General features: G+C 46.7%; 101 protein-coding genes (2 of these 101 cut by a window edge). 40 read left to right on the forward strand and 61 right to left on the reverse strand.

Annotation, left to right across the window (positions count from 1 at the left end):
• Positions 1 to 1,765: the 5' portion of a choice-of-anchor L domain-containing protein gene (locus P2W83_RS01975; RefSeq protein WP_276132002.1), read on the reverse strand. 1,115 nt of this gene lie to the left of the window's left edge; only the first 1,765 of its 2,880 coding nucleotides appear in the window; the start codon lies at positions 1,763 to 1,765; its stop codon lies beyond the left edge, outside the window.
• A 546-nt stretch (positions 1,766 to 2,311) separates the two neighbouring features.
• A complete protein-coding gene (locus P2W83_RS01980; RefSeq protein ID WP_276132003.1) occupies positions 2,312 to 2,752 on the reverse strand; it encodes a hypothetical protein in 441 nt (146 codons plus the stop codon).
• 272 nt (positions 2,753 to 3,024) lie between these two features.
• On the opposite strand from P2W83_RS01980, the gene P2W83_RS01985 reads away from it, so the two are divergent.
• Positions 3,025 to 3,450, forward strand: coding sequence for a response regulator (locus P2W83_RS01985; RefSeq protein WP_276132004.1), 426 nt, complete (start codon positions 3,025 to 3,027; stop codon positions 3,448 to 3,450).
• Positions 3,451 to 3,604: 154 nt separating this feature from the next.
• Positions 3,605 to 3,967, forward strand: coding sequence for a response regulator (locus P2W83_RS01990; protein WP_276132005.1), 363 nt, complete (start codon positions 3,605 to 3,607; stop codon positions 3,965 to 3,967).
• Between the two features lie 97 nt (positions 3,968 to 4,064).
• Here P2W83_RS01990 and P2W83_RS01995 read toward each other — a convergent pair whose 3' ends face one another.
• The 5 genes from P2W83_RS01995 to rpoN form a co-directional block, all read right to left on the reverse strand.
• Positions 4,065 to 4,220: a lmo0937 family membrane protein gene (locus tag P2W83_RS01995; protein WP_276132006.1), complete on the reverse strand. Its 156-nt coding sequence runs from the start codon at positions 4,218 to 4,220 to the stop codon at positions 4,065 to 4,067.
• A gap of 144 nt (positions 4,221 to 4,364) precedes the next feature.
• Positions 4,365 to 5,882, reverse strand: coding sequence for a hybrid sensor histidine kinase/response regulator (locus P2W83_RS02000; protein ID WP_276132007.1), 1,518 nt, complete (start codon positions 5,880 to 5,882; stop codon positions 4,365 to 4,367).
• 8 nt (positions 5,883 to 5,890) lie between these two features.
• Entirely contained in the window at positions 5,891 to 7,432 is a 1,542-nt protein-coding gene (locus P2W83_RS02005) for a PAS domain-containing sensor histidine kinase (protein WP_276132008.1), read from the reverse strand.
• 86 nt (positions 7,433 to 7,518) lie between these two features.
• Positions 7,519 to 8,988, reverse strand: coding sequence for a sigma-54-dependent transcriptional regulator (locus tag P2W83_RS02010; protein WP_276132009.1), 1,470 nt, complete (start codon positions 8,986 to 8,988; stop codon positions 7,519 to 7,521).
• 58 nt (positions 8,989 to 9,046) lie between these two features.
• Complete coding sequence (gene rpoN, locus P2W83_RS02015; protein WP_276132010.1) at positions 9,047 to 10,465, reverse strand: RNA polymerase factor sigma-54; 1,419 nt, start codon at positions 10,463 to 10,465, stop codon at positions 9,047 to 9,049.
• 211 nt (positions 10,466 to 10,676) lie between these two features.
• Here rpoN and P2W83_RS02020 point away from each other — a divergent pair, with 211 nt between their 5' ends.
• Positions 10,677 to 12,065 carry a sensor histidine kinase gene (locus P2W83_RS02020; protein ID WP_276132012.1) on the forward strand — a complete coding sequence of 463 codons (1,389 nt, stop codon included), beginning with the start codon at positions 10,677 to 10,679 and terminating at the stop codon, positions 12,063 to 12,065.
• A gap of 2 nt (positions 12,066 to 12,067) precedes the next feature.
• Here the strand turns inward: P2W83_RS02020 and P2W83_RS02025 are convergent, their stop codons facing one another.
• From P2W83_RS02025 to P2W83_RS02040, 4 genes are all read right to left on the reverse strand, one after another.
• Positions 12,068 to 12,916: a glucose 1-dehydrogenase gene (locus tag P2W83_RS02025; RefSeq protein WP_276132013.1), complete on the reverse strand. Its 849-nt coding sequence runs from the start codon at positions 12,914 to 12,916 to the stop codon at positions 12,068 to 12,070.
• Between the two features lie 87 nt (positions 12,917 to 13,003).
• Entirely contained in the window at positions 13,004 to 13,399 is a 396-nt protein-coding gene (locus P2W83_RS02030; protein WP_276132014.1) for a hypothetical protein, read from the reverse strand.
• A gap of 308 nt (positions 13,400 to 13,707) precedes the next feature.
• The gene (locus P2W83_RS02035; RefSeq protein WP_276132015.1) at positions 13,708 to 14,301 is read right to left on the reverse strand and encodes a DUF4142 domain-containing protein; all 594 of its coding nucleotides are present in this window, start codon (positions 14,299 to 14,301) and stop codon (positions 13,708 to 13,710) included.
• A 43-nt stretch (positions 14,302 to 14,344) separates the two neighbouring features.
• A complete protein-coding gene (locus P2W83_RS02040; RefSeq protein ID WP_276132016.1) occupies positions 14,345 to 14,815 on the reverse strand; it encodes a ferritin-like domain-containing protein in 471 nt (156 codons plus the stop codon).
• A 202-nt stretch (positions 14,816 to 15,017) separates the two neighbouring features.
• On the opposite strand from P2W83_RS02040, the gene P2W83_RS02045 reads away from it, so the two are divergent.
• The gene (locus P2W83_RS02045; protein ID WP_276132017.1) at positions 15,018 to 15,554 is read left to right on the forward strand and encodes a DUF7935 family protein; all 537 of its coding nucleotides are present in this window, start codon (positions 15,018 to 15,020) and stop codon (positions 15,552 to 15,554) included.
• Between the two features lie 23 nt (positions 15,555 to 15,577).
• Positions 15,578 to 17,131 (forward strand): acyl-CoA mutase large subunit family protein, encoded by a 1,554-nt coding sequence (locus tag P2W83_RS02050; RefSeq protein WP_276132018.1) that lies wholly within the window; start codon positions 15,578 to 15,580, stop codon positions 17,129 to 17,131.
• Here the strand turns inward: P2W83_RS02050 and P2W83_RS02055 are convergent.
• Positions 17,128 to 18,213, reverse strand: a complete 1,086-nt coding sequence (locus P2W83_RS02055) for a DUF3810 domain-containing protein (protein WP_276132019.1) — start codon at positions 18,211 to 18,213, stop codon at positions 17,128 to 17,130. The genes P2W83_RS02050 and P2W83_RS02055 overlap by 4 nt on opposite strands.
• 87 nt (positions 18,214 to 18,300) lie before the next feature.
• Between P2W83_RS02055 and P2W83_RS02060 the strand changes: the two genes are divergently transcribed.
• The 3 genes from P2W83_RS02060 (at position 18,301) to P2W83_RS02070 (ending at position 21,685) form a co-directional block, all read left to right on the forward strand.
• On the forward strand, positions 18,301 to 19,377 hold the full coding sequence (locus tag P2W83_RS02060) for an efflux RND transporter periplasmic adaptor subunit (RefSeq protein WP_276132020.1): 1,077 nt from the start codon (positions 18,301 to 18,303) through the stop codon (positions 19,375 to 19,377).
• Between the two features lie 10 nt (positions 19,378 to 19,387).
• Positions 19,388 to 20,377 (forward strand): ligase-associated DNA damage response exonuclease, encoded by a 990-nt coding sequence (locus tag P2W83_RS02065; protein WP_276132021.1) that lies wholly within the window; start codon positions 19,388 to 19,390, stop codon positions 20,375 to 20,377.
• A gap of 72 nt (positions 20,378 to 20,449) precedes the next feature.
• On the forward strand, positions 20,450 to 21,685 hold the full coding sequence (locus tag P2W83_RS02070; protein WP_276132022.1) for a 4-hydroxy-3-methylbut-2-enyl diphosphate reductase: 1,236 nt from the start codon (positions 20,450 to 20,452) through the stop codon (positions 21,683 to 21,685).
• Here the strand turns inward: P2W83_RS02070 and P2W83_RS02075 are convergent.
• Together P2W83_RS02075 and P2W83_RS02080 are read right to left on the reverse strand one after the other, a co-directional pair.
• On the reverse strand, positions 21,678 to 25,112 hold the full coding sequence (locus P2W83_RS02075; RefSeq protein WP_276132024.1) for a pyruvate carboxylase: 3,435 nt from the start codon (positions 25,110 to 25,112) through the stop codon (positions 21,678 to 21,680). The two genes, P2W83_RS02070 and P2W83_RS02075, sit on opposite strands and share 8 nt — an antisense overlap.
• Before the next feature lie 93 nt (positions 25,113 to 25,205).
• Complete coding sequence (locus tag P2W83_RS02080) at positions 25,206 to 27,245, reverse strand: M13 family metallopeptidase (RefSeq protein ID WP_276132025.1); 2,040 nt, start codon at positions 27,243 to 27,245, stop codon at positions 25,206 to 25,208.
• 138 nt (positions 27,246 to 27,383) lie between these two features.
• Between P2W83_RS02080 and P2W83_RS02085 the strand changes: the two genes are divergently transcribed.
• Positions 27,384 to 28,055 carry an O-methyltransferase gene (locus tag P2W83_RS02085; protein WP_276132026.1) on the forward strand — a complete coding sequence of 224 codons (672 nt, stop codon included), beginning with the start codon at positions 27,384 to 27,386 and terminating at the stop codon, positions 28,053 to 28,055.
• 2 nt (positions 28,056 to 28,057) lie between these two features.
• Here P2W83_RS02085 and P2W83_RS02090 read toward each other — a convergent pair whose 3' ends face one another.
• The 4 genes from P2W83_RS02090 to P2W83_RS02105 all read right to left on the reverse strand — a co-directional run bounded on the left by P2W83_RS02090 (position 28,058) and on the right by P2W83_RS02105 (position 31,630).
• On the reverse strand, positions 28,058 to 28,885 hold the full coding sequence (locus P2W83_RS02090; RefSeq protein WP_276132027.1) for a class I SAM-dependent methyltransferase: 828 nt from the start codon (positions 28,883 to 28,885) through the stop codon (positions 28,058 to 28,060).
• A gap of 28 nt (positions 28,886 to 28,913) precedes the next feature.
• A complete protein-coding gene (locus tag P2W83_RS02095) occupies positions 28,914 to 29,417 on the reverse strand; it encodes a hypothetical protein (RefSeq protein ID WP_276132028.1) in 504 nt (167 codons plus the stop codon).
• A 60-nt stretch (positions 29,418 to 29,477) separates the two neighbouring features.
• Positions 29,478 to 29,954: a hypothetical protein gene (locus P2W83_RS02100; RefSeq protein ID WP_276132029.1), complete on the reverse strand. Its 477-nt coding sequence runs from the start codon at positions 29,952 to 29,954 to the stop codon at positions 29,478 to 29,480.
• 80 nt (positions 29,955 to 30,034) lie between these two features.
• Entirely contained in the window at positions 30,035 to 31,630 is a 1,596-nt protein-coding gene (locus tag P2W83_RS02105; protein ID WP_276132030.1) for a peptide chain release factor 3, read from the reverse strand.
• Positions 31,631 to 31,945: 315 nt separating this feature from the next.
• Here P2W83_RS02105 and P2W83_RS02110 point away from each other — a divergent pair, with 315 nt between their 5' ends.
• From P2W83_RS02110 to P2W83_RS02130, 5 genes are all read left to right on the forward strand, one after another.
• On the forward strand, positions 31,946 to 32,485 hold the full coding sequence (locus tag P2W83_RS02110) for a hypothetical protein (RefSeq protein WP_276132031.1): 540 nt from the start codon (positions 31,946 to 31,948) through the stop codon (positions 32,483 to 32,485).
• A gap of 318 nt (positions 32,486 to 32,803) precedes the next feature.
• Positions 32,804 to 33,625 (forward strand): purine-nucleoside phosphorylase, encoded by an 822-nt coding sequence (locus tag P2W83_RS02115; protein ID WP_276132032.1) that lies wholly within the window; start codon positions 32,804 to 32,806, stop codon positions 33,623 to 33,625.
• Positions 33,626 to 33,681: 56 nt separating this feature from the next.
• Positions 33,682 to 35,703: a putative porin gene (locus P2W83_RS02120; RefSeq protein WP_276132033.1), complete on the forward strand. Its 2,022-nt coding sequence runs from the start codon at positions 33,682 to 33,684 to the stop codon at positions 35,701 to 35,703.
• Positions 35,704 to 35,849: 146 nt separating this feature from the next.
• Positions 35,850 to 38,603: a 2-oxoglutarate dehydrogenase E1 component gene (locus tag P2W83_RS02125; protein ID WP_276132034.1), complete on the forward strand. Its 2,754-nt coding sequence runs from the start codon at positions 35,850 to 35,852 to the stop codon at positions 38,601 to 38,603.
• 78 nt (positions 38,604 to 38,681) lie between these two features.
• The gene (locus P2W83_RS02130) at positions 38,682 to 38,939 is read left to right on the forward strand and encodes a phosphopantetheine-binding protein (protein WP_276132035.1); all 258 of its coding nucleotides are present in this window, start codon (positions 38,682 to 38,684) and stop codon (positions 38,937 to 38,939) included.
• A gap of 71 nt (positions 38,940 to 39,010) precedes the next feature.
• On the opposite strand, the gene def is transcribed toward P2W83_RS02130, so the two are convergent.
• The 8 genes from def to P2W83_RS02170 all read right to left on the reverse strand — a co-directional run bounded on the left by def (position 39,011) and on the right by P2W83_RS02170 (position 48,841).
• Positions 39,011 to 39,589, reverse strand: a complete 579-nt coding sequence (gene def, locus P2W83_RS02135; RefSeq protein ID WP_276132036.1) for a peptide deformylase — start codon at positions 39,587 to 39,589, stop codon at positions 39,011 to 39,013.
• Between the two features lie 35 nt (positions 39,590 to 39,624).
• The gene (gene ruvX, locus P2W83_RS02140) at positions 39,625 to 40,038 is read right to left on the reverse strand and encodes a Holliday junction resolvase RuvX (protein ID WP_276132037.1); all 414 of its coding nucleotides are present in this window, start codon (positions 40,036 to 40,038) and stop codon (positions 39,625 to 39,627) included.
• A gap of 1 nt (position 40,039) precedes the next feature.
• Positions 40,040 to 41,992, reverse strand: a complete 1,953-nt coding sequence (gene dnaG / locus P2W83_RS02145; RefSeq protein WP_276132038.1) for a DNA primase — start codon at positions 41,990 to 41,992, stop codon at positions 40,040 to 40,042.
• Positions 41,993 to 42,012: 20 nt separating this feature from the next.
• Positions 42,013 to 42,930 (reverse strand): LolA-like protein, encoded by a 918-nt coding sequence (locus P2W83_RS02150; RefSeq protein WP_276132039.1) that lies wholly within the window; start codon positions 42,928 to 42,930, stop codon positions 42,013 to 42,015.
• Positions 42,923 to 43,603 carry a 2-C-methyl-D-erythritol 4-phosphate cytidylyltransferase gene (locus P2W83_RS02155; RefSeq protein ID WP_276132040.1) on the reverse strand — a complete coding sequence of 227 codons (681 nt, stop codon included), beginning with the start codon at positions 43,601 to 43,603 and terminating at the stop codon, positions 42,923 to 42,925. The genes P2W83_RS02150 and P2W83_RS02155 overlap by 8 nt, the downstream gene beginning before the upstream one ends.
• A gap of 69 nt (positions 43,604 to 43,672) precedes the next feature.
• A complete protein-coding gene (locus tag P2W83_RS02160; protein ID WP_276132041.1) occupies positions 43,673 to 45,265 on the reverse strand; it encodes a peptide MFS transporter in 1,593 nt (530 codons plus the stop codon).
• Between the two features lie 115 nt (positions 45,266 to 45,380).
• Positions 45,381 to 46,970 (reverse strand): peptide MFS transporter, encoded by a 1,590-nt coding sequence (locus P2W83_RS02165; protein ID WP_276132042.1) that lies wholly within the window; start codon positions 46,968 to 46,970, stop codon positions 45,381 to 45,383.
• A 200-nt stretch (positions 46,971 to 47,170) separates the two neighbouring features.
• Complete coding sequence (locus P2W83_RS02170; protein ID WP_276132043.1) at positions 47,171 to 48,841, reverse strand: peptide MFS transporter; 1,671 nt, start codon at positions 48,839 to 48,841, stop codon at positions 47,171 to 47,173.
• Between the two features lie 84 nt (positions 48,842 to 48,925).
• Here P2W83_RS02170 and purD point away from each other — a divergent pair, with 84 nt between their 5' ends.
• A complete protein-coding gene (gene purD, locus P2W83_RS02175) occupies positions 48,926 to 50,206 on the forward strand; it encodes a phosphoribosylamine--glycine ligase (protein WP_276132044.1) in 1,281 nt (426 codons plus the stop codon).
• A gap of 66 nt (positions 50,207 to 50,272) precedes the next feature.
• Here purD and P2W83_RS02180 read toward each other — a convergent pair whose 3' ends face one another.
• Entirely contained in the window at positions 50,273 to 51,775 is a 1,503-nt protein-coding gene (locus P2W83_RS02180) for an NAD(P)H-hydrate dehydratase (protein ID WP_276132045.1), read from the reverse strand.
• A 189-nt stretch (positions 51,776 to 51,964) separates the two neighbouring features.
• Between P2W83_RS02180 and P2W83_RS02185 the strand changes: the two genes are divergently transcribed.
• The 4 genes from P2W83_RS02185 to P2W83_RS02200 all read left to right on the forward strand — a co-directional run bounded on the left by P2W83_RS02185 (position 51,965) and on the right by P2W83_RS02200 (position 60,188).
• Positions 51,965 to 54,370, forward strand: a complete 2,406-nt coding sequence (locus P2W83_RS02185; protein WP_276132046.1) for a TonB-dependent receptor — start codon at positions 51,965 to 51,967, stop codon at positions 54,368 to 54,370.
• Between the two features lie 4 nt (positions 54,371 to 54,374).
• Positions 54,375 to 57,443 carry a tetratricopeptide repeat protein gene (locus P2W83_RS02190; protein ID WP_276132047.1) on the forward strand — a complete coding sequence of 1,023 codons (3,069 nt, stop codon included), beginning with the start codon at positions 54,375 to 54,377 and terminating at the stop codon, positions 57,441 to 57,443.
• A gap of 4 nt (positions 57,444 to 57,447) precedes the next feature.
• Positions 57,448 to 59,181, forward strand: a complete 1,734-nt coding sequence (locus P2W83_RS02195; protein WP_276132048.1) for a porin family protein — start codon at positions 57,448 to 57,450, stop codon at positions 59,179 to 59,181.
• A gap of 77 nt (positions 59,182 to 59,258) precedes the next feature.
• A complete protein-coding gene (locus tag P2W83_RS02200; protein ID WP_276132049.1) occupies positions 59,259 to 60,188 on the forward strand; it encodes a hypothetical protein in 930 nt (309 codons plus the stop codon).
• A 29-nt stretch (positions 60,189 to 60,217) separates the two neighbouring features.
• Here the strand turns inward: P2W83_RS02200 and P2W83_RS02205 are convergent, their stop codons facing one another.
• From P2W83_RS02205 to P2W83_RS02230, 6 genes are all read right to left on the reverse strand, one after another.
• Entirely contained in the window at positions 60,218 to 60,697 is a 480-nt protein-coding gene (locus P2W83_RS02205) for a YkgJ family cysteine cluster protein (RefSeq protein ID WP_276132050.1), read from the reverse strand.
• Between the two features lie 45 nt (positions 60,698 to 60,742).
• Positions 60,743 to 61,666, reverse strand: a complete 924-nt coding sequence (locus tag P2W83_RS02210; RefSeq protein ID WP_276132051.1) for a ParB/RepB/Spo0J family partition protein — start codon at positions 61,664 to 61,666, stop codon at positions 60,743 to 60,745.
• Positions 61,650 to 62,471 carry a ParA family protein gene (locus tag P2W83_RS02215; protein WP_276132052.1) on the reverse strand — a complete coding sequence of 274 codons (822 nt, stop codon included), beginning with the start codon at positions 62,469 to 62,471 and terminating at the stop codon, positions 61,650 to 61,652. The genes P2W83_RS02210 and P2W83_RS02215 overlap by 17 nt, the downstream gene beginning before the upstream one ends.
• Before the next feature lie 44 nt (positions 62,472 to 62,515).
• Positions 62,516 to 63,193 carry a metal-dependent hydrolase gene (locus tag P2W83_RS02220; RefSeq protein WP_276132053.1) on the reverse strand — a complete coding sequence of 226 codons (678 nt, stop codon included), beginning with the start codon at positions 63,191 to 63,193 and terminating at the stop codon, positions 62,516 to 62,518.
• A gap of 178 nt (positions 63,194 to 63,371) precedes the next feature.
• Positions 63,372 to 63,563 carry a cold-shock protein gene (locus tag P2W83_RS02225; RefSeq protein ID WP_276132054.1) on the reverse strand — a complete coding sequence of 64 codons (192 nt, stop codon included), beginning with the start codon at positions 63,561 to 63,563 and terminating at the stop codon, positions 63,372 to 63,374.
• A gap of 119 nt (positions 63,564 to 63,682) precedes the next feature.
• Positions 63,683 to 65,308, reverse strand: coding sequence for a T9SS type A sorting domain-containing protein (locus tag P2W83_RS02230; RefSeq protein WP_276132055.1), 1,626 nt, complete (start codon positions 65,306 to 65,308; stop codon positions 63,683 to 63,685).
• Positions 65,309 to 65,541: 233 nt separating this feature from the next.
• On the opposite strand from P2W83_RS02230, the gene P2W83_RS02235 reads away from it, so the two are divergent.
• Both P2W83_RS02235 and P2W83_RS02240 read left to right on the forward strand, forming a co-directional pair.
• On the forward strand, positions 65,542 to 66,018 hold the full coding sequence (locus P2W83_RS02235) for a hypothetical protein (RefSeq protein WP_276132056.1): 477 nt from the start codon (positions 65,542 to 65,544) through the stop codon (positions 66,016 to 66,018).
• A 268-nt stretch (positions 66,019 to 66,286) separates the two neighbouring features.
• Positions 66,287 to 67,072, forward strand: coding sequence for a hypothetical protein (locus P2W83_RS02240; protein WP_276132057.1), 786 nt, complete (start codon positions 66,287 to 66,289; stop codon positions 67,070 to 67,072).
• Between the two features lie 19 nt (positions 67,073 to 67,091).
• On the opposite strand, the gene P2W83_RS02245 is transcribed toward P2W83_RS02240, so the two are convergent.
• The 5 genes from P2W83_RS02245 to P2W83_RS02265 form a co-directional block, all read right to left on the reverse strand.
• The gene (locus tag P2W83_RS02245) at positions 67,092 to 67,550 is read right to left on the reverse strand and encodes a hypothetical protein (protein ID WP_276132058.1); all 459 of its coding nucleotides are present in this window, start codon (positions 67,548 to 67,550) and stop codon (positions 67,092 to 67,094) included.
• A gap of 233 nt (positions 67,551 to 67,783) precedes the next feature.
• Positions 67,784 to 68,032, reverse strand: coding sequence for a hypothetical protein (locus P2W83_RS02250; protein WP_276132059.1), 249 nt, complete (start codon positions 68,030 to 68,032; stop codon positions 67,784 to 67,786).
• Between the two features lie 51 nt (positions 68,033 to 68,083).
• Positions 68,084 to 68,311, reverse strand: a complete 228-nt coding sequence (locus P2W83_RS02255; RefSeq protein ID WP_276132060.1) for a hypothetical protein — start codon at positions 68,309 to 68,311, stop codon at positions 68,084 to 68,086.
• 10 nt (positions 68,312 to 68,321) lie between these two features.
• A complete protein-coding gene (locus P2W83_RS02260) occupies positions 68,322 to 68,651 on the reverse strand; it encodes a hypothetical protein (protein ID WP_276132061.1) in 330 nt (109 codons plus the stop codon).
• 163 nt (positions 68,652 to 68,814) lie between these two features.
• Positions 68,815 to 69,354 carry a hypothetical protein gene (locus tag P2W83_RS02265; RefSeq protein WP_276132062.1) on the reverse strand — a complete coding sequence of 180 codons (540 nt, stop codon included), beginning with the start codon at positions 69,352 to 69,354 and terminating at the stop codon, positions 68,815 to 68,817.
• A 548-nt stretch (positions 69,355 to 69,902) separates the two neighbouring features.
• Between P2W83_RS02265 and P2W83_RS02270 the strand changes: the two genes are divergently transcribed.
• The gene (locus tag P2W83_RS02270) at positions 69,903 to 70,400 is read left to right on the forward strand and encodes a SecDF P1 head subdomain-containing protein (protein WP_276132063.1); all 498 of its coding nucleotides are present in this window, start codon (positions 69,903 to 69,905) and stop codon (positions 70,398 to 70,400) included.
• Positions 70,401 to 70,472: 72 nt separating this feature from the next.
• On the opposite strand, the gene P2W83_RS02275 is transcribed toward P2W83_RS02270, so the two are convergent.
• Positions 70,473 to 70,724: a CsbD family protein gene (locus P2W83_RS02275; protein WP_276132064.1), complete on the reverse strand. Its 252-nt coding sequence runs from the start codon at positions 70,722 to 70,724 to the stop codon at positions 70,473 to 70,475.
• A 280-nt stretch (positions 70,725 to 71,004) separates the two neighbouring features.
• Here P2W83_RS02275 and P2W83_RS02280 point away from each other — a divergent pair, with 280 nt between their 5' ends.
• Together P2W83_RS02280 and P2W83_RS02285 are read left to right on the forward strand one after the other, a co-directional pair.
• Positions 71,005 to 71,835: an alpha/beta fold hydrolase gene (locus tag P2W83_RS02280; RefSeq protein WP_276132065.1), complete on the forward strand. Its 831-nt coding sequence runs from the start codon at positions 71,005 to 71,007 to the stop codon at positions 71,833 to 71,835.
• 320 nt (positions 71,836 to 72,155) lie between these two features.
• A complete protein-coding gene (locus P2W83_RS02285) occupies positions 72,156 to 72,509 on the forward strand; it encodes a hypothetical protein (protein WP_276132066.1) in 354 nt (117 codons plus the stop codon).
• Between the two features lie 116 nt (positions 72,510 to 72,625).
• On the opposite strand, the gene P2W83_RS02290 is transcribed toward P2W83_RS02285, so the two are convergent.
• Positions 72,626 to 73,105 carry a hypothetical protein gene (locus P2W83_RS02290; RefSeq protein WP_276132067.1) on the reverse strand — a complete coding sequence of 160 codons (480 nt, stop codon included), beginning with the start codon at positions 73,103 to 73,105 and terminating at the stop codon, positions 72,626 to 72,628.
• Between the two features lie 477 nt (positions 73,106 to 73,582).
• Here P2W83_RS02290 and map point away from each other — a divergent pair, with 477 nt between their 5' ends.
• The gene (gene map / locus P2W83_RS02295; RefSeq protein WP_276132068.1) at positions 73,583 to 74,350 is read left to right on the forward strand and encodes a type I methionyl aminopeptidase; all 768 of its coding nucleotides are present in this window, start codon (positions 73,583 to 73,585) and stop codon (positions 74,348 to 74,350) included.
• A gap of 67 nt (positions 74,351 to 74,417) precedes the next feature.
• On the opposite strand, the gene P2W83_RS02300 is transcribed toward map, so the two are convergent.
• From P2W83_RS02300 to P2W83_RS02330, 7 genes are all read right to left on the reverse strand, one after another.
• Positions 74,418 to 76,670, reverse strand: coding sequence for a LamG-like jellyroll fold domain-containing protein (locus P2W83_RS02300; protein ID WP_276132069.1), 2,253 nt, complete (start codon positions 76,668 to 76,670; stop codon positions 74,418 to 74,420).
• Between the two features lie 101 nt (positions 76,671 to 76,771).
• The gene (locus tag P2W83_RS02305; protein ID WP_276132070.1) at positions 76,772 to 77,050 is read right to left on the reverse strand and encodes a hypothetical protein; all 279 of its coding nucleotides are present in this window, start codon (positions 77,048 to 77,050) and stop codon (positions 76,772 to 76,774) included.
• A 67-nt stretch (positions 77,051 to 77,117) separates the two neighbouring features.
• Positions 77,118 to 77,630, reverse strand: coding sequence for a hypothetical protein (locus P2W83_RS02310; RefSeq protein ID WP_276132071.1), 513 nt, complete (start codon positions 77,628 to 77,630; stop codon positions 77,118 to 77,120).
• 41 nt (positions 77,631 to 77,671) lie between these two features.
• Complete coding sequence (locus tag P2W83_RS02315; protein ID WP_276132072.1) at positions 77,672 to 78,748, reverse strand: serine hydrolase domain-containing protein; 1,077 nt, start codon at positions 78,746 to 78,748, stop codon at positions 77,672 to 77,674.
• 100 nt (positions 78,749 to 78,848) lie between these two features.
• A complete protein-coding gene (locus P2W83_RS02320) occupies positions 78,849 to 79,514 on the reverse strand; it encodes a ferredoxin reductase domain-containing protein (protein ID WP_276132073.1) in 666 nt (221 codons plus the stop codon).
• Positions 79,515 to 79,524: 10 nt separating this feature from the next.
• Complete coding sequence (folE, locus tag P2W83_RS02325; RefSeq protein ID WP_276132074.1) at positions 79,525 to 80,169, reverse strand: GTP cyclohydrolase I FolE; 645 nt, start codon at positions 80,167 to 80,169, stop codon at positions 79,525 to 79,527.
• 77 nt (positions 80,170 to 80,246) lie between these two features.
• The gene (locus P2W83_RS02330) at positions 80,247 to 80,498 is read right to left on the reverse strand and encodes a hypothetical protein (protein WP_276132075.1); all 252 of its coding nucleotides are present in this window, start codon (positions 80,496 to 80,498) and stop codon (positions 80,247 to 80,249) included.
• Between the two features lie 172 nt (positions 80,499 to 80,670).
• Between P2W83_RS02330 and P2W83_RS02335 the strand changes: the two genes are divergently transcribed.
• The 3 genes from P2W83_RS02335 (at position 80,671) to P2W83_RS02345 (ending at position 83,469) form a co-directional block, all read left to right on the forward strand.
• Positions 80,671 to 80,961, forward strand: a complete 291-nt coding sequence (locus tag P2W83_RS02335; protein WP_276132076.1) for a hypothetical protein — start codon at positions 80,671 to 80,673, stop codon at positions 80,959 to 80,961.
• Positions 80,962 to 81,075: 114 nt separating this feature from the next.
• Positions 81,076 to 81,264, forward strand: coding sequence for a hypothetical protein (locus P2W83_RS02340; RefSeq protein ID WP_276132077.1), 189 nt, complete (start codon positions 81,076 to 81,078; stop codon positions 81,262 to 81,264).
• Between the two features lie 120 nt (positions 81,265 to 81,384).
• Positions 81,385 to 83,469 (forward strand): PAS domain S-box protein, encoded by a 2,085-nt coding sequence (locus tag P2W83_RS02345; protein ID WP_276132078.1) that lies wholly within the window; start codon positions 81,385 to 81,387, stop codon positions 83,467 to 83,469.
• Positions 83,470 to 83,509: 40 nt separating this feature from the next.
• Here P2W83_RS02345 and P2W83_RS02350 read toward each other — a convergent pair whose 3' ends face one another.
• The 5 genes from P2W83_RS02350 to P2W83_RS02370 all read right to left on the reverse strand — a co-directional run bounded on the left by P2W83_RS02350 (position 83,510) and on the right by P2W83_RS02370 (position 88,913).
• The gene (locus P2W83_RS02350; protein ID WP_276132079.1) at positions 83,510 to 83,920 is read right to left on the reverse strand and encodes a hypothetical protein; all 411 of its coding nucleotides are present in this window, start codon (positions 83,918 to 83,920) and stop codon (positions 83,510 to 83,512) included.
• Between the two features lie 60 nt (positions 83,921 to 83,980).
• Positions 83,981 to 86,386 carry a carboxypeptidase-like regulatory domain-containing protein gene (locus P2W83_RS02355; protein ID WP_276132080.1) on the reverse strand — a complete coding sequence of 802 codons (2,406 nt, stop codon included), beginning with the start codon at positions 86,384 to 86,386 and terminating at the stop codon, positions 83,981 to 83,983.
• A 111-nt stretch (positions 86,387 to 86,497) separates the two neighbouring features.
• Positions 86,498 to 87,331 carry a dienelactone hydrolase family protein gene (locus tag P2W83_RS02360; protein ID WP_276132081.1) on the reverse strand — a complete coding sequence of 278 codons (834 nt, stop codon included), beginning with the start codon at positions 87,329 to 87,331 and terminating at the stop codon, positions 86,498 to 86,500.
• A gap of 26 nt (positions 87,332 to 87,357) precedes the next feature.
• On the reverse strand, positions 87,358 to 87,966 hold the full coding sequence (locus tag P2W83_RS02365; RefSeq protein WP_276132082.1) for an SET domain-containing protein: 609 nt from the start codon (positions 87,964 to 87,966) through the stop codon (positions 87,358 to 87,360).
• 53 nt (positions 87,967 to 88,019) lie between these two features.
• A complete protein-coding gene (locus P2W83_RS02370) occupies positions 88,020 to 88,913 on the reverse strand; it encodes a diacylglycerol/lipid kinase family protein (protein ID WP_276132083.1) in 894 nt (297 codons plus the stop codon).
• A 58-nt stretch (positions 88,914 to 88,971) separates the two neighbouring features.
• Between P2W83_RS02370 and P2W83_RS02375 the strand changes: the two genes are divergently transcribed.
• On the forward strand, positions 88,972 to 90,027 hold the full coding sequence (locus tag P2W83_RS02375) for an App1 family protein (RefSeq protein ID WP_276132084.1): 1,056 nt from the start codon (positions 88,972 to 88,974) through the stop codon (positions 90,025 to 90,027).
• A 1-nt stretch (position 90,028) separates the two neighbouring features.
• On the opposite strand, the gene P2W83_RS02380 is transcribed toward P2W83_RS02375, so the two are convergent.
• From P2W83_RS02380 to porW, 8 genes are all read right to left on the reverse strand, one after another.
• Entirely contained in the window at positions 90,029 to 91,138 is a 1,110-nt protein-coding gene (locus P2W83_RS02380; protein ID WP_276132085.1) for a fatty acid desaturase family protein, read from the reverse strand.
• Positions 91,139 to 91,453: 315 nt separating this feature from the next.
• A complete protein-coding gene (gene rplS / locus P2W83_RS02385) occupies positions 91,454 to 91,834 on the reverse strand; it encodes a 50S ribosomal protein L19 (protein WP_276132086.1) in 381 nt (126 codons plus the stop codon).
• A gap of 110 nt (positions 91,835 to 91,944) precedes the next feature.
• Positions 91,945 to 92,646 carry a tRNA (guanosine(37)-N1)-methyltransferase TrmD gene (trmD, locus tag P2W83_RS02390; RefSeq protein ID WP_276132087.1) on the reverse strand — a complete coding sequence of 234 codons (702 nt, stop codon included), beginning with the start codon at positions 92,644 to 92,646 and terminating at the stop codon, positions 91,945 to 91,947.
• A gap of 5 nt (positions 92,647 to 92,651) precedes the next feature.
• A complete protein-coding gene (gene rimM, locus P2W83_RS02395; RefSeq protein ID WP_276132088.1) occupies positions 92,652 to 93,161 on the reverse strand; it encodes a ribosome maturation factor RimM in 510 nt (169 codons plus the stop codon).
• A 51-nt stretch (positions 93,162 to 93,212) separates the two neighbouring features.
• Entirely contained in the window at positions 93,213 to 93,701 is a 489-nt protein-coding gene (locus P2W83_RS02400; RefSeq protein WP_276132089.1) for a hypothetical protein, read from the reverse strand.
• Positions 93,702 to 93,704: 3 nt separating this feature from the next.
• Positions 93,705 to 95,255: a carboxypeptidase M32 gene (locus P2W83_RS02405; protein WP_276132090.1), complete on the reverse strand. Its 1,551-nt coding sequence runs from the start codon at positions 95,253 to 95,255 to the stop codon at positions 93,705 to 93,707.
• Positions 95,256 to 95,287: 32 nt separating this feature from the next.
• Entirely contained in the window at positions 95,288 to 97,543 is a 2,256-nt protein-coding gene (locus tag P2W83_RS02410; RefSeq protein WP_276132091.1) for a RelA/SpoT family protein, read from the reverse strand.
• Positions 97,544 to 97,658: 115 nt separating this feature from the next.
• Positions 97,659 to 101,171, reverse strand: coding sequence for a type IX secretion system periplasmic lipoprotein PorW/SprE (gene porW, locus P2W83_RS02415; protein WP_276132092.1), 3,513 nt, complete (start codon positions 101,169 to 101,171; stop codon positions 97,659 to 97,661).
• 435 nt (positions 101,172 to 101,606) lie between these two features.
• On the opposite strand from porW, the gene P2W83_RS02420 reads away from it, so the two are divergent.
• The 5 genes from P2W83_RS02420 to P2W83_RS02440 all read left to right on the forward strand — a co-directional run bounded on the left by P2W83_RS02420 (position 101,607) and on the right by P2W83_RS02440 (position 107,115).
• Positions 101,607 to 101,819, forward strand: coding sequence for a hypothetical protein (locus P2W83_RS02420; RefSeq protein ID WP_276132093.1), 213 nt, complete (start codon positions 101,607 to 101,609; stop codon positions 101,817 to 101,819).
• Positions 101,816 to 102,190 carry a hypothetical protein gene (locus tag P2W83_RS02425; protein ID WP_276132094.1) on the forward strand — a complete coding sequence of 125 codons (375 nt, stop codon included), beginning with the start codon at positions 101,816 to 101,818 and terminating at the stop codon, positions 102,188 to 102,190. Before P2W83_RS02420 ends, P2W83_RS02425 begins: the two co-directional genes overlap by 4 nt.
• Before the next feature lies 1 nt (position 102,191).
• Positions 102,192 to 102,833 (forward strand): SprT-like domain-containing protein, encoded by a 642-nt coding sequence (locus P2W83_RS02430; protein ID WP_276132095.1) that lies wholly within the window; start codon positions 102,192 to 102,194, stop codon positions 102,831 to 102,833.
• 86 nt (positions 102,834 to 102,919) lie between these two features.
• Positions 102,920 to 104,962: a M13 family metallopeptidase gene (locus tag P2W83_RS02435; protein ID WP_276132096.1), complete on the forward strand. Its 2,043-nt coding sequence runs from the start codon at positions 102,920 to 102,922 to the stop codon at positions 104,960 to 104,962.
• Between the two features lie 179 nt (positions 104,963 to 105,141).
• On the forward strand, positions 105,142 to 107,115 hold the full coding sequence (locus P2W83_RS02440) for a YfbK domain-containing protein (protein ID WP_276132097.1): 1,974 nt from the start codon (positions 105,142 to 105,144) through the stop codon (positions 107,113 to 107,115).
• Between the two features lie 69 nt (positions 107,116 to 107,184).
• Here the strand turns inward: P2W83_RS02440 and P2W83_RS02445 are convergent, their stop codons facing one another.
• The gene (locus P2W83_RS02445; protein ID WP_276132098.1) at positions 107,185 to 108,273 is read right to left on the reverse strand and encodes a porin; all 1,089 of its coding nucleotides are present in this window, start codon (positions 108,271 to 108,273) and stop codon (positions 107,185 to 107,187) included.
• A gap of 342 nt (positions 108,274 to 108,615) precedes the next feature.
• On the opposite strand from P2W83_RS02445, the gene pepT reads away from it, so the two are divergent.
• The 6 genes from pepT to P2W83_RS02475 form a co-directional block, all read left to right on the forward strand.
• Positions 108,616 to 109,896, forward strand: coding sequence for a peptidase T (gene pepT / locus P2W83_RS02450; protein ID WP_276132099.1), 1,281 nt, complete (start codon positions 108,616 to 108,618; stop codon positions 109,894 to 109,896).
• An 85-nt stretch (positions 109,897 to 109,981) separates the two neighbouring features.
• Entirely contained in the window at positions 109,982 to 110,494 is a 513-nt protein-coding gene (locus P2W83_RS02455) for a DUF1573 domain-containing protein (protein WP_276132100.1), read from the forward strand.
• A complete protein-coding gene (locus P2W83_RS02460) occupies positions 110,491 to 111,375 on the forward strand; it encodes a UbiA-like polyprenyltransferase (RefSeq protein WP_276132101.1) in 885 nt (294 codons plus the stop codon). The genes P2W83_RS02455 and P2W83_RS02460 overlap by 4 nt, the downstream gene beginning before the upstream one ends.
• A 1-nt stretch (position 111,376) precedes the next feature.
• Entirely contained in the window at positions 111,377 to 112,105 is a 729-nt protein-coding gene (gene dapB, locus P2W83_RS02465) for a 4-hydroxy-tetrahydrodipicolinate reductase (RefSeq protein WP_276132102.1), read from the forward strand.
• A 69-nt stretch (positions 112,106 to 112,174) separates the two neighbouring features.
• Positions 112,175 to 114,334: a S9 family peptidase gene (locus tag P2W83_RS02470; protein ID WP_276132103.1), complete on the forward strand. Its 2,160-nt coding sequence runs from the start codon at positions 112,175 to 112,177 to the stop codon at positions 114,332 to 114,334.
• Positions 114,335 to 114,343: 9 nt separating this feature from the next.
• Positions 114,344 to 115,343: the 5' portion of an alpha/beta hydrolase gene (locus P2W83_RS02475; RefSeq protein WP_276132104.1), read on the forward strand. It continues 44 nt past the right edge of the window; only the first 1,000 of its 1,044 coding nucleotides appear in the window; the start codon lies at positions 114,344 to 114,346; its stop codon lies beyond the right edge, outside the window.

Consider the following 115,343-nt stretch of genomic DNA (forward strand, 5'->3'; position numbering starts at 1 on the left):
GATTCCATGCGTAACTGAATTCGGGCGCGCCCATGGCACGCACCAGCACCTTCTCTCCCCTGCATATGGCGGTGTCTTTGTTCTCAAGCACAAAATCATTAGGCAACACAGTTACTATAATATCGTCAGTATTCTCACAACCCACGGCGCCTGAATTTACTTTGACGGTATAAGTTGTGGTAACCGTAGGATTAGCTTGAGGATCTTTGATTGTGGCACTGCTAAGACCGGTGATAGGTGTCCACGAATAACTATAAGGCTGTCCAGCCGGCGTTGCCATTACATTTAATGGCACAGCCGTACCGAGGCAGGTGGTTCTGTCGACGCCTGCATCAACAATTGGCGGGATCCTAACGTCTATCTGCACATGATCATGCGCCGGAGGGCAGCCCGATCCTGTCAGCGTAGCTTCGATCATATAAAAAGTGCTTACGCCGGGACTTGCCGTAGTGTGAAGCGAGGTTGGATTAGCTACATTGGCCGGTATCCATTTGAAAGAAAGAATATTGTCGCCAGTAGCATCAAGATTCACAGTTTCACCCACGCAGATCGCGGTATCATTAGTCAGCACTTTTACATAAAGAGAATCGTATATATCCAGTTCCGCGCTATCAATAAACTGTGGAGTGAGACCGCAAGAATACGGGTTGTACACACGGAGTTTTACAGTCTTCAAACCAGTAGCAGGAGTAATGGGCACTGCGTTTATCGTTCGATTGGCCGTTTTTGCCCCACCTAATATGACCACACTATCGGGTATTAGCAAATAGTCGGCACCGTTTACGGCGGTACCTGTTATCTGGTATTTTATTGTAAGTGGTTGTGATGTTGCTGCAGGTCTGTTGAAAACAAAGGTACCAGGCAGGCATCCCCTCACCGCATAAGGGCGTGGGTTAGACAAGCCACTACCACCTATGCCTTTAATAGAAATGGAGTTTGAAGTAAGACTTCCTGCTTTGATCCAGGTACCAGAATCCAGCGTTCCATCAGCACCGTCAGCTATTGCTAGCTTGAGGTGATAGGTAGAACACGGAATTACCGGCGACATAGCCGTAAATACAGTTGTAAAGCCATTGTGCGTAACGTATGAACCACTGTTATTGTTGACAAAATACTGCGTAAATGGCGATCCTGTGCCCATAGCATTACACAACGTAGTGCTACCGGCATTAGTCGTAACAGGGTTAGTCGTACTATTTACGGTAATTGGAATATTGGTGTTTGGAATAACCGCAAGATTTTTAGAACCTGTAATACCGGGTCCTGAAAGGAAAAATCCGAATACATCGTTGAACACAGTGCACGAGAAGCCAAAATATTCTTCAGAAGAAAAAACGTAGTCAAACTTGATCGTATCGCCCGATGGCTGAAAGTCAAATTCTAAGATACAAGCGTCAAAAGTAGACTGGCCTGCCAGGGCTGTTAACTGTGCATCGCCCGCAGCGCTATTGCCTGTTGCTGCAAACAAGCTGGCAGCGCCATTACCGCCCGTACCACTGGTGTTTGTCTCAGCCCGCCCCGAGGTGAGGATAATACCGCTGTCAATACCAAGATTGCTTACACCGGTGGTGGTAAAAATACCGTTAGCCTGGCCGGGGCAAGTTAACGTGGCGCCGGTCACTATTATCCCGTTACCCACAAGTTTTTGAACAAGAGCAAGAGCGGTTTGGTTTCCGGTGATAGCGATCTGGGCCTGAGTGGATAAGGTTAGGAGCAGCGAAAACAGCAACATGTTTACTGCCCTTGGTGTAAAAATCTTGAACATAAGATAGATTTATAACTTATAGACGGAATATTTAAAAAAATCGTTTGCGCCAAAAGACCTTCTATGGCACATCGGACATATAAAAATATTACTTCCATTAAAAAACTGCAAATTTTCTTTAATATGTTAAATATTTACATTTGAAAGTATTAGCAATAAAAAAGAGGCGATGAGCCTCGCCTCTAATCCTTCAATCGATTATTTTTTTTATTCTTCCTGCATTATGTGGTCTTCAGCAGCTGCAAGATGGTTGATCTCTGCAGCACCATATCCAATATCTCATCCCCGTTCGACTTTTTGATTGGCTATATCCTGCAGTACTGAATAGCAGCAGTTTCTGGGGTTGATGCGGCATTTCTTACCAAGTCGCCTGGAAGGCAATTCCGACCGAGTACAGAATATATTTCCCCTGACGATTGGTCGATATAGCGGCAACATGGATCTTCTGGTGGTGATACCGTGTCCGCAATAATTAGAGTTATTGTCTCTACACCAAACAGTTTTTCAATTAGTTGACCAAGCATCGTAAAAGATTTAGTTGATGTTTTAATGATTATCTGTTTCCGGCTTACCAGTTTGCTTGCCGGGCACCTTTTGCTCATCCGGTTCCAGAGGAGTGCGTTCAACGTCCAGCTGGTCCTGATCGCGCTCGTTATTCATGTCTTCGCGTTCCTGGTTTACCTGTTCTTGTTCGCGGTCTACATCGTAGCCACTGGCGCCCCCGCCTTGTTTATTGCCACCCAGCGGCTGCTCGGTATTTTGTCTCGCGGGTTCATTGGGATCGTTGGAAACCTTATCGTTCTGACTCCCTTGCTTGTGTGCTTCGCCGCCCAACTGCGAAGACTCGTGACCGGGGTTCTGACTGTCGCTTCGCGTAGTGCTGGCGCTAAAAGCCGAACGTCCCTGGTCGGGTGTGGCAGATGCGGAGTTGTTGGTATTCTGCAAACTGTTTTGATCGGTATTTCGACCGTTATTGGGGGTACTCATAGCGTGTAAGTTGTTTTGAAAACCAGGCACCAGAAAGACAAAAAGATTATGCCTTTCATAAAAATACCCTTACACGTTGCTGGCACCGTATTTTAATTCTCTTCTGTTGACAATATTCCTCAGGTATTCACTAACCCGTGCTTTGTAATTTTCAGTCAAAAACATTAAATTACATTCCTGATTTTTTACAGCCACAATAAATAAACGTCGCTTTTAGATTGAGGCCCAATGCAATTGGCTTATTTAATAACTTTGCTAACAACTGACCGGGAATGGAGGAGATTTTTATTTTGATAGCCGAAGATGACGCAGACGACCGTTTTCTGTTGCAAGCCGCCTTTGAGGAAAACGGCTTTACAGACAAATTGCATTTTGTTGAAAATGGGGTCGAAGTACTGGAATATCTGCAAGGCCTAGCACAGGAGGAAAGCTCACAATTTCCCCGCTTCATCTTACTGGATCTCAATATGCCTAAGAAAGATGGCCGTGAGGTATTAAAAGAACTAAAGCAGCATCCGCAGCTAAAAAACATACCTGTTGTAATTTTCAGCACCACAAACAACGAGCAGGAAATGCGTCGCTGTTATGAACTTGGTGCGAATTCGTACATAACCAAGCCTAATAGCTTCGAAAGTTTATTAAAAACTGTAGCTGCGTTAAGAAGCTATTGGTTGTATTCCAGCAGCATACCTGCATAATTTTTGTTTGCCCAAATTCTTCAGGCACTTTTTTTGTTTACTTCTAGCAGCAATTGTTTACGTTACAGGACAAATAGTCTTTGTTAATACAAGAATCATATATTTTTGCACCAATTGCTTCAAGTACAATTGCGATAACTTATTAAATCTAATTATGCCTGGCCAGGGAAAAGTTCTAATAATAGATGACGAGATCGATCTGTGCCTGTTGTTAAAGAGCTATTTTCTTCGTAAAAACTACGAAGTGTATTTATCTCACACCCTGGAAGAAGGTGTATCCTTTCTTAAAAATCTTCAGCCTAATATAGTTTTCCTCGACAATAACCTGCCTGATGGTATTGGATGGAGTGTTGCGCCTAAACTTGCCAAAGAGTATCCCGACATGTATATCAACATGATCAGTGCGTTCCACCCGCAACAGCCAGAAATGCCTGCCAAAGCCAAATACAGCGTTATCGAAAAACCTATCAGCTTTTCTGACCTGGATAGACAACTTGCGCAAGTACAATCCGCTTAATAGATTTTTTTCAGCATTTTCCGGAATAAAAAATTAGCTACAGTGAGGCTGTAGCTAATTAGAAAAACAACAGAGGATATATGGAGAGAGAAAGAGGCTAGTCAACCGTGCCGCGGCGTATAAAGCCTAACAGCAGCGAGATAATTGCGATGATCAACAGTACATGTATCAAACCTTTAGCGCTGTAAACAAACACACCAACTATCCATCCAATTATCAATATCACAGCGATCAGGTACAGCAACGATCTCATAGTACGGTGTTTGATTTATGGATAGATAAAAAAGACTATGCCAGCTGTGTATTTAACAGATATTAGCCTGGGGAACATAAAAATGCGGGACACAGCGGACGAAATGTCCATTTTATTCTACACAGTTATACGTAAGTAATTTGCCTATTGCGTAGCGCCATTGCCTTTGCTATCTGTGCGTTCTACCATCCCCGGCTTAGTCATCACCTCACTATCAACACTTTCGGCCATCGGGAACGTGATTGTGAACGTAGTGCCCTGCCCTACCTTGGATGCCACATCCACAGTCGCCTTGTGCGCCTGCAGAATATTGAGTGTAAATGCAAGACCCAGGCCCATACCGTTACGCTTCTGCGTAAAATAAGGTTCGAACAATCGTGTGATATTCTCTTCGCTGATACCGACGCCATCATCAGCGATTTTCAACACCGCCTGCTGTTGCACCTGCGCCAATGTAATGGTCAGTGTGCCTTTCTGTTCTTCCATCGCCTCAATAGCATTAATAACAATATTGAGCAAAGCAAGTTTCAGTTTCTCTTTGTCGGCAAATATCTGGAGACCATTGTCAGGATACGTCACTTTAAGCTTGATTCGCTTGAGCGTCAGCCTGTCTATTGCCGACGATATGACATCATCGAGGACCGTTTGTATAGTAGATACTCCCAGTTTGATCTCGGTAGGCCTTGAGGTATTGAGCAATTCTCCTATCAGGTCGCTTATGCGACGGCTGTTACGGTGAATGATATCGAGATACACCAGCATGGTGTCATTTTTCTCCTCCTGCTGCATCTGCTCCACCGACAGCGTAATGTTATTCAACGGATTGCGCACCTCGTGAGCCAGCGTGCGCACAAGCCTGCCAGTTGCCGCCAGTTTTTCTGCCTGCAACGTAGCTTTTTCTATTTTTTTGAGGTTGGTGATATCGTGTATGATACCTTGTATGTAGACAGGCGAAGTTTCTTCTTCCCTCGTCGCGGTCAGGATACACGATTTACGCTCTCCTTTTTTTGTTTTGAATACAACCTCCCAATCGTCTATTTCTCTACGTCCTTGCAATGTTTGCAGCAAGAATTTCCTGTGTTGCGCCTGGTCTATCAGGTTGCCCAGGTTCATCTGCAATACCTCCTCTTTTGTATAGCCTAACAACGGAAGTATTGCTGCATTTACATCTTTAAAATTCAATTTCTCATCAATCAAAAACACAACGTCTTTCGACTTTTCAAAGATGCCTCGATATTTGCGCTCGTTTGCCTTCAGTGCTTTCAGTGTGGCTGCACGGCCCAGGGCGTAGCGAATGCTACGCTCCATTTTCTCGATGCTAAGTTCAGTTTTTATAAGGTAGTCAACAGCACCTAGCTGCATCGCCTTGATATCAACTTCGTAGTTGCCCTTACCGGTGAGCAGAATGATCGGTTCTTCACAATTATTGTCTAAAGCTTCCTGCAAAAGTTCAACACCCGACTTTGCACCCAACCTATAGTCAACAAAGTAAAGATCATAGTCGCGTTTGATCATATGCTGAAGTGCATCAGCATACTTCGGACACCAATCGGTAACATACTCCGTAGCAGGTATATGCTTTATATACTCGCTGGTGATGATAAAATCATCTTCATCGTCATCTACGATCAGTATTTTTACCTTATGGTTTTCAGCACTCATGCGTTGTATTATTTCTGAGGAACGACAGGCAATATAATAATAAACTTAGCCCCTTTGCCTTCCTCGCTCTCTGCGTATATAATCCCGTGGTGGTGTTCCACTATTTTTTTACAAATGGCCAGGCCAATGCCCGAACCCGGATATTCTGCCTTACCATTCAATCGTTGAAAGATCTGGAATATCCGCTCCGCATATTCATTACTGAAGCCTATTCCATTATCCTGGATGGTGATCTTGCTGTAGTTATTAGCAAGCGGTAATGAATAACTCAGCTTTTGTGTGCCATCCAGCGGCTCGGCAGAAACAGTGATCCTGGATTTCTCATCAGCCTTGCGGAATTTTATTGCATTGCCGATGATATTAGTGAACAGCTGCTTTAACTGGCTTAAAGAGCCAGATACCGCAGGCAGATCTCCATTTACATCGATAGTCGTTCCAGTTTCTTCTATCAACAGTTCAAGATCAGACTTGACTTGCCGTACGACAAAACTGAGGTTAATAGGCTCAAAAGGCTGTGTATCTCTTGTAACCCGTGAAAACTCAAGAAGGTTGTTTATGAGATTGCGCATATTATCGGCCGAAGCCAGAATACGCGACATATACATTTCGCCATCTCCGGTAAGTACACTGCTGTATTTTTCTGCAAGTCTGCCGCAGAAAGTGCTGATCTTGCGCAAAGGCTCCTGCAGATCGTGACTGGCGACATAAGCAAACTCTTCCAACTCCTTATTAGATCGGTTTAATTCTGCAATGTTTTTCTCCAGTTCGTGCTCAATATTCGTTTGCTCGGTCACGTCCCTGATACTTCCTATCAGCTTAACAGGCTTGCCTGATTCGTCTGCTATAACCCTGCCCAAAGAGTGAATAGTCTTCACCTTTTGTGTGGGAGTTAGGATGCGCGTCTGGATGCTGAACTCTCCACCCTCTTCGAGCGCACGTTGCACCGCGGCGTGTGCCCGCCTGGTATCTTCAGGGTGCGTAAAGCCTTTTACGTATTCATAATTAATCCCACCAGGTTTCTGCTCCATCTCGTAGATATCGTATACCCCATCCGACCAGAATACAACTTCTGACCCGATAGGCCATTCGAAAGTGCCGAAACCAAGGACGCTAAATTGCTCCAGGTATAACTCACGCGAATCAAAAGATAGAAATGGCACTTTTTGCTTCGACGATTCGGGCAACATAAATAGTCGGTAGTACTTAACGCCGCATATTTCGACACCCGAAGCATAAATGTACCATGCCGCCATGTCGGCACTAAACCTGTAAATACCATACTGCGCCTGCAGTGCAACATTCTTTTCGACCTTCTGCAACTGTAGTCTCAGTCGGTCAGCTTCTCCGGATTGCAGAAAATCAAAAAAATTGTGGTGAGTATTTACATCAGCGCTTTTGCCGGAAATAACTTCGAACTGTCGACTACTGTAAACAATATTTCCTTCGTGATCAACAACCACCGTTATCCCAGGCCCGGCCGATATCACCTCCTCTAAAAAATTGACGGGATGATCTATTGCCATATCTGCGGTGTCGGGGTGCCTTTGCATAAATTCGAATTAGGTAAAACCATTGCTAAAAAGATAAATCAATTTCCGGCGTTCAACCAGGGGATCAACACTATGAAATCACAGTGTTAATCCATTTTAAATGCCTTGAACTGCTTCATCTTATTGTACAACGTCTTCCTGTCTATGTTTAGCAGCTTGGCAGCCTTGCTTTTATTAAAATTCGATTGCTTCAATGCATCGAGTATCACTTCGTATTCTGCATCCAGGTTAGCACTTTTCAGCTTATTCTCAAAAGGCACACTGGCACCAGCTGACATCCCTCCCATTGGCGACTCTGGCTGCGCAACCGATGGTGCTTCAAACTGCAGCTTTTGGTAATTGCTGATCTCGAAGGGAAGTGATTTTACTTCTACGTATTCGCCGTCAGTTAGCAGCGTAGCACGTTTCACAACATTTTTCAGCTCACGCAGATTGCCGTACCAGACATAGTTGTTCAGTATATCCTGCACGTCTTTCGCAAAACCTTTCACGTTCTTACCCAGCTCCGCATTGGTTATTTGGAGGAAATGGTTGGCAAAGAGCATAATATCATCTTTGCGCTCGCGCAGTGGCGGTACTTCAATGCTAAACTCATTGAACCTGTGATACAAGTCTTCCCTGAACTTGCCGTTACGGGCTGCATCCCACAGCCTTTCGTTACTGGCTATGATGATACGAAGATCAAGTTCAATATCTTTATTGCCACCTACACGCCTGATCTTACGCTCTTGAACAACACGCAACAGAGATACCTGGATATCATACGAAAGGTTGGCGATCTCGTCGAGGAATATGGTGCCTTCATTAGCTATTTCCATGCTTCCTATCTTCTGGTTCAACGCGCCAGTAAACGCACCTTTTTCGTGACCAAACAATTCGCTACCAGCCAGTTCTTTAGACAAGGCACCGCAATCGATTGCCACAAACGGCTTGTTAGCGCGTTTGCTTTTACGGTGAATTTGTTGGGCAATCGCTTCTTTACCACTACCGCTTTCGCCGTAGATGATCACACTGTAGTTAGTAGGCGCCACCAGGTCTATCTGTTTCATGATCTGCGCAAACTGCGGGCTATTACCCATTATGTACTGACCGTCGCCATTCGATATTTGCTTTGCCTTAGGCGAACCAGCGGAAGAAGTTGTAGCCGCACCGCCGGAAGCAGGAGTATATGCTTTCGCAGGGGATTGTTCCTCAGGGCTTTCAGAAAGAGCTTTTTTGATCGTAAGCAGTATTTCGTCGGGAAACAGCGGTTTTGTTACATAATCATATGCTCCAAGCTTCATCACCTCTACGGCATCTTTTACATCGCTATAACCCGTAATAATGATCACTGGCGCACCTGGGTGCATCTCTTTTATTTTTCCCAACAAGTCCACACCGGTCATATCTTCCAGTCTGAAATCGCATAATACCAGCCCAGGCTGATGTTTTTTCATCCATTCTATAGCGCCATTGCCGCTGTTAACACCCGTTACTTCATAACCATTCCTGGTTAAGAAACGGTTAAGGAGCATGCACATGTCGTTGTCGTCATCAATTACAAGGATCTTAGTCATAACTAGGTCTTACGTGTGTGTTTCGGAAATATATTGAATTAAAGTCTTCTTTAAAAATCTATGCCCACACTGCACGGATCTGTGCGATGGGTATACGCAACTGCTCACGATATTTAGCAACCGTACGTCGGGCAATATTATAACCTTTAGCAGACAGGATGTTAACCAGTTGCTGATCGGTGTACGGGTGGCGCTTGTCCTCGCCTGAAATTGCTTCTTCGATCACAGACTGGATCACTTTATTACTGATAACTTCGCCTTTCTTATCAGCAATACCCTCGCTAAACAGATCCTTCAGGTAAAGCAACCCGAAATGTGTTTCAGCGTATTTGTTGCTGGTGATCCTTGAAACAGTAGAAATATCCAGGCCTGACATATCAGCCACGTTACGCAGCACCATTGGTTTCAGCAAGCGGATGTCGCCTTCTTCAAAATAATCGCGTTGGATATTTACGATGCACTGCATGATGCGCAGCATGGTATCCTCGCGTTGTTTTACTGCATTCACAAACCATTGGGCGGACTGCAATTTGCTTTTTACGTATTGAGTAGAAGATCGGTCTTTTGCAGCGCTGCACTGTTGCGCAAGCTGGTCGTACAACGACTGGTTTACAAACACAGCACCCGAGCGTGAAGAATATAAATGTACCTGGATCGTATCGCCATAACGGGTGATGATAAAATCCGGGATGATCGTATTCTTAGGCTCACAGCTTGATGCTGTTTCTGAAACCGGATAAAACTTCAGCGAACCGATAAAATTCAGGATCACTCTCAGTTCTTCTTCGTCGATATTGAGCGCGTGGTGTATTTTCTCAAACTGGCGGTGCATCAGGTCGTTGTAATGATCCTGTACCAGTTTCGCTGCATATTTAACGTCAGGACGACGTGAGTCCATAGCTTTCAGCTGTATCAGCAGGCACTCCTGGATATTGCAGGCGCCTATCCCGATCGGATCGAGCGTTTGCACTATCGACAAACCTTTCCTGATGATCTCAACATCTACCAGGCTTTGTTTATGGAAAGAATAATCATCGGCAACTTCATCCAGCTGCTTGTCCATTAATCCCTGGTTGTTCAATACATCGATGATGTATTCTGCCACTTCGCGTTCTTCTTCGGTTATATCCAGCAGCCGCAATTGTTGTTTTGCATCATCTTTAAAATGATCCACATTGCTGAGCGCCATATTTGGCGTTTGCTCGGTGCTGAAATAGTTCTGATATTCGTGCTTATAATCCGGTACGTCATCGTATCCGTATTCGTCCCAATCCTGGTAGTCTTGCACATCTGTAGCTGTCTTGCCAGCCTCATCTGTAGCTTCTTCAGTGGTGGCATCCAAAAACGGGTTTTCTTCCAGTTCGTTTTTTATTCGCTGCTCCAGCTCCAGGGTGTTAAGGAAATATAGATTGAGGAGTTGTATTTGCTGCGGTAAAATTTTGAGCTGTTGTTTCTGTGTTTGTTGCTGCGAGATCATAGATTTTGGCTTTCGATTACTATCTATGTAAGGCAACCTTAAAGCCAAATTTCAGCGAGAGATTATTTTTTTAGTTTGCATAAATTTCATATTGACAATCAACTAAAAACAAATTATACATTTTCACAACTGTTAACAGCTTGTTTTAATCACTGTTTCTGAAGCAGTTAGATGAGGAATAAGTTCTACAAAATGTAGAGATTTAATCGACATGAAAAAGAAGTTCAGGGTAATCATCAGTGCATTTGCTATATCATTCGTCATAATGGCCGGACTGTCAATCTATTCTTTAAAACAGTTTGGCGCACTTAGGGACTATTCCAACCAGGTAGATCATACAAACAGGGTTATCACGCAATTATACAGGCTGGAAAGCCTGCTTAAAGAGCTGGATATTAAGGAGCGGGGGTATATGCTTACGCACGACAGTACTTATATACTAGAGATGCTGGCGGCTTCGCGTCATATCCAACCCATCCTTGATAACGTCAAAGTGCTAACGCGCGATAATGAAGTGCAGAAAAAAACATTTGTACTCCTGAAGAGCACTATAGCATTGCGTTTGTCTGATATCAAGGACAACCTGAAATATGTCGATACGACCAAAAACCCGGGTGTATCGCCGTATTATTTCCAGGGAAGAGAGCGAAAACTGGAAAGTATCAATTTCATTGCGGAGATGCTGAAGCGTGAGGATAAGATGCTTCGGGAGAAATTTCAGGGCAAACGATATTACCAGCAAATTGCCAGCAATACACTCATCTATTTGTTGATAGTATTTGGTCTGGTAACACAAGCGCTGTTCCTGTTGATGGTGAAGGAACTAAAAATACGCTTGAGCGCACAGGATGAACTACAAACTAAACTAGCCGATCTGAGTCGTTCTCACGCCGAACTGGAACAGATCGCTTTTGCGGCATCGCACGATCTGCAGGAGCCGCTACGCAAGATCAGGATATTCAGTAACCGCTTGCTGCTACTTAAGGATAGTAATAACCCGGAGATGAAAGACACAGTGGACAGGATAAGCGCCTCAGCCGAGCGAATGCAGGAACTGATAGACGACATGGTGAACCTGACCAGCCTGATAAAGGAGGAAGGCGAAAAAGAAGAAGTGGACCTGAATGGGACGGTCAAAAACGTACTATTGGAGCTGGACGAGCGAATTAAAAACCAGAAAGCCGTGATACACCGGGAGGTATTACCTGAACTCTACGGTTATCCAAGACAGTTCCATATCCTGTTCAAATCGTTGCTCGATAATTCGCTGAAGTTTACACGTGACGAGGTAATACCGGTTATCGCCATCAGGGCCGATAAAACAACCGGTGAGGAGTTGACACATATTCATAAAGACCTCGCGCAGAAAAGCTTTTACCGCATTACTATATCCGACAATGGTATTGGGTTTGACAATAAGTTTATCTCCAAAATGTTCAAGATATTCCAGCGTCTGCACACACAGCAATCAGAATTTGAGGGCAAAGGTATAGGCCTGGCAATATGCCAGCGCATAATGGTAAACCACGAAGGGTATATCATAGCGAATGGACATCCCGATGTAGGCGCTACGTTTAAACTGTTTTTCCCCGCATCTTGATATTAGCCACCTACCACGTCGCCACCGTTGATGTGGAGGATTTGACCTGTCATGTAAGAGCTGTCTTCTGAAGCAAGGTAGACATAGGCCGGCGCGATCTCGCAAGGATAGCCTGCCCTACCCATAGGTGTGTCCTCTCCAAACTTCTCGAGATGCTCTTTGTCGAAACTGTATACAACAAGCGGCGTCCATACAGGACCGGGGGCTACACCATTAACGCGGATCTTTTTCGGCGCAAGATTTTTTGCCAGTGAGCGGGTAAATGAAACTATAGCGCCTTTTGTAGATGCATAGTCGATAAGATGCTCGCTGCCGCGGTACGCCGTGACAGATGTGGTGTTGATGATAATACTATCGGCTTTCATCACTTCAAGAGCCGCCTGGGTAAAGTAGAAGAAAGAAAAAATATTCACTTCAAATGTGCGCACCAACTGCGATGTCTCTATGTTTCTCAGATCCTCATCGTCTTCATGCGTACCGGCATTGTTTACGAGAATATCCAATCGACTCAGTTCTTTATGGGTCATCGCTACTACCTCTTTGCAAAACCCTTCATCACTTATATCCCCTTTGAAAAGAAGGCATTGCTGACCCTCCTTTTCTACCATTTGCTGGGTTTCCCTTGCGTCATCGTCGCTTTTCAAATACACTATCGCAACATCCGCACCTTCCCGGGCATAGTGCACTGCAACCGATCGTCCTATACCGCTGTCGCCGCCGGTAATGATGGCTACTTTACCTTTCAGCTTGCCGGTTCCCTTGTAATAGCTCCTTATAGCCGGTTGATCCAGGTGGTGTTGGAATTCTTTTTTGCGGGCTATTTTGATATCGGTTTGCTTTTTGTCGGACATCGGTGAAACATTTCTATTCTCACCGTAAAATTTGTTCCATACAAAAAAGGCAGCCGTTTGGCTGCCTTAGTTCAATTCGTCTTATAGCTATTTGATATCTGGCTTTTGTTCTTCTTTTTGAGCGCTATCACTATGCACTTCTTTCTTGTTTACTTCTTCAATCTCACGCATAAACTTGCTGACATTCTCGTCAGCATAAGGTCCGTATGCATCGACCAACGTGCCCTTTTCGCCTGATGCAGATTCTATAACGTACAGGATCGACATATCCGCAGGATCAGATTCGCCCTCAAAACGGTAGAAGTTGACGATCTTCACCTGTCCCGGTGCGAAATATTTATCAGTAGAACAAGAGTACAATCCACGGCTGGTCACTTTGAAGCTGTCGATGTAACCATCCTTTACCACTTTGTTTACACAAGCGGTAAGCGTGTTCATTTCCGTAGCCTTATCGTTAGCTTCATTATATTGTTGAGAACGCATAACTCTCAGTTTTAATTACCCTTACTATAGAAAAATCTCTGCCAATCCCGGCATTTACATCATAATTATTTACACCCTCTTTTCCATACTGAAGACTAATGGAATATATATGGTAGAGTTTGCACCTTGATCTTTACTTAACACTTTTCAAACACAGCTATAACGCGAAATGTAGAAAAGCATCCACAGCCGCATCGCACAATGAACTAATTATCAATGCAATAAAAATAATAGCATTAGCTATAATAGCGAAGGGCCGGTACTAGCGTATCCGACCCTTGCTCTATTACCAGACCCCCGATCTTAAGTTATTTGTTGAATTTTTGTTGCAATTTTTTAGAAGTTTCCAGGTGTTCGCGAAGAACAGGAAGAGCTTTGCTGACCATAGCCTTAAGCTCAGCATCCTGCGTTTCTTTTTCTACGTCCTCAAACTTTTTGATATCGTGCTCATGATCATCGACCATATCGTTTGCCCATTTTTTATCCCAGTCGGCACCCTTGGCGTCATCGTGACTGGCATGATCCATATCCGCAGTGTCCGCCGCAATGTTCTTTTTTGCAGCATAAGCTTTTAGATCTGCTCCGAGCTTTTTATGGTCTGCTTCCATCTTTTTGGCAGCACTTTTCAGCTCTGCATCAGTGCCTTTGGATTTACCGTCGGCAAGCATATGCAGTTCCATCGTGTTCGATTTCATTGCATCCTTAACAAAGTCTGCATCGTCTTCTGCATCATGTTTATTCATGCTGTCTAAGCGGTTGCCCATATTGTCAACAGCAGCGTCAATCTTGCTTCCGATGGTATCGGCTTTCTCTTCTATTTTTTCAGAGGTTGAACTGTCGCAGGAAGCAAGGAATAATGCACCGGCCATAGCCAGGCTGCTCGCCAGGAGGATTTTTTTCATGTGGTATTTTGGCAATTTTGGTTAAAGATTGATTGTAACGATTTTATCGGTCCATTGCGCTTTGCGCATCCCTGTATTTTTTTATCAGGTCATGAGATGTTCTGAGCGAACTGTGCTGGTCAGAGATCAGACTCCTGACATCGGGGCTCAATTCATTTTCTGCATGCATGGCCGATTCGTAAGCACGAAGTGCCGCATCTTCACCAAATTCACATGAGGACAGGATGGCTTTCCTGTCACTGCCGGTAAACGTAGCCTTCACATCCATCCAGGCGCGGTAAATTTTACCCGAAGTGGTGGTGCCGCGTTCTACTTCGCCGCCACACTCGTGCACCTTGCCCTCCAACTCCTGCCTGTATTCTTCGCTTTCGCGTACCATTCCTTCAAATGTTGCTTTCAGGTCTACATCAAGGTCTTTGGCCTCTCTTATCGCGCGTTCGTAACCGGCTATCCTGTCATTGTTAACTTTCACCAGATCATTCAGTATTTCTACAGTGTTTTCCTGATTTTGCATAAAAAAGTATTTAGATGGTTTACTGCTGGCGTTAAAAAACTATGCCATATGAACCTTGATATTTCACGCTGTCTGGCTCTTAAAACGACAGCTACAAGCGACCATATAGAATAGACCCCAGAAGCTATCTAAAGCATTTCCAGATATAACTGGCGTAACAATCAGGCTGAAAATCGCTTATTTTGCGGACCAATTGACTAATATGGTTACCGCATTAGAGATTCTTAAATACACCATTCCTGCGCTTATCGTTTTGATCAGCAGCTATTTGATCGTTAAACGATTCCTGGTTTCGGAGATCACGCGCAAACAGATCGCACTTTTCCATGAGGGCCAGGAAACCACCATGCGTTTGAGACTGCAGGCTTATGAAAGGCTGGTTCTCTTTATTGAGCGTATTCATCCGCGCCAGATCATCCCACGCATTTACCAATCTGGGATGACGGTAAATGATCTGCAGCAAACCTTGATATTCAATATAAAAACGGAATTTGAACACAACCTGTCGCAGCAAATATATGTTTCCAAACAAGTGTGGGACACGGTAAAAGGTGTTAAAGAACAGGAGATAAATATGATCAACCAGATCGCCAAGGCATTGCCACCCGATGCACCCGCCAAAGAGCTGCACCAGCGTATTGTTGATTTTGTGCTGACCACAGAAACATTGCCAACAGAAATGGCGATCGATGTCATCAACGATGAGGCAAAGCGCATGCTGTCTTACAACGGCAAGTAATCTCCCAATTAAAAATATTAGCAGTGAGCGATAAAAAGTTTATTACCGACGCAGGTATCGAAATAAAACAACTGTACGACCAGCCCGTAACCATGAACGAAAAACCGGGTGAATTTCCCTTTACCCGTGGCGTGCATGCCGCTATGTATCGCGACAGGCTTTGGACCATGCGTCAATACGCCGGTTTCAGCACCGCTGAGGAATCTAATAAAAGGTATCACTACCTGCTGAGCCAGGGTGTAATGGGTTTATCAGTTGCTTTCGACCTGCCTACGCAGATCGGGTACGATTCAGACCACGAAATGTCTGAAGGCGAAGTGGGTAAAGTAGGCGTCGCTATCGACTCGCTCGAGGACATGGAGATACTGTTCAAAGACATCAAGCTGCAGGACATTTCCACCTCCATGACCATCAACGCCACGGCGTTCATCCTGCTTTCTTTCTATATCGCACTCGCTAAAAAACAAGGCGCAGATATCCGCAAGATATCAGGCACCATCCAGAACGATATCCTTAAAGAATATGCTGCAAGGGGCACGTATATCTATCCTCCGGGGCCATCAATGCGCCTGATCACCGATATATTTGAATATTGCAGCAAAGAGGTACCGAAGTGGAATACCATTTCTATTTCCGGTTACCATATACGCGAAGCGGGTTCTGATGCCGTTCAGGAGCTGGCATTTACACTTGCAAATGGTAAAGCATATCTGCAGGCAGCTATAGAAAAAGGCCTTGATATCAATGTATTTGCACAGCGCCTTTCTTTCTTCTTCAATGCGCATAACAACATTTTCGAAGAAGCCGCGAAGTTCCGCGCAGCCCGCCGCATGTGGGCGCACATTACCCGCTCATTAGGTGCTACTGACACAAAAGCGCAAATGCTTCGCTTCCATACACAAACCGGCGGAAGCACATTAACAGCGCAGCAGCCTAAAAACAACATCGTTCGTGTTACCCTGCAAGCGCTGAGTGCGGTACTTGGCGGTACACAGTCACTACATACCAACGGCTACGACGAGGCATTGTCATTGCCTACTGAAGAAGCTGCAACTATTGCATTACGTACACAGCAGATCGTGGCTTTTGAAAGTGGCGCTACACACACGGTAGATCCCCTGGCTGGTTCTTATTATGTAGAGAACCTGACCAACGAAATAGAAGCGGCAGCATGGAAGCTGATCGACAAGATCGATGTAATGGGTGGTGCTGTTAAGGCTATAGAGCAAGGTTTCATCCAGGACGAGATCGCCCGCGCTGCTTACCAATACAACCGTGAGATCGAGACCGGTGAAAAGATCATTGTTGGCGTAAACAAATTCATCGCCAAAGAAGAAGGCCAGACCCCTGTGCTGAAGATCGATGATTCTATCCGCCACGTACAAATGGAAAAATTGCGTTCGCTGCGTGAACGTAGAGATAATGCAAAAGCCGCTGCTTCCCTCGACGCAATCCGTCAAAGGGCCAAAACAACAGCCAACCTGATGCCTGTGGTAATAGAAGCAGTGGAAAATCTTTGTACGCTCGGAGAGATATCTAACACGCTGCGTGAAGTGTGGGGAGAATACCGCGGCTAGGGCAGCCTGATGAGCTTTGTCGACATTGAATCGCGCTGGCGTTCCCAAGCCCATGCGCTTATCGATACTTTGTCGTAGGTCTCTATTCCTTCTTTCTGGTTGTGAAGTTTTAGGTATTCATCATACAGGAAACTGCTGTAATCATTTACGCCGCTATCAAACTTGCGCCTGATGGCACGCAGGGTATCGAGGTGCGATTTTGTAATGGGATTAAGCTGCTTTTTAAAAGTGTTGGCCATGTGTGTGTCCACTGCTCTTACACGCGCATGAGTATACAGCCACACATTCAGGTAAGCAGAATAGTTGAATGAACTGTCTTTGGTAGTAGTACTCAATACATACGCCAGCAGGTTTGCATCGTCTTCAGCTGCTATTCCCGATTGATGTGCCATTTCGTGCGTTATGACAAAAGGCAACATGAAAGATGGCAGAAAACTGTTCACCTGTGCCTCACCGGTAAACGGATTGTAGTAACCCTGTATGCCGAGGTGCTGCATAAAAAAGCCAAATATCGATGGCTTCACATTTAGTCCATACATTTTCGTCCTGCTGTCCGTGTACTGCCTATAGTATTCTCGCGCCCTCTTTTCAGTTTGTCGAAACGTAAGTGATCTATAAGCGGGCGCGTAAGTATTCAACTTTTGAATCAAAAACGCATCGTAGCTGATAAGACTAGAGTTGTAGGCCCCGTTACGTTTATCAAGATCCCAGTATGTTGTAAGCGAGGGCTTATAATAATTGCCTCCCCACCCCAATACGAAGATCACATATAAAATAGCCAGCGAAATGATGCTGTGAAGTATAGATGTAAGAAAGTCGTGTGTGTGCGTCCGTATCTTGATAAGGAAAAATAGCCAGCGTGCTATTGCCACCAGTACCAATACGCCGCCAATGATATACAGGATATCACCAATACTGAGCGGTATAAGACCGATCGTAACATTCCTCAACGTCTGGAAAGGCCGGAAAACGTACTTATCATAAAAGGTCACTATCTCCGGGTAATAGGGCAGCGTATACTGAATTGCCGTGAGCAACAGGATAAGGAGAAAGAGAATAATTAACTTTTTCTTATACCGCATGAAACTATTTCAATGACTAAAGCGCCTAAGCGAAAGCATAGATATCAATATCTTTGCTCACTCTGTAATTTAACTTAAACATACTTAATGCCTGTATACCAAAGTAAAATTTTCATACCAGTTCTATCCCTGCTGCTGGTGTCCGGGGTCACCGCCTGTAAATCCAAAAAGACAGAAACCACCACCACAACGGCCCGCGGACAAGCTGGCCGGCCCAACAACCTGCGAGCAGAAGTTTATGTAGTGAAAGCTGAGGTATTTCAAAATGACTATAAAGCAAGCGGTACACTTTTACCCAACGAGGAAATTGAGATACATCCCGAAATATCCGGCCGGGTAACCAGTATTTCTTTCAAAGAAGGTGCGCACGTACGCAAAGGACAAACGCTGGTGCAATTGTACGATGCAGATACGCGTGCACAGATACAGAAACTGAGAGCACAACGACAGTTGCAAGTCAAGCTGCTGGAGAGGCAGCAAGAATTGCTGAGCATTGGTGGCATCAGCAGGCAGGAATATGAAACTACACAGACACAGATCAGGTCGATAGATGCTGATATAGCTTTTGCAGAGGCGCAGCTGAGGACAACCAGGATCGTGGCGCCGTTTAATGGAACCATTGGGTTGCGAAACATAAGCGTTGGCGCTGTAATAACTCCTACAACAGTGATCGCTACTCTGCAGCAAACCAATCCTTTAAAAATGGATTTCGCTGTTCCTGATAAATACCGCGGCCTGTTATTTACTGGTAAGGGTGTATTCTTTTCGGTGAATAACAACCAGTTGGGTAACCTGTCTGGGAAGATCAGCGCCATAGAGCCAGGTGCTGATGTAACCACGCGTACCGTGAAGGTTCGGGCCCTGGTACCCAACAGCAGCGGCAAATTGGTGCCTGGTTCGTTTGCCGAGGTTGTGATACCTTTTGAGAGCAACTACAGTGCGATACTAATTCCATCTAACGCTGTAATACCCACAACGCGTGACAAGAAAGTAGCAGTGGTTGAACAGGGCCGAGCACAGTTGTTAACAGTGGAACTTGGAGAGCGAACAAGCGATAAAGTAGAAGTGACCAAAGGTCTTGAAGCGGGCGATACGGTAATAGTTACCGGCCTGATGCAGGTGAAGGCTGGCATGGAAGTTAAGGTCACCAAGGTGAGAAACTAAAGACATTATTATGGGTTTGATCACCTTCACGGACAAAGGACTGTACTGCCGTGAAGGTGATTTTTTTATTGATCCATGGAAACCGGTGCAACGCGCGGTTACTACCCACGCACATTCCGACCATGCCCGCTGGGGGAGCCGCCTATACCTGGCACACACCGATAGCTATTATCTCCTAAAGGCACGTCTTGGTGAAGACACCCAGATACAAACCCTTGATTACAACCAATCCATCAGTATCAATAATGTGAAGATCAGCTTTCATCCCGCGGGGCATATTATTGGGTCTGCACAGGTGCGTGTAGAATATAAGGGAGAAGTCTGGGTAGTGTCCGGTGACTATAAACTGGAAGACGACGGCGTTACCGTACCTTTTGAGCCGGTGAAATGCAACACCTTTATTACTGAAAGCACTTTTGGACTTCCTATCTACCAATGGCGTCCGCAGCCGGAGATCATGGAAAACATACATCAATGGGTGCTCCGCAACCAGGAAATGGGTCGATACAGTGTTCTTTCAGCCTATAGCCTTGGCAAGGCGCAAAGGCTGATTCATGCCCTGTCAGCATACGGACACAAGTTTTATGGTCATGGTGCCATTTATTATATGAACCTGGCTATCCAACAGTCCAGGCCATTTCCTGACGTGACCTACCTGCGCCCCGAAACACCTAAAGAAGAGGTAAAAAGGGGCATCATCATTATGCCCTCTTCTGACACCAATAATCCATGGTTGCGCAAATGGCAGCCTTCGGCCACAGGTATTTGCAGCGGCTGGATGCAGGTACGAGGCGCACAGCGCAGAAGGAATGCAGACGCTGGCTTTGCCCTAAGCGACCACGCTGACTGGCCTGGCCTGCTCGAAGCTATAAAGGCAACAGGTGCAGAAACTGTATATGTGACGCACGGGTTCAGCGCTCCCCTCGCCCGCTACCTAAAGGAGGAAGTCGGTCTGAAAACAGGCGTAGTACAGACCGCATTTGGCGAGGATGAAGAATAACACATTAAGCAAATTCTAATTACAACATAGCTTTTACATATAGCTGCTGCAGTTTCAGTAAATTTGCAGCGCATGAAATCATTCGAGGTTCCTGTTCATTACCGCAGCACGCTGGTTACAGCCATCAAGCAAAAACGCAAAGCGGCCGACAAGATGAAGAAAGACTTTTCTCCAACCGTATTGGAGATTGGTTCTCTACAGATCATTCTTGCGCGTCACTTCGGCTTTTGTTATGGTGTGGAAAACGCCATTGAGATAGCTTTTCGCGCGGTAGCCGAGAACCCGGGCAAACGCATTTTCCTGCTGAGCGAAATGATACACAACCCCGGTGTAAACGCAGACCTGCAGGCGCTTGGAGTGACGTTCATTATGGACACCGGTGGCAAAATGCTGATGGACTGGGATGACCTGACATCCGATGATATCGTGATCATTCCTGCTTTCGGTACTACGCTGGAGATGGAAAAGAGGCTGCGCGACAAAGGCATAGAACCTTCGAAATACGAAACCACCTGCCCGTTTGTAGAAAAAGTATGGAACAGGGCGGAGAAAATAGGTACCGAGGGGTATTCTATCATCGTGCATGGCAAACCCAAACACGAAGAAACCCGTGCGACTTTTTCTCATAGCAAGGCGAACACGCCGACCGTGGTAGTAAAAGACATGGCGGAGACCGAACACCTGGCCAAATTCATCACTGGTGAATTGCCTGCTGAGCAGTTTTACACTGACTTTGCCGGACAATACTCTGAAGGCTTCGATGTGACCAAAGATTTTCAACGTATTGGCGTGGTAAACCAAACGACCATGCTAGCCAGCGAAACTCAGGGCATCGCCGATTACCTGAAACAGGTTATGATACAGCACTATCAACTATCTGCCGATAAAATATCAGAGCGTTTTGCAGACACACGCGATACGCTGTGCTATGCAACCAACGATAACCAGAGCGCAGTACAAGGCCTGCTTCAAACAGAAGCTGACCTCGCTATTGTGATCGGTGGTTACAACAGCTCTAATACATCGCACCTTGTTGAGCTGTGTGAAGAAAAGCTGCCTACCTATTTCATTAAGGATGAGCATTGCCTCGAATCATTGACAAGCATACGTCACTTCGACCTACACACGCACACCGAAAAGCAAACAGAAAATTACCTGCCGTCAAACAGGCCATTGAAGATCATGATAACTTCAGGTGCGTCTTGTCCTGATGCTTTGGTGGAACGAGTGATTGAAAGATTGGCAGAAATTACCGGTAATGAACCTGCTTTAGAGGCCATTACCGGCAACTGGACCGCTATCAGTTAAGTTCCAAAACCAAATCGTTAGTATTTACAAGGGTGCCTTCGCCTAACGCGATGTCACGGATGTTGCAATCGTAAGGCGCAGCTATCACCGTTTCCATTTTCATGGCTTCTATCACAAACAGTGGTTGGTTCTTCTTCACAGGTTCGTCTTTCTTCACCAATAGCTTAGACAGCATTCCCTGCAATGGCGCACCGATATGCTTGCCATTGCTTTGATCTACTTTCCGGTTCTCCGCTTTCACTACTTTCACTGACCTATCTGATATCTCCACATTGCGTGTCTGGCCATTAAGCTTGAAGAACACTGTGCGTTTCCCTTTATCATCAACAGGCCCAATGCTCAGTAAGCGTATCAGCAGCGTCTTTCCTTTGCTGATCTCGATGGTTGTTTCCTGTCCAGCTTTCATTCCATAGAGGAAGAGAGGAGTTGGCACTACAGACACATCACCATATTCCCTCCAGAAGTTCAATCCTTCTTCAAATACTTTCGGGTAGAACTTGTACGAAAGGAAATCGCAGATTCCAAGGTCTTCACCAAACTTCTGTTTGAACGCTTTCAACTCCTGTTCAAAATCTACAGGCGGCAAGTGCGTGCCGGGCCTGTCAGTAAACGGCGTTTTATCTTTCAGGATGATCTGCTGCAGGTCTTTAGGCAGGCCACCTTCGGGTTGACCGATAGAACCCATAAAGAACTCCTGCACCGATTCAGGGAACGAGATATTTTCGCCTTTTGCATAAACGTCCTCACGCGTCAGGTTATTGGCCACCATGAACTGCGCCATGTCGCCTACCACCTTCGAGCTCGGTGTTACTTTTACTATGTCGCCGAACATATCGTTCACCGTAGCGTACATGTCTTTGATCGCTTCAAACTTATCACCCAGACCAAGCGCTACAGCCTGTGGTTTGAGGTTAGAATACTGTCCGCCAGGTATCTCATGCCGGAACACCTCAGCAGCACTGGCTTTCAGGCCTGACTCAAACGGATAATAATATTCGCGAACAGCCTCCCAATAATTAGAGAACTGGTTGAGCGATTTGATATCGTATTGATTCTCGCGCTGATGAAACTTCATCATCTCTACGATGGCATTGAAGTTTGGCTGAGACGTAAGCCCACTTAGTGAACCCATCGCGCAGTCTACCACGTCAACACCAGCTTCGATTGCCATCAAGTAAGTAGCTGGTTGCAGCGACGATGTATCATGTGTATGCAGGTGCACGGGTATTTTCACAGTTTCCTTCAATGCAGTCACCAGTTCTTTTGCTGCATAGGGCTTCAACAAGCCCGACATGTCTTTGATAGCTAGTATATGCGAGCCTGCATTTTCCAGGTCTTTTGCCAGGCGCAGGTAATAATCGAGCGTGTACTTAGTTCGCTTAGGATCGAGTATGTCACCCGTATAACACAGCGCTCCTTCAGCAATACCTTTAGTACGCTTGCGCACCATGTCGATGCACGGTGCAATATTCTCCATCCAGTTCAGTGAGTCGAAAATCCGGAAAATGTCTACGCCTTTCTCCCAAGATTGCTCTACAAATTTTTCGATCAGGTTGTCAGGATAGGCCGCATAACCAACACCGTTGCAACCGCGTATCAGCATTTGCAACAGGATATTGGGTATCGCTGCACGCAGCATTTCCAGGCGCTTCCAGGGATCCTCTCTCAGGAAGCGGATACATACATCAAACGTAGCACCACCCCACACTTCCATGCTGAATGTCTGCGGGTGCAGTTTGGCGAAGTGTTTAGCTACCTTCAGCATGTCGTAACTGCGCATACGCGTAGCCAGCAGCGACTGGTGTGCATCGCGGAAAGTTGTATCTGTATAATGTACCTTCTTTTCGTTGCGCAGCCATTCACTAAATTTCTCAGGACCAAGTTCTGTCAACAGGTCTTTGGTGCCTTTGGTATATTCTACACCAATGGCTTCAGGCACTACAGGTTTTTCAAATGTCCTTTCTTCTTTGACCTTTACATCGGGGTTGCCGTTGATAGTAACATCGGCCAGGAAGTTCAGCATCTTAGTACCCCTGTCCTGGCGCACCACAAAATTGAACAGCTCAGGATGCTCCTGGATAAAACCAACTGTTGCTTTACCTGCATAAAACTCTTCGTGCGTGATCAGGTTCTCGAGGAACTGGATATTGCTTTTCACGCCGCGTATCCTGAACTCGCGCAACGCACGGTGCATCTTCTGTGATGCATCGAAAAGGTTATTACCCCAGGTACTCACCTTCACCAGCATCGAATCAAAGAACGGGCTGATCTTCATACCGGGGTAAGTGCTGCCTTCATCAAGGCGCACACCAAAACCTGTGGCATTACGATACGTTACGAGCGTACCATAGTCCGGCTTGAAGTTGTTGATCGGATCCTCGGTTGTAATGCGACACTGTATCGCAAAGCCATCCTTCCTGATAGCATTCTGATCTCCCAAACCGATCTTAGGGTCCGACAGTTTATAGTCAGAAGCGACATACAGTTGGGTCTTTATCAGGTCCACACCAGTTATCATTTCTGTCACTGTGTGTTCAACCTGTATACGTGGATTTACTTCTATGAAGTAGATATTGCCGGCAGCATCTACCAGGAACTCTACTGTACCAAGGTTATTGTAATCAACCGCACTGGCGATCTTCACCGCATATTCATACAGCTTTTCGCGTGTTTCGTTGCGCAGGTTTACCGATGGCGCTACTTCCACCACTTTCTGAAAACGGCGTTGTACCGAGCAATCGCGCTCGTACAAGTGAACAATGTTGCCGTGATTATCGGCAGCTATCTGCACTTCTATATGCTTCGGGTTCTCTACAAACTTCTCAAGGAATACTGTATCGTCGCCAAATGCATTTTTTGCTTCACTCCTTGCCTCACGGAATGACTTCTTCAGTTCTTCTTCGTTTCGCACTACGCGCATACCGCGGCCACCACCACCTGCAGCAGCTTTCAACATCAGCGGGTAACCGATGCGGGCAGCTTCGCTCAATGCAGCTTCCTCTGTATCGAGTGGTAGTTCATTACTCTCAATGATCGGGATACCGGCTTTCTTAGCCACTTCCTTCGCCGTTACCTTATCACCAAGTGCCGACATTACATCCGGCCTCGGCCCAACGAAGATGATACCGTTGTCCGCACACCTTTTTGCAAACGTTGCATTCTCTGACAAGAAGCCATAACCGGGGTGAATGGCATTGGCGCCAGACTCCTTCGCGATGGTTATCAGGGCATCAATATCGAGGTAAGGTTTCAGCGGCTCATTGTCCGCGCCCACCTGGTAGGCTTCATCAGCCTTGTAGCGGTGCAGCGAATAACGGTCTTCGTAAGTGTAAACAGCAACTGTAGGTATGTTCAATTCTGTTGCTGCGCGTGAGATCCGGATGGAGATCTCTCCCCTGTTGGCGATAAGTAGTTTTCGGATGTGCATATGCTTGAGGATATTCTAGATGAAGTGTAAAATCTATGCCAAAATAAAAGCGCCGGCGAAATTACGCCGGCGCTTCAACTTATTATAAAAATTTTACCACAATCTTACCCTCAGGCTGTCTGGAAGGTACAGCTTATTGCCTGGCTTCACGTTGAAAGCCTCATAGAACTCCGGTATGTTCGGCAGCGGGCCGTTCACGCGGAATTTAGCCGGTGAGTGTACGTCCGTAAGCAGTTGGCTAGCAAGTTGTTCCTTGCGGATCTGGTACATCCAGCCCAAGGCATAACCCAGGAAGTAACGCTGCAGTGGCGTGTAACCATTGATCATTTCGCCTTTTTTATAGGCCTCGGTCTGCTTGAAGGCATCCAGCCCTATCAGCAAGCCACCGAGATCGGCCAGGTTCTCGCCCAGCGTGGCGCGCCCATTGATGTGCTGGGTATCTACCGGTACCATGTTGTTGAATTGTTTCACCAACACTTCCGCACGTTTTTTGAATTCTTCCTCATCTTTCGCTGTCCACCAGTTTTGCAGGTTGCCCTTTGCATCAAACTGGCGACCCTCGTCGTCAAAGCCGTGAGTGATCTCGTGACCAATGGTAGAAGCTGCCGCATAGCCATACACAAGGGCGTCATCCAGTTCTTCGTCCCTATAGCCAGGCACAGTGAAGATACCTGCAGGCAGCACGATCTCGTTGTTCGACGGGTTGTAGTATGCGTTGTAGGTCTGTGGCGTCATTTCCCATTCTTCCCGATCCACCGGTTTGCCCAGCTTATTCATTTCGTAATTGTTCCACCATTCGTTGGCATGAAGCGCATTCATTACATACGAATTGCGGTCAATTTTCAACGCAGAGAAATCTTTCCATTTGTTAGGATAACCAACCTTCTTGGTGATGGCAGCCAGTTTCACCAGTGCTTTTTGCTTGGTGCTGTCTGTCATCCAATCCAGCTTTTCGATCCTTGCTTTGTAAGCAGTACGCACGTTCTCCACCATGTTTTCATAGCGCTTCTTGGCCGTTTCGTTGAAGTATTCTTTGGCAAACAATTGGCCCAGGGCTTCGCCCATAGCGCCTTCTTCAGCATCCAGTACACGTTTCCAACGCGGACGGGGCTGCTCAGCACCACGGATCAGTTTGTTATAGAAGTTGAAATGGTTGTCGAAGAACGGCTGGCTCAGGTAACTGGCAAACGTACGTACGAGGTGGAAGGTCATATAGTCCTTCAGCGTTTGGATGTTTTCGCTCGCTACAACTTTATCCAGTTGTTTGAAAAACTCCGGTTGACCGATGATCACGCTATCCACGTGTTTCACGCCCATTTGCTGCAGGTACGACGGCCACTCAATATTCGGCGACAGCTTCTTCTGCAGGTCAGAGATGGCCATCTTGTTGTAATTGGCATACGGATCACGCAGGGCTTCCAGCTTGCGCGACTGCGACGCCAGTTGCTTTTCCATTGCGACGATCGCCGTGGCTTTCGTTTTAGCTGTAGTGCTATCCACACCCATCAGCTGGAACACACGGGAAATGTAGTTAGGATATTCGTTTCGGATCTTGGTCGTACGCTCGTCGGTATTGAAATAATAATCCCGGTTAGGAAGACCAATACCACCCTGCGACATGTAATAAGCCATTACATCGCTCGCTTTCGCATCCTGGCTCACACCTTCGCCATAAAACACGCCCACACCGTACGTATGCATACGTGCAGCCATAGCCATCACGTCTTTCGGCGTTTGCATGGCGTTGATCTTATTCATCTCTTCGCGTAGCGGCTCAATGCCTTGCTTGTTGATGTTCGCAGAGTCCATACCGCTGTGCCAGAAATCACCTATCTGCTGGTCGGTGCCTGACTTAGCATTCTTCTTTTCAGCGTCTTCATTGATCTTGCGCAGGCGGGCATACAGTTCATTCTGCACCAGGTGGGCGATACCCCAGCTCGATTCCTCTGCTGGTATAGGATTCTTCTTGGTCCAGCCGGCCACTGCATATTCAAAGAAGTCATCGGCAGGATTAACTGTGGTATCCCTGTTCAGGAGTACGATGTCTTCTTTCTTGGTTTCCTTTTTATCGCTGCCTGTGCACGATGCCAGCAGCGTGGCTGTCGCCAGCGCTCCGTAAAGAATTGGTTTCATTATTGGATTTGTGTATAGCGGGCTAAATTAAACGTTTTCGATCATTTCAATGCTACGTCCAAAAGGGTGATTTTAACCAAGGGCTAATAAACAAAATCTTAACAGCCGGTTGGCTCCGCTGTAAAGTAACTTCACTCTATGGACAACTCTATTTTTGAAAAGACCGACCACTACATCAATTCCTTGTTTGCTCCGGAAGACGAAACCCTTGCAGGTATTGAACAATCATTGTTAGATGGCAATTCAAACATGCCACTCGGAGGCATATCGCCCAACCAGGGAAAACTGCTGCAAGTGCTGGCAAAAATGTGCAACGCCAAAACCATCTTGGAACTCGGCACACTGGGTGCTTACAGTACCATCTGGCTGGCAAGGGCGCTTCCCGCTGGCGGCAAGGTCATCACCATTGAATACGATGAGAACAATATAGCCGTCGCCAAAACCAACATTGCCAAGGCAGGCTTAACAGATAAGATCGAGATCAGGCAAGGCAAAGCCATCGACATCCTTCAGCAATTGAAAACCGAGAACAAGCACACTTTTGACATGGTATTCATGGACGCTGACAAACCGCCATACACTGAATATTTCGAGCTTGCACTAAGCATGTCGCGCCCAGGTACCGTCATCGTAGCCGACAATGTAGTACGCAACGGAAAAGTACTTAATGAAAACAGCTCAGACGCTGCAGTACAAGGTGTACAACGTTTCAACAAAACACTATCAGAAAACAAAGCAGTCACGGCAACCATCCTGCAAATGGTAGGATTGAAAGAATATGATGGTATGGCGATTGCCGTGGTAAACTAAAGCTATTTTGTTCCTTCTATGTATAACATGGGTACTGTTAATAACAGTTCTCCTTTAGATTTCGCATATTCATTCAGGTTCTTTTCCAATGCCGCGAAAATGCCTTGGTGTTCATTTTCGTCCACTATCTCCCTCCACCCTGCTAACCAGCCCAGCTTTACAAAAGAATGATTGAGCATGGCTGTGCCATCCAGGAACCTCATTTCAAAACTCTCTTCGAAGGATCTCGTCACCCGCAAGCCTGCTATTAAATAAGCACCTGTAATAGATTCCACAGAGCCACGGTGACGCTGGTGGGCGTCCAGCTTTTCGAGTGCTGTATTCATTTGCAGCTCACGCAAAGTTTGTTCAAACACTCCGTAAAACTCTTTCCAATGCCCATCTAGATTAGTAGTCAATACCAGCTTGCAACCAGGCTTCAATACCCGTGCACACTCTTTGAACACCACTGGCGGATCGTCGAAATTGTTGATGCCAAGGTTGGAAACAATAAGATCAACACTGTTATCCTCAAACGAAAGTTCAGCGGCTGAACCTTCGATAATTTCAACATTCTCGACCTCGTAATTCCTCAACTTTTGCTTTGCTCGCTCGTTGGCATTTTTCCAGGGGTCTATGCCGTAGCATTTAGAACTATTACCTAGACGCTGTGCCAATTCTATTAATGGGAAACCTGCACCTGAACCAATATCCAGCACCGTCATATTCGACTTTAGCTCGACATGCTTCAGCAGCAGCAAACCAAATGGTGCACTCCATAAAGGCAATTCATCGAAAGTAGCGACGAATTCAGGGCTGTCGTTAAACTGGTATTCGAGGAAATGCGGCATAGTTAAATATACTCTATAATTCCCCACGTTATCGCTTCCTCCGGTATTCATATCGAACAGGGGTTCTTTCCTTCGTAAGCCCCCAGCGCCTTCTTGCTCTTTTTTTGAAGTTTGTATAGCCGTAGGTAAAGTAGTTGATTATTACAATTTCTAAACCATATTGACCAGTAAGCTTTGCTAGTTCAGGTGAGATCGCGTACGACTTTGAGAATCTATTGCCAGCGGGGTGAGGTTCCAACCCGAAGTCTATGCAACTCAGTGCGTCAATATTATAGGTAGACAATAACTCAAAATTCTTACTAAACGTTTCAAGAAAGTTTATCGCATCCTTCTGTTGACCTTCAAAATCCTCAAAATCCGATTCACTGACCTGTATAAAAAAACCACTATCCTCGAATACGCCAAGTCTACCGAAATGTCCTCTTTTATCGCCTTTGTGACGTATATGTACTGTTAAGCCTTCCCAATTAGCTTTGGCGAGATATTCGTCTACATCAAAACCGTAACCGGTAATACATAGGGTTGCTGGCATTTATAAAATTTGCCTAAAGATAAACTATGATTAAAAACAAAAATGTTGCAGCCGTCAACATCATTCCCCAGTAGGATCTTTCCATAACTCACCATTAAACGTATAAGTGCAGCAGTTACAAGTTGGCCCTTGCAAATCTTTCATTGTAAACTCGGGCGCATACTTCACCAATATCCCCTCTTCATTCACAGTTAACTTTGAATAGAACGAGCTTTCGTCAATGCAAATCGTCGGCCACTCATTTTCCTTTGGATGCATGGTCACCATCCAGAAAACAGGATCCTTCTTATCAAGCCGTGATACTGCCTCCGAGTAAACCTCATCCCATTTCTGCCCAACTTTCGACAGCAGGAATTTGAATAAAGGCGTGTAATCATATCCTCGTTCTTTTTTGCCGTGCATCGACTGGAATGAGCCTTCAAAATTCTTCATGACCTTCGTGTGGCGCTCATCTGCAAAATCGCCGGGTGGGATATTATGGTAATAATTATGGGCTGTCTTGTTAGCCTTGCGATAGAGTTTCTTTTTCTCGTACATACAGCAAATTACAAATTTGGAACCTCAATAAAAAAGGCTGCTCACGCAGCCTTTTACTATATCGTAAAACAAACCAGTTATTAATTCTGCATTGCAGTCTTAAACTCGCTGGTAGTGTGGAATTCGATCTTCGGGTTGTTCTGCCTTTCTGTGTTCAGGAACCACTCGCTCTGCGCCAGGTATACAAGGTTGCCGTCCTTATCTTCCATCACGTTGCTTTGCTTAAAGCGTACGAAATCGTCGATGGCTTTCTTATCACCGGTTATCCAGCAGGCTTTGTAGAATGCCAAAGGCACGAAAGCACAAGATGCGCCGTATTCTTGTAGCAGGCGGTATTGTATCACTTCAAACTGGAGTTCACCCACACAACCAATGATCTTGCGGTTGCCACCGTGCTGGGTAAACAGCTGGGCAACGCCTTCATCCGTCAGCTGGCGTATACCTTTCTCCAGTTGCTTAGTCTTCATCGGGTCTTTATTTACCAATTCTTTAAACAACTCTGGCGAGAAGGTCGGAATACCTGTGAACTGCATCATTTCGCCTTCGGTCAGCGTATCACCTATCTTAAAGTTACCGGTATCAAACAGACCTACCACGTCACCAGGGTATGCCTCTTCGATCACATCCTTCTCGCGCGCCAGGAACGAATAAGGGTTGCTGAAGCGCACATCCTTATCTATTCGTGTATGGTGAAAGTATTTATTCCTTTCAAACTTGCCCGAGCATACGCGCAGGAACGCGATACGGTCGCGGTGGCGTGGATCCAGGTTGGCGTGTATCTTAAATATGAAACCGGTAAACTTATCCTCAGTCGGCTCTATAAAACGTTTATCAGTAGCGCGGCCTAGCGGCAATGGGGCTATGCGAATGAACGTATCCAGCAGTTCCTTTACACCAAAGTTGTTTACGGCAGAACCAAAGAACACCGGGGCAACTTTACCACCCAGGTAAGCTTCGGTATCCAGTTCACCATACACGCCTTCCAACAGTTCTACGTCTTCGCGCAGCTGTTGCGCATCGCGCTCGCCTACTTTTTCGTCCAGCAGCTTGTCTGCAAGATTGGGAATGGGAACCGTGTTATCTTCCGTTGCTTTTTGGCTGGCAGTAAACAGGTTCAGGCTTTTGTCATACAGGCTGTATACACCTTTGAACTCCTTACCCATGTTTATAGGCCAGCTCAGCGGGTGCAGCGATATGTTCAGTTCTTTTTCTATTTCGTCCAGCAGGTCGAACGGGTACTTACCATCACGGTCCATTTTGTTGACGAACACGATAACCGGTGTATCCCTCATGCGGCACACTTCCATCAGCCTGCGTGTCTGCTCCTCCACACCATTAACGCTATCGATCACCAGGATAACGCTATCCACGGCCGTCAGCGTACGGTAGGTATCTTCCGCAAAGTCCTTGTGACCCGGGGTATCCAGCAGGTTGATGAGCACATCCTTGTATTCGAAGCTCATTACCGAGGTAGCTACCGAGATACCACGCTGGCGCTCTATTTCCATAAAGTCACTTGTGGCGTGCTTCTTGATCTTATTGCTCTTTACCGCGCCGGCCACCTGTATGGCGCCACCGAATAACAGCAGTTTCTCCGTAAGCGTGGTTTTACCGGCATCCGGGTGAGAAATGATGGCGAACGTCCGCCTGCGGCTGATCTCTTTTTCGTACTTCATTGCGTTAGACAAAGCAGGCTTAGCAGAACATGTTATACATTTTCACATCCCACCTTCCTGTTTTGAGACCGCGAAGTTCCGAAAAACTTAGGGGTTTTGACCATTTATGACGGCTTATTGTCTGGAAATTATTTGACTATTATGACAAATAACCCTGATTTCGGCATACAGTTTGCAAAAGAATAAGTATAAGTTTTGTTCATTTTAAGGTAACGCCCCCTTTCTTTTCGTGGAAAAGGGGCTTTGTTTTCCACAGCAGTTCCGGATGTCTGGGCTATTGTCTACTTTCGACATAACCCAAAGAGTACGAACCACATGAGTCTACTGAGCGAAGACCTCCTCCGCGATTTTAAAGAGCAAAAAGAGATGATCTACAAGCAGATCGAACTGATCGATCCGCTAGGCACACGGCTCAGGCAGCCTGCCGCAGTCAGGCTCGTTAGCAAGGGAGGGCTCATAACCGCTGAAGTGCTTTGTTATCTTTTGGCTTTGGGCAGTATCGCATTCGCGGTATTCATGCAAAAGATCTACCCGTTTTACATTCTTGCAGAGATCAGGACCGGCAAAGGTTATAGCGACCTTGGCTGGCAGAACATTGAATATTTCAACCTTGCTGTCTACGGACTTGTTGGTGTTTCCTCCGTCCTTTTCTACATCATCGCCCGCTGCATGCGCCGGATACGCCTGAAAAATGACATCCTGCATTTTGCCGGCAAACAAATAAAGGAAATGGTTGCCCAACACCTGACGCGCAAAGCCGCTATCGAGATCATAGAACAACGCCACTTCGTGGAGTTGCCACCGCTGCGTTATGAAGTAGGTGATGTAAATGCCGTGCCTAACCCGGGGTACTAATAGTTGATTTTCTAAATTTTATTATTTTTCGTATTTTTGCTATATAAATAGCAGATGCTAAAGGTATGTGCGTACATGAAAACTTGCCGGACTATCAAACACGTGAAATCTGCAACAAATCACAACAAAACTGGGATAACACAAACCCCTTGATGTTTTTGCGAAAACGTAAAATCAACAACAAATCACAACAAACCTCGAATGACGTGAGCTTGTTTCACCATGAAAATCGACAACAAAAGACAACAACCTAAAATCTAAACCCTTGATTATCATCGCCTGTTTTTCATTGTGCCGATTTCACCCTACTTTTAAACCATGAGCTTATACGAAAGGTCGCATGCGGTAGCGGCATTCCTGCAAGAGAAAACGAAGATCAAACCACAGGTAGCTATAATATTAGGCAGCGGCCTCGGCGGGCTGATAGATACAGTGAAAATAGATGCAGAGATCCCCTATACCGACATTCCGGACTTTCCTAAATCTACCGTAGAAGGGCACGAAGGCAAGATGGTATTTGGTACGCTGGCCGGCAAGCAGGTAGTGATGATGGCCGGCAGGTTCCACTACTACGAGGGCTACTCTATGGGGCAGATCACCTTCCCCATCCGCGTATTCCAGGCGCTGGGCACCGATACCCTGATACTTTCGAACGCCTGCGGAGGAATGAACGCCAAATACAAAATTGGCGACCTGATGGCGATAGCCGATCATATTAATCTTTTCCCCGAGCATCCGCTCCGTGGCGCCAACGACGACAGGCTGGGCATCCGTTTCCCGGACATGAGCGAGCCATATGATAAAAAATTAATCCAAATGGCCCTGAACATTGCCAAAGAGCAGGGGCTATTATTACATACAGGTGTATACGCCGGCTTGACGGGTCCTACTTTTGAAACCCCAGCCGAATACGTTTGGCTCGCGCGCATGGGCGCCGACGTGGTGGGCATGAGCACCGTTCCGGAAACGATCGTGGCCCGACATGCGCAGATGCGGGTATTTGCCACCAGCGTCATCACCGATCTGGGTGGCATCGACGGCCACGTCGAGCCTATTACCCACGAAGAGGTGCTGGAAGCAGCGAATGCTGCCGCACCCAAGCTGGCAGCCCTGGTAACTGCCCTTGTGGAACGAATGTAACTGTTTGAGACTGACGGCTATTACCTAACTTTGCGAGCAATTTGCAACCGCTACGATTGAACAACCGCCGGATATATTATGCTTTTGTGCTGGCCCTTGGCTGGCTTGTGCTCGCCAACGTCGCCAGTGCACAGGAACGCCAACCACAAGGTGCACCTACCACCTTCCCTACCGCACCCCAGCGCGATACCAGCACCAACAAGACCAATACCAACGAATGGCACAACGAGCAGGTATCCATATCGTTCAGGCAGCTGCACTCTGAAAAGCTGTATGAACCCGATACCACTATACACACTTTTCACCGCAGGCCATTCTCTCAACCCTGGTATCGCAACCTGGGCAACCATGGCGGCCCTACTACCAACCTGCTGTTTACCCCCGAGTACAGGGTAGGACCCACTTTGGGTTACCACATATTCGACGTGTATCGCTTCGATGTGGACAGCATCTATTATTATAACACAAACCGTCCCTACTCCACGTTCACCTTCCAATTGGGTAGTAAGCAGGAGCAGACAGCGGAACTATTGCATACGCAGAATATTCAGCCAAACTGGAATATTGCGGCCCGCTATCGTAAGATCACGTCACCGGGCTATTACAATATCCAGCGCACCAACCACGATAATGCTTACCTGAGCACCAATTACCAAAGCCGCGATCAGCACTACGAGCTATACAGCGCACTGGTGTATAATCTTGAGCAGAACGATGAGAATGGCGGGGTCGTTAGTGCTAGTTTCCTGGATTCGCCAGATTATGAAGACCCGATCATCATCCCCGTTAACTTCCAGAACGATAATTTTGGTACCAATACACGCATTCGCCGTTCAGCAGTATCTAACACCTTGCGCGACTTTTCGTTCATGGTGAACCACCGTTATGCCTTTGGTCGTACAGATACTTTATACAACGAAGATTCTACTTACTATAAATACAAATTCACTCCGAGGTTTGGCATTACACACCGTTTCCAGGCACAATCGCAAAAGTACCGATTCCGCGATTTCACACCGGATTCACTACGATACGACCCATTCTTTCAGCATTCCTTTATCGGCGATGGTCTCAGAGACTCGGTAATGATGACCCAGCGCTGGATCATGTTCGACAACCAGCTTTTGCTGGGAGGCTTTCTAGGTAAGTACGAAAACCAGCTTCGCGTAAATGCAGGCGTTGGTATTCGTCACGACAAATTCACCGACGAATATCCCAGGGGTAATATAAAGAACGCTATCTGGAGCAACTATGTTATAGCAGACGCCACCAAGGATGCTGTTGATACCGGTTCCTGGTTTTACAATGCAAAACTTATTTTTTATACCTCGGGCGAGGCAGCTGGCAACTCACTTCTGCAGGCCGAGCTGGGTAAAAACCTGAGTGCGCGCCTGGGCAATATCCTCGCAGGATTCAGGCAGGAGATCAATAACGCGCCATACAATTACACCACCTACCAAACCGATTACGATACCATACTGGCTACGTTCAATAAAGAAAGCGTTACCCGAATCTACGGTACTATTGAGAACGATTGGCTGAAACTTTCGGGTGGTGTGCGCAGCTATCTTATCAGCAACTACATCTATCTCGACGAAAAACAACTACCGGCACAATACGCACCTTCATTCAACCTGACACAGGTATGGCTGCGAAAGGTATTTAGGTGGCGCGCGGTAGTATTAGATAACGAGCTGGCTTACCAGCAGGTGGCAGGCGGCGGGCCGGTTAATGTTCCGCTATTGCTGGGCAGGCACCAATTAAGCATCGAGACCGCTGTGTTCAGAAACCTGCTGCAGATTGCCACTGGTGTGGAAGCACGTTATCATAGCCCCTACCACCAGGCAGGTTATGCACCGCTGTTTGCGCGGTTCCTTTATCAAAACTCGGTTGAGCAGAGCAATACGCCGGAGGTCTCAGCTTTCTTTAACTTTCGCATTAAGCGTTTCCGCGCTTATGTGATGGCCGACCAACTGCAATTGATGCTAAATGGCCGGGCAAATGCTGTAGCAGCACCTATCTACGGCCTGCCTAATACCATGATACGTTTCGGGTTTACGTGGACACTGATAAACTAATGTTACAAACCCTAATATGTACATATATTATTTGAATTTCTTCAATTGTACATAAGCTATTTGGATTAAATTTGCGGGGCTAGCCCGGACTTTATCTGGCTGTCCTGAATTTCAAACGAGTAAATACCCAAACGAACGGTTATACGATGAAAGATTTTTCATACGTGATGAGCTCACACCCTTCTTACATTGAGTCTTTGTACACAGACTATGTGAAAGACCCGTCAACAGTAGATCCTGAGTGGAAAAAGTTCTTTGAAGGATTCGATTTTGCTGTAACGAAAGTAAACGGTAATGGCAGCCACACTACTGCTGCGCCGACAGACAAAACACCTGTAAGTAACGAGCAACTGGCTAAGGAGCTGGCTGTATACAGCCTGATACAAGCCTACCGTAAAAAAGGACACCTGATAGCAACTACCAATCCTATCCGTCCGCGTAAAGACCGCAAACCGGAATTGGAACTACAGAACTTTGATCTGACAGAAGCCGATCTGAACAAAGAGTTCCATGCAGGTTCTTTCATTGGCCTGGGCAAAGCAAAGCTGAGCGACATCCTCGCCAAGCTGAAAAAGGTTTATGCAAGCAACGTAGGCATTCAATACACCTACATCAACCAAGGCGACAAATGCCGTTGGGTGCAGGCTGCATTCGAAGAAATGATGCAAAAGCCTTTCACCCTGAAAGAAAGAAAGCGCATACTGGAGAAGCTGAACGAAGGTGTGATCTTCGAAAAGTTCCTCCACACTAAATACATTGGCCAAAAACGTTTTGGCCTTGATGGTGGCGAAAGCACTATCCCTGCCCTCGACACCCTGATCAACGAAGGTGCAGACCTCGGTGTGCAGGAAGTGGTAATAGGCATGGCGCACCGCGGCCGCCTGAATGTGCTCGCTAACACACTGGGTAAAACCTACGAACAGATATTCTCTGAGTTTGAAGGCAACATGCCTGCCGACATGACCATGGGTAGCGGCGACGTGAAATACCACCTTGGCTTCGCATCGCACATTACTACGCCTCATGGAAAAGAAGTAAACCTGCAACTGGTGCCCAACCCTTCGCACCTGGAAGTGGTTGATCCTGTTGTTGCTGGTTTCGCTCGCGCTAAGGCAGATACACTTTACAACAACGACTACAGCAAAATACTCCCTATCCTGATACACGGCGACGCCGCAGTTGCCGGACAAGGTGTGATATACGAGCTGCTTCAAATGAGCAAGCTTCAGGGCTATGCCGTAGGTGGTACAGTCCATTTCGTCATCAACAACCAGATCGGTTTCACTACCGACTTTGATGATGCACGTTCTGCAGACTATTGCACCAGCATCGCATCTATGGTGCAGGCTCCTGTGCTGCATGTGAATGGCGATGATCCCGAAGCTGTCGTAAAAGCAGCATCACTGGCTATCGCTTACCGTCAGAAGTTTGGTGAAGACATCTTCATCGACATGGTATGCTACCGCCGCCATGGTCACAACGAGGGTGATGAACCTAAGTTCACACAACCGCAGTTGTATGCCTTGATCGACAAGCATCCTAACCCACGCGAGGTGTACACACAATACCTGCTGCAAAACGGTGAATCTGAAGCGCAGCAGCTGGCTAAGGATATGGAAAAGAACTTCTGGGACGAGCTGCAAAAGCGCCTCGACGAAGTGAAGCAAAACCCATTGCCTTACGTGTACCAAAAGCCGGAACTGTGGTGGAAAGAACTGAGACGTTCTACTGCCGAAGACTTTGGACAGTCACCGGTTACTGCTATTAAAGAAGATGAATTTAAAAACCTGCTGACTAAACTGATGCAATGGCCTGCTGAATTCAAGCCACTGCGTAAAGTGGAAAAGCTGCTGCAGGATAAAATAAAACTGTTTGAAACAGAAGGTAAGGTTGACTGGGCAACCGGTGAACTGCTGGCCTACTCCAGCCTGCTTACCTCTGGCCATGAAGTAAGACTCAGTGGTGAAGACGTAAAACGCGGTACTTTCTCGCATCGCCACGCCGTTATCTACGACGAGAAGACAAACGAAGCGCACAACAGGCTGAATCACTTCAGCGATAAGCAAGGCGCCTTCTTTATTTACAACTCTCTGCTGAGCGAGTTCGCGGTATTAGGTTTCGATTATGGCTATGCTATGGCTAATCCTAACAACCTTGTTGTTTGGGAAGCACAGTACGGCGACTTCGTAAACGGTGCCCAAACCGTGATCGACCAGTATATTTCTAGTGGCGAACAGAAATGGGCTAACATGAACGGCCTGGTAATGTTACTGCCTCACGGTTACGAAGGTGGTGGACCAGAGCACTCAAGTGCCCGCCTGGAACGCTTCCTGCAAAACTGCGCTGAGTACAACATGGTGATTACCAATATCACTACATCAGCCAACTTCTTCCATGGTTTAAGAAGGCAGCTGGCATGGCCATTCCGCAAGCCAATGGTGAACTTCTCGCCAAAAGCTAACCTGCGCCATGTACGTTCTTACTCTCCTATTGAAGATTTCACTTCAGGTGGCTTCAAAGAAGTGCTTGATGATCCAAACACTAAGACCGCTTCAAAAGTAAAACGCGTGTTGCTGTGTAGCGGTAAGATGTACTTCGACCTGAGCGAAAAACAACTGGCTGAGAACCGCGCTGATGTTGCTATCGTTCGCCTGGAACAAATTTACCCGCTGCCTGTAGCGCAACTGCAACAGCTTCGTGAAAAGTACAAGAAAGCAGAATGGGTGTGGGTACAGGAAGAACCGGCGAACATGGGTGCCCAATCATTCCTGAAGCTAAACCTGGAAAACTTCCCGATGAGCTTCATCAGCCGCCCGGCAAGCGCTTCGCCAGCAACTGGTTTTGCCAAAAAGCATGCACAGGAGCAACAGCAACTGGTTGAAAAAGCCTTTACCCTTTAAAACACAGAAATTATTTATATAACAAAAATGTGCAAAAGCCGCCGATTCGCTTAATTTTGCGGCACATTTGAAAATAGTATGGAAGATCTTAAAGTAACGCTCAAGCAACAGATCATCGATTCGCTGAACCTGCAGGGCATGAAACCGGAAAATATTGATGATAACGCGCCTTTGTTCGGTGAAGGTCTCGGGCTTGATAGCATTGATTCCCTGGAGCTAATGGTATTGCTGGAACGCAACTATGGTATTAAAATAGAAGATGCGCGCGAAGGCCGCAAAGTGCTGGGATCCGTACAGTCTATGGCGGACTATATCAGCCAGCATCGCAAGATATAATCGGGCTCAGACCCAAAAGAAAAAGCACTATACTGAGTATAGTGCTTTTTTTATGCAGGTACTGTTTGCTTTTACTTGACAAACAGCATGCGGTAATCTGTTCTTACTTTACCATTGGTAATATCATCCAGTTTCTTTTTCATCAGGCGCTTCTTCAGCGGCGGCATATAGTCAATGAACAATTTGCCATCTATATGATCGTATTCATGTTGGATAACGCGCGCTGTAATGCCTGTAAAGTCTTCTACATGCTCCACGAAGTTTTCGTCCATAAAGCGGAGCTTCAGGTGTTTTTTACGGCTTACATCTTCTCTTACTTTAGGTATGCTCAGGCAACCTTCGTTGTAAGACCACATCTCACCTGTTTCTTCAACTATGTGCGCATTGATGAATACGCGCTTAATTGGTTTTTCATTAGGATAAGTGCGTTTGTCTTCTTCATCAAACCCTTCAACTATCTGTTCTGTATCCACTACAAACAAGCGTATAGCACGGTTGATCTGCGGAGCAGCCAAACCTACACCACTGCTGTTGTACATGGTTTCCCACATATCAGCTATCAGTTTCTGCAGATCGGGGTATTCGGCCGTAATGTCGTCACAAACCTTTCTCAATACCGGATGCCCGTATGCAACAATTGGTAAATTCATTATTTAAAAACTCTTATAGCCCGCAAAGATACGAATTAGGAGCGGCTTTCGAGGTATTCCTGTAATATGATGACCGCGCTGACTGTGTCTATAAGCCCTTTGCGTTCACGGTCTTTCTTTTTCAGCCCCATCTCTGCAATAGCCTGTGAGGCCATGCGCGATGTCATACGTTCATCCACTTTCTGAATAGGAAGGTTTGGAAACACATGCTGAAACTTACCGATGAACTTTTCCACTAAAGGAGTGGCATCGGTGGCAGTGTCATCAAAATTTAAGGGATACCCAATGAGCACCTTTTCTACCTGCTCTTGCTGAAAGTACTTCTTTAGATAACCTATCAATTCATTGCTATCTACCGTTGCAAGGCCGGTGGCAATGATCTGCAAGGGATCTGTCACGGCAACACCTGTACGCTTTTTACCATAGTCCAGTGCCATTATCCTCGCCATACTACCTACTCAGCTGTTTTAGGATAACTGTTCCCATTTTCTTTACAACCTCAGACTCGGATTGCTTCAACTCCAGGAATTTCCTGTGAAGGGCCGTGATCTTGTTGATGTCTTGCTCCGTCTTTAAACGGTTCATTATTTCCGTCTGTACCAGCTTGATCTTCTTTAGTTCGAAATATGCCAGCATGCTATCCACTTCATTGATGTAGTTGAATTCGCCGTTCAGCGTTTCGATTCCGTAAGTAGTCTTCCATTTTTCACTCATTGAATCTTTGGTCTGGAACAAGCCTGCCATTCTGTGCTGGATGGCTACATCAGGGTGAGACACGAAGTAAGCGATATCAGGCAAATTGCCGAAAGTGTCTTTGTAATGGAAATAACCATCGTATATCTGTCTTACTTGTATGGTATCAATAAGATCGGGATCAACGCGGTTGTGTATCACCTCAGCAACATTCTCAGAACCTTCGTAAGCTTTTGCCCCCTGTTCCAGCAACACACGCACCAGTTCCCATTCCTGCTGCTCATCGCCTTTAGGGAGCGTCATGCTTTGCACCGGCATTTCCGGCGCATCCATTCCCTCTTCTACAGGTTCTGAAGCACGTTCATTTCGTCGCGACTGGAACTTCTTTTCACCATCTACCTTCTCGCGAATGTACTTATTGACAAGATTGATGAAACCAGCTTCTTCCACCTGCAGCTTGCGGGTAGCTTCGCGTATATAGTGGTCCTGCAGCGCAAAGTCTTCCGCCTTATTGATACGGGAGATGCTTTCTGCTATCTCGTTTACCAGCTTCGATTTTTGAACAGGGTCGCTCGCAGCTTCCTTCATGCCTACTTCGAGGCGGAAACCGATAACATCTTGCTTGTGCGTCTTTACATACTCATGAAACTTAGCCGCACCTGCTTTCTGAATGAAGCTATCCGGATCGTCCCCTTCAGGGAACAATACAAGCTTCACATTGAAGCTTTGCCCCAGCGCCATATCAAGGCCACGTAAGGCAGCCTTCACACCGGCAGCGTCGCCATCGTATAGTATGGTCAGGTTCTTTGTCAGCTGACCTATTAACCTCAGTTGATCTTCTGTTAGCGATGTACCACTACTGGCAACAACGTTCTCTACTCCACCCTGGTGTAACGAGATAACATCCGTATAACCCTCTACCAGGAAACACTCGTCCAGCTTACCGATAGCCTGCCGCGACTGGTACATACCATAAAGCACGCGGCTCTTGTTGTACAATTCATTCTCTGGCGTGTTGATGTACTTAGGAGCTTTTTCATTGCTCTTCAAGATCCGTGCACCAAAACCCAACACCCTCCCAGTCATGCTCTGTATCGGGAAGATCACACGTCCGCGGTAGACGTCGTGGTACATACCGCTACGGTTCTTGACCAGGCCTGCTTTCTCAAGCAAGTCGGCATTGTATCCTTTATTGATGGCTGTTTTATAGAAATGATCGTATCCTTCAGGATTATAACCTAGCCTGAAACGGTCGATGATCTCTTTTCTAAAACCACGTTGCTTGAAGTAAGAAAGACCTATTGTCTGCCCTTCTTCGGTTTGCAATAACGTTTGTTGGAATTGACTGGCTGCCCATTCATTAAGAATGCGTAGGCTCTCCTCAGCCAGCTGCTGCTGTTGCTGCTCCGGAGTACGCTCGCTTTCTTCAAGCGTTATCTTGTAGTAATCTGCCAGCCAGCGTATCGCCTCAGGATAAGTGAGCTTTTCGTGCTCCTGCACAAACGTGAGCACGTTACCGCCCTTACCACAACCAAAGCATTTGTAGATGCCTTTTGCGCCGGAAACATAGAACGATGGAGTCTTTTCGTGGTGGAAAGGACAGTTGGCTATATGGTTAGCTCCACGTTTCTTCAAACGCACAAATTGTCCGACAACATCCAGTATATCGGCACGGTTCAATACTTCCTGTATGGAGCTCTGGGAGATCACGAAGCGAAATTATCTCTTTTTCACGGGGTTATCACGGTTGAAAACCGCACCCGCTCACGTTTTTTGCTAAATACATGCCAGTTCCCATCATATTCCAGCCGTGCGGGTATTAAACGCTTACCCACCTGCTGCGTTCGCACCTTGATATTTACATCGAAATCATATAATCCCGCCTTGTATGAGAGAGAATAATCCCGGGCCAGGATGGTATAATCGCTTTTGCGAAACCAGGTGATAAGATCATTGTACACCACGTCATCAGCATATTCTTTTTTGGGAATCGCACGAAACACATAACAATCTTCGCCATTATATTCGTCAGAACTCAATTTAAAATCATACATCTTCGCCACATCCGGCTCAAAAATAGCCGCCTTATCACCCATCAGAGGCACACCAGACACTTTACTCCCGGGACTGAACATCAGGATCTTCAGCCTCTGTTTGTTCTTTTCTATTTGTCCTTTGCCCCGTTCATCCAGATAGCCTGCAATGCTTTCCTTCTCACCGCAAACCTTTCCATGAGTGAAAAACAGGTAGTCGTATAGCTCTGAGGTATAGTACCGGTGTTCCTTATTGTGTTTGTAGAAATCGCCTGTCGTATGCTCTTCCAACACCTGCATGGTTCGACAGCCATTAGCATACGACTGTTTCGTTCTGCTGAAAAGCGACGCCGACGCTTTGCCTTTTTTATCCAGAACCCTGATATCATTGGTAGCAGTGTAGTTGATGAAACGCAGGTTATGGAATGCCTTGAAGAAAGTCGTGTCAGTTCTCACCCGCCTGATAAACCCTGCGAGATCCCAGCCGCCACGTGCAGCTTTAATTGTGACAGCATCCATTTGTATAGGCATGGAGAAGATACTACTGTCGTAACGCTGCGCCTGTGTATTCAACGCGCAACTCAACACAAGCAATATCATCCACAACCTAGTCATACTGCATTCTATCGTTTAGCAGCGCGGTCGCAATTACCATATCCTCGGGTGTGGTCACTTTGATATTACTACGCTCTCCTTCTACCAGGAAAACCTTTGTGCCATGAGCTTCTACAACCGTAGCCTCGTCGGTGAACATTTCGATATACTGCTGCTGAAAAGCAGGCAGTATGATCTCTGAACGGAAGGTCTGTGGAGTCTGAATAATACGCAGATGGTCGCGATTGATAGGAACACTTTTCTCATCTTCTACCAGACGCATGCTCTCTGCAACCGAGATTGCCGGTATAGCGCTTCCTACTTGCAACGCTTGTTCATGGCAGCGTTGTATGAGATCAGATGTAATTAAGGGGCGAGCACCATCGTGAACAAATATCACCGAGTTCTCGCCGCAGGCTTTCAATCCATTCTGCACACTATGGAAACGCGTTTCCCCACCAGTGACGATGGTCATATCGATGCGCTCCGGGAACGATTGCAAGATCATCTGTGCATAGCTCACCTGGTCGGCGGGCAATACGAGTATGATATGAATATCGTGAAACGCTGTAAGAAATGCTTTGATAGTATGATGCAGTACAGGCTGATCCGCCAATGGCAGAAACTGCTTAGGAATGGCTGTGCCCATGCGCATGCCTTTTCCCCCGGCTACTATAACGGCGTATTTGTCCATATCAGTGCAAAAAAAACTCTTTAAGCCGGTACTACAAAGAAAAAGCCCCGCTACTGCGGGGCTTGTATTTTAGTGAACGTCTTTCATCCAGCGCTTCAATAGCGGCGAGAGCAACAGCAGCAACACACCGCAACCTATAGATACCCAGGCTATTTTCTCGAACACACCCATATAAACAGGAAGTGTTTCAACCGGGTTCACTGCAAGGCCCGTACCTTCACCACCTTCAGAAGGAATAGCCATCAGCGTACCAACAAGGCCGGCCACGTATTGACCAAATGCACTCGCCAGGAACCACATCCCCATCATCAGACCCACCATTTTTGCAGGCGATAATTTAGTGATCATCGACAAACCTATAGGCGACAGGCAAAGCTCACCGCAAGACATTACAAAGTAGCCCACTACGAACATGCCCAGCGATATCTTACCGTCTGTGCCTGCTGCATGTCCTGCAAGAACGAAAACATAGAAACTCAACCCGAGCAGTATCAACCCAATTGCAAACTTCAATGGAGAATTTGGTTCCAGTTTTTTGTTAGACAACACCAGCCATATATAACCGAACACTGGACTCAGCAAGATCACCCACACAGGATTTACCGAGTTGTTCACGGCTGCAGAAGAAAGCTCGATGCCGAAGAAGTTCATGTTCACGTTACGTGCAGCAAAGAGGTTGAGTGACCCACCACCCTGCTCGTAAAAACCCCAAAACAGGATCGAGAAGATGATCATTACCAGCGCGGCAAATATTTTCAATCTTGCTTCCAGCGATTCTTTGCCAGACAGGTACAGAATATAACCCAGTGCTATCAAACCAAACGGAACAAACACAGATCCCATCACCTTGTAGTAATATAACAGGAGCGCGAACAATGGAATAGCGATGATGCTACCGATGAACACCAGGCGTTCTTTTGTTTTGTAATTAGATATAGCCTTGTCTACAGTGATCCTTTCTGCCGGCTGGTCTTGTGGACGGTCCGCCATATCTCCCAATGCAACTTGTTCTTCTTTACCCGGCACAGGCGGTAATCCTATCGGTCCAAGGCTTTTTTGATTGGTAAGGAATACGATCAGGCCTACGATCATGAAAATACCCGCAAGCGCAAAACCTGCATGCCAGCTATAGCTTTGTCCGATCCAGCCACACAACAGGCTACCCAGGAAAGCACCTATGTTGATACCCATGTAGAACATAGAGAAACCCGCATCCCTGCGTGGATCATTAGGCGCGTAGAGGTTACCAACTATCGAAGATATGTTAGGTTTGAAGAAACCGTTACCAACAACAATGAAACCCATACCGAGGTAAAACGACCAAATGTTATGAGGAATGGCAAGCGTAAAGTTTCCTATCGCCATCAATATACCGCCCCAGAATATCGCCCGGCGAAAACCCATCAACCTGTCTGCAAGTATGCCGCCGAATACCGGCATTGCATAAACCAGCGCCTGGTATGCACCATAGGTAAGATTCGCTTTTTCATCTGGAAAAGCTTCGAAGGAAGCGCCCGATATCATGAAGAGGATAAGCAGGGCGCGCATACCATAAAAGGTAAAGCGTTCCCACATCTCGGTCATGAACAATACATAAAGTTGCTTGGGATACTTCCCCTTAAAATTCTGTATCTGTTCTACTGTTAGTGTCTCTGAAGCCATTTATAGTCTTTTAATTAATCTGAGCCAATTTAGTTCTTATTTCTGATTAACCCTTTTTATCACCCACAAAAACGCCCGCTTGAATCAAGCGGGCGTTTCAAAATTATCAATGTTCTTATCTCAGGCCATGCATCATCTTCAGCATCTTCTTCGACAACAAGAAGAGGATTACTGCAGCAGCACCTGACAGTACCACGAATATCATAAAGAAGTCGTTCAGCGTCTCAATCTTGAAACCAAAGAACGATGTTGCCTGGCCGCCCTCAGGATAAAGCTTGCTCAGCATACCCGCGAAATCATTAGCCATAGCGTTGGCAAGAAACCATACACCCATCAGCAACGAAGCAAGACGCGCAGGAGCAAGACGAGCAACCATTGACAAACCAATCGGCGACAGGCAAAGTTCACCCCATGTATGTAAGACGTACATACCAAGCAGCCAGAACATAGAAGCTTTTGTTGAAGCGTCAACGCCCTTCACACCCATCGCAATAAAAAGATAACCCAGTGCCAGCAATGAAAGACCGAAAGCTTGTTTTGTTGGAGAAGCTGGCTCTTTATCCCTCTTACCGAGGGCTGTCCAAAAGCTTGCGAACAACGGTGCAAACAGAATGATTGCGAGCGCGTTTACTGATTGGAACCATGCAGCCGGCATTTCCCAACCAAATATCATACGGTCAGTTTGCTGATCGGCGAACAGTGTAAGCGAAGCACCGGCCTGCTCAAACGCACTCCAGAAGAAGATAACAAAGAAGGCAGCGATGTAAATAACGATGATCCTGTCTCTTTCTATCTTGGTCAGGTTCGGATCGGTAATGATGAAACCTGAAGCCGTAAGTGAGGTAGCGAATACCAGCGTACTAATCCAGTTAAAATCTACAACCAGCATAAAGAATGCCCACAACGCAGCATAAATAACCAGCCAGGTACCAATACGCGTCGGTGTAAATTCTGATTTTTTTGCAGTTGACAGTTTAGGATCCTGCTGTGCAGCAAAATCTGCTTCACGGTCGTACGCAACTACTTTTTCACCTGCATCATCGGCGGCAGCAGCGTCAGATTTTGCTGGTTTGCCACCAATCTGCTTACCGTCTGCAGTGACGATATATTTATCCTTCAGCATCTGGAAAACAATCAAGCCGCATACCATACCAACTCCAGCTGCAAAAAAGCCCCATTTATAATCTACTTTGTCTGCAAGCCAGCCGCAGACAATCGGAGAGAAAAATGCGCCCAGGTTGATACCCATGTAAAATATTGAGAAGGCCGCATCAACTCTTTTGTCGCCGGGGCCGTACAGCTGATTTACCATTGTTGATATATTTGGCTTAAATAAACCATTACCCAACACTAGTGCCGTTAAGCCCGCTACAAACAATATTTTGGCCAGACCCAGATCGGTAGATACAGACGCTGCGCAGAAGAATAATATAAACTGTCCGATCGCCATCAGGATACCACCGGTAAAAATAGACCTGCGGTTACCCCAATACCTGTCGGCAATAAAACCACCGATGAGTGGGGTCAGGTAAACAACAGCAGTAAAGTTTCCGTAAATGCCCGATGCAAATTTGGAATCGAACTGCAGCATTTTGGTCATGAAAAGGATCAGGATGGCACGCATACCGTAGTAGCTGAAGCGCTCCCACATCTCAGTAAAGAACAGGACGTATAATCCTTTAGGATGGCCTTTTTGTTCGCTCATAAAAGGTTTTTTGTTTGAATAATCGCGAAAGATAATAAAATAATCAAGAGATGAAATTCGATGTGAATTACGTGGTGGATAACTAAGTCGTGGTGCTGCTAAAGCAATGAGAGCGAGACCAACATAACATACAAGCTACTTAAATAAACAAAGCGGTGCATTCCTTAAGAAATGCACCGCCAGTTGTATTGTTTGATGTATTAATTAATATTCTTCTCTTTCATTACACCGTTCAACCAGCGGAGAGCAGCGAATGCAAGTCCGGCAGATATAACTAACAGAAGGCAGTTAACGAGGAAGAAGTTTGCTTTGTTGTCGTAGTCATACCACATACTTGCCAGCACGCCCGACATCTTATTACCTATTGAAGTAGACAGGAAGAATCCACCCATCATCAGCGCTGTCAGCCTTGGCGGACTAAGTTTAGAGACCAGTGATAATCCCATCGGGCTAAGCAAAAGCTCACCGACAGTGATCACACCATAAACTCCTACCAGCCACAGAGGCGATACTTTTTCTGCACCATTGCCTCCGGCATAAACTGCACCTACCATTACCAATGTAGACAAGCCGGAGATCAAAAGACCAAATGCGATCTTGGTAGCTGTTGTGGGCTCTTTACCCTTGCGCCGCATCATGGCGAAGAATGCTACCACAACAGGCGTCAAAGCCACAACCCAAAACGGGTTTACCGATTGGAATAACTCTGTGCTAATGAGATAAACCGGTTCATCGTTGGTAGGTTGTTTGTCGGCAGGCAGGTTGCGGAAATACACATCCCTGTCATGGATCTTTACTGTTTTACCACCCTCTTTCACCGCCTGGAACTGGTCGTCATATTTCACAACAGAGTCGATCTTGGTGGGCATGGTCTCCACCTGGTACAATGCACGTGCAGGACCTTCGACCGATTCGGCCACCTGGCGATCGGTATAATATTTAGCCCAGCGTGTAAGTGCCGTGCCGTTTTGTTTAAATACCGCCCAGAATACTACACTCAATGCAAATATTACTAACAGCGCGGCTATCGGACGTTTATCAGTAGCATTGGCCTTTGCCCAGATCGACACGTAGAAGATAACAATAGGTATGGCAGCAAATATGAACCCATCGGTACTGTTGCTACCAAAGATGTTTTCGACGCCAAATACATAGTGCGGAGCCACCCAACCTATCACACCACAGATAAGCGCCGGCAGGAACACCTTGCCAAATACCGTTGCCATACTTGCATCTTCTTTTTGTACTGGTTTCAGCACGTCTGCGTGACGAATGTGTTTCAAACCGATGGAGAATACGATCAAACCAATGATCATACCTACCCCTGCGGTAGCAAACGCAGCCGACCAGCTGTACTTATTACGCATAAATGCGGCCAGTATCGGGCCAAGGAAAGCACCGATATTGATACCCATATAGAACAGGTTGTAACCTGAGTCCTTACGTTGACGATACTCCGGCTCTGAATACAGGTTACCCAACAGTGTAGAAATATTGGGTTTGAAGAACCCGTTACCTATAATAATAAGCGCCACCGAAGTATAAAACATGGTCATACCCGGCAGAGCTAAGCCCAAATAACCGGCTGCCATCAGGATACCGCCGAGGTACACCGATTTTACATACCCTATCTTCCTGTCGGCCAGGAAACCACCGAGAAAGGGAGTGAGATAGGTAAAAGCGATAAATGTTCCGAAGATATCATCAGCTGTTTTGTCGGGCAGGGAAAGACCGCCGCGCTTTACATCTATCATATACAGAACAAAAATGCCCAGCATCAGGTAGTAGCCAAAACGCTCCCACATCTCTGTAAAAAACAAAAAAGGTAATCCCTTCGGGTGCTTACGCCCGTTGGCCGTTTGTTGCTCCATAAAGCAGTTTTAAAAATTTCGTGAAAGATAACCCTTGGTTTTGAATAATTTTGCCCCTTCAACAGGGTTACATTTAATATTACAATGCAGGCATATAATATATTACTACTTGGTTCTGGCGGCCGCGAGTCAGCCATCGCATGGAAACTTCGTCAAAGCAAATATTGCAAAGAACTGTTCATTGCTCCCGGCAATGCAGGCACTGCACAATATGGCAGCAACCTGAACTTTTCTGTAACAGATTTTGAAGAGATCAAAAGAGTGTGCCTTGAAGACAAGATCGACATTTTGTTTCCCGGCGGTGAAGATTCGCTGGTAGCGGGTATCTGGGATTTTGTAAAGAACGATCCGGAACTAAAACACATCATCGTTGCGGGCCCTTCGCAAGATGGTGCGCAGCTGGAAGGCAGCAAGGCTTTCTCTAAGAAATTTATGCGCCGCCACAGCATACCAACTGCCGGCTATCGCGAGTTCTCAGAAGAGAACTTTGACGAAGGCATGGCTTACCTCGATGCACACAGCCTGCCTATCGTGCTGAAGGCCGATGGTCTTGCTGCCGGTAAGGGTGTAGTCATCGCAGAAACAAAAGCGGAAGCCATCGCCAGCTTCACTACCATGATCAAGGAGGCACAGTTCGGCGAGGCGAGCAAGAAAGTAGTGATCGAAGAATTCCTGACAGGTATCGAGCTCTCTGTTTTTGTAATGACCGATGGGACCAATTATGTGCGTCTGCCGGAAGCTAAAGACTACAAACGCATCGGCGAAGGCGATACGGGCCCGAACACCGGTGGCATGGGCGCTATTTCTCCGGTGCCATTCGCAGATGCTGCTTTTATGCAGAAAGTTACAGAGCGCATCATCGATCCTACTGTAAAGGGATTGAAAGAAGAAGGCATCATTTACCATGGCTTTATCTTCTTTGGCCTGATCAATGTTGGTGGCGATCCTTATGTGATAGAATACAACTGCCGCATGGGCGACCCTGAAACGGAAGTAGTAATGCCGCGCCTCGAAAATGATCTCGTTGAGCTGATCGTCAGCATGCACGAAGGCAAGCTGAACGAAGTAGAGATAAAACACGACAAACGCGCTGCTTGTACTGTTATGCTGGTGTCAGAAGGATATCCCGGCAGCTATCCTAAAGGCAAAGTGATGACCGGTTTTGATAACGCACATGGTAGTATCCTGTTTCACGCAGGTACTTCTGTAAAGGAACACAACACTGTTACCAGCGGTGGACGTGTATTAGCCGTTACTTCTTACGGAGAAACATTAAAAGACGCCCTAGCTACTTCCTTCGAAAATGCTGAGCATATCGAATACGAAGGCAAGTACTACCGCAGGGATATTGGGTACGAATTCTAGTTAGTCAATTCGGTATAAAACAATGCGGCAATGCTATAAACATTGCCGCATTGTTGCATTAAGACCTCATCGTATTGTTTGAAAAGCCTTTCCCAGTGCATCGATCACATCACCTGCCACCATAGCTTCTTCAGAATGTATTTGAGATGCAGATTCACCTGCTAACCCATGCAGGTAAACGCCTAACACTGCTGCACTATGCGGGTCATATTTCTGTGAGATAAGCCCAGTGATGATACCGGTGAGCACGTCACCCGAACCTGCGGTCGCTAACCCTGCATTGCCTGTAATATTATACCTGCATTCACCTTCGGAGCTAATAACTGCAGTATACCTGTCCTTGAGCACAATGGTGATATTAAACTTCATAGCCTGCGTACGTGCATGTTCCAGGCGCAGCATACTGTTTGCAGTCTTCCCGAACAGGCGTTCAAATTCTCCCGGGTGTGGGGTAAGCACGCTACCTGCCGGTATCTTATGAAGCAGTTCCGGTTGTTTTGCCAATATGTTTAACCCATCAGCGTCTATAACTACGGGCTGCTTGCATGCTTCCAGGAAATTTGCAAACGCTTTGATCGTTTCTTCTTTGGTGCCGATACCCGGACCTATACCAATAGCATCCGCATTCTCCCAGTCTGCTATGCGGGTAATATATTTCTCTCCCTTTGTGCCACACATTGCCTCCGGCACCAAGGTTTGGATAACACTATAGCCACATTCCGGCACTAGTGAGCGAACCTTGCCTGCACCTGCACGGCCTGCTGCCTTCGTCGCCAGTGAAATGGCCCCCATCATACCGTAACTACCGCCTATCAGCAACGCGGTTCCAAAAGTGCCCTTATGAGAAAAAGGCAGACGAGGTTTGTAAATAGCACGCACATCCGCCTCATCTATGGTTTGGTAGTTGCTATGCGTCGACGAAATAAAAGTTTCATGCAGCCCGATATCCAGTATATGTACATTTCCGGCATAAGTTCCTGTTTCAGGATGCAGGAATGCGCGTTTGTAAAACTGGAAGCTTAACGTATCATCGGCCTTAATAATGGCAGCTCCTTCTCCAGGAACGTTATCGGCCGGCATACCGCTTGGTATATCGATCGAGACCTTCCGGTTGGGTCTATCATTAATATGACCAATAAAACTGGCGATCCAACCTTCCGCCTGCCTGTTCAGCCCAGTGCCTAATATCGCGTCCACGATCACGATGTTGGCCGGAATATCTGTAATAAATGTCTCGGGTTGTAATATATCGACCAGGCTGCTATCGATATTCTGCAGTCTTTCCAGGTTGGCCTTACAATCGGTTGACAGTTCCTCGCTGAATTGCAGCAAAAAAGCCTTAGCCCCATAGCCAAGGCGGTTCAGCATGCGCGTGATCACCAGCCCGTCCCCTCCATTGTTACCGGTTCCGCAAAGCACCACGAACAAGGCTTCCTTTTCGAAGTTGGCCATCAGCCATTCCACACATTTTCCGGCCGCGCGCTCCATCAGGTCGCGCGAGGTAATGCCTGTTGCATGGATGGTGTAAGCGTCACAGGCCCGTATCTGCAGAGCAGAAAAGATTTTCATAGGTGAAAAATAAACAAAACAAATGAAGCACAACCCTAATAACATTTTTCCACATTTATCTCGTATCTGCTTCATTCCCTGCATTTTCATTTGGTCACGATACTGTAATTCCTATCTTTGTTTGCCTTAAAAACGGGATTAAAACCGTACTTTTCAGGCTTCAACCTTATTTATAGTAAAATCAATTTTATGCAAAACCGCTTCGGCCTTGTAGCCGCTTTGTTATTATGCCTTTCGTTTGGCGCATGGGCGCAAACGGAAAATGCTATTATCAAAGGGTTTGTTTACGACCGTTCGTCAGGTGAACCGATGATCTTTACAAATGTTGTGCTGATGGATACCAAGTTCGCCGCACAAACGGACGTGAACGGTTATTTCTCTTTCACACAAATACCTGAAGGTACTTATACGCTGTTCACTACAGTTATCGGTTACGATACTTCGAAGATCAGCGTGACCGTAAAACCAGGCGACCTGATCAATAAAAAGATCTTCCTTAATCGCGGCCAGCGTGTGCTGAAAGGCGTAGAGATTTCTGCCCGTAAAATAGAAAAGACCACACAGATCAACGCGGGTACTACTACAGTTACTCCGCGAGAGATCAAATTGATGCCGAGTGCAGGTGGCGAACCTGATATCGCTCAATACCTGCAGGTAGTTCCGGGTGTGATCTTCACCGGCGACCAGGGTGGTCAGCTGTACATTCGCGGTGGTGCTCCTTCTCAAACCGGCATACTGCTGGATGGTGTTACTATCTACAATCCATTCCACCAGATAGGTTTATTCTCGGTTTTCGAAACAGACGCGATCCGCAACGTTGATATCCAGAGCGCCGGCTTCAATGCGCAATACGGCAATCGTACTTCAGCGATCCTGGATGTGCGTACCAAAGACGGTAACAAAAACCGCACTGCCGGTAAAGTTTCAGTTTCTCCGCTCATGGCTCGCGCCATGGTGGAAGGTCCGCTGTCCAAACCTAAATACGAAGGTGGCGCTGGCTTTACCTACTTGCTCTCTGCCAAGCATAGCTACTTCGATAAAACATCTTCTTCTATTTACGGCGGACTGGGCGAGCCTTTCAAAAGCAGCCTGCCTTACTCCTTTACCGACCTGTACGGTAAAGTGACCTTCAATGGCGACAATGGTAGTAAGATCAATGTATTTGGTTTCAACTTCGATGATAAAGCGAAAGCTATCGATCCAGATTCATTGACAGAAAAAGCAGCTATCCGCTGGAGAGCCACTGGCGCAGGTACTACCTTCGTTATTACACCGGGCAATAGCTCCGCGCTCATCAACGGTCGTTTTGCTTATTCTAAATACAACCTCGATTACAAAGAAGCTGACTTTGTAGCAGCGCCCAACAGCGCCTACGATGGTACACGTAGCAGTGGTATTGAAGGATTTGAAGGTGGTATCGATTTCACCTACTACATGCCACACTATAGCCAGCTGAAATATGGTCTGGAAGTAAGCGGCTTGCATACAGCACTAGACTACCTTAATGAGAACGGCAACACAGTTGTCCTCGACCGTCGTAATACGTCGGCAGCTTTGTTCCTGATGTACCGCAAAAACTTCGGAGACAAGTTCATCCTCGAACCCGGCTTCCGCATGCAGTACTATTCTTCAATCAGCGCACTTTCTCCAGAGCCACGCCTGGGTATGAAATACAACGTTTCCCGTACTGTACGACTGAAAGCTGCGGGTGGTTTGTATTCGCAAAACATCATCAGTACCAAGAGCGATCGCGACATCGTGAATTTCTTCACCGGCTTTATCCTGAGCCCGGATGAAGGTGTGCAAAATGTGGATGGCGGCGAACTGAACAAGAATTTGCAGAAAGCATATCATGCCTTGGGTGGCATCGAGGTCGACATCAAAAACGTAGAACTGAACCTCGAACCATGGTATAAAAACTTCTATCAGAATATCGAGTTGAGCAGGATCAAGGTCTTACAGGCCGATGGTAACTTCACAGCCGGCGATGGCGTAGCAAAAGGTATAGATCTGTCAGCCAGGTACAACAAGAACCGACTCTATTTGTGGGGTGTGGTATCTTACCAGGAAATCGTTTATACAACACTGGTGCTGAAAAACAACGTTGTTCGCATAGATGAAAATGGCAGGCAGATCAGAGAAAAAGAAGCACAATCTTACGCACCACCATTCGATCGCCGCTTCAACATCAACCTGCTGGCTGCTTATACCGCCGGCAAGAAAAAAGATTGGGAACTGTCTGCGAGATATAACATCGGATCGCCATTCCCCTTCACACAAACACAAGGATTCTACGAGAACCTGGTCATGCTCGATCAAAACCATCAGCTCGATCAAAATGTCAACACACAAAATGGCCAGATCGGCATATTATATAACAACCAGATCAATGGCGGCCGTCTTTCCTGGTACCACAGGCTCGACGTCTCGGTACGTAAAAGGTTCGCTCTGTCTCAATATTCCAACATCGAAACAACTCTGGGTGTTACCAACGTATATGACAGGGACAACATCTTCTACGTAAGCCGTATCTCTGGTACACGCGTTTACCAATTACCTGTATTCCCAAGCCTCAATGTGACATGGAATTTCTAATTGAATGAACTACAACAAGAAACTTATTATAACCGGAAGCCTGGCGTGCCTTTTAATGGGTAGCCAGGCTTCGGCTCAAATACACAGTCCCAATCTTCCGGAGAATAAATGGATAACCATAGCGGAAGAACAATTTATACAGGGACACTATAGCAATGCCGCGAACTCTGCACTGAACTACATCAGGCAGAATAAGATCAGCACGCATACACGCCGACTGGATGCGCTTGACAAAGCACAATATTTTGTCGCAGTAGCCGATTTGAAGTTGATGAAAGAAGGTTGTGTTGATTCTGCGATCAACTATATCAACAGAACGGCCGATCCAGCCTTTCGCCAACGCACGGCTTACGCGCTGGCCCAATACTATTTCCGTAACAACATGCTGACGGAGGCGATACCATATTATGAGATCGCAGGTATTTCAAATCTCACTAACGAGGAGATCGCCAATGCAAAGTTCGAACTGGCTTATGCTTACTTCACAATGCGCCAGTTTGATAAGGCAGAACCGCTTTTTGCATCAATCAAACAGCTGGCCAGCACGTACACTTCTGCAGGGCACTATTATTTCGGGCTGCTGGCTTATAACCAGGGCAATTTTGCAGAGGCACTTGAAAGCTTCGAAAAGATCAAGAACGAAAAGCAGTATAAGAGCATAGTGCCTTATTACATAGCGGAGATACACTACTTTACAGGCGACAGGCAAAAGGCGCTGCAGGAAGCATTGCAGCTAATGAAGCGCCCCGAAAAATCGTATTACGATAACGAGCTGCACCTGCTGGCTGGCCAGGTTTTGTTTGAAGATCAACGCTATGGTGAAGCGTTGCCTTATTTCGAAAGTTATTACAACAATGTTGAGAAGATCAGGAAGGAAGACTTGTATGAAATGGCTTATTCCTACTATCGCGTGAATGAATGGCAAAATGCCATTGATAAATTCAAGCCACTCAGCTCAACGCGCGACTCCCTCGGACAGACGGCAATGTACCTGCTTGGCGATGCTTACCTGAAAACGAGCGATAAGAAAAGCGCCCGCAATGCCTTCAGCTTTGCTGCAGATATGCCTTTCAACCCCGGCCAGCAACAGGCGGCATTGCTATTAGCTTCAAAACTTTCTTACGAAACCGGGCATTACGACAAGGCTACTGCCAACATCAATACGCTTCTTAGCAATTTCCCTCGTTCTCCGTATACAGACGAAGCCAAAACACTTTTGTCGAGCCTGCTGTTAAAGACCAGCAACTACGAAGAAGCGTACACAGCGCTGCAGGGCGTAACTAATCGCGACCATAACTATTGGGCAACCTTACAGAAAGTGGCTTATGGCTATGCCATACAACAAATACAAGCTGGCAATCTTTCTGAAGCAGACAGGTTGTTGTCTGAATCACTGCAACAACCCAAAGACGATAGGTATGAGGCAGCTGCTAACTTTTGGAAGTCGGAGCTTGCCTACCGCATGCAACGCTTCGGAGAAGTAACGGGCTATGCACAAAAATACCTCAATGCCACGCTGGTGCGTGACGATGTACGATACCTGAGCGCCTCTGCCACACCGCAAAACGCCTACCTGAACATGGGTTACGCAGCTATGCAGCTGAGAGACTTCAGTTCGGCACAAGGTTATTTCGGCAGGGCACAACAGTCGCAGGATAATGACGCCAGCTATTTGCTCACGGCCACATTGCGCGAAGCCGATGCAGTATTCATGCAAAAGGATTACGCTCGTGCCCTGGCTCTTTACGACAAAGTAATTGCGGGCAACAGCCCCGAGGCAGATTATGCAAAGTTTCAAAAATCCAAATTATTAGGCCTACAAGGCAAGAATGCAGAGCGTGCTACGCTTCTACAATCACTGATCAATGCTACTCCATCTTCGGCTTATGCCGCAGACTCCCGGTACGAATTAGCGCTCACTTATATTGAGCAAAACAGTTACCAACAGGCAGTAACTATGCTGATGCCGCTTACTGAAGCCCTCGACCGTCGGGAAATGGCGCCAAAAGCCTGGATGAAGATCGGCTTCGCGCACCAACAACTTAACGAAACAGATAAGGCAATTAGCGCTTACAAGCATGTTGTTACAGAATTCCCTTCGTCGGAAGAAAGGCCGGCAGCACTGGATGCGTTGAAGAGCCTGTATATTGAGAACAACCAGCCTAACGCCTACGCTACGCTGCTGGAAGAAAACAATATTTCATCTGAAGGAGATCTTTCGCTGGATTCAACATTCTATTCAGCTGCAGAAGCGCAATATGCTGCTGGTAAATACAGCAACGCGAAGCAATCACTGGCGCAGTACCTGCAACGTTATCCTAACGGCATCTTCTCAGCTAAGGCGCATTATTATAAGGCCGAAAGCCATATGCAGCTAAAAGAAAATAAAGAAGCACTGGCTGAATATGACCTTGTTCTGTCTGCTGCAGGAAATGACTTTACAGAGAACAGCGCCCGCAAAGCAGCGGCATTGGCCCTTCAAAACAAAGACTATTCGTCTGCTCACAGGTATTATACCGTATTACGCGGGGCTGCGGCCAGCAGCGAGAGTAAGATCCAGGCTTACAACGGGCTGATGTTGTCAAGCTACGAATTGGGCAAATATGATAAAGCTACTGCTTACGCTGATACACTGTCTCAGCAACCAGGTCTTGATGAGAACATGCTAAGTACAGTAGCGCTGTACAAAGCAAGGTCGTTGCAACGCAATAACAAAACCGACGAAGCGTTGGCAGCGTACAAGAAAGCAGAAACTTCGAAGGTGGGTGCCGTAGCCGCTGAAGCACGTTACCGTATTTCAGAGATCTACCTGAAACAGGGCAAACTACCTGAAGCTGAGACCGCTGCCAACAATACCATTAAGCTCTCTGCAGGCAATGATTACTGGATAGTGAAATCGTATATACTGCTGGCCGATGTACTGGCGCAGCAGAAAGACTACTTCAATGCTAAGGCAACCCTGCAAAGTATTGTGAAGAACACTAAGATCGCCGAGCTGAAGCAGGAAGCATCTGCCAAGCTGGAGCAAGTAAAAACATTGGAAAAACAACAAAGCAAACTGTCTGAAGAATAAGTTCATGAGATTAAGAACATTTTGCCTCTTACTGATATTACTCGGCCTGACGCTCGATACCTCTGCTCAACGCAGGAAAAAGAAAGCTGCGCCTAAGCGCACAACCCAAACCAAAGCCAAAACAAAGGCTAAAACGAAGGGCCATACCACGACGCTTCAACGCAGCAGTGCAAAAGATACCCTGCTGAAAGGTGCAACTATCGAGATATTGCAATCGTACAAACCTGAGGTGAAGAATACCCCCAAGCCTGAGTTTGCCACCAACCTGCCTCCTGTAGATACCACTACGCCAAGGATGGATTATGATGTACCACAACAATCATTGTCGTACACATATAGCTCTACCCCGCTACGCCCCCTGGCACTGGGCAACGACTCTGTTGAGAACAGTTTTGCTAACTACGTAAAACTCGGTGCAGGCAATTTATCGACTTTATATCTTGATGCGGGCATTGGAAGTTTCAACAGCTATAACTATGAGACCAACCTTAATGTGCATCACATTTCGCAGGCTGGCAATATCGAGTTCCAGAAATCGTCGCTTAGCTCCATAGATGCCGATGGCACTTTGCATCGTGACGGTCATGCCTTGCATGCCAGCCTGGATGCTTTACGCAACCGGTTTTATCATTACGGTTACAACCACGACGTATACACCTATGAGAAAGAAGCAGTAGCAAAGACATACTATGGTGTGCGCCTGGGTGCAGATATTAAGAACGAGGATGAAGGCTTGTATGACCTCAACTACCATCCTTCCATCAGCATGTCTGCTTATGGTGTACCCAGCAACGCAGTATTCGGCGCTTCTGAACGTTCTTTCGACCTGGCAGTGCCTGTGTCATATGACGTAGACTCTACCTTGTCTCTGTTAATGGGTGTTAACCTGGGCATAGCCAGCTTCAACGATGCATTTGTTAAGCAGACCAATAACTACTTTCAACTGACGCCGGGTGTTCGCTTTACCAAAGGCAATATCTCGGGTCATGCAGGTCTCTACCCTACCGTTGGCAAAGGCGGCATCTTTTACATTCTTCCTGATATCGAAGGCCGCTTTGGCATCGGCCAATCGCAATATGCTTTTACTGCAGGATGGAAAAGCCAGCTACGTCAAAATACATTCGAGCAACTGTCGACTATCAATCCTTATATGTGGGATTCATACACAGTAAAACAAACCCGCAGCGATGAGATCTTCGGCGGTATAGAAGGCAATGTCGGCAACCATATCAGCTTTGGCGGGCGCCTGAGCTGGTGGAAGCACCACAACATGCCCCTGTTTATCAACGATACAGCCTTCGACGAAAAAAGGTTCCTCGTGGTGTACGACAGGGTGACGGCTATAGCCCTGCAGGCTAATGTGAGGTACCAGATTGCCAACACCTTCTCTGTAGGCTTGAGCGGCACCTGGACGGGTTATTCTACGCGTACCTTCCACAAGGCCTGGCACCTGCCCGGCGTGCAGCTAAAGGGCGACCTGATGGTAAAACCGCTGCCAAAACTGGCTGTAACAGGCTATGTAATGATTATGGATGAAATATATGCGTTGGCCAAAGGCGACCAGTCGGAGAAACTGAGTACCATAGCCGATATAGGCGCCGGCGCTGAATATAGTTTTATACCCCGTTTATCTGCCTTTATACAAGCCAATAACATATTGAATAACAAATACGAGCGTTGGCGTAACTACCAGGCATACGGATTTAATATATTTGGCGGCCTGAGGCTTAAATTCTAGGGCAAAACCTTTTTTGCAGATATAAAACCTGTTTAATTAACTTCACACCCTCAAAAAAAATACCGGAAGAGATTTAGATGGACATCGCGAAATACATTGGACTTTACCTGCTTAAAAACAACTTTTGCTACATACACGGTCTTGGCCAGCTGGAGCTGAAGAAAAAACCTGCCGCATACGATGGACAGGCTTTGCAAGCACCGGCTTTTGAGGTAACGCTCTCCCCTACCGGTTCTATCGACGATGGCCTTGCTAACTTCATCGCCACCAACGAACAAATAAGCATAGCTAAAGCGGCCAACGGACTGCGTGAATTCAGCGCCAATGCTAAAACAAAGTTGCACGAAGGTGAAGAAGTGATCATACCGTCTATAGGTAAATTCATTGAGCAGAATGGCCGTATAGGTTTCGTTACCGATCCGCATCTTAAATACACACCGCCGGCTATACCTACTGTAAAGAATGCACCGCATGTTGCAGAAGAGAAAAAAGCACAGGCAGCTCCGGTTCATACAACTGAAACAAAAACAACTGCTCCGGCAGCGCGTCCTAGCGTAAACTGGGGCCCTATAGTGCTGATCGGTGGTGTTATCATCGCCATTGCTGCGATCGCGTTCTTTGGCATACAGTATATCAGCAACCGCAACAACGAGATGTCGGAAGAGACTGTTGCTGCACCTGTTGACACGCCACAGCAGCAAGCTGTTATTACCGTTGATACAACTGTGATTGATACTGCTACAGTAGCAGCCCCGGCATCTAACATGCAGCTGCAAAACGGCATGCTGTCTTTTAAAGTGATACTGCGTACCTATAAAGACAGCGTTAGCGCCAACAAGCAAGTAAAGAAATACACCTCTTACGGTATGACTGTTGAAAGCGTATTGCAGGATTCTTCTACTTACCACGTGGTAATGCCTGTAACTGCACCACCTGCAGATACAGCTCACATCCTCGATTCGCTTAAACGAACATACAACCCGAAAGGAGTAAGCATACTACCATAAAGAAAAGCCTCGCAATTTGCGAGGCTTTTTTATTTCTGTTCCATTTCAAGTAGTCGTTCCATCACCTTGAACGTAGCCGGGCAAACCGTGGCGTTCTTCAGTGTCAGCTGCACGCGTTTCAGCAGCACGTCTTCGTCTGTGTATGGGTAACGTGCACAATCGCTAGGACGGTCTTCGTAGATATCGCAGGTATTGTCTGCTGCCAGGAAGGGACAAGGAGATGATTGTACTACATAGTCGCCTTCGTTATCCAGTTTCAGGTAGCGGGCTACCAGGTCGCCTTCTTTCATTTTGAGGCGCCTGGCAATGCGTTTAATATCCGGTTGCTTAAAGCGGGGAGAATAATTCTTGCAGCAGTTGGCGCAGCTCAGGCAGTCTACCTGCTCAAATGCCTCTTCGTGCAGCTGGGGAAGGGCCTTAAGCATCTTGTTCTTATTGCCCTTCTCCAGCATGCGCTTATACGCCTTCTGGTGGTCTTTACTTGTTTGTTGCCAGTTGTTGGGAAGCATAAATTTCCATTCGCACGTTATCACTCATCACTATTGCTCGAACCATTACAGGTTCATCTTCTCCATGATCCTTTCCAGGTCTCCATCGCTGTAAAACTCTATCACAACCTGGCCCTTGCCGTTCTTCTTCCTGTCCAGTTTTACCCTGGTGCTGAAGTGCGAAGCCATGTTGTCTTCGATACGCTTGTATGCAGGTGGCAGTTTCGCTGGATCGGCGGAAGCTGTGGCTCCTGCTTTCTCAGGATGCGCCATGCCTTTTACCAGCGCTTCTGTTTGCCTTACCGACAAGCCTTTCTCCGTCACCTCGCGGAAAACATACAATTGCTGATCTACCAGTTCCAAACCGATGATAGCCCTTGCATGACCCATGCTGATGCTGCCATCGCGAACTGCTTTCTGGATATCCGGCGGCAGCTTCAGCAGGCGCAGGTAGTTGGTTACCGTGCTGCGCTCTTTGTGCATACGGTCAGCTACTTGTTCCTGCGTCATGTCGCACTCGTCCATCAGGCGCTTGTAGCTCAGGGCTACTTCTATTGCGTTCAGGTTCTCGCGCTGCAGGTTCTCCAGCAGGGCCAGCTCCAGCATTTGCTGGTCGTCGGCGGTGCGGATGTAGGCAGGTATATCTTTCAATCCACCCAGTTTCGAGGCGCGCCAGCGGCGTTCGCCCGATATGAGCTGGTATTTGGCAGGCGCTATTTTAACAACCGTGATAGGCTGGATGATGTCGTGCAGCTTGATGCTCTCGCTCAATTCCTTCAGCGCCTGCTCGTCAAAATCGCGACGTGGCTGCTTCGGGTTCACCACTATCTGGTCTACAGGCACACGCACTATATGTCCCGCACTCGGACCGGTTCCGGCCGCAGCAGGCACAGCTGCCTTTTCGCCCGGGGTCTTTATTTCCTCGTCAATGGTATTCAGCAGTGCGCGGATACCTTTTCCTAATGCCTGTTTTTTATTGGTCTGCGACATTTTCGTCCTCGAATATTTTATCCTCGTTCTTAATTTTTGTCATGTTGTTCTTCTGCAGTATTTCCTTAGCCAGGTTCAGGTAGTTGGTAGCACCTGTACTCTCGGCATCATACAGCAGCGCCGGCTTACCGAAGCTTGGCGCCTCGCCCAGCTTGGTGTTGCGGTGAACTATGGTGTGGAACACAAGATCCTCGAAGTGGTTCTTGATCTCTTCCACCACCTGGTTGCTCAAACGCAGGCGACCGTCGTACATCGTCATCAGGATACCTTCTATCTGCAGCTCGGTGTTGATGCGTGTCTGCACGATCTTGATCGTGTTCAGCAGCTTGCCGAGACCTTCAAGGGCGAAGTACTCGCACTGTACCGGTATCGCTACGCTGTCCGAAGCCGTCAGCGCGTTCACCGTTATCAGGCCCAGCGATGGCGAGCAGTCTATGATGATGAAGTCAAACTCTTTGCGTTGTTCTTCCAGCGCGTTGCGCAGCACGTGCTCCCTGTTCGGGTGGTTGATCAGCTCTATCTCCGCACCCACCAGGTCAATGTTCGACGGCAGCAGGTACAGGTTAGGCGTTTCCGTTTCCAGTATCACCTGGTCGGCCGGCGTATCGTTCACCATGATGTCGTACAGGCCCAGCTGAATGTTCTTCAGGTCAAAGCCATTGCCCGTGGTGCTGTTCGCCTGCGGATCACCGTCTACTAGCAGCGTTTTGTACTCCAGCACTGCCAGGCTTGCCGCCAGGTTGATGGAAGTGGTCGTCTTCCCTACTCCGCCTTTCTGGTTTGCTATTGCTATTACTTTAGCCATGTTGTTTTCTCCCTCGGGGGTTGTTGTGTGTTTACTCTTGTCCTTTACAGTTCTATCGTCTGACCCGGGTTCAGCAGCAACAGCTCCTTGCCCGCATTCTTAAATACTTCTTTCGCCTTCAAGTGGTCTATTTTGATAGGCGGAAAACTATCGTAGTGACAGCCTACCACCTTTGTCACCTGCGCAAAGTCTGCAGCTATCGCCGCGTCCTCTGCATTCATGGTGAAGTTGCCACCAATAGGCAATACGGCAAAATCCATTTTGCCATAGCGCGGTATCAGCTGCATATCCATCGTCAGGCAGGTATCGCCGGCAAAGTAAAAGCTGCCTTCGCTGCTCTTTACTATGATGCCTGCCGCCACACCGCCATAGCTGCCATCGGGCATGCTGCTGCTGTGTGCTGCGGGTACCATGCGCACTTCGCCAAACTCAAAGCTGTGCGTGCCCAGGTTCATGCCGTGTATCTTCGGCGCGCCCTGGCCCTGTGCCCAGGCCACCACCTCGTACATGCCGATGACGGTTGCCCCTGTGCGTTTGGCTATGCTCACCAGGTCGCCCACGTGGTCGCCGTGACCGTGGCTCACCAGTATATAGTCCGCCTCAATGGCGTTCACATCTATCTTTTTGGCCAGCTCGTTGCCCGTTATGAAGGGGTCAAACAACAGCTTTTTACCTGCTACCTCTACGGCAAAGCAGGAATGCCCGTAATAAGTAAACTGCATTGATTTTGATAGTTATAAAGGGTATCTACAAAAATACTCCACTCAAACGGATTTTTAGGGTTTTGACCCCGATTGTGGAAATTATTTAGCGATGTATATAAATTTTTGTGCTGCCAGCAGTGCCGGGCAAAAAAAAGTCCCGGATATCCGGGACTGTAAATGATACTCGTGAATATGATTAGATAACGCGAACGTTAACTGCATTCAGACCTTTTTGACCATTTTGTACTTCGTAAGACACCATAACGTTCTCACGGATCTCGTCGATAAGACCTGAAACGTGAACGAAGATGTCCTGACCACCTGCTGAAGGTGTGATGAAACCGAAACCTTTAGTTTCATTGAAGAATTTTACTTTACCTTCTTGCATTGTATTGTATTGAAAAAATTAATAAAGAGCGAAGGTACAGAAAAACATTAAGAAAATCAATAAAATATTTTGGATGCCGGCGCAGGGATAGAAATTGGGCGGAGGCGACAAGTTACATCTTACCGCTCAATCAATATTTTCCTGGTAAAACTAGCTTTAGGCGTTTGCAACCTGAGCATGTAAATTCCGTTCAGGTAATGACTGCAATCTATGGTTAGATTGCCTTGTTTAGATGAAGAGTGATACTGCTGTTGAAATATCATCCGGCCCGATAGGTCATATAGTTCGACGATGCAGCCATCAAGCAGAGGTTCGGATCCAGCAATATTTATGCGATCGGCAGCGGGGTTGGGATATATCGAGATTTTTTCGTCAACCTGCCCAGCCTCCACAATTCGCAAAGACGTGCAATAAGTATTAATGGCCAGCGTGTCCCGACTTTGAAAAAGATAAATAGGTATTGCTTCAATATTGGTAGGTTGCTCCACAAGGTTTTCAGGCTGGCTTTTCATGGCAACAGGGCTCGAAGTGGTGTTTGCGACAGAATCAAAGCAGCTGCTGTTACCAGCTTTGTCGGTCTTTACCAGGTAAATATCCCTGTCAAACGTTTTATCCCGTTTCGAGCCCGCGAACAGGTAGCCATTATCCTTCGCAATACTGACAGAAAGGAACTCGGCGTCAAGACTATCGGGATTATACAGTTTCGCCCATGCGAGGCTTCCATCTGCATTTGTTTTTACACCCCAGGCCTGGCCGTAATCATTGTTCGATTTGTACCAGATCCCCGCTATAACGAACCCCGAATCGGGCGCCTGCTGCAGATCACAAACTTCCTCATCATTGGGGCTGCCATATCTATGGCTCCATTGTATTGTTCCGGAAGAATCAGCTTTCACCAAAACGACCTCATTCTTGCCAAAGTTATAATTACTATGACCCGCCATAATAATACCGCCGTCATATGTAGCAGCCACGGTACTCGCCCCATCGAAGTTGTCTTCATTAGATGCAGGGCCTATCGCCTTCGCCCAGTTTAACTTTCCGGTCGGCGACAGCTTTACCAATAACATATCCTTATTAGTGGTATCAGGATCATCTGTGTAGCCAGCCATGATAATACTGCCATCGCTCAACTCACACAGATCGCGGATGATATCCTCCCCCGGCCCGCCAAGCCGCGTGGTCCAAACGGTATCGCCCATGGGGTTGACCTTTAATACATAGATCTCATAGCCGTTGTTATTGTTATAGTCATATATATGGCCCGCCATCACATAGCAACTGTCTTTTGTCCCCAGCACGGTTAGCAATGAGTTGCTGTTAGCGAAAATATTAGTATAAGCATACTCATTAGCCCAACTAATAGCCCCCAATGAATCAAGCTTAACGGCAAATCCACGATATATGCTATTGCTGAATGAACCCACACCGAGAAGGCCGCCGTCACTGGTGGGCGTGCTTTTCTCAAAGTATTCCCTGAGGGGGGAATCATACTGCCGGTACCAAAGGGTGTCTCCCAGAGCAGTAAGTCTCAATGCAAAAGCGCCTTTGTTTAGCTTATCGCAACTCCCTGTCAACAGGTAGTCTCCATTCGACAGCGTATGACAAGTGACAGCTCCTTCTGAACTATCCCGGATACCATAAGTCTTCTGAAAAATAGCGACCTGGGCATTTGAAAATACCGGCAGAAGCGCAAATAGGAAACCTGCTATTAATGCAAACAGGTTGGAAAAAAAAGATCTCATCGATAAGGAAGGCATGATACGATACAAGATAGTGTTTTTTGAAAAACCCGTTCGGCATAGTCTCCGACTACGTCGCCCCGACAACTTATCTCCCAATTGGCGTTTTTTACTAAAAACAATTCCGTATGATAGTACATTGGCAAAACTGCCAAAAGAAACTGGCTGCGTTGCGGGGTTCAATTAGGTTAGCCAGGCCTGCAGTGCCAACTTTGTGAACTGAAAATCTGCCAGCCATGCACTCATTCCATTTACTCACCGCGGTTACATTGTTGATGATTGTTGCATCCTGCTCCAAGGATCCGTTGACACCTAAACCCACCTATCCGGCGCCAGGTACATGGCAGGTAGACGATACTGCCTTCAGAGCACGACAGTCTAAATGGTATCGTAATTACGACTCGTTGGATGTTATTGTCTTCTCTATTGATACGCTTACAGAAACCAGTGTGAATATTCAATTTTTCAAACGGCCGACCGGCACCGACACCTTCAAACTGGTAAACCAGCCTGATAGCGAAAACGAGGCTGCTATCGACGAATGGCAACAGAACGCCGGCCACTCCGGAACACGAGATGAATTGGGAGGAACACTTTACGTTACCGAGCAAAACGGGAAACTAACTTTCAAAGCTTCGAACGTCGAATTGCGACATTACACCTTTGTAGTCGACTACAATGTAACCTGCTCACTTAACCTGACGGAGTTTTGATACATGCGTTCCGCGACACAAATATGCCGACACACAAACCAACTCTACATACTTGCGCCAGCCTGGGGAGCTTCTGACTACGTCCCTCCAGCAAATCTCCCGATTTGCATTATCTTCATGCAATAGCCACACCTACATGAATCCTGTAATATTCAACTGTGCTCTTCTGTACATATTGGTCATCCTTATGTCTTTATTCCAATCAAGATTTCGATTGATAAAAGATAACCCTGTTGCATATTTTCTTTTGCTTTTTATAACACCTCTCATGGTATTTGGGAAAGCAAAAAAGGTGGACACCTGGACCGAACTTACTGGATTAGAAATCGTGGGTTATACATTGGTAATGTCTTACATGAATTGCAAGCGCGTACTTCCTAAAATAAATGAAGGTTATATTTATGCATATACACTCTTTCATTGGTATTTGCTTTATGACAGCTTACAACTTAAAGGATTTAATTTCATTCTTACAACGGTTACAATATTGTCTGTTTTCCCAACTTTTTTGATCATTAAGAACTGCTTGCAACACAAGGCACTTACGACTAAAGAGAAAGCCGCTCTATTCTATTGGTTCGTATTCACAGTAGTATTTACGTATGCAGACCAGGTGGCTTTGGACATTATAAGCCCGATACTGACCTACAATGAAATTAGTGGCTATGGCGTCATTCTAATATTAATGTCGGCTGCACAACTTTACTTTCTTTCAACATTTGTCTCATTGCTATTTATTGGCATGCCGTGGACGCACATGGAGCGCGGCGCCCGAAATGTTAAGGCGGCGTGGAGAAGTGCATTACGAGACTGGCGAGCTATTCTTCGGCACAAGCTAGGCCACTATATAGAATACCAGATATCGCCGTTTCAATTAGTACTAATCACCATCGTCTCGTTGATCTTGTTTTACTGCGACCACACTTACGGATTAAGATCTGAACTTATTGTTGTCTACACACTGGTGTTGCCGATAATATTCTTCTACTTTAAGTTAACTCCAGACGAGAACATTACAAAACCTGAGATTCCACAAGAGACCCCGATTTCCTGAGTTTGCAACTCAGGACTAACTACACTGCCTTTGCACGCCGTGGAAAGAAATGTAAAGAGAAGAATGCGACAAAAAACCAACCTGTCAGGATCAATGTGATGTTAGGTATCTGTTTGGTCACTTCTTCCGCATCGAGCGTAACCGTTACCGTTTCCGACAGATCGCCATGAAAAGAAAGGAGCAATAACATTATCCCGGTAACTACACCGATCACCGGAATTAACGGCCGGCTCCGCCACCAGTTGTTCACAGTTGCATTTAGTCGTATCGGCAGTCCAACCAAGTAGCAAGCAAAAATGGTGGCTGCTGAATATATAACTGCCAATATCGGCTGAATAAAAAGCAGACCTGCCATATGTATCATATCGGCTTCTCCACCATCTAAAACCGCAAACACCATGTACACGACAAACAACACGGCAAAGGTCACCGCTACTTGTATGAACATTATGGAAATCGGCAGGAACTTGCGGAACATGCGCCTGAAAGTACGCTAAGACGAGCTATCGACAAAACACCCAGACGCCCCCATGCTAGCGCAAGCATGCAGCGTAGCCTTGACGCGCTGCGTACTTGTGCCTGTGTTTTGATACGTACGTTCCGCGGCACAAGTATACTGACGCACAAACCAACCCCACATACTGGCGCCAGCCAAGGGCAATCAATAAAACGTTGTTCTGTGAACAGAATTCAGCGCATCGCTGTCTCACACTAGCTCAGCAACCCGCCTGAGGGGGTTTCGTTATCTGCACCGTAGGTTGTCAGGCTGACAGACACGATTGTGCCTTTGTGAATTTCGATAAGGCCCCTGTTCTTTAATTCGGCAAGCAATACAAGCACATCATCCTGCGGTATTGCCAACTCATCGGCAATAGCTGACACCGGAACACGCGGACGTGAAGTGAGCGTGCGGGGACTAAGCCGGCGTATCGTGTCGAATATTTCTACACTGGTTATCATTTTGTGCTTTTTTTAAGATGAGTATCCTTCCTTCAAATTTCTACCGGCAGATCAATAAAAGCTGATAAATGCATCTTCTTCCTTATCCTCTTCCGGCAAATGAAGAGGCACTTTTGCGAAGGGCTGCAGGTATAGCGGCACAGACTGCAGCTGACAAAGCTGTTGCTGTTCGAGCATCGCCCCAAAAAAAACATCATTCAGATGCTGAACATTCAGCTGAACCTGCTCGTTGTTGTGGCGGCAGGTAAATGCTGTAATAAAAGCCGGTATCGCGTTCATGTTTTTTGTTTTAGTTAATATCCTGGAGTATCTGTTTGATATACCCCTCATACTCTATTCTAAATAATTTGTTGATCCTGCATGCTTCAAAAAGTGCTTCGATATTCCCTGACACAAGTTCGCCGGCGGTGAGTATGGCAGCAACGTCCGGATTTAGCTCTATCCAGCGCATTTTCAAACGATGGTCTCTGAGGAAAGTGATCACCATCTCACATTTATGGTAGGGTGGTTTATGCATCAGGCTTCTCTTAATATCGTGCACCTCTGCCGTTACTTCAGGAAAATTGTCAAATGTAAATCGTCCACCATCGGCTATCACATAGCGTTTGCTTAGGATCATACTGGAAATATTAAATGCAGGAGGTGCTAAGAGAAGGCTAAGAAGGATAGCTTACAGCTGCAGGTGAATATTGAAGGTACGCCCTATTTACCCAAAAAGACATTAAGTTTTCGAAACACGCATTTTTCCCATGCTGGGACTGCCATGCGGTTTGCATAACTTATTACTTGCTAGCGTTCCTATACTCGTTGCGTATCCACATCTTTATTTCAAGGTCGCTGGCAGCGCGCACAAAATCGTACGGAATAGGATGACTGTCAACAAATGCCAGGGCTGAGTTATCATCTATCCCCATTATCCTGCCCACCACTTCGGCATTGTACCTGATGCTGGTAAACCGCTGCCGCTCATCGGCCGCAAGCATGGCCGAAAACTTCTTAAGCTTTTTCTTTTTGCCCGACACCCACATGGCAAATGCCGACACGCCACCATCCAGGGATATACCAACTTGTCCGGGTGTTCCGAACAATTGAGGTTCGGCATGGGTAGCAGCGTCCTTCAGGGCTTTTCTGTATATGGTGCGCTTCAGCGCTGAATCTTTTTTGAACTTCGCCATATCCGTCAGCACCTCCACCTCTTTCAACTCTATCATGCGTTTAGAAAGCGGTGTGTCGGCTACCTGCATGCTGTCAACCTGCTGGGCATACACTGCCCTGCCCCCAAAAAGGAGCATCAACAGCAGCAACAGGCAAAACCTCTTCATGCGGCAAAAATAGGCGCGGCAAGAACCACCAGTGCTATATGTATTGTTAAAGGTTTGTGTGCCAGAATTCCGCCGTTGTTGGTGTTCTTCACCAACAACGATACAGGTCAACAGTCACATCCCGCACCATCGCTGGTGAAGAACACACAATGATGGCGGGTTTAGGACAATCGCACCGTTAGGAGAAAAAGTTGTATATTTGCAATTATAAACCTTAAACTATGCACACGCAGCACCGCCGCATTTCAGGGAGATATCTCACTTCGCTGTGCTTCGTTCGATATGACGGGGTGGATTCGACGCAAATTGTTCCTGCATGTTAGTTCCCCAGGCAATAGTGACTCAAAAAAGGCAACAATGGCAACAAAAACCACAACCCATGGAAGCATGATCTTCAGCAAAAACGCTCACTGCGTCTGCATTGCGGCACAAATCGTTCCGGCTCCGGAAACAAAAAACGAAAAACCGTGACAAAAGCGGCAACAATTGCTATCAACGAATAGAAAAATCATCAATATTACACGCATCCCAATGCTTATATTTACTGTATGAAAACACCCGCTGCTATCACATCTGTTCTTCTGCTCATTTCTATACTGGCTTGTAACGAGCCAGGCAGCCTGGCCAACAACGCAGAGCTTAAACCACTACGACAAGCCGATTCGTTTTTTTCAACCGGGTGGTACCGTCTTGCCGACAACGGACGGAAGATGACCCTGGACCGTGATACAGCGGTGTATTTTATCGATCCGCAGCCTATTGTTATTGCCCGGGATATTGCAGAGACCGAGATATACGTGAGCGATGAAGGGGACACCTGCCTGGCGCTGATGCTTGACGATGACGGCGCGGAACGATGGGCAGAAGCAACTGAGAAGCTGGTAGGCCAAAAAGTAGCGCTGATCATCAACAACCGGTTAGTGTTTACCCCTGAGGTGGTGAGCCGGATAGATGGCGGTGCTAGTGCGCTAAACAACGGCGTATATTCAGAAAAAGAACTCAAGGAATTCAAGGCACAGATAGACAGGGAGCGGGAGAGCAAATAGCTACCTGGGCCACGACAAAAAAATTGACCCTACCTCATCGGCAGGGTCAACAACAAATCTTTTCGTCATGGCTTAGCGACCTCTTTCTGAACCTGAACCGCGGTCTGAACCAAACCTGTCTGAGCTACTGCCACCTTTGTCAAGGTCTTCCAGCCATTTAATGGTTTGTTCGCGGGTTTTACCAAGGCGCTGCTGAATACGACCGATGAGCTCTTCTTCTTTGCCCTCTTCATAACGCAGATCGTTATCGGTAAGAGATGCACTTGCTTGTTTGAGTTTACCGCGCAACTCGTTCCAGCGGCCTTTAAACGTCAGTTTGTCCATAAAAGTGAGATTTAGGACTAAATGTTCTTTAAAAGCATGCCAGAAATGTGAAGCAACCTTTGGGTATTCATTTTTAATTGTTGCTACATTTAAACATTCCAAAATGCATGTGGGGTATGAAAAAAAATGCACACTCAGACTGAAAAAAAAGCAACAATTAACCGGATGAGTTCACCATACTGCCGGGCTGTTTTCATCACCAACAACATTATCGCAAGCAGCCCGATAAATGTCGCATATACACGTGCCCGGTGAAACGCCTACTGCTTAGCTTCGCTTTATGAAAACAATATTCATCATTCTGCTTAACTTCATTATCATGCAAACAGCTACAGCACAAACCACAGGTCACTACGCCACGATAAACGGAATGAACATGTATTACGAAGTCTACGGCAGCGGCAGCCCGCTGGTGCTGATACATGGAGGCGGATCGGATATACACGTGACCTTTGGCCGTGTATTGCAGCAACTGGCAAAACACCACCGCGTGATAGGTATAGATCTGCAGGCCCATGGCCGCACCGCCGACAGGGGCGTGCCCACCAGCTTTGAGCAGGACGCCGACGATGTCGCATCACTGCTGCAACACCTCGGTATAGCAAAGGCCGATATTTTTGGTTTCAGCAATGGCGGGACCACTACCCTGCAGCTGGCCATCCGCCATCCGCAACTGGTAAACAAACTGGTGCTGGCATCGGCACTCTACAACAGGACGGGCGTGCAGCCAGGTTTTTGGGAGTTTATGAAAACAGCTTCGCTCAGCAATATGCCCCTCCCCTTGCAGCAGGCTTTCCTGGCTATCAACCCCGACAGCAACGCACTACAAACCATGCACGACCGCGATGCCGTGCGCATGCAAAACTTTAAAGACATACCCGATGAGCTGATCGGCAAAATACAGGCGACTGCACTTGTGGTAGTGGGCGACAAAGACGTGATCCGTATCGAACATGCTCTTGAGCTATCGCGCCTGCTGCCGGGCGCGCGGCTGCTGGTATTGCCTTCCGGCCATGGTGACTATATAGGTGAACTGTTTGCGATAGCCAATGGCGCACCGCAGTCTTACCCGGCCATCAGTGTAATTGAAGAGTTTTTGTTGGGCATGTGATCTTTTTATCTTGTACGGTGAATCTTCCCCGCTACGCGCGGTTTGCAACTCAGCGCCATAAACGCCTGATATTCGACACGCACTGAACAACGAATCGAAAATAATTCTTCAGCTCCTGCCCTGACCCTCAGTACCTTGCCCATCATAAGCCGCGCCGGTCAAAAACTTTATTAGTTATCACGGAGTAATAGGTCTACCTTGTGCGTATTGTTATTTTTTGGACGCGCGTTCAGCGACTGCCTTTACCCGGCAACCTCTCCTCTCTTCCTCCCGATCATAACACCGACACAGGTATTTCAACGTTTAAAACGGATATAATTATGATCAACAATGACAAGAACTCTCAACAGGGAGCAGAACAACGCCCCGGACAAGACCAAACCAGGGAAAATGTAGAACAGCGACCTGACCAGGAGCAAACAAGGGAAAACGCAGAACAGCGCCCTCAGCAAGAACAGTCAACAGAGCAAACAGGAACAAGTACCGAACAGGAACAAAAAGGTGAGCAAGCAGAAGCAAGGCCAAGTCAAAACCCTAATACAGAAAAGGCTTTTACCCCATCACCAGCTACTTTGAAAGCCGCAGAACAAAAACAGGCACAGCAAAAACGCGAAAGCGGATTGACGATGCCGTCAGTTTCTGTTGATACCAAAGACATTGACAATGTTAATTAAAATACCCAGGCGAAGGTAGCAGCGAAGCCGGCATTGCCGGCTTTTCTGTTTTTGTTACTTACCTGCTATCATAGTTTACACCTCAGTCCATTCTATAAGCGCGCCAATGTACCACGTCACTTGTCATGGTTTCTTCCGGAACTCCCCTTGCGCTTTGAAGAGTCACTGTTTGCATCTGAGGGTTTGCCTTTAACGGGCTCGCCTTCAATTTCGTCAGCCTTCCAGGTAGAATCCGACTCACCGTAGTTTCCGCCCTCATAATCCATACGGTTGTGCTCGTCTGCATACTTACCGTGTTTCTTGCGAGGTTTTGATTGTTTTTTATGCTCTGACATAACATCCAATTTTAACTTTTTATAATAGCCAACTATTGCTTCTTCCCGCTCATCTTTTTCACTGCGCCTGTTTGAACTCTCATCCTGGCGCTTTGCCGGCGGGTTGTTTGTCCGCTCGGTCTTCACCTTTGCAGGAGCTATGCCCCCACTGTTTTTTTTGCCCGAAGTTCTTTGGCCCTGGTCATATTCCTGCCGGGTACGGTTAGGCTCTGTTTCCTTCTTCGCTCTTCCTTTGGGCCTTCTTTGCGTTCCTCTTTTCATATGCCTGAGTTAATTCTCAGCCTATTGCAAACAATTCTGTACCAAGCGGGGATAAGGAAATGTTATTAGTTATTGCCGGTTAGCCACACTTGTCCATATGGTATATTTTATGTATTTTTGCTATGTTAAACGATACTGGAATGCGCGGAATTAGACGAGAATTACCGGAATGGGAATTATGCGGGAATCGGGCTGGCTGTGGCTCTCGTAGTCTTTCAAAAACGACAACAAAGTGTAATGAATTCGAGGCCAAACTCTTTACAGGCAAGCATTACAGCAAAGACCACCTTTTATGCACCCTAACCAGCGACAACAACTGAAAAAACACGCAAAACGTGTACAAAAAGCTAACAAATTGGAACGAAGATCAGCCATGGACAAGGGTTTCAGCGGGTAACCTTTCCGGGCTGTTGTAACAAAACCGGCCTGGGTACTTGCAACGTTTTGTTAACAGCATAATTGCGCAATTTGCAGAGTATGTCAATAAACAACGAAGCAGAATTAACGGGTATGAAAAACGCCAGCGAGGCGGTAGCCACCGCGCTCAGGCAAATGGTAGCCTACGCCCGCCCCGGCATGAGCACCAAAGAGCTGGACGACTTTGGCAACGAAGTGCTGCGCAATTTCGGCGCGAGGTCAGCCCCCAGCCTGGCTTACAAATTTCCCGGCTGTACCTGCATCAGTGTCAACAATGAGTTTTGCCACGGCATACCTTCCGCCAAAAGGATACTTGCCGAGGGCGACCTGGTCAACATAGACGTATCTGCGGAGCTGAATGGCTTCTGGTCGGACAATGGTGCATCATTCGTACTTGGCAAAGACATCCATGGCCACCAGGCCCTGGTAGATGCCTCGCGCGACATTCTTCAAAAAGCGATCAACAATATCAAAGGCGGCGTCCGCATATCCGACATCGGCTGGCTGATAGAAACAGAAGCAAAAAAGAAGGGTCTGAAAGTGGTCAAGAATCTTACCGGGCATGGCGTTGGCCGCGGCCTTCACGAAGAGCCTTTTGAAATAGCCAACTACCGCGACAAGTTCAACAGGCAGCGCTTTAAGAAGAATTCTGTAGTAGCTATCGAGACCTTTATTTCTACTGATTCATCCATAGCTGTAACCCTCGCCGACGACTGGACCATGGTAGGTAACAGGGGCGGTTTTATGGCGCAGCATGAGCACACCATAGTAGTGACCGACGGTAAGCCGGTAATACTTACCGCGATGAATGGGATATGGAACCAATAAAAAAAGGGATGCAGAAGCATCCCTTTTCCCAATAATGATACAAAGTTGTCACAGTGACACAGCCCTATTATTGAACGAGTAATTTTTTAGTTATCATTTTGCCTTCCACTTGCACACAAATAAAATAGTGGCCGGGCAGCAGGTTTACAGGAAGTGTAGTGCGTCCGCCCAGGGTCAGGTTGTTACCGTATACTTTTTTACCAGTTACATCCACTACCTGGATGTTGGCAGTTGCGGTACGCGGATAGGACATCATTACATGGCGGCCATCGTTGGGGTTAGGATATACCTGGAGGTCATTCGCATTGGTCACATCGTTGACACCAACAATAGGTACTACTTTGAATGAGAAGTCCATGATAGGTGTATTGATGGTAGCGATTCCGTCATCTACTATCACATACCACTCATACTCTTTGCCGTCCTTCAGGCCGCTCCATGTTACTGAAGGCGAAGTTCCGGAAGCAGTGTTAGTGACTACACCAACGGTATCAAACAGGTTGCTCATCTGGTAGCTCAGTGTGAACTGGCTGTTAGCATCCGTCTCGAATTTGTTGAGTGTTGGCGAGTAGGTTTTTACAGATACTTCGTTCTTGTAAGGCGAGAACTCCATGATACGCAGCCAGCCGTTGCCACCATTGGTCCTGTCCTGGTAGTCAGACAACAGTGTATGCACGGTGTGGCCATTATAGGTATCAGAACGGCGGGCTTCACCATTGGGGTTGATATGGCCACACAGCATGAAGTCGAGGTTCATGTTGCTCTTTAGTTTGTTGTAGATAGCCTGGCCTTGTCCGCCCCAGGTACCGTTTGAGTTGATGATCCAGTGGCTGCTCAAAATGCCCCTGCGATTAGGATAGGCTTTCAGCAGGCTGTCGGCCCAGTTGAGAACAGAGGTATCGGCATTGGTATCATACTCCAGGCTGATGGCGATAAAGTCCAGTCCACTGGCGCTGAATAGCTGGAAGTGATTGTCATTGTTGCTACCGTAGTGGCCTCCATAATAGTTGCGGCCGGTAAACCTGCCTGAGCCAAAGTATTGGTTGTAGAAGGTAGTTGTACCACTCGCGCTACCACCCGGCGACTGATCGTGGTTACCCACGCAGATGCCATAAGGAAGACCATACGGCATCAATGTAGTAGCAGGGTCTTCGATGATCCTGAAGGAAGTATCAGCGCGCTTCCATTCGATGTCGTTGCCGTTGTTGTCGCCATTCTGCACACAATCGCCCAGCTGTATGGCATATACAATATTCATTGTAGCTATGCTGCTGCGTATCCAGGTAGTTTGCGCTTTGAAGGTCGCATTGGTGGCACCGTTCATGTGTGAGGTATAGAACTGCACATCAGGGATGGGAATGATAGTGAAGGTTGGCGAGTCCATCATTGGCGTCTTCTCCCTGCCCATGAAGACAAGCTTCATGTTGTTGGTATCAGGATCTGTAACGGTTACTTTCAGCAGGCTATCGGTGTAGCCGATAGTGTTGTCGGCCGGTACAAAACCAGTAGGCTGCGCGGGTGGATCGTTTGGCGGCGGGAAGGTGATGTTGTATGGTGCACCTGTGCCTACAGGTGTTGGGTTGTTGATACGGTTGCCATTGATAGCAGAAGAACCTGTACAAGCGATGGTTGTGCCGCTTACATCATCCATTGCCCATCTGCCAACAAGGCCAGTTGCAGCAGGCACCTGGGTATTGATAGAGTCGCGGATCTCCTGCATGGTGCGGGCATAGTTCCAGATGCGTACTTCGTCAATAATACCTTTGAAATAACCCTGCGCTACACCGGTAGAAGTGAGCGCGCTGGCAATAGCCGCATGTTGTATGCTGGCCGCCTGCGGCAGCACGTTAATGCTATCTACCGCTTCGAGATTGCCATTGAGATAAAGCTTCCACTTAACACCATCGAAGGTCACTGCTGCATGATACCAGGTAGTATCTTGTAAGGCAGTAACACCATATACGGGGTGATTAAGCCCCGGCGAAGGCTGGCCGGCACCTTCTTCAAAATCGGCACATAAGGTCATGGTGGCTGTGTTAATGCCCAGCAGGTAGTTCATGTCTTTGTTGCTGCCGTCAGACTCGCCGCGTCCTTTAGACACCAACGGAATTACTGAAGCTACACCGCCAGTACCGGTTGTTGTAGTGTTGGCGCTGACGCCTTTGTTCTTAAACCAGCACTCCAGTGTGAAAGTAGAAGAGCCGAGTCCCGAAGCGAGACCAAAACTAATGTAGTTATTAGTGCCGTTGAATTCAAAGGCCTGCTGTGCATGCATTTGCAGCCAGCCAAGGCTTAAAACCAGTGCGAAGATCTTTTTCATGCTTATCCTTTTGGGCACAAAACTCTTCGTACAGTGTTAACTCAGCGATAGCAGAAGGTGATGCAATCGTTATGTAAATATTACCTACTTCTCGCCGTCCATCAAATCCGATCCTGGATATCAAATCTGTCCGCAAGTTCATTTAAATAGACCTCTCTGAAGGCCCCCCACTGTTCGCTGTACATGTTGGATATCGTTTCCTCCATTGCCTCGTCACCTTTGGCAAGAAATCTTACCAGTAGATCTTTTAAAGCATTCTGCGTGCAAACCAACTCAAACATTAATTCAACCATCACTTCATTGGCCTGGCGAGGATCATTCAACACCAGGTCTTTTCTATTGTTCTCGGCCATACCCTTTTTACTCCTAAAATACACCATTCAGAGACGTACTCACTCAGCAGTTCTGAAGTTGTTCCGTTATCAAGGGTGAAACCTTTATTCACTGTCAATCGATCACTGCATTCACCGACTCATCCCTTACGCGGCTAAACTTGTAATGGACACCGAAAGTAACCGGGATCTCAAACAAGGCTTTGATCCCCGCTTCATCCATCTGTACCGTTCTAGCCTGTACACCAGCCTCGGCGCAGATAAAAAGACCATTGACAATGCGTATCCGTGCACCGAATTTGCCGTATAAAAGAGCTCCATAGCCAGCATTATTGGTATAAGCTGCACCCAGGCCTATAGAGTTGTAAAAACCGAGGTGTCCCTCGTCATTCATACGTAGAAAATTGATCATGAGGCCCGCAGACCGATAAGCATACTCATAGCGGTCATCAACAGCTCCGACATGTTGCGCCCAGGCTCCAAATTGTATATTGTCTTTATTATACAGAGCTTTTAGGGTAACATCGTAAGACTTGCCAAGATATATGCAATGCAGCCCTAATTCGGGTTGTGCTATCGCTACAGAAGACACAGTCAATAGCGCAAGGGTTGTAAGTGTTTTGAACATGGGCACAAAATACAACACGTGCCACTGCTCTGCAATATCAGCTACTGTCCCGAGTATCTCCTCTTTAGTTCGTCGTACAAAATATCCAGGCCATCATCAGCCGCATCGCTTTGCACGTTGGCAAACAGAATGAACGCCCGATCGATATCTTTATACACATACACCTTTGACAGGAAGGTACCTGGATTGCCAATGTTGAAGGAAAAAGCGCCATACTTGTTATCGACAGCAGGGAGCCAGCCTACGGTAAACCGCGGCATCCCAAAATGCAGAAAGTCGAACTCCTGACGGCTAAGCATAGATGACTGCCCCTTCAGTCCTTTCAGCTGCAGCTGTATAAACTTTACATAGCCGGGCAGTGTACAGTTGAGGTTGCCTGCAGCTTCCAGCCAATCCAACTTATAGTCGTCGGCTTTGGCTTCTGGCACAAGCGCAGCGTTATGACCCCATGTTTGTTTGGTGTCGGTCGCATTAGGTCTTCCAAAGCCAAACTCTATGCCCAATGGGTTCCCGAGCTCTTTTATCAATTGCCGGTAAGACTTGCCTGATGTTTTTTCAAGCATCAGGCCTGCGGCAACGTATCCAAGATTGGAAAAATTAATAGAATCGCCCGCCGTTACCGGGTCGTGCTTGAAAAACCAGCGGGCGAATTGATACCGCTGTTCAGCGGCACTCCCGGTAAACTGCCCTTTGACAGGCTGCGCATAAGTATACGTATACATGAATAGCCGTGTCCTGAAGGTGAGCAGGTTCAATAACGTCAGATTGTGGTATTCTTTCTTGCTGCCCTGTTTTAACTCGGGGAACAGATCAAAGAACTTCGTTTCCCAACTTATCTTACCTCGCTTTACTAACAGCGCAGCTATAAAGCCAGTAATAGCTTTTGTATTAGAACCCAGCCTAAACCGGTCGTTGGGCGTAGCCACCAGCGACGAATGTATCTTCCGGACACCCAGCACCTTCATTTCATAAATAGAATCGGCGGAAACAACTGCATAAGCAATCTCTGGAATATTGTATTGCTTCCCGATACTGTCAGCAAAACGAAAAGTAGGTTGCGCATGTAGAGTGTAAATAGATAGTAATAGGGCGAGAGTTACAGCGAATTTAAGCTTCATTGGCAGGAGTTATTAAGGATATTTAACTCCTGTCAAAATAAGCCTTTTAAGTATATCTGTTATGGAAGTTTTATCATAAGCGCCACAACGGCGCTGGATACTACTTCTCAAACACAACAGCGTCGGGGCTGGCACCATGTCCCTCCAGTATTTCCCTGATGGCTGCGATCATTGGGTCCGGCCCGCAAACGTAAAAATGCTTTGAGAAATCGTCCACCCGTTTTTCGAGGAATGTGGAATCAATGCGTTCGTGCAAGTGATTAGCATCATTTCCATCGGTCACTGTATAGATCGCGTTGTCGCCTAACATCTCGTGCAGCTCATGTGCGTATATGATATCCTGGTCGGTTTTGTTGGAAAAGAACAGTTTATTGCCGGCTATTTTATTATCAACATGCAGCCTCCTTAGTATAGCAATGAACGGCGTGATACCAGCGCCACCGGCTATAAAATAGCCTTCACCCTTATACTCAATAGCGCCCCAGGCGTCACGGATGATCAGCTCATCGCCTATTTCGAGATGGCGCACCTGGTTGGTAACACCGTCGTGATCGGTATAACACTTGATAGTGAATTCGAGGTAAGGATCTTCATTCAGGCAAGTAAAAGTGAAAGGACGTTTCTCCTTCTCCCAACCCGGCTTGTTGACAGATACTTCTGTAGCCTGTCCCGGTACGAAATTGTAGCCTTCAGGCTTTTTTATCCGAATGCATCGCACGTTGTGTGTCACTTCTGTCAACGCTATAATGGGTACTATAAACTTCATGATTAGTTGCTTAAACCGATAATAATGACATAAACTCCTTACGTATTTCTACCTCCAGGAATCTACCATGAAAGCTACTCGTGATCGTAGTGCTGCCGGTATCTCTCACTCCACGTGAAGCTACACACAAATGTTCTGCATCCATGACAACAGCTACGTCGTCTATACCCATTACTTTTTTCAGATACTCAGCAATTTGAATGGTCAGCCTTTCCTGCACCTGTGGCCGCTTTGCAAAGTAGTGCACTATCCTGTTCAGTTTCGACAAACCAATAACCTCACCTTTCGACATATAGGCCACATGAACTTTACCAATGATTGGAACGAAATGATGCTCACAATAAGAATAAACAGGGATATTGCGCTCTATCAACATCTCATCATAACTAAAGTCATTCTTAAACAGCGTGATCGCCGGAGCATTCGCTGGATCCAACCCGCTGAACACTTCCTTCACATACATCTTAGCTACACGGCGAGGCGTATCCTTCAGGCTTTCATCTGTCACATCCAGCCCGAGAGCCATCATTATATCCCTGAATTTTTCCTCTATAAGCTGTAGCTTTTGCGATTCTGTCAGCGTTGAGTTTCTCACCTCAGCTATAAGCTCGCTTTGCAAACCACCTTGCCCGTTCTTTTTTTCTAATACATTCATTTTTGGTCCTGCTTTAAGTATTAGAGTAAAAAGAGCCGATCAGGTTACAAAGTTTTCCTACCAGACTACATGCACCCTTAATCTTCGTCTCCCGGCTCAAGTTCTGACAACCTGCCGACCTCGTTTTCATAATCTGAGCCCACGTTTCGCTCCCGGCCCTGTTTGTACGATTCGCCGGCAAGATAGGATGAACCCTGTCCGAAATTAGAACCGCCCTGGGTTGTCGTTCCCGGATGAAAAGTTGCCCTGCCTGAGCTGCCATCGGCAGGATGTTCAGGATCTGTCAATGGATTGGACCCGCCTTTGCGTTTGTTCTGCTCATTTTTCATTACGGCATGTTTAGATATCAAAGCAGCAAGACTATGCCAGTACACAGCCTTGCCAGCTCTACAAACAGAACATGTTGATCAATAAGCCGCTATCGTTTTCCACTCAATAGTTTAGGCTGGCGCGGATTTATTGCCTAACACTATTGATTAAATTGCTTCAAATATTATTATCATGACAAAGCTTGCCTGCAAGGTCAACATTTCTTCTGGTGCCATTGAGGTGTCGTGGGAAGTGCATCCCCTTTATGTTACTACCGATATGACCAGCGGGTTCCTTATTAAGAATATTTCCGGCTATATTTTTCCAGCAGACTATTTCGGTCACATCCTGCAACTCGCAGAAACTGCAGACGGATTTGAATATAGAGAAGCCGGTTTACAGACAGGCTCAGTGGACAGCGACAGTATGGTTGTACTTGAGGCTATAAAAGAAATCACCATAACAGCTAATATAGACCAATAACAAATTACTAATACGTCTGGAGCGTGCAGCCATCAACAAACCATCCTTGCTATGATTTTTCGCAGCTGTTTTCTAAATTAGTGGCGCGACCAAGATCACTAGAACTATGAATGAATGCTTGAAAAGCTTACCGGTCAACAGGTTTACGAAGCGGTACAATCATACCCGGGTGGGGAAGTTGAAATAGCTGCGCTCGTCAATTTACTTCAAACAACACAGGAGCTATTATCATCACACCTTCGGGTGTTGGAACTTTTTGGCAGGATCGAGATCACGGGTAACACCATCCGGGCAATCACTTAACAACAACAAATTATTGTTTTAAGAATAATTAAAACATAATTAAATCAATTCCGTGCCTGAAGGCCGGAAGATATTTGCAGCCCATTTTTACTTAAATTAGACATACGAGAATTGCAACCTATGAAAACTATTGCGGTTATTGAAGATGATAATGACGCGTGGTTATTATTGAAAAACCTGCTCATAAAGGCTGGATATGAATCAAAGCAACTAATTCGATTCGCTTCCATTGCTGACATTCGTCCGCAACAAACCACTCCAGAAGTAGTACTTACAGACCTTGGACTTCCAGACTCGAAAGGTTTGGCCACATTCAAAAAGGTATGTAGCCTTTTTCCTGATTCACCGATAATTGTAATAACTGGGGATGGAGATGCGGACTTAGCGATAGACCTGATCAGAGAAGGTGCACAGGATTACCTGGTAAAAGGTGAGATAGACCATCGATTACTCAGCAAATCAATACAACATTCAATCGAGCGCAAACGCATTACCTCCGACTACAAAAGAATCTTTTTCGACAGTCCTACACCCAAGTATATTCTCGATGCCGAAACACTTAATATACTAGCAGTCAACAAAGCGGTTATTGAAAAATATGGATATTCGGAAGCTGAGTTGCTGCACATGCATGGTAATGATCTGCGTCCGGCGGAAGAAATACAACGTTTTAGACAAAAGGCGCAAACATTAAATACTGAGCGCTATGATGGGGGAATATGGTGGCACTTAAAGAAAGACGGAACCGTCTTTGCCGTCCATATTTATGTGCACACCACAGAATTTGATGGCCGACGCGCGTTCATGGTTGTAGCCATAGACATTGATAAACAGTTAAAGGCAGAACAAGCACTGGAAGAAAAGGCATTGGAGAACGAACAGATACTGGAAAGTATGACCGATGCATTCTTTAAGGTTGATGAAAACCATTGCTTTACGTACGTCAACCAGGAGTTTGAGAAAATACTGCAGAAGAAACGTGGTGAGATATTGGGACAAAACATCTGGGAAGTGTTTCCCGAAGCAATGCGTCTCAAGTTCTACGAAGGTTATCAACGAGCTTTGCAGACAAGAGAAAATACTTACTTCGAAGAAAAATTGCCTGGTTATGGCTTATGGCTTTCGGTGAAAGCCTATCCTTTCGACAAAGGAATGGCGGTCTATTTCATCGATATTACAGAACAAAAGCTTGCCCAGGAAAAGTTAGCGCGCGACGAACAGAACCTACGTGCTATTATCAATAACACCAGCGATATAATTTGGTCGGTAGACCGCCAAAACAATATAATATCCGCAAACGATGCTTTCTGGACCTACTTGTACGCTCTGACCGGCAAAAAACAAGGTGAAATAACGGAAGCCGATTTCAACAACGAAGTATTTGCTGCCTGGACACAATTCTTCGACCGGGCTTTTAGGGGTGAGACATTTAAAACAATATGGACCAGCGTCATTGGAAATGAAGAATACACCTCTGAAACCAGCTTCAACCCGATACGCAACGAACAAGGAGACATTACTGGCGCCAGCTGTTTCTCGAGGGATATTACGCAGGAACGTAAACTGCAACAAAAGATACTAACTGACGATGCAAACCTGAAAGCGATGATCGACAATACGGACGATCTCATCTGGTCCGTCGACACCGACTTCAACCTCATATCAGCAAACAAAGCATTTTTAACGGTAATAGAAACCTGGATAGATCGGTCGCTGAAAGTGGGCGATAATATCTTTGACCCAAAAATGAACGATGCCCTAACTGAAAAATGGAAAGGGCTATATAGCAAGGCGCTAAATGGCGAACAGTTTCTCATGGAGCAGGAGGCAAACGACAATGGCTCCACGCTGTTCACCGAAACCCGTTTTAATCCTATACGGGATACTAATGGCAAAATAATAGGTGTTAGCTGTTTTTCTCATGATGTAACGCCCCTACGCACATATCTCCAGAAAACAGAAGAACAAAACAAACAACTAAGGGAAATAGCCTGGATACAATCGCATAAGGTAAGAAATCATGTCGCTTCAATACTCGGTCTTATACAGGTTATCGATCTCCATAAGGCTGACGACGAAACAAGCCACTACGCACTTAGGGGCATTAAGCAATCGTCGGAAGAATTGGATGTGATCATACGCGAGATAAATGAGAAAACACAGCAACTGGATCAAAACGAAAAATCATCTTATGAACGGCTGTAACGATCTAATAAAAATTGCCGCCTGAAGGCGGCAATTTTTATTAGATCGTATCCTTAGTATCATCATCCTTGTGCTCCTCCCGGTTGAGACCTCCTGCATCGTATTCATCCGAACCAGACGTACGAGGACCAGTCGCTGGTTGTCCTGAGTTGTAACCTGTGCCGCCGGCAGCTGTTGAAGTTGGCTTGGTGTAGGAAACATTAGTTCCCGTATTGCTAAACCTGTCTTCTATACGATGTGAGCGCACACGGTCTGTGGCGCTGCCGATTATAGAATTTATCGCATCCGCACTCACTTTCTTCTTCTGATGCTTTCCTTCCCGCTTTTTATCAGTCTCTTCTATCTCAGATTCTGTTTTTTGCGGTGGCGTCTTAGCCGCATCTTCCCTACCCGGTGTCTGTTTGTTGAGATCACCCTGGCTTTGTTCCGGCGATTTTTGATTGTCTTCCATGGCTCTGCTTTTTAGTTTTAGGCTAAAATTCTATGCCATAACACCTTGATCCCGCAAGTTTTAAGACGATCTTTTACCCAATCCAAAATCTACCCGATAATAGAACAGGGGCAGGAAACCTAACTGGTAAGTTTTAAGAAATGGATATTTGCCCTGCGCTGCAAGATCATGACTATATGTTAAAGAAAGTATATTCTTTGTGCCAAAGACATTCACCAGATCTATCGCCAGTTCGTGCGTCAGTTTTTGGCCATTTATGCGCACACCAAGCTTCGCATCTGCTCTGAAATAATCGGGGAATTGCAATGTGTTCCTTAGAGAATCAATCACAACAAAATCACCTAAGGCTTTTGAAGCCGCAATGTTTGGAGGAGAATATAATCTACCTCCTGTCCATGTGATCTTACCGCCAGCAAGCAGCGTGCTATTCTTACCCAATTTGCGCTCATAACCTCCCAGCAGATTGGTTGCAAAGCCACCATTATAATCTGTATTACGGTATATTCCATCATTGCCTTTAGCCTTTGAATCAAACAGTGAGCCGGTGAACATGAAATAGTACCCGTGGTTGAATACTTTTTCAAGCGTGAGTTCCAAGCCGTAGTTATAGCCAGTTCCTTTGTTAACAAGTGTATCAGGAAACAGCCTTCCGAAAGATGCCCCTTGGTTTAGGGCAGAGAAAGAAGATCCGACTCGTGTCTCTATAGGTACGTTAAACAGGTACTGGTAGTAGGTTTCAGTGCGAACGCGGAGCACATCAGAGAATATGTGCTCGTACCCCCCCACCAGGTGATGACTGCGGGTAAACCCAATATTGTAGTTATGCATTTGCCCCGGTCCGTTGATAGGCAAGTTGGCAAAGTACTGGTACAATTGCTGCATCTGGCTATGCAAACCATAGCCAACACTCACGATGTCAGACCTGCCTGCCCGATAACGTATGGCCGCGCGCGGCTCTATGGCGCCCGTCTGGTTGTGGGTGAGGTACTGGCCATGCAGCCCTGCCGTTAACGTCAAAGCCTCGGTAGGACGGTATTTGTACTGTATATAAGGTTGTACCAGGTCGGTGCTACCTACAAAATCGAGGCGGTATTGCCATACTTGTAGCGTGGGCGGGTACTGCCTGCTCGAGTCTATATAATTCACCCGGTAGAGATTATTAACGATACCGGCCTTTAATGTCTGGCGGGCAGTCAGCTTTTTGTTCAGGTACCAGTGTGCAACTGTGCTGTTAGTGATGGATTGATAACCCAGAATTGGCTTCATCGAATCGACCACAAATTCCGGGCTGCGGAACACTTTGATGTGCTCGGCACCGATGTCGCTACCCGTTTGAGCCACAACCAATTTTGTATAAGCAGACGGATTAATGATATAGCTAAACGATGCACCAGCCACACCCGTATTGGAATAAAAATATTGATCACGGTCAGACTCACCATATATTTCTTCCGCCGGCTCAGTCAGGTTGCTAACGATGAGATCGACCTTACTAAGTCCACCAATGCCAAAAAGCGACAGATTTGCCTTCTTTCCCAACGGGAAATTTAGCTTTATTGCTGCATCCTGGTAGTTTGGCACGGAGTTGGTACCTATCTTAATATTGAGGCCCTCAAATAGTTTGAGGGTAGAATAACGATAAGTGAATAGATACGATGATCCTGATGTTTTTGATATTGGCCCTTCTGCTGCAAGCTCTGTTCCCAGGAAACCAAACTGACCTGTAAACTCGTGGCGGTCTTTGTTACCGTTCCGCATCTTCAGATCAAATACGCCTGCTATTGAGTTACCATACTCTGCCGGGAACGCCCCGGTAAAGAAATCACTATTGGAAAGCGTTTTATTGTTGAGGAGGCTCACAGGCCCACCTGTAGTACCAGGTACCGCAAAGTGGTTGGGATTGGGTATATCCACCTCTTCCAGCCGCCAAAGTAACCCTTGCGGAGAGTTTCCCCGAATGATGATATCATTCCTTGAATCGTCCGCACCGAGGACGCCGGCAAAATTAGAGGCCATGCGAGCTGGATCGGCGCGGCTACCGGCATATCGTTCCGTTTCCTGTACATCAAACGTTTTGGCGCTTAGAATGGCCATTTCGTTGACGTGTTCTTTTTTGGCGGTCACCACAACCTCACTCATCCTTCGCGACGACTCCTCAAGCTCAACATTCAACACCACCTCTTTACCCGATGTCACCAGCACATTCGGTATGGTCAGCGATCCGTAACTAATATAATTTAGTATCACTGTATGCTTGCCCACCGGAACGTTTGCAATAACGTATTCGCCGTCATCGTTGGTTACGCCACCGATATGGGGTTGAACATCTGTTACAGACACCGCTACACCAACCAACGGTATTTTCGTTTCCTTATCTACCACTGTACCTTTTATGACTTGGGTATGTTGGGCAAGACCAATAAAGCTTAGGACACTAAATAAAACCGACAATACAGCTTGACGCATGCGTTAAATATTTAGCATCTAAACTAGTATTTTCGGCTGCATACCGCAAAGTATAAAACAAGAAAACCCGCTATTGGCGGGCTTTTCTTTAGTATCTTCTGCAATTTGCAGCTACTCCAGTTGCAATTTTTCCTTCAAAAACGCGATAGCCAGCTTTTCGGCTTGTGCCGACGCAATTTTATCATGCTTGGGATTACTCGGATTAGCGAATGCATGATCGGCATTGAATGTGTGCAAAGTTATTTGCCTCCCCGCTTCCTGCACCTGGTTTTGAAACCCTTCAATTACATCCCGGGTAATAAATTTATCCTGTGATGCCCACATGTAGAGTATATCGCTTTTTAGCAGGTCGATCTTTTTCTGGTCTGTCTCCGGAAAACCATAATACATCACCGTAGCCGCCGAACGATCTCCCGCAAGAACCGATGCATTAAAAGCCCAGCTTCCACCCATGCACCACCCCAATGTTGCCACTCGGCGATCTTTCCCAGCTTTGGCCAGCGCGCCTTTCACAATATTCTCTGCACGTTTTTTATCGAGTGATGAAGAAAGTTTGCTGGCGTTCGGCTGGTCGCTGGCTACCTGGCCATCATACAGGTCCACAGCATACACGTCTACATTGCCCAACATACTTTGCCAACGTTCGGCCTCGCGCTTAATGTAGTCATTCAGGCCCCACCATTCGTGAAACACTAGCAACACGCTAGTGGCAGTCTGGTCAGACGGAACATAAAACGCCTGACCATTTTTACCATCAAGTGTCGCGAAACTGACCATAGATCCTTTCGCCGGGGAATAATTAAACGGTTCGGGCGATTCATGTGCTGCAATGAAATCAATATTCATTGCCAGCATTGGGAAATTACTGCTGTTCACGCAACAGTTCTGCGCGTGCGACACTAATGAAAATAGCAGGCACGCAAACAGCGTGAAAAGTTTGGACATATTATGGAGTTTTGGTTTAGCACTCTTTATGCCGCCATCTTCTTCTTCCCCTCATCGTAGTAGCAATTCAATATTGAGTCCATCTCTGCCCTGCCTACTGCTACTAAGTCCACCTTATCTTTATACTGCGGCTCTATAAATTTTGCCAAGGGTTGTGACACCTTACCGAACGTTTTAAAAGCTTCAATCAATTGCACATCCCAATCCTGGTAAAAATGAACTAGGTCATCTGGCATTACCTTTTTCCTGTTAGTGCCGGGTTCAGGCAAACACACAAACGGCTCGGTCAGGTTTAGGTATCCATAGTCGTTTGTCAGTTCCTCTCCCGGGTATATGTCCCGCACAGCCAGCTCAAAGTTATAAGCCGTCGACAGGCAGTTGGAGTTGAAACTATGATTCACAAACCGTGAATGGTCCCAACACAGTACAAAATCGCCTTTATTATCGCGAAACGCATAGGTATCGATGATATCCCTAAAAACCGGGTGCATTGTTTCTACCTGCACTGGAGTAAACACCTGGTCCAGCGGATCACCGATCCATGTTATCGTGCCTTTGGGAATAAAGGCAGTAGCTACTACCCCATGCCCTTTTTCCTTACTGATGAACCTTACCTCTGTCTTCGGATGTATCATACCATTCACCTTTCGATCCACCTCAGCTGCTAAAAAAACCAAGCCCAAAGGCATTACTCAACATTGCGAGGCTGCATAATGCAGAGCGCTTGTTTCTCAATAGCAGCGGTCACACCGGTCACCTTGCCCTGGTATTCTCCGTCCACCTGGAAATAGGCTTTTCCTGTCACTTGAATTTCAATCGATTGCGCAGGCAATATTTCTGTTTTGTCGCGATTGAGATTTTTGCCGCCCAGAAACATTTTAACAACTTCAATAAACGAGAGCTGCCGCATAATGATGATCTCGAATACTCCGTCGCTGAGGTTGCCATCGGGATTGATAACAGCTCCGGTACCGTACATACGCGCGTTGGCCAGCACTACCATAAAGGCGTTACGCGCTATCAGCTGGTTGCCACTTTTGATGACCACATGCATTCTCGGCTTACGGAGCAATACTTTTAGCGCTCCGCGCGCATAACCCAGTTTTCCTTTCCAGTCATTCTCTTCAAAGTGTTTTACCAGCTGTGCATTAAAGCCCAGGTCGCTCAGGTGCAGGCATATCTCTTTATTATTGATCCGCAGCACATCTATACGCTGGCACTCCCCGTTCATAATTATATCCATGCACTCGTCGATGGCCATAGGCAGCCCCAACTCACGAGCCATGCCATTAGCTGAACCGGCAGGGATAACGCCTATCGGTATATCCTTACCGATCAACACTTCGGCTACAAGCTTTAAAGTCCCATCGCCCCCCACGGCCACAACACGATCAGGTTGCCATGTCTGTACCCAGTGTCGTATTGAGTCAACATCATAGTCACCGGTAGTCTGGTACCATTCATACTCGTGCCGCACGCCCTGGAAATAATCGTGTATGGCAGATTCTAATTCAGCCTTGGAGCTTTTACCTGAAGCAGGGTTAAGCACGAACAGTATTTTTATTTTACCGTTGTCTGGCACGTTATTATTTGTTGCACAATAAGCAATATAAAAAAGTGCGCCCGCTATTTTCTAACGTATGGATACGGCCACAAAAAAAAGATTCAAACACCTGCTTAACTGGTTGCGTATCAATACCGACCCCATAGTTAAAGTATACCATGGCTATGGAGACGATGATGCTATGCTGCTGTATGGACACGTTTTTACTACATCACCCATACCTAGAAAACGATACCGCAACCTCATATTCAGCAATACGATGGCGCTGTTGAGGCTATTTATGGCCAAACCTTTTGCCGGCGCGAAAGTGCGCGTCAACTGGCGCGGTCATATCACGGAAGCAGTAACCGATACCGATGGTTTTTTCAAACTTGAATGGCACACCCCAACACCTGCAGAAAAAGGATGGCATCCGGTGCGTGTAGATCTTATATCTGACGTGCATGAAGGTGTATATGGAGAAGGCAAGATGCTAATACCTCATGCTACCCAGTACGCGTTCATTTCTGATGTGGATGATACCTTTCTGGTCTCCCATTCATCGAAAATGGGCAAACGGCTCTACGTACTTTTTACCAAAAATGCACGCACACGTCGCCCTTTTGAGGGAGTAGTTCGTCACTACCAATTACTGGCAGCTTCTAATTCCGGAGACGGTGTGACCAACCCATTCTTCTATGTGTCCAGTAGCGAATGGAACCTGTATGAATATTTGAAGGAGTTTTGCCGCAACAATGAACTACCTGAAGGCGTATTCCTACTCAGTCAGCTAAAACAATGGCATGAGTTGCTGAAGACCGGCCAGACCAAGCACCAGGGCAAGTTTATGAGGATAGCCCGCCTGTTAAAAGAGTTTCCGCACCAGAAATTTGTACTTCTGGGCGACGATACGCAACAGGACCCATATATCTACCACTCAATAGTTGAAGCCTTTCCCAACCAGGTACTATGTGTTTACCTCCGGCATATCCGCAAAAGCCGCAAACCGGCCGTGGAATCGATAATAGATGATATTAGAAAGCATAAAGTGGATGTATGCTACTTTGAGCATAGCAACGAGGCCATACTTCACTCGCAAAAGGTCGGACTAATAAAAGATTTGGTGATCACCAAAGGTGAACCTGAAGACTAGTTTATCCTCTGCCCAAAATCTTCAGCATCCTACCGTGTTCGATTATTGCACGGGCAACCGTAGGCTGTACATTATATGCCAGGCCATATTGGCGCGCTACACTTTCCACTATAGGCGAAATAGCAGGATAATGTATGTGGCACACATGAGGGAAAAGGTGGTGTTCGATCTGGTAGTTCAATCCACCAATGAACCATGCGGTAAGTTTGCTACCGGGAGCAAAATTCGTTGTGTTAAGTAACTGGTGCACTGCCCAGTTATTTTCGATCCTCATATCCACCGACGGCAGCGGAAACTCAGAGCTTTCCATAACGTGTGCAGGCTGAAAGATGCAAGCAAGAGAAAGACCTGCGACCATGTGCATGGCTACGAAACCGCCTACTACATGATACCACGGCATTCCAGAGAAAAACATTGGTAATACCAGGATGTACGCGAAATAAAACAGCTTGAAGAACGAAAGCTCGATCAAAGCATTTTTCAGCGTGATCTTTTCTTTCTTCAATAAACCTTCTCTTTCGTACCTGAACAATACGCGATAGTCTTTAGCCATTACCCAAAACAGGTTCATCAGCGAATAAAGGAACCATGCATAGATATGCTGAAAACGATGGATCTTCCAGTGCGGACGGTGCGGGCACATGCGTATAAGAGTCGTCCCCATAATGTCTTCGTCAAGACCATCTACATTGGTGTAAGTGTGATGCAGTATATTATGCTGTATACGCCAGTTACGCGAATAACCTCCGATGAAATTCAACAAGCTACCTAGCAGGGAATTTGTCAGGTTGTTAGAAGAATAAGAGCCGTGATTTGAATCATGCATCACACAAGTGCCGATACCCACTACGCCAACGCCCATCAACAACCACATAGGATAAAACAACCACAGGCTGGCAGATGCAAGACCAGTGAGTACAACTATCAGCGGTACAAAATATAGAGAGAGCATCGCAGCAGTTTTCACCTTCATTGCTGTATTGGCATTCTCATGTATCCCCTGCTCACGGAAATACTCGTCGACACGCTGCTTAACAGTATCGTAAAAACTTTTTTCGCCTTTAGGCGCAAACTTCACAAGGCGTTTCTTATTTAAGGCTGTTACTGACACTGGTATTAAATTGGATGGCGCTGAAGATAGCACTAATTCGGCTGAAAATCTATGATATCAGCTAATAATGACACTAAAATGGTGTTAAAAGCAGTATGGCTGCCGAAAAAGCAGCCATACCCGTTCTCACGGTGAAAGGTAATTATATTAAATCGAAGTGATTAAGTGCGTAGATATTTTCCCTTATACGTGCTTGATCTCTCGACAATGTAAAATTGATACTATTTTTTGAAACGGCATACCGTTAAAACACCGTATTTTATAAAAATGACAAAAGCCGCCCCGAAGGCGGCTCTTGATAAATAATATCTATAATTAAGCTTTAGCTTTCGTTTCTTTTTTCTCAGCGATGTGCTTTTTCTCTTTGATACGAGCTGCTTTACCCTGGCGTTCGCGCAGGTAGAACAGTTTAGCACGACGTACACGACCTTCTTTATTTACAAGGATAGACTCGATGTTTGGAGAATAAAGAGGGAACAAACGCTCAACACCTACACCGTCAGATATTTTACGAACAGTGAAAGTTTGGGTAAAACCGGTGCCCTGACGTTTCAATACATCGCCTTTGAACGACTGGATACGCTCTTTGTTACCTTCAATGATCTTATAATTAACGGTAACGTTATCACCGGCTTTGAACTTCGGGAATTCTTTTTTACCTGTCAGCTGCTCGTGTACAAAAGCTATGGCTTCCATTTTACTTTGATTTTGGGTCTGCAAAGGTAATAGATAAAATGAAGTTTACAAAAAATATTAACCCTTTTATCTGATTAAAATATTACCACGCAAACAAACTAAACAAAAAATTAATATCTATAACCCTCCCAATCACTGTTTTTCAACAGATCAGGCCTTCTTTCAGCGGTCCGCTTCAGCGATTGCTCGTGACGCCACTCGTCCACTTTTTTAGGATCTCCACTCAGTAAAACATCTGGTACCTTCCATCCCCTGAAGTCAGCAGGACGCGTGTAAACTGGTGGTGCCAGCAATCCGTCCTGGAAAGAGTCAAAAAGCGCCGAGGTCTCATCATTCAGTACACCCGGTATCAGTCTGCCAATAGCATCTACCACAATTGCCGCGGCCAGCTCTCCTCCACTCAGCACATAATCACCTATGGATATCTCCCGGGTCACATAATGCTCCCTTATTCGGTCGTCGATACCTTTATAATGACCACAGATGATGATCATATTCTCTTTCAGGGAAAGCATATTGGCAGTCTTCTGGTTGAACACGGGTCCATCCGGGGTCATATAAATGATCTCATCATACTTTCGCTCTGCCTGTAACTTCTCGATCAGTATCGCCAATGGCTCCGGCATCATCACCATTCCTGCCCCGCCACCAAACTGGTAGTCATCCACCTGGGCCTGCTTATAAGGCGTATGGTCGCGCAGGTTATGAGTATGCACTTCCAGGAGGCCTTTGGTTTGGGCCCTCTTCATGATCGAGTGGCTGAACGGACTGGTCAGCAACTCCGGGAGTACCGTTATAATATCGATTCTCATTTCAGTTATTGTAAATAAACATCAATCAAGCCTTCGGGCAGGTCTATTCTTATATACTTATTCCGCATATTCACATCTACCAGCATTTGCTCTACCAGCGGAACAAGCACTTCTTTACCTTCAATGGTAAGCTTTGCCAGCCATTGAGGCCCTGCCTGTACTACATCTTCGATCTGGCCGATGGTGCCCTTGTTCACGTCTACAAGATTAAAGCCTATCCATAACAACGGTGAATCAGTTACCGCCTCTGCCAGGATATCCTCTTTCACATACACCTGCTTTCCTATCAGTTTTTTCGCGGCTTCAACGGTGTCCACATCTTCTACGTTCACTATATACTCTTCGTCATTGGCTGTTTTCGCCTGCAATACAAAATGTGGGATATAGCTCTCTTTACGCAGCTCGATAAAGAGCACGTCATCTTTTTTCAACCAATTGCCGCTACCGGCTATATGTTTGAGTATAATTGCGCCTTGCAATCCGTGCGTCGCCACTATTTTGCCTATCCGTACCATGAAGGCGCAAAGTTACGTATTAGAAGACCAGTTTAGGCCGCTGGCAGGAAACTAGAAATAGCCGAGGTACATTTTTGAGTAGGTGGTATACTCGATACTAAGTTCATCGCCCTTGTCCAGCCGGTGAAAATCGATTGCTGTCACTTCAATACTCAGTTTATTGGGAGAGTCGATATAGAAATGATAGGTATTAGTATGCGGTACAAACTGTTTGCGGGTAATGTGGGCCCGCTCAATGGTTTTGGTTTTATGCCTTATGTCTGACTGGATCTTTCGTAGGTTATAATAATAGGCTAAATAAGTTCCGCCGCCTGAAAAACATACCAGGTAAAAAACGCCAAGAAAATATGCAGCATACGAAAACGGATCTTCTGAACCGTCCATCGCCCGGAACCAGGCTACGGCGAACGGACAGAGAAAACAAAACATCATTATCCACTTGATAAGCTTGAAATATTGGCCTCGCTCCTTTTGCTCTTTTTTGACCAAAAAGGCCAGCTCATCATTCTCGAGCGGTTCATCGTAGCGAACAAGTTGCATACATCACGTTTTTAGCTCATACACCCCCGCATATTTATGGCTTATGTACCGCATGAAAGAAGAGAAGTCGAGCCCTTTACCTGTTACCAGGTTGCATAGTTCTTCCGAACGATAACGCCGGCCATGTATATGTATTTTATCACGCAGCCAGTGCAGCAGGTTGCCGTACTGGTCCGTTTGTATCTCGTTTATCAGGTTGCTGTTTTCCTGTTGTGCCTGCTCAAAGAATTGCGCAGCATAAAAGCTTCCTAGCGAATAAGTGGGGAAATACCCAAAGCTGCCGTGCGACCAGTGTACATCTTGCAACACCCCTGTTTTGTCATCTGGTGGTGTTACGCCCAGATATTTCTTGTACATCTCATTCCAGGCGCCGGGCAGGTGTTTTGGATCCAGCTCATTGCTCAGCAAAGCCTTTTCAATTTCATAACGTATCAACACATGAAAATGATATGTCACTTCATCTGCTTCTGTACGTATCAGCGACGGTTGCACTTTATTGATGCCTTTATAAAATGCCTCAACCGAAACACCCCGTAGGCTATCCGGAAAAGATTGCTGCAGTTTCGGATAAAAATGTTTCCAGAACGGCAGGCTGCGTCCAACACAATTTTCCCAAAGCCGCGATTGCGATTCATGGATAGACAACGAGGCCGGTGAACCCAGCGGCATTCCATATTGCGTTTCTGGCAAGCCTTGCTCGTATAAAGCATGGCCACCTTCATGTATACTGCTCCACAGCAACGAAGCATAATTGTCCTCATCCACGCGCGTCGTCACGCGAACATCGGTAGGAGCAAATGAAGTAGTGAAAGGATGTTCGGAAATATCCTGTCGTCCTGCGTCAAAATCATAACCCATCGCCTTCAGCACATCTATAGAAAAATCCCACTGCTGTTGCTTTGGAAAATGCCTGTGCAGGAACTCGCTGTCGACTTGCTGGGCTTTAACTATCTGTTGCAAAAATGGAGGTAGCTGTGCTTTCACCATTTCAAATACCGGATCGAGAATAGCCACCGTAATGCCTTTCTCATAATCATCCAGCAGTGCATTGTAAGGATGTCCTTCGTAGCCGTAAAGATCAGCCTGCTGTTTTTTCAGCGCTATCATCTTTTCGAGTTGGGCGGCATAAACCGAATATTTATTTTCGCTACGGGCTTTTATCCATGAGTTAAGGCTGGCGCTGGTTTGCTGCGTTAGCTGTTCAACAAACTCCTGCGGCAGCTTTTTGTTCTTTTCATAATCTTCCAGGCTCAGACGAACGTTGTTCTGTTCCACGTCAGTAAGATCGCTACGCTGTGAAAGTTCATGTAGCACGTTGCCGTAACGCTCGCTCGTAACCATCTCATGGGCTATAGCAGCCATTGTAGCCAGTTGACGGCCCCTGTACGGGAAACCCTTCTGAGGCATGTATACTTCCTGGTCCCATCCTAAAACGGCCGAGGCATATTGCAGGTCGGCAGATTTTTGCAGGATGTCCTGGTAAGCAGCATAAAGTTCTTTAGAAGTCTTTTGTCCAGACTTATTCGTGGGAATATTGGCAGGTGCTGTTTGCACGTTATGTTGATATGTAATTGTAAAACAAATAATTATTCTTCCTGCGCCTCGAGGCGTTCTACCTTGCTGATCCCTTCAATTGTAGCCAGGCGCTGGCAGAGATCGTCAAGCTCGTCTCGATCATGCACATACACCATTATCGTACCATCAAAAATACCGTCGGCACTGTCTATACTGATCGATCGCATGTTCATTTTCAATTCGCTGGATATGATGTTGGTGATCTTTTGTATCACCCCCACATCGTCCAAACCGATCAGGCGTACACCGCTGAGGAAAGAAATTTCCTTGTTCTTTGCCCATTTGGTTTTCACCACCCTATGGCCATAGTGTGCCAGCAGTTGCGCGGCATTCGGACAATCGGTACGATGTATCTTCAGGCCTTCACCCGAGGTGATAAACCCAAACACATCGTCGCCCGGTATCGGCTGGCAGCATTGCGCCAACTTGTACAGTATCTTATCCGAGCTTTCGCCAAAGATGATGAGCTCTGCAGGCTTGGATGATTTCGCCTTGGTTGCCTCTTCGGAAACAAGATTCTTCGTTTCTAGTTTCACTTCCCTGGCAGGCAATTGCAACTTATCGCCATGCACGTTAAACTCCTTGCTGATCTCCTTCACATCAATATTGCCTACAGCTATTGCATAGTACAGATCGAGTGGCGACGGCTTTTTATAGAACTGTGCAAGTTCATTCAGGTTGTGCTGCGACATCGGTACATTCATATGCTCCAGCTTGCGCTGCAACATATACTTGCCATCGTCGCCTATCTTGCGCTTCTCTTCTTTCAGGTAGTACTTGATACGCGACTTTGCCTTTGCAGTCGTCACAAACGTCAGCCAGTCTTCCGATGGCTTCTGTTTCATTGACGTGATGATCTCCACCTGGTCGCCACTTTTCAATTCATGACTTAACGGCACTAATCGGTAGTTCACCTTGGCGCCTATACAACGCGCCCCCAGTTCGGAGTGCACATCAAAAGCAAAGTCGAGCGCAGTGGCGCCTTTCGGTAGCACGCGCATATCGCCTTTGGGCGTATAGATGTATATCTCTTCTGTAAACAGGTCGAGCTTGAAATCCTGCAGGAAGTCGAGTGTATCTGTATCCGGATTGCTGAGTATATCGCGCAGGTGTTGCAGCCAGCTATCCAGCTTGCTTTCTTTCTCAGAGGTAGCGCCTTCTTTATATTTCCAGTGCGCAGCAAGGCCTTTCTCTGCTATCTCGTTCATGCGCGATGAACGTATTTGCACTTCGACCCAACGGCCGCCGGGACCCATTACGGTTGTATGCAGCGCCTCATAGCCATTACCCTTCGGCACACTGATCCAATCGCGCAAACGTTCAGGACTGGGCTTGTAAAAGTTGGTAACCACCGAATACACCTTCCAGCAATCTTCCTTCTCTCGCTCTGGCGGTGAATCTAATATGATGCGGATCGCGAACAGGTCATACACCTCTTCGAAGGCTACATGCTTTGTTCGCATCTTATTCCAGATGGAGTGTATGGCTTTGGGCCTGCCATATATGGTAAACTCAAAACCACCCTGATTCAGGTCTTCCTTTATCGGCTTGATGAACTCATTGATGTATTTAGTTCGGTCGCGCTTGGTTTCTTTCAAACCTGTTGTGATCTCTGTATATACTTCCGGCTGCGTATACTTCAGAGCAAGATCTTCCAGCTCAGATTTGATCTCGTACAGACCCATCCTGTGTGCCAGCGGCGAATAGATATAAGTGGTCTCCGACGATATCTTCAGCTGCTTTTCGCGACTCATGCTTTCCAGCGTACGCATGTTGTGCAGCCTGTCTCCAATTTTGATCAATATCACCCGCGGGTCATCTGCAAGCGTCAGCAATATCTTCCTGAAGTTTTCCGCCTGGGCGGTCGTATCTGCCTTCAGGTCTACTACATTCGATATTTTGGTTAGCCCATCAATGATCTTGGCATAATTGGCGCCAAATTCGCGGGTAATATCCTCAAGGGTTATCTCCGTATCTTCTACAACGTCGTGCAAAAGAGCACAAATGGCAGAAGTTACACCGAGGCCAACTTCTTCTACAACTATGCGGGCTACCGCCAGTGGATGGAGTATATATGGTTCACCCGATTTTCGACGCATATCGCGGTGCGCGTCTACCGACATCTCAAAAGCCCGGCGCAGCAAGGGCTTGTCACCCTTTTTCAGTCGCTGTTTCAAGGCACGCAACAGTGCCCTGTACTCGCGCAGGATGAGTTTCTTTTCTTCTTCTTCGTCTTTATTATAAGTCTTCTTAACTATCGTATCCATATCGTTACTACCTAATTTACGAAATTCCGGCCGTATGGCCACAAAACTAAATCCTATACAAAAATAAGCTGCCAACTTTCGTCAACAGCTTATAAACTATTTCTATGTAACCCTGTTACTTATAATTGGCTCTGTAAAACTGCATATAGGGCTGCAATGTTTTATCGGCAGCCACTTTCAGGTAGTTTTTTTCCGAGATCAACAGCAGCTGGTATTCCTCGCTTTTGTACTCCCTGAATACTTGGGCCGTGCCGCGCAGGCTGTTCAGGTATATCTTGGCCTGCCCTGCATTCTGGAATTTACGGGTCACAACCATGCCCAGATCGGGGGAGATCATTTCCGATTTGGACTCAAGCCCCAGTTTCCCGAATTTGAAGGTATTGAAATCGGTTATTGCTGCCTTTACGCCCATAGCACGTTGCTCCATATTCCTGAACGTAAATACAACATAATGCGCCTCCTGCGGATTATAAGTGAATGTTGCGGGCGGTGTCACTGGTGCCGGAGGCGTTGCAGGAGCTGGCGGGGTCATGTTGGGTCGATCTGGCGATGATACATCCACCGGGTCAACAGGCTTGTTTACTGGAGCCTGTACGGGTACACTACCTGCTGCGGCATCAGCCGCCGATGGTACTGGCTTGGGCGGTGCCTGTAGATTGCTGGCGGCAGCCTTAGGAGCCTCTACCCTATTCCTTTTAATATACTGCAGCACAGCGTCGGCCCATGCACGCAATGAATCTGTTGGATTCTTAGAAATAAAATCAGTAACCAGGGTGTCTGCATGGTCGTAATCATTCACACCTACCGAAGCAATAGCTTCCATAATACGGAAACGATTCAGGTAACGGGCATCAGTATACATCCGCTGGCCTTCGCGTACTTTTTGTAATACCTGGGGGTACTGACGCTGCAACAACATACCGTAGGTTTCGTCGTAGAATGACGCGACAGGTACATTGGTGCTCGCAAGCATGCCTTCGCCGTCTTCGGTTGGACGTATAAGTTTAGCCCATTTCGAATCGCCATATTGCGAGAGTATCTGGCTGGTGTACTGTTGTGCCTCCGAAAGTTTATTTTGCCTTAACGCTACCAGGTAACGCAGGTACAATACTTCTGCTTTATGCTCGTGTGCAGGGAATCTTTTATCTAAAGTATCCAACGTTTGGATAGCAGGCGGATAATCTTCCAGTTGCTTGATATAGGCATCAGCCAGGTCTACATAGGCTCTCCTGATCTTTGTCCTCGCTTGCTCCTGCCGTCCTTTGTCATTAGGTATAGCCGCGATAAGAAACTGCTCCGTCGGCAGACCGTTCTCGTCCAGGTCTGGCGATTCCTCTTCTTCCGTCGCCGGACCTGCATCTCCCTTGTTGCTCACCATGCTCAACGCCGCTGAACGACGCCAGTTATCCACCAGCGGGCGGCCACCCCATTTACGCTTAAACTCATTATAGCCCTGCTGCATGAGCGTAGCGTTGGCAAAATACCAGTTGCCGAAACCGCCACCACCACCGGCATCCATATTAGCGTCCATTTGCATGGCTGCATTAATACCTCTATTCTCTGCGTTGAAGGCACTATCGTTTTTCTGGTTTTCAAGGTAGCGAATGTATTTGCGCACAGCAGCATATTGCTCTTTTTCGCTCATCGCAGCTAGCTTCAGAAGGCTATCCTGTGTCTTGATCGTATTAAGCGGGCCTGACACATTGCCGAGAGCCATACCACGCCGTGCAGCTAATACCAGTAAGCTATCGTATACCCCACCGCCCATGGCTACGGCACTGTCATAGGCTTTTTTAGAAGCAACGTAATCGTGCATATTATAATAAACACCACCAAGAGCAGCGTATGAAAGTGCTTTTTGTTTTTTCGTCGACCTTGGCGCATCCAGGCCCTTGCGCAGGTACACCACAGCGTCTTCCGGCTTGCCACTGTTAGCAGCCAGGCGCCCCATTACATAATATACCTGTTCGTAGTACGGAACATATTTACCATCATTCAGCACGCGCTTCAGCGATGCGACTGCTTCCTGCTGGTCGCCACCTGAAAGCATCAGACTATATGCAAGATTCTTACGTGCATAAAAGTCCATATCGATCTTAGGCTGCAGGTTAATTACTTTTTGGAACGCAATAGCCGAGGCCGAATAATCGCCGCGCTCCTGGTACAGTTGCCCATTCAGGTAAGCCGCGCGCTGGCGAAGCCAATCTGGCAGCGACTTATCATTTGCTACTATCCCCAGCTGTTCGGTAGCAGCTTTAATATCATTCTGATTCAGCGCCACGTAGGCTTTTTCCACGGCCAGACGTCCTCTCATAGACTCCGGCATGTTCGGATCTGTTTCCAGCAGGTCAAGCACTGATTCTGCATTGCCCGGTTGGTTGGATTCCGTATAAGTACGCGCCAACCAAAGTAATGCCTCATTGTGCACCGAACGATGCTTGAGGAAGTCGAGCATACCCTGGTCGTCCGCTTGTGCTATCGAGGTGGTTGCAGGTTTTCCGGCTGTGGTACGCGGTTGCACTTTCTTGGAAGCGCTACGGGTTGAGGCATTCCGGTTCTTTTTCTTATTCTGCTCGCTCAGGTACACGATATAACGGAAAGAGGTGCTGGCGTCTTCGTATTTGCCTTTGTAGTAGTAGGCCTGCCCAAGCAACAGGTATAGGTCATCCCCCCATTTAGTGCGCGGGTCATGTATCTGTATACCTACCGACGATTTTTGGATGATACTATCCATGTCGGCAGCCAGGGCCGATGAGTCGCGGTCGGGATCAAATGGGAATAACGCGAGCGTGGAATCATAGTTCTCCTTTCGCATACGCTGCATGTTTTCCAGCGCTTCGTCCATCTTCTTATCCGCGTTGAAGTAATAATTGTAGCGGGTATAGGTGTTCTGGAATACCTGCCGTGGCAAGCTCCAGCGTTTCTTCAACATCTTTTCATTGCTCCAGGCCTCACGTTTTTTCTTCAGCTTCAGCTCAAACGCAAGCTTCATTTTCTCTTCCTTGTCCTTCAGTCGCGCCTCCTGGTTCTTTTGCCTCCGCTCCTTGATCTTCGCCAGGCTGTCTGCTTTTAACTTTCGCACGTTCTTGACGCTGTCCATCCGCTTAGTACGTACCGCGGTGGCGCTGTCCAGAGACGCTGTCCTGATAGCGGTAAGACTATCGGCCTGCGCCTTCCTGATAGCGGCCACGCTATCGTTGTAAGCCTTTCGGGCCTGCTTTATAGTTTCCAATCGTTGTTCCCGTGCCAAAGCTGTACTGTCCTGGTAGCGTTTGCTCTCCCTGTATTTCCTGATGGCAGCAAGACTATCGGTTCTCTTTTGCTGTTTTGACTTTAACGCGTCGGTCACCGTCTTTCGTGAGGCGATGACGCTGTCTGTCACTTTTTGCCTTGCCGCACGCTGAGCATCCAGCTGCGTGGCCCGGCTGTCCTGTATCGAGTCCAGCCTCTTTTGCTTCACTTTTGCTACACTGTCCTGGTATTTCCTGCTTTCGCGGTATTTCCGCAGGCGCTCCAGGCTATCTGTCCTGCGCTCCCGAACGACTTTGATGCTATCCGTGAAATGCTGGCGAGCCGCACGGGTACTATCCATACGCTGCTTCTGTGCTACACGGGTAGAATCGAGCACACGTTGACGGGCACGGGTAAGGCTATCCGTATTTATCTTTTGGGCATAGGCCGAAATGCTTCCGGATAAGACAGACAGACAGATTAAAAAACAAACTAATACAAAACGAAAATTCAAAACCGGTATCTTAATGATGATATAACTGCGTTATAAGGCAAAATATTGCCCGGCAAACGGATTGCCCGGCAACTTACCAAAAATAGCTAAAAAAGGTATAAGTATACCCCTCATAAACATCTCGGATTGATGAATTTAACAATAAGTAAATTTCTTATCAGCCATTTGTTTTTTCTCTACGGTAAACCCTTAAATTGCGGCCTGATACTGCCATTACACACAACTTATCCATTAAATTTTATCGCCCTGTCACAACCAGGTACAGCTACTTTATGTAAGCTGTAATAACCAGCTTTGTGCAACTCAAACAAAAACAAAATGAGCGACGCAGACAAATACAGAACGACGATGCGCTATATCAGCCTTGGAACGCAATGGATGGTGTTGCTGATTGTTGCTGTGTGGCTGGGCCTAAAAGTAGATGAATGGATAGGCTGGAAATTTCCGGTGTGCCTGATAACCTTTCCGCTGGTAGCGTTGGGGGTATCGCTGTGGCAGCTTGTTAAAGCCTTCAACAAACCCAAAAAATGAAAAACCGTTTTATACTGATCATTGTATTATTGTTCGTTATCCTGAGTGCCATTTTCTTCTGGCTTAAGGCTGCCGCGCCTCAATATGCATTTGGCGCGCTCATGGGTGGCAACATTATCATGGCGGTTCTGGCCATCGTTTCATACGTATTGGTAACGGCGCAGATCAGTCAACGTCCCGAAGCTTTTGTGCGCGGTGTATACTCGTCTACTTTCCTGAAGTTGTTTGTATGCATCGTTGCGATACTTACTTATGCCCTCGTCAACAAACCCAATGTGCACAAACCATCGTTATTCATTTTATTCGGTATATACGCAGTTTATTCTATAGCAGAAACCTGGCAATTGTCCAGGATGGCAAGAGGTAAATGATATGAAAAAGCAGCAGACATCGCTCCAATTATTAGAAAATTTTCTACCACCTCACACTTTCGAGATGGTGGCTCCATACTTCCAAAAACACACCATACACCTTACACTAACGCACGAACGCAAGAGTGTGCTGGGCGACTACCGCCACCCCACCAAGGATTTTCCTTATCACCAGATCAGTGTCAATATCAACCTTAACCCCTACAGCTTCCTTATTACCCTGCTGCACGAGCTGGCGCATTTGCTCACATATAACCATTTCAAGAATTCAGTAGCCCCTCATGGCACCGAGTGGAAAACCCAGTTCCGCCATGTGCTGTTCCCATATGTCGGCAAAAACGTATTTCCGCGAAACGTAGAGGCTGCACTTGTAGCCTATATGCACAACCCTGCCGCAAGCACCTGCAGCGATGCCCGTCTTTTTAAAGCGCTGTACCAGTATGACGAACGCAAACCCAACCACAAGCTGGTAGACGACCTGGAAATTGGCCAATGGTTCGAGGCCGATGGTCGCGTTTTTGAAAAGCTTGACCAGTTGCGCACACGGTGCCGTTGCCGTTGCCTTACTACCAAAAAAGTATACCTGTTTCAAGGTATCATAGAGGTAAAGCACGTAAGAAGGGACTGGCGCCAGATAGCCTAATCATTTTTCACCCGTATTATCCCCCTATGCGTGCCGTTGCACCGCATGGCTTTAATTGTATATTTGTTTCCCGTAAAAACAACAGGATGAATCTTAAACACACATTTGTTGCAGGCGCGGCCATTCTAGCATTGGCCTCTTGTGAGCAAAAAACCAAAACAACTAAAACGGATCGCAAGCTGCTCGACCCGGCAAACATGGACACTACCGTGCGCCCCGGCGACAACTTCTTTCTATATGCGAACGGCGCATGGTTGAGCAAAAACCCTATCCCGGGTTCAGAAACCCGTTGGGGTAGCTTCAACGAATTGCAGGAAGGCAACTACAAAGCCCTGCACGAACTGCTGGAAGGCGCCGCTGGTGACAAAAACGCGAAAGCAGGTAGCGCCACGCAAAAAGTAGGCGATATCTACCGTACCGGTATGGATAGTGCTGCTATTGATAAAGCGGGTATCACTCCGATGAACGAGGTGTTGAGCCGTATCAATGCCATCCAGGATGCCAATGGCATTTTGAATGAAGTGGCACTGGAACATACACAAGGTATTGGCCAGCTCTTCGGTGTCTACGTAGCACCAGACGATAAGAACGTAACGAAAAACATCACACAGTTCTATCAGGGTGGCCTGGGTATGCCTGACCGTGATTACTACTTCAAAACAGACGAACGCACAGCAAAGATCCGCGAGGCGTATAAAGTGTACCTGGTGAAAATGCTGGGACTGATGGGTGAAGACAGCACAACAGCTCAAAAAGACGCTGCCGACATCTACAAACTGGAAACAGCATTGGCCGGCGCTTCTATGACACGCGTTGAAATGCGCGACCCATACAAGCTGTATAACAAATTCAGCCTTGATGGTATCAGCCAGCAAACTCCAGGTATCGACTGGAAGGCAATGGCAACCAACCTGAAAATAAGCGGCCAGGATTCTGTTATAGTAGGTATGCCTGCTTTCTTCAAAGAGGTTGCAAAACAACTGAAGGCAACTCCGGTACCAGTATGGAAGAAATACCTTTCTTTCCATGCGGTAAACGATATGTCGCCTTACCTGTCGAGCAATTTCGACAACACGCATTTCGATTTCTATGGCAAAACCGTTCGCGGTCAGCAAGAACAAAAGCCAAGGTGGAAACGCGTATTGAATGTTGCGGACGGTTCTGTAGGCGAGCTGTTGGGCCAAATGTATGTTGACAAGAACTTCAAACCAGAAGCGAAAGAGCGCATGCTGGCACTGGTGAATAACCTGCTGACTACCTATGGCGAGCGCATCAAACGTCTTGACTGGATGTCTGAGACCACTAAACAGAAAGCGCTGGGCAAGCTGAATACATTCATCAAGAAGATCGGCTATCCTGACAAATGGAAAGATTACAGCAAGCTGACCATCGTTGGTGACAACTATGTTAAAAACATCATAGCTGCTTCAGCATTCGAGTACGACTACATGATCAACAAACTGGGCAAACCTGTTGATAAAACAGAATGGCAAATGACGCCACCAACAGTGAATGCGTATTACAATCCTGCTTTCAACGAGATCGTATTCCCTGCAGGTATCCTGCAATATCCGTTCTTCGACATGGATGCTGATGATGCTGTGAACTACGGCGGTATCGGTGCTGTGATCGGCCACGAGGTCACACACGGCTTCGATGATCAAGGTCGCCAGTATGATGCAGATGGAAACCTTCACGATTGGTGGACACCTGAAGATGCTGCAAAGTTCACTCAAAAAGCGGGCGTGGTTATAAGTCAGTTTGACAGCTATACTGTACTGGACAGCACACATGTGAACGGCAACCTGACACTGGGCGAAAACCTGGCTGACCTTGGTGGTCTTGCTATTGCTTATGAAGCATTCAAGAAGACAGAACAAGGTAAGAGCACAGAGAAGATCGATGGCTTCACACCTGACCAACGTTTCTTCCTGAGCTGGGCACAAGTATGGCGCGCTAATACAAGGGATGAAGAAATGGCTAACCGTGTCATGACAGACCCTCACTCGCCTAACCTGTGGCGTTGCAACGGTCCGCTGAGCAATATGCCTGAATTCTATCAGGCATTCAACGTACAGCCTGGCGATAAAATGTATCGTCCTGACAGCCTGCGTGCAAAAGTTTGGTAGTCCTTAATTAACAGATAGACAATTCAAGATCCTCCCGTTCGCGGGAGGATCTTTTTTTATGTCATCACGTTGTCAAATACGCATAGACAAAATAATTTTTCGTCGTTTGCTTATGGAAAATAAAATCTGCGCGCATCCCATTAGAGACAACCGAACACAAACCAACAAAAGACATTCTTATGAAACAGGTCTTCAGTTTTCTAATGATGCTGTGCATGGCCTTCGTGGCGTCTGCACAGAGCGGAGCAATTACAGGTACAGTTGTGGATGAGAAGAAAGAACCAATGATCGCTGCAATAGTCACCGTATTGCAAGGCAAACAGACCAAGGGAGGAGCAACAACAGATGAAAGCGGTACTTACGTTATCAAGCCTTTACCACCGGGCAGGTACAAAGTGCAGGTAAAATACGGCGGTTACAAAACCAGCATTACTGAAAATGTGATAGTTGGATCAGGCAAACACACCACGGTCAATGTAGCTATGCAGCTTGATGCTAAACAACTCAATGAAATTGTTGTGCTACAATACAAGACACCGCACATAGACCCATACGGTGATGGCAGGCAAACCAAAAGTTCGGAAGAAATTGAAAAAATGCCCACACGTGCTACAGATGGCATAAGGTCCACAATGGCTGGAGTTTACCCTGCCCCCCAGGCCAAATACAAGTACACACCTCCAGTATATTACAACCCCAGCAACGAGAGTTATAAAAAAGATCCAGAGAACGATTTCAAATCAGTAAAAGCCAATCCTCTCTCCACCTTGTCAGTCGATGTCGATCGGGCATCGTACAGCAACATCCGCCGCTTCCTGAATGAAGGACAAAAGCCTCCAGCTGATGCTGTGCGCGTGGAAGAAATGATCAACTATTTCGACTACGAATACCCCCAGCCAAAAGGCTATGACCCAATTGCTATCACTACGGAAATGATAGACTGTCCCTGGCAGAAAGGACATAAGCTGTTGCATATAGGCATGCAGGCAAAAACCATAAGCACAGAAAAACTGCCACCGTCCAACATCACCTTCCTTATAGATGTTTCAGGCTCTATGAACGAGGCCAACAAACTGCCGCTGGTAAAACAAGCGCTGAAGATGCTGGCAGGTAAACTGCGTGCTGAGGACAGGCTGTCGATAGTAGTGTATGCAGGCGCAGCAGGGCTGGTGCTCCCTCCTACTCCAGGCAGCAACAAAGAAACCATTTTCGCTGCGCTGGATGCTTTGCAGGCTGGTGGCTCTACAGCAGGTGGTGCCGGCATCAGGCTGGCGTACAAAACAGCTGCTGAAAACTTTATGCGTGGTGGCAACAACCGTGTAGTGCTGGCAACCGATGGCGATTTCAATGTCGGCGTTAGCAATGAGAACGAGCTCGAAGACCTGATTACCAAAGAGCGCGACAAGGGTATCTACCTGACTTGTCTTGGTTTCGGGATGGGCAATTATAAAGACTCCAAAATGGAGGTACTGGCTGACAAAGGCAATGGCAACTATGCCTATATCGACAATGTAAAAGAAGCAGAAAAAACGCTGGTGAAAGAATTTGGCGGCACTATCTTCACTATAGCCAAAGACGTGAAGGCACAGATCGAATTCAACCCTGCGTTAGTAAAATCATACAGGCTGGTTGGTTATGAGAACCGAATATTGAACGAAGAAGATTTTAAAGACGATAAAAAAGATGCGGGCGATATGGGCTCTGGTCATACTGTCACTATTATGTACGAGATCATACCTGTTGGTGTGGACAGCAAATTCGGTCGCGATGTAGATCCGTTGAAATACCAAAACGGCAGCATTGTAAATCACTCCGGTGAATTGGCTACGATCAAATTCCGCTACAAAAGGCCCAATGCAAATACAAGCCAGGAAATGGTGCATACCATAACTAACAGCACCAAACACCTCATGTTATCTACCGACAATATCCGGCTTGCCTCATCTGTAGCCATGTTCGGTATGTTGTTGAAGGATTCCAAGTACAAAGGCGCATCCACTTACGATGCGGCGCTGAGACTGGCAGAAAGCAGCCGCGGCAAAGACAAAGAAGGTTACCGTACAGAGTTTATTTCGTTAATAAGAAAAGCAGGCAATTTCCCCGCTGTCGAAAAGGAAAATACGGAGGCTCTGGGCTGGAATGGTGTAGACTAATGGCTGCAGGGAGTATAATAGACCTCGTCGGACGGCGGGGTTTATTTTTTTAACAACCTGTACACTCATTTAGAAACTGATAGAAAGCGATGTAGTAGCCGCTGCATTAGTATGGATCAACTCTTTACCTTCTTTAGAAAACACAGCGTCTTCGCTATCGTACATTTTGATCTCTACACGCCATAAAACTACTTTCATAATGTAGTAGTCGAAATTAATTGACGCCCCCATAGTATTAAACCCATCGGATGTCGTTGTTGGTATGATTACGCCATCGCGGTCCAGGTAGTATTCTCCCCTGGCCGCCAATGCAGTTTTTTTCGAAAATTTGTACCGTGCAATAATTGCAGCCCCTAGCCAATTGCTCCAGCCGTTTTGTTTCAGCCGTTCCTGCATCCCGAAATCTATCCCGCTAGTCAACCCAAATTTGTCCGTCAGATTAAATGTTCCATACAGGTCGTGGAATATTCTTAGCGCAGAAAGACTGTCCGGCTTATCGTCACCTATATATGTGCTGTAATTGAGCGTCACCCTGTCAGATGGCGTATAAGTAAGTTGTGTACCTCCGCTCGGCCACGAACTAGTCGGCACTCTCTGAATGCGTTGCCAACCATTCAGTACAAGTGCAGCCATATACCACTGCCCATTATCGCTGGTATAACCCAGCTTTGCACCCGTTTCATAATAAGGTGAGTTATCAGCCATTATACTTCGGGTAAGTGTCCAGCAGGCAGGCGAGTAAGCACTTTCGAAGCCAATATGTGACACCATTATCCCCGCGTCCAACCACAGCCCTTTTTTTCCCGAAAGCTTAACGCCAACATTTGCCTCATTGAGGCTTTTCAATACCCCGGGCTCAGCGGCATAGTTGGCATTAACATAAGTACCCGCCGCTATCGCAAGAGTAGCCCGAACACGTTCTGCCGAATAACTTCCCTTTATATAGGCCAGGTTAATGTTCACTTCATTGTGCCGGTTGTGAGAATACACGAACGGCGGCCTTGTGTTATTGGGTGGCTGGTTAAAATCATATCCATAATACACTTCTATGTGCCTGAGGAACTCTATCAACGGCTTCTTTTCGACCTTTTTAGCTTCCGCGCTGAATGTATCTGCCGCCCCTGAGATCTGGCTCTTGGCAACTACTGAATTCAGCATGCCTGGCAAAACCAACAAAGCGTATTTAATTAAAGCATTCCGGAAGCAATTTTGACATAACATCCCGGCTCAATTTGACACAAATGTACATATTATTTCGTATATTTGCTATAATAAAACTCTATCAAAATGAATAAAGTAGACCTCATGCACAAATTGCCACGACGGTAAACGTCAGTGGGAACAAAACGAAGAACTTTCTGATAAGCTCCCCAAAACGACAACAAACGGCAACAAAAATGGCCAACTTTGAAGGTGTTCTCCCCAAAAAATCAACAAAAACAAACAACATATATAGACAATCGCCATTTATCCCCTTTTACCTTTTAACCTATGGCCTGAATGACTAAATTTGAGCCCTCAACTCAACATATGGGCATAGCTAACTACCAACATACTGTCGCCGACCGCTTTATGCGCTACGTACAAGTAGATACGCAAAGCGACCCGGCCTCGCCGTCACAACCTTCCACCGAAAAGCAGAAAGACCTGAGCCGCATACTGGTGCAAGAACTGAAAGCCATCGGTATTGCAGACGCTGAACTGGATGAGCATGGCTATGTATACGCCACCATTCCGGCTACCAGCCAGAAGAATGTGCCGGTCCTATGCTATTGCTCGCACGTTGATACAGCACCCGATGCCAGCGGGACAGGGGTAAAACCCATTCTGCATATGAGCTGGGATGGTAAAGACATCGTTCTGCCCGACGATCCGACAGTGGTCATCAGCAAGAAGAACCATCCTTACCTGGAACAGCGTATTGGTGACGATATCATCACCGCTTCGGGCCTTACCCTTCTGGGAGCCGACGATAAGGCTGGTGTTGCTATCATTATGGACCTCGCAAACTACCTCATCCAACATCCTGAAATACCTCACGGCAAGATCCGCATCTTGTTCACGCCCGACGAGGAAGTAGGCCGTGGCGTGAACAAAGTAGATATGCAAAGGCTGGGCGCACAATTCGGCTATACGCTGGATGGCGGCGAACGCGGCCACCTGGAAGGCGAGACCTTTTCGGCTGATAGCGTTACCGTTGTGTTCAACGGCGTAAGTGCACACCCCGGCTATGCAAAAGGCAAAATGGTGAGTGCTATTAAAGCAGCCGCCGCTTTTGTAAACAAGTTGCCCCGCAACGAATGGAGCCCTGAAACCACCGACGGTATGGAAGGATTCGTACACCCTGTACATATAGAAGGCGCGATCGAAAAAGCCAGCGTTCAGTTCATCATCCGCGATTTTGAAACAGCTAAACTGGCACAGCATGAAGAGCGACTGCGCGCACTGGTAAATGAAACGGTAACGGAATTTCCGGGCATGAACACTGAGTTCATCATCAAAGAACAATACCGCAACATGAAAGAGGTGTTGGATAAACAGCCACAAGTGATGGACTATGCGGAAGAAGCCTACAAACGCGCCGGCATGACCGTGGAGCGTATGAGCATACGCGGCGGTACCGATGGGTCACGCCTTTCATTCATGGGCCTACCCTGCCCCAACCTGTTCACTGGCGAAATGGGCATACACAGCAAACAGGAGTACGTTAGCGTGCAGGACATGGAGAAATCGGTAGAGATGCTAGTAAACCTTTCGCAGGTTTGGGAACAAAACAGCTAAAAACGACAACAACAAAGCATAGCGAACTCGTTGTCACCATTAAAAAAGACATCAAAACGACAACAATTTTTATCCTTTACAACATATGAACGCACAATTAAAGACCATACTGCTTACAGTTCTCACGTTATCGGTATTCGTAATAGCACTGGTGGAGCTGAGCGGTGTAAGTAACACTGCCTTGTTTAATAAATATAGTATTGGCAACGGTGGCACCGGACAAATGACGAATGGCACTCCGGATGAGCAGCAGAAGAAAGACGCGCAGCGCAAAGCGATGCCTAAAACAACAATCAGCTTCGTAGACACCAAACACAACTTCGGCACCATTACAGAAGGTGAAGTAGTGAAACACGCTTACAAATTCAAAAATACTGGCGAGCACCCACTGCTGATATCGAACGCAGTTGCATCGTGTGGTTGCACTGTGCCTTCTTATCCTAAAGAACCAATTGCTCCGGGAGCGGAAAGTGAAGTTGTAGTAGAATTTAACAGTAAGAACCGTCCCGGCCACCAGAAAAAAAATGTGCTCATTTATTCAAATGCACAAGAAGAAGCGATGTCCATCGGTTTTGACGTAGATGTAAAAGAAAAATGAGTACAGCACAAGTGAGTTTCGGTCAAAAAGTAAAAGAATACCTTTCGCTGATCAAGTTCAGCCACACGGTATTTGCACTACCATTTGCATTAATCGGCTTCACGCTGGCAGTGGTTTACTATAATGAACCGTTTGAATGGCACTTGTTCATCAAGATGCTGTTCTGCATGGTATTTGCCCGCACAGCGGCGATGGCTTTCAACCGCTACCTCGACCGCAAATTCGATGCGCTTAACCCGCGTACCGCACAGCGCGAAATACCAGCCGGTATCATCAAGCCCGAACATGCGTTGTTGTTTACCATCATCAACTCGGCTCTGTTCATACTTACTACCCTGCTTATCAACGACACGGTATTTTATTTGTCAATTGTGGCGCTGTTCGTGATCCTGTTCTACAGTTATACTAAACGAATCACTGCACTTTGCCATATAGTACTGGGCATTGGTCTTTCATTGTCGCCACTAGGTGCCTTCCTTGCCGTAACAGGTTATTTCGCCTGGCTGCCGGTCTTGTTCTCGTTTGCGGTGCTCACGTGGGTGGCAGGTTTTGATATAATTTATGCCCTGCAGGACGAACAGTTTGACCGCAGCCAGAAACTCCACTCTATACCTGCAGCACTGGGTGTAAGCAAGGCGTTAATGGTCTCAAACCTGTTACACGCGTCGTCAGCAATGTTCATCATTGCTGCGGGGCTAAAAGGAGATTTCGGAATACTATATTGGGTCGGAACCGCTTTCTATATTGGACTGCTCATCTATCAGCATATGCTGGTGAAACCCAACGACCTCAGCAAGGTCAACATGGCCTTTGCCAATACAAATGGCATTGCCAGCATCGTATTTGCCTTCTTCACCATTCTCTCACTGATATTACATTAATATGAAAATAGCATTGATCGGCTACGGAAAAATGGGACACGCTATTGAAGAAATAGCCACCAAACGCGGACATGAGATCGTGTTACGCATCCGTAGCGGTAATCGTCATGAAATGACGCCGGAGAACCTGCAAAATGCAGACGTGGCCATCGAGTTCACTAACCCTGAATCGGCAAGAGAAAATGTGCTGCATGTGCTGAACACCGGCACACCTGTGATCTGCGGCAGCACGGGTTGGAACGAGGGCCTGGACGCAGCAAAAGCGAAAGCCCTGAACAAGAATACAGCTTTCCTGCAGGCGTCTAACTTTAGCGTAGGTGTCAATATATTCTTTGAGGTAAACAAGTTGTTGGCTTCGCTGATGAATGATCAGCCGGATTATGAAGTAAGCATCGAGGAAACCCACCATACACAGAAGAAGGATGCTCCATCAGGCACCGCTATAACATTAGCTGAGCAGGTTCTTGATAACCTGGATCGCAAAAGACACTGGGTAAAAGAGAAGGCTGAGTCAGCTGACGATTTCCCCGTTATTGCACACCGCATTGAAGGCGTGCCGGGTACACACAATGTAAAATACAGTTCCCGCATCGATGATATCGAGATCATCCACACCGCGCATAATCGTGAAGGTTTTGCACTGGGCGCAGTACTTGCCGCAGAATTTGTAGCAGGTAAGAAAGGCATATTTACCATGCAGGATGTATTGGGAATAAATAAGAACAGGTAAACTAGCCCGAAAAGGGTGAACGTCTAACGACAAACAACTGATAACTTTCGTTCAGCTAACACATATACAATGTCCACATTCAAGACAACTCAAATACTTCTCCCTGTCTTATTACTATCGCTGCCCATAGCCGCACAAAAAAAGCAGTTCACAATAACCGAGGCCACCAACGGGATGGCAACAACGCTAGCACCAAAAGGTCTGCGTCAACCAAGCTGGGAACCAGGAACAACGAAGTTGTATTATGCAGTAAAAGACGGAAGCTATGAAGGCTGGACATCTGAAAGCTTAAAGTCAGGCAAAAAAGACACTTTGTTCGACCTAAAGACATTGAACCGCGATGTATATGGCAAGGACAAGTTGAAAGCCCAACCAACTTTTCAATGGCTGAGCGAAGGAATGGTTTACTTTATTGATGGAAATGAAATAAAGCTGGGAACTAAAACTGCAACTGGCTTTCAGTGGATCAATTGGGTAACGCTTCCAGAGAAAGCAGAAAACATCAAAGTTGACAAAAGCAGGAACATCGCCTACACGATCGACAATAATCTCTGGCTATTTACGAAAGACAAGAAAACCATCCAGCTCACCAACGATACAAATAAAGACATCGTGAATGGGCAGGCGGTACACCGTAACGAATTCGGCATTGAGGAAGGCATCTTCTTCTCTCCGGACGGAAACTATGTTGCATACTATCGCATGGATCAAACAATGGTTGCAGACTACCCCGTTATCAACTGGCTGGAAACACCGGCTACAGTTAAGAACGTAAAATATCCGATGGCTGGCGGTACATCACACCAGGTAACCCTTAATGTCTATAACGTAACCACTGGTAAAACAGTTACCCTTAAAACTGATGGAGAAAAAGATCATTATCTGACAAGTGTAACCTGGAACCCCAATGAGAAGTACATGTACGTCGGCATTCTCAACCGTGGACAGGATCACCTGTGGATGAATGAGTATGACATACAATCAGGTCAACGTACAAAGACCTTGTTTGAAGAAACAGATAAAGAATATGTAGAGCCTCAGAATCCATTGTCATTCCTGCCTGGTAGCGACGACCGATTCATCTACTGGAGCCAGCGTGATGGTTACATGCACCTTTACTTATACACTACCAATGGTAGACTGGTGCGCCAGCTTACTAAAGGCAAATGGATCGTAAATGAGATCGTTGGCTTTAACAAGGATGAGAACCTGGTATTGATCACGGCTTCGAAAGAATCTCCGCTGGAAAAACATGGCTATGCAGTGAACTGGAATACTGGCAATATATCGAGGCTCACACGCGATGCGGGCACGCATACTATTGTGCCAAACGAAAGCGGCAAAATGATACTGGACGTATATAGCAACAGTACCGCCGCTAAACGCACGCTAATCCGTTCTACCAATGGCAGTCTCGAAAAGCTGATCATCGATGCGCCCAACACACTCGCGGATTACGATAGGCCGCAAATCAAAAACGTAGAACTGAAAGCAGATGACGGTACACCATTATATGGCAAGCTGATACTGCCTACCAATTTCAACGAGAACAGGAAATACCCGGTAGTAGTTTATCTGTATAATGGCCCACATGTACAGTTGATCAAGAATTCTTTCCCTGCCAGCGGCAATCTTTGGTATGAATACATGGCGCAACATGGCTATGTAGTGTTCACAATGGACGGACGTGGTAGCGCCAACCGCGGCGCTGCTTTTGAGCAGGCAATACATCGCAATCTTGGTGTTAAAGAAATGAACGACCAACTGAAGGGCGTCGAGTATTTAAAATCACTGCCTTATGTTGATAGCAAACGTATGGGTGTACACGGCTGGAGCTTCGGTGGGTTCATGACCACATCACTGATGTTGCAGCACCCTGGTGTGTTTAAAGCTGCCGTAGCCGGCGGTCCTGTGATGGATTGGAGCATGTATGAAGTGATGTACACAGAACGTTACATGGACACTCCGCTGGAGAATCCTCTGGGCTATAAAAACACAGCACTGTTCGACAAGGTAAAGAACCTGAACGGCAACTTACTCCTGATACATGGTACCGATGATGCTACTGTAGTTTGGCAGCATTCTATAAAGTTCCTAAAAAGTGCTGTAGACAATGGCGTACAGGTTGATTACTTCGTCTACCCTGGCTACGAGCACAACGTACGAGGAAAGGACCGTGTACACCTGATGCAGAAAGTAACCGACTACTTCGATCAGCACCTGAAGTAGTACATGAACATGAGAAGATTATTACTAGCACTGACTATTATGATCACCCTGTCTGCACATGGACAGGGTGATTATTTTAATACACCTGAGTTCTGGAACAAATTAAAGCTCGAGACAAAACTTGAAGCCCCATATACCAAACCGGATACTGTTATCGTAGTAGTTAGCAACCGTGCCACGCAAAACGACAAACTGCGCTTCATGAGCGAAGAGCGCGACGGTAAACAACTACGGTACTATTATGTATATGCGCACAATGGCAAATGGCATGTACTTCAAGTAAGATCTCTGAGTGAAGCGATACAGTTAATGCCTGAGTCAAATCGCAACTGGGTTGTTTACACAGAAGGCATGGGTAAACTATTTACTACAGACATTTACCGAGGTTTGACACTTGCCGCCCAGTATGGCGTCAACGTGATCATGCTCGACTATCCTAGCATCACAACGACCAAGAGCGGATTGGGCAATTACTTCTTTGCTATCGGTAATGCAAGGATTGCCTATAAGGATTTCTTGCCCGTGTTTGCCGAGATCAAACAAATGAAATTTAATCGCAGACTAGGCACTGGCAAGCTTAGTCTCTTCTTTCATAGCATGGGCAACAATGTGCTGACTGGCATGGCAGCCAACAGCAAACTATCTATGCTTAATGATGCTGTCTGGGTCGATAATCTTATCATGAATGCACCTTGCGTTAACCAGACCGGCCACGTAAAACTACTGAGCAAAATCGCCTTCGCAAAACACTTGTACATACACTACAATCCAGAAGACAAAACCTTGAAAGGCGCGCACCTAATGAGCGGTCACAGACAACTCGGAGAGAGCGTTGATAACCCTACATACAAGTATGCCCGCTACATAAACTTCCACACTTTAGCAGACGAAGGGCACAGTAACTTCCTTTCATTGATAGGAAGAATGCCAGCAACACCAGCAGCTGTTAGGCACTATGCAACGCTCCTTAATGGAGACACCGTACAACTGAATAACACCGGTTGGTATA

The organism is Polluticoccus soli, assembly GCF_029269745.1.
GTDB lineage: Bacteria > Bacteroidota > Bacteroidia > Chitinophagales > Chitinophagaceae > Polluticoccus > Polluticoccus soli.

What these genes read in the sequence shown, in the direction of transcription:
- P2W83_RS02345 (WP_276132078.1), top strand. Translation starts at nt 81,385, where the DNA reads ATGAAAACTATTGCGGTTATTGAAGATGATAATGACGCGTGGTTATTA.
- P2W83_RS02185 (WP_276132046.1), top strand. Translation starts at nt 51,965, where the DNA reads ATGCAAAACCGCTTCGGCCTTGTAGCCGCTTTGTTATTATGCCTTTCG.
- P2W83_RS02010 (WP_276132009.1), bottom strand. Translation starts at nt 8,988, where the DNA reads ATGACTAAGATCCTTGTAATTGATGACGACAACGACATGTGCATGCTC.
- P2W83_RS02110 (WP_276132031.1), top strand. Translation starts at nt 31,946, where the DNA reads ATGAGTCTACTGAGCGAAGACCTCCTCCGCGATTTTAAAGAGCAAAAA.
- P2W83_RS02235 (WP_276132056.1), top strand. Translation starts at nt 65,542, where the DNA reads ATGCACTCATTCCATTTACTCACCGCGGTTACATTGTTGATGATTGTT.
- P2W83_RS02225 (WP_276132054.1), bottom strand. Translation starts at nt 63,563, where the DNA reads ATGCAAGAAGGTAAAGTAAAATTCTTCAATGAAACTAAAGGTTTCGGT.
- P2W83_RS02125 (WP_276132034.1), top strand. Translation starts at nt 35,850, where the DNA reads ATGAAAGATTTTTCATACGTGATGAGCTCACACCCTTCTTACATTGAG.
- P2W83_RS02095 (WP_276132028.1), bottom strand. Translation starts at nt 29,417, where the DNA reads ATGCCAGCAACCCTATGTATTACCGGTTACGGTTTTGATGTAGACGAA.
- P2W83_RS02020 (WP_276132012.1), top strand. Translation starts at nt 10,677, where the DNA reads ATGAAAAAGAAGTTCAGGGTAATCATCAGTGCATTTGCTATATCATTC.
- P2W83_RS02060 (WP_276132020.1), top strand. Translation starts at nt 18,301, where the DNA reads ATGCCTGTATACCAAAGTAAAATTTTCATACCAGTTCTATCCCTGCTG.
- P2W83_RS02155 (WP_276132040.1), bottom strand. Translation starts at nt 43,603, where the DNA reads ATGGACAAATACGCCGTTATAGTAGCCGGGGGAAAAGGCATGCGCATG.
- P2W83_RS01990 (WP_276132005.1), top strand. Translation starts at nt 3,605, where the DNA reads ATGCCTGGCCAGGGAAAAGTTCTAATAATAGATGACGAGATCGATCTG.
- P2W83_RS02310 (WP_276132071.1), bottom strand. Translation starts at nt 77,630, where the DNA reads ATGTTCAAAACACTTACAACCCTTGCGCTATTGACTGTGTCTTCTGTA.
- P2W83_RS02030 (WP_276132014.1), bottom strand. Translation starts at nt 13,399, where the DNA reads ATGCGTTCTCAACAATATAATGAAGCTAACGATAAGGCTACGGAAATG.
- P2W83_RS02080 (WP_276132025.1), bottom strand. Translation starts at nt 27,245, where the DNA reads ATGAAACCAATTCTTTACGGAGCGCTGGCGACAGCCACGCTGCTGGCA.
- P2W83_RS02275 (WP_276132064.1), bottom strand. Translation starts at nt 70,724, where the DNA reads ATGGACAAACTGACGTTTAAAGGCCGCTGGAACGAGTTGCGCGGTAAA.
- P2W83_RS02470 (WP_276132103.1), top strand. Translation starts at nt 112,175, where the DNA reads ATGTCCACATTCAAGACAACTCAAATACTTCTCCCTGTCTTATTACTA.
- P2W83_RS02210 (WP_276132051.1), bottom strand. Translation starts at nt 61,666, where the DNA reads ATGTCGCAGACCAATAAAAAACAGGCATTAGGAAAAGGTATCCGCGCA.
- P2W83_RS02170 (WP_276132043.1), bottom strand. Translation starts at nt 48,841, where the DNA reads ATGGAGCAACAAACGGCCAACGGGCGTAAGCACCCGAAGGGATTACCT.
- folE (WP_276132074.1), bottom strand. Translation starts at nt 80,169, where the DNA reads ATGAATGTATTAGAAAAAAAGAACGGGCAAGGTGGTTTGCAAAGCGAG.
- P2W83_RS02425 (WP_276132094.1), top strand. Translation starts at nt 101,816, where the DNA reads ATGAAAAACCGTTTTATACTGATCATTGTATTATTGTTCGTTATCCTG.
- P2W83_RS02130 (WP_276132035.1), top strand. Translation starts at nt 38,682, where the DNA reads ATGGAAGATCTTAAAGTAACGCTCAAGCAACAGATCATCGATTCGCTG.
- rimM (WP_276132088.1), bottom strand. Translation starts at nt 93,161, where the DNA reads ATGGTACGGATAGGCAAAATAGTGGCGACGCACGGATTGCAAGGCGCA.
- P2W83_RS02025 (WP_276132013.1), bottom strand. Translation starts at nt 12,916, where the DNA reads ATGTCCGACAAAAAGCAAACCGATATCAAAATAGCCCGCAAAAAAGAA.
- P2W83_RS02055 (WP_276132019.1), bottom strand. Translation starts at nt 18,213, where the DNA reads ATGCGGTATAAGAAAAAGTTAATTATTCTCTTTCTCCTTATCCTGTTG.
- P2W83_RS02160 (WP_276132041.1), bottom strand. Translation starts at nt 45,265, where the DNA reads ATGGCTTCAGAGACACTAACAGTAGAACAGATACAGAATTTTAAGGGG.
- P2W83_RS02040 (WP_276132016.1), bottom strand. Translation starts at nt 14,815, where the DNA reads ATGCAAAATCAGGAAAACACTGTAGAAATACTGAATGATCTGGTGAAA.
- P2W83_RS01980 (WP_276132003.1), bottom strand. Translation starts at nt 2,752, where the DNA reads ATGAGTACCCCCAATAACGGTCGAAATACCGATCAAAACAGTTTGCAG.
- P2W83_RS02290 (WP_276132067.1), bottom strand. Translation starts at nt 73,105, where the DNA reads ATGAAAAGAGGAACGCAAAGAAGGCCCAAAGGAAGAGCGAAGAAGGAA.
- P2W83_RS02435 (WP_276132096.1), top strand. Translation starts at nt 102,920, where the DNA reads ATGAATCTTAAACACACATTTGTTGCAGGCGCGGCCATTCTAGCATTG.
- P2W83_RS02335 (WP_276132076.1), top strand. Translation starts at nt 80,671, where the DNA reads ATGACAAAGCTTGCCTGCAAGGTCAACATTTCTTCTGGTGCCATTGAG.
- P2W83_RS02115 (WP_276132032.1), top strand. Translation starts at nt 32,804, where the DNA reads ATGAGCTTATACGAAAGGTCGCATGCGGTAGCGGCATTCCTGCAAGAG.
- P2W83_RS02240 (WP_276132057.1), top strand. Translation starts at nt 66,287, where the DNA reads ATGGTATTTGGGAAAGCAAAAAAGGTGGACACCTGGACCGAACTTACT.
- P2W83_RS02215 (WP_276132052.1), bottom strand. Translation starts at nt 62,471, where the DNA reads ATGGCTAAAGTAATAGCAATAGCAAACCAGAAAGGCGGAGTAGGGAAG.
- P2W83_RS02150 (WP_276132039.1), bottom strand. Translation starts at nt 42,930, where the DNA reads ATGACTAGGTTGTGGATGATATTGCTTGTGTTGAGTTGCGCGTTGAAT.
- P2W83_RS02320 (WP_276132073.1), bottom strand. Translation starts at nt 79,514, where the DNA reads ATGAAGTTTATAGTACCCATTATAGCGTTGACAGAAGTGACACACAAC.
- P2W83_RS02430 (WP_276132095.1), top strand. Translation starts at nt 102,192, where the DNA reads ATGAAAAAGCAGCAGACATCGCTCCAATTATTAGAAAATTTTCTACCA.
- P2W83_RS02180 (WP_276132045.1), bottom strand. Translation starts at nt 51,775, where the DNA reads ATGAAAATCTTTTCTGCTCTGCAGATACGGGCCTGTGACGCTTACACC.
- P2W83_RS01995 (WP_276132006.1), bottom strand. Translation starts at nt 4,220, where the DNA reads ATGAGATCGTTGCTGTACCTGATCGCTGTGATATTGATAATTGGATGG.
- purD (WP_276132044.1), top strand. Translation starts at nt 48,926, where the DNA reads ATGCAGGCATATAATATATTACTACTTGGTTCTGGCGGCCGCGAGTCA.
- P2W83_RS02075 (WP_276132024.1), bottom strand. Translation starts at nt 25,112, where the DNA reads ATGCACATCCGAAAACTACTTATCGCCAACAGGGGAGAGATCTCCATC.
- P2W83_RS02455 (WP_276132100.1), top strand. Translation starts at nt 109,982, where the DNA reads ATGAACGCACAATTAAAGACCATACTGCTTACAGTTCTCACGTTATCG.
- P2W83_RS02070 (WP_276132022.1), top strand. Translation starts at nt 20,450, where the DNA reads ATGAAATCATTCGAGGTTCCTGTTCATTACCGCAGCACGCTGGTTACA.
- trmD (WP_276132087.1), bottom strand. Translation starts at nt 92,646, where the DNA reads ATGAGAATCGATATTATAACGGTACTCCCGGAGTTGCTGACCAGTCCG.
- P2W83_RS02200 (WP_276132049.1), top strand. Translation starts at nt 59,259, where the DNA reads ATGGACATCGCGAAATACATTGGACTTTACCTGCTTAAAAACAACTTT.
- P2W83_RS01985 (WP_276132004.1), top strand. Translation starts at nt 3,025, where the DNA reads ATGGAGGAGATTTTTATTTTGATAGCCGAAGATGACGCAGACGACCGT.
- rplS (WP_276132086.1), bottom strand. Translation starts at nt 91,834, where the DNA reads ATGGAAGCCATAGCTTTTGTACACGAGCAGCTGACAGGTAAAAAAGAA.
- P2W83_RS02285 (WP_276132066.1), top strand. Translation starts at nt 72,156, where the DNA reads ATGATCAACAATGACAAGAACTCTCAACAGGGAGCAGAACAACGCCCC.
- P2W83_RS02250 (WP_276132059.1), bottom strand. Translation starts at nt 68,032, where the DNA reads ATGATAACCAGTGTAGAAATATTCGACACGATACGCCGGCTTAGTCCC.
- P2W83_RS02205 (WP_276132050.1), bottom strand. Translation starts at nt 60,697, where the DNA reads ATGCTTCCCAACAACTGGCAACAAACAAGTAAAGACCACCAGAAGGCG.
- pepT (WP_276132099.1), top strand. Translation starts at nt 108,616, where the DNA reads ATGACTAAATTTGAGCCCTCAACTCAACATATGGGCATAGCTAACTAC.
- P2W83_RS02105 (WP_276132030.1), bottom strand. Translation starts at nt 31,630, where the DNA reads ATGAAGTACGAAAAAGAGATCAGCCGCAGGCGGACGTTCGCCATCATT.
- P2W83_RS02230 (WP_276132055.1), bottom strand. Translation starts at nt 65,308, where the DNA reads ATGAGATCTTTTTTTTCCAACCTGTTTGCATTAATAGCAGGTTTCCTA.
- P2W83_RS02100 (WP_276132029.1), bottom strand. Translation starts at nt 29,954, where the DNA reads ATGTACGAGAAAAAGAAACTCTATCGCAAGGCTAACAAGACAGCCCAT.
- P2W83_RS02360 (WP_276132081.1), bottom strand. Translation starts at nt 87,331, where the DNA reads ATGTCCAAACTTTTCACGCTGTTTGCGTGCCTGCTATTTTCATTAGTG.
- P2W83_RS02460 (WP_276132101.1), top strand. Translation starts at nt 110,491, where the DNA reads ATGAGTACAGCACAAGTGAGTTTCGGTCAAAAAGTAAAAGAATACCTT.
- P2W83_RS02305 (WP_276132070.1), bottom strand. Translation starts at nt 77,050, where the DNA reads ATGGTGTATTTTAGGAGTAAAAAGGGTATGGCCGAGAACAATAGAAAA.
- P2W83_RS02035 (WP_276132015.1), bottom strand. Translation starts at nt 14,301, where the DNA reads ATGAAAAAAATCCTCCTGGCGAGCAGCCTGGCTATGGCCGGTGCATTA.
- P2W83_RS02260 (WP_276132061.1), bottom strand. Translation starts at nt 68,651, where the DNA reads ATGATCCTAAGCAAACGCTATGTGATAGCCGATGGTGGACGATTTACA.
- P2W83_RS02270 (WP_276132063.1), top strand. Translation starts at nt 69,903, where the DNA reads ATGAAAACACCCGCTGCTATCACATCTGTTCTTCTGCTCATTTCTATA.
- P2W83_RS02300 (WP_276132069.1), bottom strand. Translation starts at nt 76,670, where the DNA reads ATGAAAAAGATCTTCGCACTGGTTTTAAGCCTTGGCTGGCTGCAAATG.
- P2W83_RS02085 (WP_276132026.1), top strand. Translation starts at nt 27,384, where the DNA reads ATGGACAACTCTATTTTTGAAAAGACCGACCACTACATCAATTCCTTG.
- map (WP_276132068.1), top strand. Translation starts at nt 73,583, where the DNA reads ATGTCAATAAACAACGAAGCAGAATTAACGGGTATGAAAAACGCCAGC.
- P2W83_RS02410 (WP_276132091.1), bottom strand. Translation starts at nt 97,543, where the DNA reads ATGGATACGATAGTTAAGAAGACTTATAATAAAGACGAAGAAGAAGAA.
- P2W83_RS02220 (WP_276132053.1), bottom strand. Translation starts at nt 63,193, where the DNA reads ATGCAGTTTACTTATTACGGGCATTCCTGCTTTGCCGTAGAGGTAGCA.
- P2W83_RS02255 (WP_276132060.1), bottom strand. Translation starts at nt 68,311, where the DNA reads ATGAACGCGATACCGGCTTTTATTACAGCATTTACCTGCCGCCACAAC.
- P2W83_RS02190 (WP_276132047.1), top strand. Translation starts at nt 54,375, where the DNA reads ATGAACTACAACAAGAAACTTATTATAACCGGAAGCCTGGCGTGCCTT.
- P2W83_RS02265 (WP_276132062.1), bottom strand. Translation starts at nt 69,354, where the DNA reads ATGAAGAGGTTTTGCCTGTTGCTGCTGTTGATGCTCCTTTTTGGGGGC.
- P2W83_RS02045 (WP_276132017.1), top strand. Translation starts at nt 15,018, where the DNA reads ATGGTTACCGCATTAGAGATTCTTAAATACACCATTCCTGCGCTTATC.
- P2W83_RS02340 (WP_276132077.1), top strand. Translation starts at nt 81,076, where the DNA reads ATGCTTGAAAAGCTTACCGGTCAACAGGTTTACGAAGCGGTACAATCA.
- P2W83_RS02400 (WP_276132089.1), bottom strand. Translation starts at nt 93,701, where the DNA reads ATGCAACTTGTTCGCTACGATGAACCGCTCGAGAATGATGAGCTGGCC.
- P2W83_RS02000 (WP_276132007.1), bottom strand. Translation starts at nt 5,882, where the DNA reads ATGAGTGCTGAAAACCATAAGGTAAAAATACTGATCGTAGATGACGAT.
- dapB (WP_276132102.1), top strand. Translation starts at nt 111,377, where the DNA reads ATGAAAATAGCATTGATCGGCTACGGAAAAATGGGACACGCTATTGAA.
- P2W83_RS02375 (WP_276132084.1), top strand. Translation starts at nt 88,972, where the DNA reads ATGGATACGGCCACAAAAAAAAGATTCAAACACCTGCTTAACTGGTTG.
- P2W83_RS02280 (WP_276132065.1), top strand. Translation starts at nt 71,005, where the DNA reads ATGAAAACAATATTCATCATTCTGCTTAACTTCATTATCATGCAAACA.
- rpoN (WP_276132010.1), bottom strand. Translation starts at nt 10,465, where the DNA reads ATGATCTCGCAGCAACAAACACAGAAACAACAGCTCAAAATTTTACCG.
- P2W83_RS02165 (WP_276132042.1), bottom strand. Translation starts at nt 46,970, where the DNA reads ATGAGCGAACAAAAAGGCCATCCTAAAGGATTATACGTCCTGTTCTTT.
- P2W83_RS02315 (WP_276132072.1), bottom strand. Translation starts at nt 78,748, where the DNA reads ATGAAGCTTAAATTCGCTGTAACTCTCGCCCTATTACTATCTATTTAC.
- P2W83_RS02355 (WP_276132080.1), bottom strand. Translation starts at nt 86,386, where the DNA reads ATGCGTCAAGCTGTATTGTCGGTTTTATTTAGTGTCCTAAGCTTTATT.
- ruvX (WP_276132037.1), bottom strand. Translation starts at nt 40,038, where the DNA reads ATGGCGAGGATAATGGCACTGGACTATGGTAAAAAGCGTACAGGTGTT.
- def (WP_276132036.1), bottom strand. Translation starts at nt 39,589, where the DNA reads ATGAATTTACCAATTGTTGCATACGGGCATCCGGTATTGAGAAAGGTT.
- P2W83_RS02330 (WP_276132075.1), bottom strand. Translation starts at nt 80,498, where the DNA reads ATGAAAAATGAGCAGAACAAACGCAAAGGCGGGTCCAATCCATTGACA.
- P2W83_RS02005 (WP_276132008.1), bottom strand. Translation starts at nt 7,432, where the DNA reads ATGCAAAGGCACCCCGACACCGCAGATATGGCAATAGATCATCCCGTC.
- P2W83_RS02195 (WP_276132048.1), top strand. Translation starts at nt 57,448, where the DNA reads ATGAGATTAAGAACATTTTGCCTCTTACTGATATTACTCGGCCTGACG.
- P2W83_RS02065 (WP_276132021.1), top strand. Translation starts at nt 19,388, where the DNA reads ATGGGTTTGATCACCTTCACGGACAAAGGACTGTACTGCCGTGAAGGT.
- P2W83_RS02090 (WP_276132027.1), bottom strand. Translation starts at nt 28,885, where the DNA reads ATGCCGCATTTCCTCGAATACCAGTTTAACGACAGCCCTGAATTCGTC.
- P2W83_RS02420 (WP_276132093.1), top strand. Translation starts at nt 101,607, where the DNA reads ATGAGCGACGCAGACAAATACAGAACGACGATGCGCTATATCAGCCTT.
- P2W83_RS02445 (WP_276132098.1), bottom strand. Translation starts at nt 108,273, where the DNA reads ATGCTGAATTCAGTAGTTGCCAAGAGCCAGATCTCAGGGGCGGCAGAT.
- P2W83_RS02440 (WP_276132097.1), top strand. Translation starts at nt 105,142, where the DNA reads ATGAAACAGGTCTTCAGTTTTCTAATGATGCTGTGCATGGCCTTCGTG.
- P2W83_RS02245 (WP_276132058.1), bottom strand. Translation starts at nt 67,550, where the DNA reads ATGTTCCGCAAGTTCCTGCCGATTTCCATAATGTTCATACAAGTAGCG.
- P2W83_RS02350 (WP_276132079.1), bottom strand. Translation starts at nt 83,920, where the DNA reads ATGGAAGACAATCAAAAATCGCCGGAACAAAGCCAGGGTGATCTCAAC.
- P2W83_RS02365 (WP_276132082.1), bottom strand. Translation starts at nt 87,966, where the DNA reads ATGATACATCCGAAGACAGAGGTAAGGTTCATCAGTAAGGAAAAAGGG.